Origin of the sequence: Streptomyces sp. NPDC047043 (assembly GCF_040644055.1) — a bacterium.
Taxonomy (GTDB): Bacteria; Actinomycetota; Actinomycetes; order Streptomycetales; family Streptomycetaceae; genus Streptomyces.
Window position 1 is genome coordinate 54855 of sequence record NZ_JBEYVO010000002.1, and the last position, 115343, is coordinate 170197.

General features: G+C 70.7%; 103 protein-coding genes and 1 tRNA gene (1 of these 104 only partly in view). 42 read left to right on the forward strand and 62 right to left on the reverse strand.

What is annotated here, in order from left to right; translation table 11 throughout:
* The first annotated feature begins 172 nt into the window (after positions 1–172).
* On the forward strand, positions 173–1030 hold the full coding sequence (locus tag ABZ880_RS03335) for a DUF4184 family protein (RefSeq protein WP_361256069.1): 858 nt from the start codon (positions 173–175) through the stop codon (positions 1028–1030).
* On the opposite strand, the gene ABZ880_RS03340 is transcribed toward ABZ880_RS03335, so the two are convergent.
* Positions 996–1343, reverse strand: coding sequence for a hypothetical protein (locus ABZ880_RS03340; protein WP_361256071.1), 348 nt, complete (start codon positions 1341–1343; stop codon positions 996–998). The two genes, ABZ880_RS03335 and ABZ880_RS03340, sit on opposite strands and share 35 nt — an antisense overlap.
* Positions 1344–1519: 176 nt before the next feature.
* A complete protein-coding gene (gene polA, locus ABZ880_RS03345; RefSeq protein ID WP_361256074.1) occupies positions 1520–4249 on the reverse strand; it encodes a DNA polymerase I in 2730 nt (909 codons plus the stop codon).
* Positions 4250–4371: 122 nt separating this feature from the next.
* Here polA and ABZ880_RS03350 point away from each other — a divergent pair, with 122 nt between their 5' ends.
* The 8 genes from ABZ880_RS03350 to ABZ880_RS03385 all read left to right on the forward strand — a co-directional run bounded on the left by ABZ880_RS03350 (position 4372) and on the right by ABZ880_RS03385 (position 13876).
* Positions 4372–6651 carry an FdhF/YdeP family oxidoreductase gene (locus tag ABZ880_RS03350; protein ID WP_361256077.1) on the forward strand — a complete coding sequence of 760 codons (2280 nt, stop codon included), beginning with the start codon at positions 4372–4374 and terminating at the stop codon, positions 6649–6651.
* A 48-nt stretch (positions 6652–6699) separates the two neighbouring features.
* Entirely contained in the window at positions 6700–7188 is a 489-nt protein-coding gene (locus ABZ880_RS03355; RefSeq protein WP_361256080.1) for a hotdog fold thioesterase, read from the forward strand.
* 98 nt (positions 7189–7286) lie between these two features.
* Positions 7287–7964 (forward strand): hypothetical protein, encoded by a 678-nt coding sequence (locus ABZ880_RS03360; RefSeq protein WP_361256083.1) that lies wholly within the window; start codon positions 7287–7289, stop codon positions 7962–7964.
* Between the two features lie 229 nt (positions 7965–8193).
* Complete coding sequence (locus ABZ880_RS03365) at positions 8194–9417, forward strand: branched-chain amino acid ABC transporter substrate-binding protein (RefSeq protein ID WP_361257062.1); 1224 nt, start codon at positions 8194–8196, stop codon at positions 9415–9417.
* A 148-nt stretch (positions 9418–9565) separates the two neighbouring features.
* Positions 9566–10495: a branched-chain amino acid ABC transporter permease gene (locus ABZ880_RS03370; RefSeq protein WP_361256086.1), complete on the forward strand. Its 930-nt coding sequence runs from the start codon at positions 9566–9568 to the stop codon at positions 10493–10495.
* Between the two features lie 5 nt (positions 10496–10500).
* The gene (locus ABZ880_RS03375; protein WP_361256089.1) at positions 10501–12312 is read left to right on the forward strand and encodes a branched-chain amino acid ABC transporter permease; all 1812 of its coding nucleotides are present in this window, start codon (positions 10501–10503) and stop codon (positions 12310–12312) included.
* Positions 12313–12317: 5 nt separating this feature from the next.
* On the forward strand, positions 12318–13163 hold the full coding sequence (locus tag ABZ880_RS03380; protein WP_361256092.1) for an ABC transporter ATP-binding protein: 846 nt from the start codon (positions 12318–12320) through the stop codon (positions 13161–13163).
* A complete protein-coding gene (locus ABZ880_RS03385; RefSeq protein ID WP_361256095.1) occupies positions 13160–13876 on the forward strand; it encodes an ABC transporter ATP-binding protein in 717 nt (238 codons plus the stop codon). Before ABZ880_RS03380 ends, ABZ880_RS03385 begins: the two co-directional genes overlap by 4 nt.
* A gap of 83 nt (positions 13877–13959) precedes the next feature.
* On the opposite strand, the gene ABZ880_RS03390 is transcribed toward ABZ880_RS03385, so the two are convergent.
* Positions 13960–14616, reverse strand: a complete 657-nt coding sequence (locus tag ABZ880_RS03390; protein ID WP_361256097.1) for a response regulator — start codon at positions 14614–14616, stop codon at positions 13960–13962.
* A 98-nt stretch (positions 14617–14714) separates the two neighbouring features.
* Here ABZ880_RS03390 and ABZ880_RS03395 point away from each other — a divergent pair.
* Positions 14715–14801: transfer RNA gene (locus tag ABZ880_RS03395), tRNA-Leu, on the forward strand.
* Positions 14802–14879: 78 nt separating this feature from the next.
* The gene (locus ABZ880_RS03400) at positions 14880–15668 is read left to right on the forward strand and encodes a helix-turn-helix domain-containing protein (RefSeq protein WP_361256100.1); all 789 of its coding nucleotides are present in this window, start codon (positions 14880–14882) and stop codon (positions 15666–15668) included.
* 16 nt (positions 15669–15684) lie between these two features.
* Here ABZ880_RS03400 and pyk read toward each other — a convergent pair whose 3' ends face one another.
* Positions 15685–17121 (reverse strand): pyruvate kinase, encoded by a 1437-nt coding sequence (gene pyk / locus ABZ880_RS03405; RefSeq protein WP_361256103.1) that lies wholly within the window; start codon positions 17119–17121, stop codon positions 15685–15687.
* Between the two features lie 122 nt (positions 17122–17243).
* The gene (locus ABZ880_RS03410; protein ID WP_361256106.1) at positions 17244–17960 is read right to left on the reverse strand and encodes an SIMPL domain-containing protein; all 717 of its coding nucleotides are present in this window, start codon (positions 17958–17960) and stop codon (positions 17244–17246) included.
* A gap of 149 nt (positions 17961–18109) precedes the next feature.
* Here ABZ880_RS03410 and ABZ880_RS03415 point away from each other — a divergent pair, with 149 nt between their 5' ends.
* Positions 18110–19915 (forward strand): 5'-nucleotidase C-terminal domain-containing protein, encoded by a 1806-nt coding sequence (locus ABZ880_RS03415; protein WP_361256109.1) that lies wholly within the window; start codon positions 18110–18112, stop codon positions 19913–19915.
* On the opposite strand, the gene ABZ880_RS03420 is transcribed toward ABZ880_RS03415, so the two are convergent.
* The 7 genes from ABZ880_RS03420 to ABZ880_RS03450 all read right to left on the reverse strand — a co-directional run bounded on the left by ABZ880_RS03420 (position 19912) and on the right by ABZ880_RS03450 (position 28655).
* On the reverse strand, positions 19912–21063 hold the full coding sequence (locus tag ABZ880_RS03420) for a GDSL-type esterase/lipase family protein (protein WP_361256112.1): 1152 nt from the start codon (positions 21061–21063) through the stop codon (positions 19912–19914). The two genes, ABZ880_RS03415 and ABZ880_RS03420, sit on opposite strands and share 4 nt — an antisense overlap.
* A 50-nt stretch (positions 21064–21113) precedes the next feature.
* The gene (locus ABZ880_RS03425) at positions 21114–22547 is read right to left on the reverse strand and encodes a SidA/IucD/PvdA family monooxygenase (RefSeq protein WP_361256115.1); all 1434 of its coding nucleotides are present in this window, start codon (positions 22545–22547) and stop codon (positions 21114–21116) included.
* On the reverse strand, positions 22544–23998 hold the full coding sequence (locus ABZ880_RS03430; RefSeq protein ID WP_361256118.1) for an aminotransferase class V-fold PLP-dependent enzyme: 1455 nt from the start codon (positions 23996–23998) through the stop codon (positions 22544–22546). The genes ABZ880_RS03425 and ABZ880_RS03430 overlap by 4 nt, the downstream gene beginning before the upstream one ends.
* A gap of 178 nt (positions 23999–24176) precedes the next feature.
* Complete coding sequence (gene pepN, locus ABZ880_RS03435) at positions 24177–26672, reverse strand: aminopeptidase N (RefSeq protein ID WP_361256121.1); 2496 nt, start codon at positions 26670–26672, stop codon at positions 24177–24179.
* A 56-nt stretch (positions 26673–26728) separates the two neighbouring features.
* Positions 26729–27262: a response regulator gene (locus ABZ880_RS03440; protein ID WP_361256124.1), complete on the reverse strand. Its 534-nt coding sequence runs from the start codon at positions 27260–27262 to the stop codon at positions 26729–26731.
* A 140-nt stretch (positions 27263–27402) separates the two neighbouring features.
* Positions 27403–27753 (reverse strand): chorismate mutase, encoded by a 351-nt coding sequence (locus tag ABZ880_RS03445; RefSeq protein WP_361256127.1) that lies wholly within the window; start codon positions 27751–27753, stop codon positions 27403–27405.
* Between the two features lie 11 nt (positions 27754–27764).
* Positions 27765–28655, reverse strand: coding sequence for an AraC family transcriptional regulator (locus tag ABZ880_RS03450; RefSeq protein WP_361256130.1), 891 nt, complete (start codon positions 28653–28655; stop codon positions 27765–27767).
* A 126-nt stretch (positions 28656–28781) separates the two neighbouring features.
* Between ABZ880_RS03450 and ABZ880_RS03455 the strand changes: the two genes are divergently transcribed.
* Entirely contained in the window at positions 28782–30539 is a 1758-nt protein-coding gene (locus ABZ880_RS03455; protein WP_361256133.1) for a beta-galactosidase family protein, read from the forward strand.
* Here the strand turns inward: ABZ880_RS03455 and ABZ880_RS03460 are convergent.
* Complete coding sequence (locus ABZ880_RS03460; protein WP_361256135.1) at positions 30536–31330, reverse strand: serine protease; 795 nt, start codon at positions 31328–31330, stop codon at positions 30536–30538. The genes ABZ880_RS03455 and ABZ880_RS03460 overlap by 4 nt on opposite strands.
* Before the next feature lie 163 nt (positions 31331–31493).
* Between ABZ880_RS03460 and ABZ880_RS03465 the strand changes: the two genes are divergently transcribed.
* Positions 31494–32387, forward strand: a complete 894-nt coding sequence (locus ABZ880_RS03465) for a hypothetical protein (RefSeq protein ID WP_361256138.1) — start codon at positions 31494–31496, stop codon at positions 32385–32387.
* Positions 32388–32470: 83 nt separating this feature from the next.
* Here the strand turns inward: ABZ880_RS03465 and ABZ880_RS03470 are convergent, their stop codons facing one another.
* Complete coding sequence (locus ABZ880_RS03470; RefSeq protein WP_361256141.1) at positions 32471–33916, reverse strand: MFS transporter; 1446 nt, start codon at positions 33914–33916, stop codon at positions 32471–32473.
* Between the two features lie 160 nt (positions 33917–34076).
* Here ABZ880_RS03470 and ABZ880_RS03475 point away from each other — a divergent pair, with 160 nt between their 5' ends.
* Positions 34077–34628 carry a MarR family transcriptional regulator gene (locus ABZ880_RS03475; RefSeq protein ID WP_361256144.1) on the forward strand — a complete coding sequence of 184 codons (552 nt, stop codon included), beginning with the start codon at positions 34077–34079 and terminating at the stop codon, positions 34626–34628.
* A 6-nt stretch (positions 34629–34634) separates the two neighbouring features.
* Here ABZ880_RS03475 and ABZ880_RS03480 read toward each other — a convergent pair whose 3' ends face one another.
* Complete coding sequence (locus ABZ880_RS03480; protein ID WP_361256147.1) at positions 34635–35540, reverse strand: SDR family oxidoreductase; 906 nt, start codon at positions 35538–35540, stop codon at positions 34635–34637.
* Position 35541: 1 nt separating this feature from the next.
* The gene (locus ABZ880_RS03485) at positions 35542–36300 is read right to left on the reverse strand and encodes an SDR family oxidoreductase (RefSeq protein WP_361256149.1); all 759 of its coding nucleotides are present in this window, start codon (positions 36298–36300) and stop codon (positions 35542–35544) included.
* Between the two features lie 100 nt (positions 36301–36400).
* On the opposite strand from ABZ880_RS03485, the gene ABZ880_RS03490 reads away from it, so the two are divergent.
* From ABZ880_RS03490 to ABZ880_RS03505, 4 genes are read left to right on the forward strand one after another with little or no spacing between them, the layout of a single operon-like run.
* Positions 36401–37189 (forward strand): enoyl-CoA hydratase family protein, encoded by a 789-nt coding sequence (locus tag ABZ880_RS03490; protein ID WP_361256152.1) that lies wholly within the window; start codon positions 36401–36403, stop codon positions 37187–37189.
* Positions 37190–38038, forward strand: a complete 849-nt coding sequence (locus tag ABZ880_RS03495; protein ID WP_361256156.1) for a CoA-transferase — start codon at positions 37190–37192, stop codon at positions 38036–38038.
* Complete coding sequence (locus ABZ880_RS03500; protein ID WP_361256159.1) at positions 38035–38781, forward strand: CoA-transferase; 747 nt, start codon at positions 38035–38037, stop codon at positions 38779–38781. Before ABZ880_RS03495 ends, ABZ880_RS03500 begins: the two co-directional genes overlap by 4 nt.
* On the forward strand, positions 38781–39845 hold the full coding sequence (locus ABZ880_RS03505) for a nitronate monooxygenase (protein WP_361256161.1): 1065 nt from the start codon (positions 38781–38783) through the stop codon (positions 39843–39845). Before ABZ880_RS03500 ends, ABZ880_RS03505 begins: the two co-directional genes overlap by 1 nt.
* Before the next feature lie 298 nt (positions 39846–40143).
* Here the strand turns inward: ABZ880_RS03505 and ABZ880_RS03510 are convergent, their stop codons facing one another.
* Genes ABZ880_RS03510 through ABZ880_RS03520 form a run of 3 tightly spaced genes read right to left on the reverse strand, consistent with a single transcriptional unit; the run spans position 40144 to position 42762 of the window.
* On the reverse strand, positions 40144–41301 hold the full coding sequence (locus tag ABZ880_RS03510; protein ID WP_361256163.1) for an acetyl-CoA C-acetyltransferase: 1158 nt from the start codon (positions 41299–41301) through the stop codon (positions 40144–40146).
* A gap of 26 nt (positions 41302–41327) precedes the next feature.
* Positions 41328–41939 carry a TetR/AcrR family transcriptional regulator gene (locus tag ABZ880_RS03515; protein ID WP_361256166.1) on the reverse strand — a complete coding sequence of 204 codons (612 nt, stop codon included), beginning with the start codon at positions 41937–41939 and terminating at the stop codon, positions 41328–41330.
* Between the two features lie 31 nt (positions 41940–41970).
* Complete coding sequence (locus ABZ880_RS03520) at positions 41971–42762, reverse strand: SDR family oxidoreductase (RefSeq protein WP_361256169.1); 792 nt, start codon at positions 42760–42762, stop codon at positions 41971–41973.
* Between the two features lie 50 nt (positions 42763–42812).
* Between ABZ880_RS03520 and ABZ880_RS03525 the strand changes: the two genes are divergently transcribed.
* The gene (locus ABZ880_RS03525) at positions 42813–43952 is read left to right on the forward strand and encodes an acyl-CoA dehydrogenase family protein (RefSeq protein WP_361256172.1); all 1140 of its coding nucleotides are present in this window, start codon (positions 42813–42815) and stop codon (positions 43950–43952) included.
* Positions 43953–44070: 118 nt separating this feature from the next.
* On the forward strand, positions 44071–45111 hold the full coding sequence (locus ABZ880_RS03530; RefSeq protein ID WP_361256175.1) for an acyl-CoA dehydrogenase family protein: 1041 nt from the start codon (positions 44071–44073) through the stop codon (positions 45109–45111).
* Here ABZ880_RS03530 and ABZ880_RS03535 read toward each other — a convergent pair.
* Complete coding sequence (locus tag ABZ880_RS03535; RefSeq protein WP_361256178.1) at positions 45102–46748, reverse strand: cytochrome bc complex cytochrome b subunit; 1647 nt, start codon at positions 46746–46748, stop codon at positions 45102–45104. The genes ABZ880_RS03530 and ABZ880_RS03535 overlap by 10 nt on opposite strands.
* A gap of 85 nt (positions 46749–46833) precedes the next feature.
* A complete protein-coding gene (locus tag ABZ880_RS03540) occupies positions 46834–47556 on the reverse strand; it encodes a VWA domain-containing protein (RefSeq protein WP_361256181.1) in 723 nt (240 codons plus the stop codon).
* A gap of 135 nt (positions 47557–47691) precedes the next feature.
* On the opposite strand from ABZ880_RS03540, the gene ABZ880_RS03545 reads away from it, so the two are divergent.
* Together ABZ880_RS03545 and ABZ880_RS03550 are read left to right on the forward strand one after the other, a co-directional pair.
* The gene (locus ABZ880_RS03545; protein ID WP_361256184.1) at positions 47692–48603 is read left to right on the forward strand and encodes a rhomboid family intramembrane serine protease; all 912 of its coding nucleotides are present in this window, start codon (positions 47692–47694) and stop codon (positions 48601–48603) included.
* Between the two features lie 47 nt (positions 48604–48650).
* Complete coding sequence (locus tag ABZ880_RS03550; protein WP_361256187.1) at positions 48651–49556, forward strand: chitosanase; 906 nt, start codon at positions 48651–48653, stop codon at positions 49554–49556.
* 242 nt (positions 49557–49798) lie between these two features.
* Here the strand turns inward: ABZ880_RS03550 and ABZ880_RS03555 are convergent, their stop codons facing one another.
* From ABZ880_RS03555 to ABZ880_RS03565, 3 genes are all read right to left on the reverse strand, one after another.
* A complete protein-coding gene (locus tag ABZ880_RS03555) occupies positions 49799–51259 on the reverse strand; it encodes a glutamate synthase subunit beta (RefSeq protein ID WP_361256190.1) in 1461 nt (486 codons plus the stop codon).
* Positions 51252–55844: a glutamate synthase large subunit gene (gltB, locus tag ABZ880_RS03560; protein ID WP_361256193.1), complete on the reverse strand. Its 4593-nt coding sequence runs from the start codon at positions 55842–55844 to the stop codon at positions 51252–51254. Before gltB ends, ABZ880_RS03555 begins: the two co-directional genes overlap by 8 nt.
* A 402-nt stretch (positions 55845–56246) precedes the next feature.
* Positions 56247–56978 (reverse strand): VIT1/CCC1 transporter family protein, encoded by a 732-nt coding sequence (locus tag ABZ880_RS03565; RefSeq protein WP_361256196.1) that lies wholly within the window; start codon positions 56976–56978, stop codon positions 56247–56249.
* A 285-nt stretch (positions 56979–57263) separates the two neighbouring features.
* Here ABZ880_RS03565 and ABZ880_RS03570 point away from each other — a divergent pair, with 285 nt between their 5' ends.
* The 6 genes from ABZ880_RS03570 (at position 57264) to ABZ880_RS03595 (ending at position 64554) form a co-directional block, all read left to right on the forward strand.
* Entirely contained in the window at positions 57264–58304 is a 1041-nt protein-coding gene (locus tag ABZ880_RS03570; RefSeq protein ID WP_361256199.1) for an ADP-ribosylglycohydrolase family protein, read from the forward strand.
* A 377-nt stretch (positions 58305–58681) separates the two neighbouring features.
* Positions 58682–59962, forward strand: coding sequence for an ADP-ribosylglycohydrolase family protein (locus tag ABZ880_RS03575; RefSeq protein WP_361257065.1), 1281 nt, complete (start codon positions 58682–58684; stop codon positions 59960–59962).
* An 8-nt stretch (positions 59963–59970) separates the two neighbouring features.
* Positions 59971–61137, forward strand: a complete 1167-nt coding sequence (locus ABZ880_RS03580) for an ADP-ribosylglycohydrolase family protein (protein WP_361256202.1) — start codon at positions 59971–59973, stop codon at positions 61135–61137.
* The gene (locus ABZ880_RS03585) at positions 61125–62486 is read left to right on the forward strand and encodes an ADP-ribosylglycohydrolase family protein (RefSeq protein WP_361256205.1); all 1362 of its coding nucleotides are present in this window, start codon (positions 61125–61127) and stop codon (positions 62484–62486) included. The genes ABZ880_RS03580 and ABZ880_RS03585 overlap by 13 nt, the downstream gene beginning before the upstream one ends.
* Entirely contained in the window at positions 62483–63721 is a 1239-nt protein-coding gene (locus ABZ880_RS03590; protein ID WP_361256208.1) for a CoA transferase, read from the forward strand. The genes ABZ880_RS03585 and ABZ880_RS03590 overlap by 4 nt, the downstream gene beginning before the upstream one ends.
* Entirely contained in the window at positions 63718–64554 is an 837-nt protein-coding gene (locus ABZ880_RS03595) for a CoA ester lyase (protein WP_361256211.1), read from the forward strand. The genes ABZ880_RS03590 and ABZ880_RS03595 overlap by 4 nt, the downstream gene beginning before the upstream one ends.
* Positions 64555–64602: 48 nt before the next feature.
* Here ABZ880_RS03595 and lgt read toward each other — a convergent pair whose 3' ends face one another.
* From lgt to hisI, 10 genes are all read right to left on the reverse strand, one after another.
* The gene (gene lgt / locus ABZ880_RS03600; protein ID WP_361256213.1) at positions 64603–65586 is read right to left on the reverse strand and encodes a prolipoprotein diacylglyceryl transferase; all 984 of its coding nucleotides are present in this window, start codon (positions 65584–65586) and stop codon (positions 64603–64605) included.
* 84 nt (positions 65587–65670) lie between these two features.
* A complete protein-coding gene (locus ABZ880_RS03605; protein WP_361256217.1) occupies positions 65671–66447 on the reverse strand; it encodes a thioredoxin domain-containing protein in 777 nt (258 codons plus the stop codon).
* A gap of 88 nt (positions 66448–66535) precedes the next feature.
* A complete protein-coding gene (gene trpA / locus ABZ880_RS03610; protein WP_361256220.1) occupies positions 66536–67354 on the reverse strand; it encodes a tryptophan synthase subunit alpha in 819 nt (272 codons plus the stop codon).
* A complete protein-coding gene (trpB, locus tag ABZ880_RS03615; protein ID WP_361256223.1) occupies positions 67351–68634 on the reverse strand; it encodes a tryptophan synthase subunit beta in 1284 nt (427 codons plus the stop codon). Before trpB ends, trpA begins: the two co-directional genes overlap by 4 nt.
* A gap of 295 nt (positions 68635–68929) precedes the next feature.
* Positions 68930–69739 (reverse strand): indole-3-glycerol phosphate synthase TrpC, encoded by an 810-nt coding sequence (gene trpC, locus ABZ880_RS03620; RefSeq protein WP_361256225.1) that lies wholly within the window; start codon positions 69737–69739, stop codon positions 68930–68932.
* Positions 69740–69883: 144 nt separating this feature from the next.
* Positions 69884–70330 carry a DUF2752 domain-containing protein gene (locus tag ABZ880_RS03625; protein ID WP_361256228.1) on the reverse strand — a complete coding sequence of 149 codons (447 nt, stop codon included), beginning with the start codon at positions 70328–70330 and terminating at the stop codon, positions 69884–69886.
* A gap of 91 nt (positions 70331–70421) precedes the next feature.
* Positions 70422–70676, reverse strand: coding sequence for an HGxxPAAW family protein (locus ABZ880_RS03630; protein ID WP_361256231.1), 255 nt, complete (start codon positions 70674–70676; stop codon positions 70422–70424).
* Positions 70677–70781: 105 nt separating this feature from the next.
* Positions 70782–71423, reverse strand: a complete 642-nt coding sequence (locus tag ABZ880_RS03635) for a TIGR02234 family membrane protein (protein ID WP_361256234.1) — start codon at positions 71421–71423, stop codon at positions 70782–70784.
* Between the two features lie 52 nt (positions 71424–71475).
* Complete coding sequence (locus tag ABZ880_RS03640; protein ID WP_361256237.1) at positions 71476–72954, reverse strand: anthranilate synthase component I; 1479 nt, start codon at positions 72952–72954, stop codon at positions 71476–71478.
* A gap of 11 nt (positions 72955–72965) precedes the next feature.
* Positions 72966–73361 (reverse strand): phosphoribosyl-AMP cyclohydrolase, encoded by a 396-nt coding sequence (gene hisI, locus ABZ880_RS03645; RefSeq protein ID WP_361256240.1) that lies wholly within the window; start codon positions 73359–73361, stop codon positions 72966–72968.
* An 83-nt stretch (positions 73362–73444) separates the two neighbouring features.
* Here hisI and ABZ880_RS03650 point away from each other — a divergent pair, with 83 nt between their 5' ends.
* Positions 73445–74080 (forward strand): TIGR03085 family metal-binding protein, encoded by a 636-nt coding sequence (locus ABZ880_RS03650; RefSeq protein WP_361256242.1) that lies wholly within the window; start codon positions 73445–73447, stop codon positions 74078–74080.
* A gap of 2 nt (positions 74081–74082) precedes the next feature.
* Here ABZ880_RS03650 and ABZ880_RS03655 read toward each other — a convergent pair whose 3' ends face one another.
* From ABZ880_RS03655 to hisD, 10 genes are all read right to left on the reverse strand, one after another.
* On the reverse strand, positions 74083–75327 hold the full coding sequence (locus ABZ880_RS03655) for an MFS transporter (RefSeq protein ID WP_361256245.1): 1245 nt from the start codon (positions 75325–75327) through the stop codon (positions 74083–74085).
* Between the two features lie 10 nt (positions 75328–75337).
* Positions 75338–75928 carry a helix-turn-helix domain-containing protein gene (locus ABZ880_RS03660; protein WP_361256248.1) on the reverse strand — a complete coding sequence of 197 codons (591 nt, stop codon included), beginning with the start codon at positions 75926–75928 and terminating at the stop codon, positions 75338–75340.
* A 123-nt stretch (positions 75929–76051) separates the two neighbouring features.
* Positions 76052–76807 (reverse strand): imidazole glycerol phosphate synthase subunit HisF, encoded by a 756-nt coding sequence (gene hisF, locus ABZ880_RS03665; RefSeq protein WP_361256251.1) that lies wholly within the window; start codon positions 76805–76807, stop codon positions 76052–76054.
* Positions 76804–77202, reverse strand: a complete 399-nt coding sequence (locus ABZ880_RS03670; protein WP_361256253.1) for a RidA family protein — start codon at positions 77200–77202, stop codon at positions 76804–76806. The genes hisF and ABZ880_RS03670 overlap by 4 nt, the downstream gene beginning before the upstream one ends.
* Entirely contained in the window at positions 77199–77924 is a 726-nt protein-coding gene (priA, locus tag ABZ880_RS03675; protein ID WP_361256257.1) for a bifunctional 1-(5-phosphoribosyl)-5-((5-phosphoribosylamino)methylideneamino)imidazole-4-carboxamide isomerase/phosphoribosylanthranilate isomerase PriA, read from the reverse strand. The genes ABZ880_RS03670 and priA overlap by 4 nt, the downstream gene beginning before the upstream one ends.
* 3 nt (positions 77925–77927) lie before the next feature.
* Positions 77928–78575: an imidazole glycerol phosphate synthase subunit HisH gene (gene hisH, locus ABZ880_RS03680; protein ID WP_361256260.1), complete on the reverse strand. Its 648-nt coding sequence runs from the start codon at positions 78573–78575 to the stop codon at positions 77928–77930.
* Entirely contained in the window at positions 78566–78730 is a 165-nt protein-coding gene (locus ABZ880_RS03685; protein ID WP_361256263.1) for a hypothetical protein, read from the reverse strand. Before ABZ880_RS03685 ends, hisH begins: the two co-directional genes overlap by 10 nt.
* Positions 78727–79320, reverse strand: coding sequence for an imidazoleglycerol-phosphate dehydratase HisB (gene hisB, locus ABZ880_RS03690; RefSeq protein WP_007381383.1), 594 nt, complete (start codon positions 79318–79320; stop codon positions 78727–78729). The genes ABZ880_RS03685 and hisB overlap by 4 nt, the downstream gene beginning before the upstream one ends.
* Entirely contained in the window at positions 79317–80432 is a 1116-nt protein-coding gene (locus ABZ880_RS03695; protein WP_361256266.1) for a histidinol-phosphate transaminase, read from the reverse strand. Before ABZ880_RS03695 ends, hisB begins: the two co-directional genes overlap by 4 nt.
* Entirely contained in the window at positions 80429–81754 is a 1326-nt protein-coding gene (hisD, locus tag ABZ880_RS03700) for a histidinol dehydrogenase (RefSeq protein WP_361256269.1), read from the reverse strand. Before hisD ends, ABZ880_RS03695 begins: the two co-directional genes overlap by 4 nt.
* Positions 81755–81911: 157 nt before the next feature.
* Here hisD and ABZ880_RS03705 point away from each other — a divergent pair, with 157 nt between their 5' ends.
* The 4 genes from ABZ880_RS03705 (at position 81912) to ybaK (ending at position 85932) form a co-directional block, all read left to right on the forward strand.
* On the forward strand, positions 81912–83498 hold the full coding sequence (locus ABZ880_RS03705; protein WP_361256271.1) for an oxidoreductase: 1587 nt from the start codon (positions 81912–81914) through the stop codon (positions 83496–83498).
* Between the two features lie 131 nt (positions 83499–83629).
* Complete coding sequence (locus ABZ880_RS03710; RefSeq protein WP_361256274.1) at positions 83630–84667, forward strand: hypothetical protein; 1038 nt, start codon at positions 83630–83632, stop codon at positions 84665–84667.
* Between the two features lie 11 nt (positions 84668–84678).
* Positions 84679–85419: an LON peptidase substrate-binding domain-containing protein gene (locus ABZ880_RS03715; RefSeq protein ID WP_361256277.1), complete on the forward strand. Its 741-nt coding sequence runs from the start codon at positions 84679–84681 to the stop codon at positions 85417–85419.
* A 12-nt stretch (positions 85420–85431) separates the two neighbouring features.
* Positions 85432–85932 carry a Cys-tRNA(Pro) deacylase gene (gene ybaK, locus ABZ880_RS03720; protein ID WP_361256279.1) on the forward strand — a complete coding sequence of 167 codons (501 nt, stop codon included), beginning with the start codon at positions 85432–85434 and terminating at the stop codon, positions 85930–85932.
* Between the two features lie 130 nt (positions 85933–86062).
* Here ybaK and ABZ880_RS03725 read toward each other — a convergent pair whose 3' ends face one another.
* The 4 genes from ABZ880_RS03725 to ABZ880_RS03740 form a co-directional block, all read right to left on the reverse strand.
* Positions 86063–86773 carry an AAA family ATPase gene (locus tag ABZ880_RS03725; protein ID WP_361256282.1) on the reverse strand — a complete coding sequence of 237 codons (711 nt, stop codon included), beginning with the start codon at positions 86771–86773 and terminating at the stop codon, positions 86063–86065.
* 34 nt (positions 86774–86807) lie between these two features.
* A complete protein-coding gene (locus tag ABZ880_RS03730; RefSeq protein WP_361256285.1) occupies positions 86808–87632 on the reverse strand; it encodes an ABC transporter permease in 825 nt (274 codons plus the stop codon).
* A gap of 88 nt (positions 87633–87720) precedes the next feature.
* Positions 87721–88692: an ABC transporter ATP-binding protein gene (locus ABZ880_RS03735; RefSeq protein WP_361257068.1), complete on the reverse strand. Its 972-nt coding sequence runs from the start codon at positions 88690–88692 to the stop codon at positions 87721–87723.
* A gap of 122 nt (positions 88693–88814) precedes the next feature.
* Positions 88815–90029: an NYN domain-containing protein gene (locus ABZ880_RS03740; RefSeq protein WP_361256288.1), complete on the reverse strand. Its 1215-nt coding sequence runs from the start codon at positions 90027–90029 to the stop codon at positions 88815–88817.
* A 234-nt stretch (positions 90030–90263) separates the two neighbouring features.
* On the opposite strand from ABZ880_RS03740, the gene ABZ880_RS03745 reads away from it, so the two are divergent.
* Complete coding sequence (locus tag ABZ880_RS03745) at positions 90264–90428, forward strand: hypothetical protein (RefSeq protein WP_361256290.1); 165 nt, start codon at positions 90264–90266, stop codon at positions 90426–90428.
* A gap of 83 nt (positions 90429–90511) precedes the next feature.
* On the opposite strand, the gene dnaE is transcribed toward ABZ880_RS03745, so the two are convergent.
* Entirely contained in the window at positions 90512–94051 is a 3540-nt protein-coding gene (gene dnaE / locus ABZ880_RS03750; RefSeq protein ID WP_361256293.1) for a DNA polymerase III subunit alpha, read from the reverse strand.
* 203 nt (positions 94052–94254) lie between these two features.
* On the opposite strand from dnaE, the gene ABZ880_RS03755 reads away from it, so the two are divergent.
* The 5 genes from ABZ880_RS03755 to ABZ880_RS03775 all read left to right on the forward strand — a co-directional run bounded on the left by ABZ880_RS03755 (position 94255) and on the right by ABZ880_RS03775 (position 99469).
* Positions 94255–95580: a DUF2252 domain-containing protein gene (locus ABZ880_RS03755; protein WP_361256295.1), complete on the forward strand. Its 1326-nt coding sequence runs from the start codon at positions 94255–94257 to the stop codon at positions 95578–95580.
* Between the two features lie 67 nt (positions 95581–95647).
* On the forward strand, positions 95648–96340 hold the full coding sequence (locus ABZ880_RS03760; protein WP_361256298.1) for a hypothetical protein: 693 nt from the start codon (positions 95648–95650) through the stop codon (positions 96338–96340).
* A 76-nt stretch (positions 96341–96416) separates the two neighbouring features.
* The gene (locus tag ABZ880_RS03765; protein WP_361256301.1) at positions 96417–97226 is read left to right on the forward strand and encodes a thioredoxin domain-containing protein; all 810 of its coding nucleotides are present in this window, start codon (positions 96417–96419) and stop codon (positions 97224–97226) included.
* 118 nt (positions 97227–97344) lie between these two features.
* Positions 97345–99027, forward strand: a complete 1683-nt coding sequence (locus ABZ880_RS03770; protein WP_361256304.1) for an alkaline phosphatase D family protein — start codon at positions 97345–97347, stop codon at positions 99025–99027.
* 106 nt (positions 99028–99133) lie between these two features.
* Positions 99134–99469, forward strand: a complete 336-nt coding sequence (locus ABZ880_RS03775) for a hypothetical protein (protein ID WP_361256308.1) — start codon at positions 99134–99136, stop codon at positions 99467–99469.
* A 7-nt stretch (positions 99470–99476) separates the two neighbouring features.
* On the opposite strand, the gene ABZ880_RS03780 is transcribed toward ABZ880_RS03775, so the two are convergent.
* Entirely contained in the window at positions 99477–100046 is a 570-nt protein-coding gene (locus ABZ880_RS03780) for a dienelactone hydrolase family protein (protein ID WP_361256311.1), read from the reverse strand.
* Positions 100047–100153: 107 nt separating this feature from the next.
* Here ABZ880_RS03780 and ABZ880_RS03785 point away from each other — a divergent pair, with 107 nt between their 5' ends.
* Positions 100154–101278 (forward strand): mechanosensitive ion channel domain-containing protein, encoded by a 1125-nt coding sequence (locus ABZ880_RS03785; RefSeq protein ID WP_361256314.1) that lies wholly within the window; start codon positions 100154–100156, stop codon positions 101276–101278.
* A 274-nt stretch (positions 101279–101552) separates the two neighbouring features.
* Here the strand turns inward: ABZ880_RS03785 and ABZ880_RS03790 are convergent, their stop codons facing one another.
* From ABZ880_RS03790 to ABZ880_RS03815, 6 genes are all read right to left on the reverse strand, one after another.
* Entirely contained in the window at positions 101553–102293 is a 741-nt protein-coding gene (locus tag ABZ880_RS03790) for an SDR family oxidoreductase (RefSeq protein WP_361256317.1), read from the reverse strand.
* A 58-nt stretch (positions 102294–102351) separates the two neighbouring features.
* On the reverse strand, positions 102352–103938 hold the full coding sequence (locus ABZ880_RS03795; protein ID WP_361256320.1) for a Na+/H+ antiporter: 1587 nt from the start codon (positions 103936–103938) through the stop codon (positions 102352–102354).
* A gap of 93 nt (positions 103939–104031) precedes the next feature.
* Positions 104032–104505: a GNAT family N-acetyltransferase gene (locus ABZ880_RS03800; RefSeq protein WP_361256323.1), complete on the reverse strand. Its 474-nt coding sequence runs from the start codon at positions 104503–104505 to the stop codon at positions 104032–104034.
* Positions 104502–105446, reverse strand: coding sequence for an RluA family pseudouridine synthase (locus ABZ880_RS03805; protein WP_361256326.1), 945 nt, complete (start codon positions 105444–105446; stop codon positions 104502–104504). The genes ABZ880_RS03800 and ABZ880_RS03805 overlap by 4 nt, the downstream gene beginning before the upstream one ends.
* A 58-nt stretch (positions 105447–105504) precedes the next feature.
* Positions 105505–106080 (reverse strand): signal peptidase II, encoded by a 576-nt coding sequence (lspA, locus tag ABZ880_RS03810; protein WP_361256328.1) that lies wholly within the window; start codon positions 106078–106080, stop codon positions 105505–105507.
* 61 nt (positions 106081–106141) lie between these two features.
* On the reverse strand, positions 106142–107413 hold the full coding sequence (locus ABZ880_RS03815; protein WP_361256331.1) for a TraR/DksA family transcriptional regulator: 1272 nt from the start codon (positions 107411–107413) through the stop codon (positions 106142–106144).
* Positions 107414–108014: 601 nt separating this feature from the next.
* Here ABZ880_RS03815 and ileS point away from each other — a divergent pair.
* Entirely contained in the window at positions 108015–111152 is a 3138-nt protein-coding gene (ileS, locus tag ABZ880_RS03820; protein WP_361256334.1) for an isoleucine--tRNA ligase, read from the forward strand.
* Between the two features lie 230 nt (positions 111153–111382).
* Here the strand turns inward: ileS and ABZ880_RS03825 are convergent, their stop codons facing one another.
* The 6 genes from ABZ880_RS03825 to ftsZ all read right to left on the reverse strand — a co-directional run.
* Positions 111383–112546 (reverse strand): DivIVA domain-containing protein, encoded by a 1164-nt coding sequence (locus ABZ880_RS03825; RefSeq protein ID WP_361256337.1) that lies wholly within the window; start codon positions 112544–112546, stop codon positions 111383–111385.
* 52 nt (positions 112547–112598) lie between these two features.
* The gene (locus ABZ880_RS03830; protein ID WP_067014924.1) at positions 112599–112883 is read right to left on the reverse strand and encodes a YggT family protein; all 285 of its coding nucleotides are present in this window, start codon (positions 112881–112883) and stop codon (positions 112599–112601) included.
* A gap of 73 nt (positions 112884–112956) precedes the next feature.
* Positions 112957–113598, reverse strand: a complete 642-nt coding sequence (sepF, locus tag ABZ880_RS03835) for a cell division protein SepF (protein ID WP_361256341.1) — start codon at positions 113596–113598, stop codon at positions 112957–112959.
* Between the two features lie 128 nt (positions 113599–113726).
* On the reverse strand, positions 113727–114446 hold the full coding sequence (locus ABZ880_RS03840; protein ID WP_361256344.1) for a YggS family pyridoxal phosphate-dependent enzyme: 720 nt from the start codon (positions 114444–114446) through the stop codon (positions 113727–113729).
* A gap of 6 nt (positions 114447–114452) precedes the next feature.
* On the reverse strand, positions 114453–115181 hold the full coding sequence (gene pgeF / locus ABZ880_RS03845) for a peptidoglycan editing factor PgeF (protein ID WP_361256347.1): 729 nt from the start codon (positions 115179–115181) through the stop codon (positions 114453–114455).
* 10 nt (positions 115182–115191) lie between these two features.
* Positions 115192–115343, reverse strand: partial view of a cell division protein FtsZ gene (ftsZ, locus tag ABZ880_RS03850; RefSeq protein ID WP_361256350.1) — the 3' end only. It continues 1045 nt past the right edge of the window; only the last 152 of its 1197 coding nucleotides appear in the window; its start codon lies beyond the right edge, outside the window; the stop codon is at positions 115192–115194.

Below are 115343 nucleotides of genomic sequence, written 5' to 3' on the forward strand. Positions count from 1 at the left end.
CACGGCAACTCAGGCGACCCTACGGCAACTTGCTTTCCCCAGGCACCCGTCCGTGCCCGGTTTTCACCGGTTGGCCATGTGCGGTTGGCGCAACAGCCGGGCCCGCATACTGGACCGTAAAACCGATCACCCGGGCCGGCGGTCCGGGCAACGCCCGGCGTGAGGAGCCCCGTTGCCGTTCACCCTGAGCCATGCGGCGGCCGTGCTGCCCGCCGTGCGACCCGACGGAGGCGGCCGAGGTCGGCTGATTCCCGCCGTACTGGTGGCGGGTTCCTTCGCGCCCGACATGACCTATTACGCGGCGAGTGCGGTGTCCGGTGCGATGGAGTTCGGGGACGTCACGCACTCCTTCCCCGGCGTCTTCACGGTCGACGTGCTGGTGGCCTGGGCGTTGGTGGGGCTGTGGCTGCTGGTGCGCGAGCCGGTGGTGGCCCTGCTGCCGCGGGCCCGGCAGGCGCGACCGGCGGCCCTGGTGCGGTGCGGGGCGCCACGCGCGCGCGTACGGCCGTCGCTGGTGGCCCGGTGGTATGCGTCCGCGGCGCTGGGCGCGCTGACGCATGTCGTGTGGGACGCGTTCACGCATCTCGACCGCTGGGGGATGCGACTGTTTCCCGTACTGGGCCGGGAGGTCGCGGGCTCTCCTTTGTACTGGTACCTGCAGTACGGGGGTTCGGTGGTGGCGGCGGTCGTGATCGCCGTGTGGCTGTGGCGGGCGCTGCGCCGCGTACCGCCGGGCTCCGCCTCGGAGCGGGTCCCGGTGCTGTCGGTGCGGGACCGGTGGTGGGCCGTTGCCGTGATCGGCGGGAGCGCGGGCGTCGCGGCCGTGGAGCGGGCGACGCACTGGTGGGCCTACTGGGGGTCGACGGCGAAGCCCTGGGAGCTGATCCCGACGGTGTGCTTCGGGGCCGGCGCCGGGCTGGTGCTGGGGCTGCTGCTGTACGCGGTCGGGGTGCGGGTGTGGCGCCCGGTGCCGTCCGCCGGGCCGCCGCAGCCGGTCAGCGCGGGGCGGGGCCGTCCGGCCGGTCGGTGAGGGTGCCGGCGGTCACGGCGAACACGGTGACGGTGCGGGCGGGGCGGCTGCGGCGGACGCGGACGAGAAGTCCGGCGAGGTAGCTGCGGCCCAGCCCGGCCCACAGCCGCCAGACGGGCGGCTCACCCGCACCGGCGAGTCTGCGCCCGAGGTCCGCCGCGGTGCGGCGCAGGACCGTGGTGAGGTCGGTGGGGATGCGGGCGGTGCTTGCGGATGCTGCGAAGACCGGCACCTTTGCGGGTGGCACGGCGGGCGCCACTTCGGCACTCGCCTGCGCTCTCGCCGGTCGGCGGTTGAGCATGCGTATACCCATGCCCGCATCCTTACGGGAGAAGGGGGCGCGGGGCGCTTTTGCGGGGGCCACGTGAGTGACGGTGCCCTGCGGGGCTTGGGCCGACGGTTGTGCGGGGCGGGCGGTGGTGCAGCAGGGCGGAGGGCCCGTTGCCCTGCCGTACGGCAAGTACGAACCCTCCGCCCAACCGCCGGCAGCTAGTGCGCCGCCGATTCCCAGTCGGGACCCGCGCCCACCGAGACGCCCAGCGGGACGTTCAGGTGGACCGCGTCGGACATCTCGCGGCGGACGATCTCCTCCGCGGCCGCGCGCTCGCCGGGGGCGATCTCCAGGACGATTTCGTCGTGGACCTGGAGGAGCATCCGGGACTTGAGCGCGGCCTCGGTGAGGGCCTTGTCCACCTTGAGCATGGCGATCTTGACGATGTCCGCCGCGGTGCCCTGGATGGGGGCGTTGAGGGCCATGCGCTCGGCCGCCTCGCGGCGCTGGCGGTTGTCGCTGTTGAGGTCGGGCAGATAGCGGCGGCGCCCGAACAGCGTGGCCGTGTAGCCCGTCGCCCGCGCCTCGTCGACCGCCCGGCGCAGATAGTCCCGTACGCCGCCGAAGCGCTCGAAGTACGCGTCCATCAGGGCACGCGCCTCGCCCGCGTCGATGTTCAGCTGCTGGGACAGGCCGAACGCCGACAGGCCGTACGCCAGGCCGTACGACATCGCCTTGATCTTGCGCCGCATCTCCGCGTCGACCGCGGCGGGCTCGACGGCGAACACCTGGGAGGCCGCGGTGGTGTGCAGGTCCTCGCCGGAGGTGAACGCCTGGATGAGGCCCTCGTCCTCGGAGAGGTGGGCCATCACGCGCAGTTCGATCTGGCTGTAGTCGGCGGTCATGAGGGATTCGAAGCCCTCGCCGACCACGAAGCCGCGGCGGATGGCCCGGCCCTCGTCCGTGCGGACCGGGATGTTCTGCAGGTTCGGGTCGGTGGAGGACAGCCGGCCCGTCGCGGCGACCGTCTGGTTGAAGGTGGTGTGGATGCGGCCGTCGGTCGCGATCGTCTTGATCAGGCCCTCGACCGTCACCCGCAGCTTCGCCTGCTCGCGGTGGCGGAGCATGATGACCGGCAGTTCGTTGTCCGTCTGCGTCGCCAGCCAGGCCAGGGCGTCGGCGTCCGTGGTGTAGCCGGTCTTGGTCTTCTTCGTCTTGGGCAGGCCCAGCTCGCCGAAGAGGACCTCCTGGAGCTGCTTGGGCGAGCCCAGGTTGAACTCGTGCCCCGCCGCCGCGTGCGCCTCCTTCACCGCCTGCTGCACGGCGCCCGCGAACATCTGCTCCATGGCCTCCAGGTGTGCCCGGTCGGCCGCGATGCCGTGCCGCTCCATGCGGGCGAGCAGGGCGGAGGTGGGCAGCTCCATGTCGCCGAGCAGGTCCGCGGCGCCGACCTCCTGGAGGCGGCCGGTGAAGGCCTCGCCCAGGTCGAGGACGGCGCGGGCCTGGATCATCAGGGCCTCGGCCTCGGCGCCGTCGTCCGTACCGAAGGCCAGCTGCCCGTCGGCCGCGGCGGCGGGCGCCAACTCCCGGCCCAGGTACTCCAGGGAGAGCGCGTCCAGGTCGAAGGAGCGGCGGCCCGGCTTGACCAGGTAGGCGGCGAGTGCGGTGTCCATGGCGACGCCGGCGACGCTCCAGCCGTGCTCGGCGAAGACGCGCATGGCGCCCTTGGCGTTGTGCAGCACCTTGGGCTTCGCCGCGTCGGCGAGCCAGGCCGCCCACGCCGTCTCGTCGGCCTCGTCCAGCTGGGAGGGGTCGAACCAGGCGGCCGCTCCCCCGGCCGCGGCGAGCGCGACCTCGGCGACCGAGCCGGTGCCCAGCGCCCAGGTGTCGACCGTGGCGACACCGAGGGTCTCGGTGCCGTGCTCGGCGAGCCAGGGCGCGAGCTCGCCGGTGCCGAGCACCGTGCCGTCCAGCTCCACGCCGTCGGCGACCACCGGGGTCTCCTCGGCCTCCGCGGCACCCGGGTCGACGGCCAGCAGCCGCTCGCGCAGCGAGGGGTTCCTGATCTCCAGGGTGTCGAGGACCATCGCGACGCCCTTGCGGTCGTACGGGGCGCGCTCGAGGTCGGCGACCGTCTTGGGCAGCTCGACCGTGCGCACCATCTCGGTCAGGCGGCGGTTGAGCTTGACGGCCTCCAGGTGGTCGCGCAGGTTCTGCCCGGCCTTGCCCTTGACCTCCTCGACGCGTTCGACGAGCTCCGCGAACGAACCGAACTGGTTGATCCACTTCGCGGCCGTCTTCTCACCCACGCCCGGGATGCCCGGCAGGTTGTCGGACGGGTCGCCGCGCAGGGCCGCGAAGTCGGGGTACTGCGCGGGCGTCAACCCGTACTTCTCGAAGACCTTCTCCGGGGTGAACCGGGTCAGCTCCGAGACGCCCTTCGTCGGGTACAGCACCGTCGTGTTCTCGGTGACCAGCTGGAAGGAGTCGCGGTCGCCGGTGACGATCAGCACCTCGAAGCCCTCGGCCTCGGCCTGCGTGGCGAGCGTGGCGATGACGTCGTCCGCCTCGAAGCCGTCGACCGCGAACCGGGAGACGGCCATCGTGTCGAGGAGCTCGCCGATCAGCTCGACCTGGCCCTTGAACTCGTCCGGGGTCTTGGAGCGGTTCGCCTTGTACTCCGTGAACTCCTCGGAGCGCCAGGTCTTGCGGGAGACGTCGAAGGCCACCGCGAAGTGCGTGGGCTCCTCGTCGCGCAGGGTGTTGGCCAGCATCGACGCGAAGCCGTAGATCGCGTTCGTCGGCTGGCCCGTCGCCGTCGTGAAGTTCTCCGCGGGCAGCGCGAAGAACGCGCGGTACGCCAGCGAGTGCCCGTCCATGAGCATGAGGCGGGGCCGCGGGTTGCCGCCGGCGGTCTTCTCGGTCTTCTTCGCTGCTGTCTCTGCCACATCCCCGATCCTGCCATGAGCCACTGACAGTCGGACCTCGCACGCCCTGGCACCCTGGCTGTCACCGGCGCGTGCGAGGATCGAAGACACAGCTCGCACGTGTAGGTGAAGGAGAGTGCGCGATGGCGACGAAGCCGCCCAAGGGCGATCCGGTTCAGGACGCGCCGCAGGTCGCCGAGCCGAAGCACGCGGCGGCGGGACTGCCGGCCATCGGGCACACCCTGCGCATCGCCCAGCAGCAGATGGGGGTGAAGCGCACCATGCTGACGCTGCTGAGCGTGAACCAGAAGGACGGCTTCGACTGCCCGGGCTGCGCCTGGCCGGAGCCGGAGCACCGGCACAAGGCGGAGTTCTGTGAGAACGGCGCGAAGGCGGTGGCCGAGGAGGCCACCCTGCGCCGGGTCACCCCGGAGTTCTTCGCCGCGCACTCCGTCGCCGACCTGGCGACCAGGAGCGGCTACTGGCTGGGCCAGCAGGGGCGCCTCACGCACCCCATGCATCTCCCCGAAGGGGGCACCCACTACGAGCCGGTGACCTGGGAGCGCGCCTTCGACATCGTCGCCGAGGAGATCGCCGCACTGGGTTCCCCGGACGAGGCCCTCTTCTACACCTCGGGACGCACCAGCAACGAAGCGGCCTTCCTCTACCAGCTGTTCGCGCGGCAGCTGGGCACCAACAACCTGCCCGACTGCTCCAACATGTGCCACGAGTCGTCCGGTTCGGCACTGAACGAGACGATCGGCATCGGCAAGGGCAGCGTCCTGCTCGAGGACCTGTACAAGGCCGACCTGATCATCGTCGCCGGCCAGAACCCGGGCACGAACCACCCGCGCATGCTCTCCGCCCTGGAGAAGGCGAAGGCGGGCGGCGCAAAGGTCATCAGCGTCAACCCGCTCCCGGAGGCGGGCCTGGAGCGGTTCAAGAACCCGCAGACCCCGCAGGGCATGCTCAAGGGCGCCGCCCTCACGGACCTGTTCCTGCAGATCCGCATCGGCGGCGACCAGGCCCTCTTCCGCCTCCTCAACAAGCTGATCCTCGAGACGGACGGCGCGGTCGACGACGCCTTCGTCAGCGAACACACCCACGGCTACGAGGAGTTCGCCGAGGCGGCCCGCGCCGCCGACTGGGACGAGACGCTCGCCGCCACCGGCCTCACGCGCGCGGAGATCGAGCAGACCCTCGGCATGGTGCTCGCCTCGAAGCGCACCATCGTGTGCTGGGCGATGGGCCTCACCCAGCACAAGCACTCCGTGCCGACCATCCGCGAAGTGGTCAACTTCCTTCTCCTGCGCGGCAACATCGGCCGCCCGGGCGCGGGCGTGTGCCCGGTGCGCGGCCACTCGAACGTGCAGGGCGACCGCACCATGGGCATCTTCGAGCGCCCCGCCCCCGCCTTCCTGGACGCCCTGGAGAAGGAGTTCGGCTTCGCGCCGCCGCGCGAGCACGGCTACGACGTCGTCCAGGCCATCCGCGCCCTGCGCGACGGCAAGGCGAAGGTCTTCTTCGCCATGGGCGGCAACTTCGTCTCCGCCTCCCCCGACACGGAGGTCACCGAGGCGGCCATGCGGCGCGCCCGCCTCACCGTGCACGTGTCGACGAAGCTGAACCGCTCGCACGCCGTCACGGGCGCGCGTGCCCTGATCCTGCCCACCCTCGGCCGCACCGAGCGCGATCTCCAGGGCAGCGGCGAGCAGTTCGTGACCGTCGAGGACTCCATGGGCATGGTGCACGCCTCCCGCGGCCGCCTGGAGCCCGCGAGCACCCACCTGCTGTCCGAACCGGCCATCGTCTGCCGCCTGGCCCGCCGCGTGCTCGGCGAGGAGAACACCGTGCCGTGGGAGGAGTTCGAGAAGGACTACGCCACGATCCGCGACCGCATCGCCCGCGTCGTGCCCGGCTTCGAGGACTTCAACGCGCGCGTGGCCCACCCCGGCGGCTTCGCCCTCCCGCACGCCCCCCGCGACGAGCGCCGCTTCCCGACCGCGACCGGCAAGGCGAACTTCACCGCGGCACCCGTCGAGTACCCGGAACTGCCCGAGGGCCGCCTGCTGCTGCAGACGCTGCGCTCGCACGACCAGTACAACACCACGATCTACGGCCTCGACGACCGCTACCGGGGCATCAGGAACGGCCGCCGGGTCGTGCTCGTGAACCCCGCGGACGCGCAGGCACTCAAGCTCCCCGACGGCTCCTACGTCGACCTGGTCAGCGAGTGGAGGGACGGCGTCGAGCGGCGTGCGCCCGGCTTCCGCGTCGTGCACTACCCGACGGCGCGCGGCTGCGCGGCCGCCTACTACCCGGAGACCAACGTGCTGGTCCCGCTGGACGCCACCGCCGACACCAGCAACACGCCGGCCAGCAAGTCCGTCGTCGTACGTCTGGAACAATCGGCCACCGACTGAGCGTTTGCTCAGTCAGCTGTGCTGATCAAGACGAACGGAGCCGGGCCCATGGGCGAGCACCAGCATGTGAAGTTCCCGCAGGAGGTCATCGACGAGTACGCCGCACTCGGCGTCGACCTCCCGGCCCTCTTCTCCGCGGGGCACCTCGGGACGCGCATGAGCGTGGAGATAGTCGAGGCCTCCGCGGACCGCGTCGTCGGCACCATGCCGGTGGAGGGCAACACCCAGCCCTACGGCCTGCTGCACGGCGGCGCCTCGGCCGTGCTCGCCGAGACCCTCGGCTCCGTCGGCTCCATGCTGCACGGCGGCAGCTCGAAGATCGCCGTCGGCGTCGACCTGAACTGCACCCACCACCGCGGCGTGCGCTCCGGCCTGGTCACCGGCGTGGCCACCCCCGTCCACCGCGGGCGCTCGACGGCGACGTACGAGATAGTGATCAGCGACGAGCAGGGCCGGCGCGTCTGCAGCGCACGGCTGACCTGCCTGCTCAGGGACGTCAGGCCCGGCGACGGAGCACACCTGAGCACCACCGGCTGACCGCACGCCCCCGCACCCGTGCCGGGCGGCGGGCCGACCACCGGCATCTTTCCCGGTCCGGCCCCCGCCGCCTACCGTTTCCCCATGAGGCTGCGGTCATGAGCGGCATCGGCCCCGTCGAACCCGTCGACTCGGCCGAGGCGAGCGAGAGTTACGACGTCATCGGCACCGACGCGCCGCGGCCCACCGACCGGCTCGCCCGCCGCTGGCGCACCCTGTCGCCCAGGGCCCGCAGGACCACCCTCGCGGCGTGCGTGATCGCCGCGAGCACCCTGGCCATCCTGCTGGTCCCACCCGCCGGCAGCCCCGACAACGCCGTGCCGCCCGACCCGATGCCCTGGCCCGCCAACGTCACGGGCTGGCGCTACATCGGACTCGCAGAATCCCTCAACTCCCATACCACCAGGGGCCTTTTCCGCTTCGCCGTCACCGTCGACAGCGGACCGCCGGTCACCCTCGCCGTCACCAGCGCCGCCTTCACCGGACTCACCGCGCACGCCACACCGCAGCGCCACTTCACCGTCCACGCCGGGATAACCCGCCGGGTCACCGTCGAGATTTCCGTATCCGACTGTTCCGGCCTGCCGCTGAATGCGGACCTCCCCTTTCTCGACGTAACGCTCCGTAACACGCGCGCAATACAGCACCACAGTTTCATCTTCGACGGCACCTACGCCCGCGACCTTTCCCGGCTCCTTCACGGCGCCTGCGACGGCCCGACCGCGCCACCGGGTCCACGGCCAACCGGAAGTGCGCGTTCTCAGAATGCGGACTGAACGGAAATTCCGCCAAAACGGCTGAGAGCCCCCATCGCCCGAGGCCTGCCTCCACCACGTCATAACAAGAAAGTCACAAGCCAGTGCACGGCGATGCCCCTGCCTACAGACCGGGCTTAGAGTCACGGCCAGTCACCGCTCCATCGGGAGTTCGGTACCACGTGGCACCACACACCCCCCACCGGGGACGAAGTGCCTGCGGAAAGGACTGATTGTGCGACAGCGTTCCTTGGTGATACTTACCTCCGTTCTTGCGACCGGAGCTCTGACTCTCACCGCCTGCGGCTCCCGGGACGACAATGGCGGCAAGAGCGGAGACAGCGGCTCCAGCACCACCTTCACCATCGGTGTCGACGCCCCGCTGTCCGGCGAGAACTCCACCACCGGCCTCGGCATCCAGTACGGCGCCCAGATCGCCGTCGACGACGCCAACAAGAACAACTGGGTCCCCGGCGTCAAGTTCAAGCTCAAGGCCTACGACGACAAGGCCCAGCCCGCCACCGGCCAGCAGAACGCCACGGCCATCACGGGCGGCACCGACACCATCGGCGCGGTCGGCCCCCTGAACTCCGGCGTCGCCCAGTCGATGCAGCAGGTGTTCGCCTCCGCCAACATGGTCGAGATCTCCCCCTCGAACACCAACCCCGAGCTGACCCAGGGCAAGAACTGGCAGACGGACAAGAAGCGGCCGTACAAGACGTACTTCCGCACCGCCACCACCGACGAGCTGCAGGGCAGCTTCGCCGCCGACTACGCGTACAACGGCCTCAAGAAGAAGAAGGCCTTCGTCGTCGACGACAAGCAGACCTACGGCGCCGGCCTGGCGAAGATCTTCGGCGAGAAGTTCAAGGCCGCCGGCGGCAAGGTCGTCCAGACCGACCACGTCAACACCGGCGACAAGGACTTCGGCTCCCTCGTCACCAAGATCAAGAACTCCGGCGCCGACCTGCTCTACTACGGCGGCCAGTACGACGAGTCCGCCCTGCTCACCAAGCAGCTCAAGGGCGCCGGGGTCAACATCCCGCTGTTCGGCGGCGACGGCATGTTCGCCAGCACCTACATCGAGGTCGGCGGCAAGGCGGCCGAAGGCGACCTCGCCACCGCCATCGGCGTCCCCGCCGACACCCTGCCCGCCGCCAAGCAGTTCATCTCGACCTACAAGGCCAAGGGCTACAAGGGCGACTACGGCGCCTACGGCGCCTACGCCTACGACGCCGCCACCGCCATCATCAAGGCCGTGAAGGCAGTGAAGGACGCCAACGGCGGCAAGCTGCCCAGCGACATCAAGGACGTGCGTTCCAAGGTCGTCGACGAGGTCCAGAAGTCGGACTTCGAGGGAATCAGCGGCAAGGTCTCCTTCGACGAGTACGGCGACACCACCAACAAGCAGCTCACGGTTTACCAGGTCGAAAGCGGCAAGTGGAAGGCTGTGAAGACGGGCACCGCCAGCTGACCCCACCAGCCCCAGCAAGACCGCATCACGGGCCGCGCGGAAGGAGGACCCCGACCGCGCGGCCCGTTTCCACACCCAGACCTTGAACACGACCAGTGCACACACACAACCACTCTGTGCACACAACCAGCGACATGGAGGCCACGCGGTGAACACCCTGCCGCAGCAGCTGGCCAACGGGCTGCTTCTAGGCTCGATGTACGGGCTGATCGCCATCGGCTACACGATGGTGTACGGCATCGTCCAGCTCATCAACTTCGCGCACGGCGAGATCTTCATGACCGGGGCCTTCGGCGCCCTCACGGTCTACCTCTACATCCTGCCCGACGGCACCCCCATGGCCGCCGCCATCCCCCTGATGCTGCTCGGCGGCGCCATCGTCTCCGTCCTCATCGCGGTCGGAGCGGAACGGTTCGCCTACCGGCCCCTGCGCGGAGCACCACGCCTGGCACCGCTCATCACCGCCATCGGTCTCTCCCTGGCCCTCCAGGAAGCCGTCCGCAACTTCTACCCCAACGCGGACAAGGCCCTCGCGTTCCCCGGCCTCGACACCACCCACGACCTCGGCTCCGTCACCATCAAGGACGCCGACATCTTCCTGATCGTCGCCGCGATCATCTGCATGTCCTCCCTCGCGTGGTTCGTCCGCAAGAGCCGCACCGGCCGCGCCATGCAGGCCACCGCCCAGGACCCCGACACCGCGCAGCTCATGGGCATCGACACCAACCGCATCATCGTCATCGCCTTCGCCATCGGCGGCTTCTTCGCCGCCGTCGCCGCGCTCTCCTTCGGCCTCAAGTACGGCAGCATCGACTACCGCATGGGCTTCCTGATGGGCCTCAAGGCCTTCACCGCGGCCGTCCTCGGCGGCATCGGAAACATCTACGGCGCGATGCTCGGCGGCGTCGTCCTCGGCATCGCCGAGACCCTCGCCTCCGCCTACATCAACAACATCCCCGGCATGCAGCAACTCGGCGGCCAGAGCTGGGCCAACGTCTGGGCCTTCGTACTCCTCATCCTCGTGCTCCTGTTCAGGCCACAGGGCCTGCTCGGCGAACGCGTCGCGGACAGGGCGTGAGAAACATGACCGAGACGACCAAGACCCCCGCCACCCCGCCCGCGGACGCCGTCCCGACGCCCGCCAAGCGCGGCCTCATACCGCTGCCCCTCGCGGCCGCCCGCGCCCTGCTGCTCATCGGTGGCATAGCCACCGCGGTCTCCACGTTCCTCGCCTGGACCTGGACGTCCGAGTTCCCGGGCGACCTCACCGTCACCGGCTACCCCGGCGGCCTGCAGTGGCTGACCTTCATCGCCGGCGCGCTCACCGCCGTGTTCGCCCTCGCCTCCTACGAGATACGCGGCCTGCGCTGGCTCCTGCCCGCCCGCAACAACGCACCCCTCGTGCTCACAGCCGTCGGCGGCCTCGCCGTCACCTGGTTCACCGCCATCGAGATCGCCGCCAAACTCGGCGGCCTCGCCAACTGGGAACCCGGCATGTGGGTGGCCGTCATCGCCTCCCTCGTCCCCGTCCTCGGCGCCCTCGCCCTCCCCGAAGAAGCCGGCGAGACCACCAAGGAAACCCTCAAGGCCTACGTCGCCAAGCCCGACCGCATCCCCGCGGCCGAGCCGGTCTCCCCATGGGTCCAGCGCGCCGTGATCACCGTGGCCAGCATCATCGGCCTCGCGGTCTTCACCTACGGCATCGACACCGAGTACGGCGAGCTGTTCATCGGCTTCCTCATCGTCGTCGTCTTCGCCGTCTGGGCCCTGCACACCGCCGGTCTCCTCGACCGGTTCTCCCAACTGGTCGCCGCCAACCGCAGCTTCACGCTCGCCATGGGCTTCCTCGCGGCCATCGCCTTCCCCTTCACCCAGACCGACGACCACTACGCCAACATCGGCGTCAACATCCTCATCTTCGGCACCGTCGCCCTGGGCCTGAACATCGTCGTCGGCCTCGCCGGCCTCCTCGACCTCGGATACGTCGCCTTCCTCGGCGTCGGCGCCTACACCGCCGCCCTGGTCTCCGGCTCCGAGTTCTCCAAGTTCTCCGGCGTCCAGTTCCCCTTCTGGGCCGCCGCCCTCAGCGGCGCCGCAGCCTCGCTGATCTTCGGCGTCCTCATCGGCGCCCCCACCCTGCGACTGCGCGGCGACTACCTCGCCATCGTCACCCTCGGCTTCGGAGAGATCTTCCGCATCGCCGTCAACAACATGGACGGCGACTCCGGCCCCGACCTCACCAACGGCCCCAACGGCATCCCCTCCATCCCCGACCTGAACCTCCTCGGCTTCAACTTCGGGCAACCGCACGACATCGGCGGGTTCACCCTCGGCCGCTTCGCCAACTACTACCTGCTGATGGTCCTGATCATGGCCCTCGTGGTCCTGGTCTACACCCGCGCCGCCGACTCCCGCATCGGCCGCTCCTGGATCGCCATCCGCGAGGACGAGACCGCCGCCACCGCCATGGGCATCAACGGCTTCCGCGTCAAGCTCATCGCCTTCGCCCTCGGCGCCTCCCTGGCCGGCCTCGCCGGTACGGTCAGCGCCCACGTGACCTACAGCGTGGTCCCCAACCCGTACCAGTTCGCCGGCTCCACCCCGCCCAACTCGGCCTTCCTCCTGGCCGCCGTCGTCCTCGGCGGCATGGGCACCGTCGCAGGCCCCATCCTCGGCGCGGCACTGCTCTACCTCCTCCCGGAGAAGCTCGACTTCCTCCAGGACAAGTCACTGCTCGCCTTCGGCATCGCGCTCATCCTCCTGATGCGCTTCCGCCCCGAGGGCATCATCGCCAACCGCCGCCGCCAGCTCGAATTCCACGAGACCGGCCAACTCGACGTACCAGACACCGAGACGCTGACCGACGAACCGGCCGTCACCAAGGCAGGGGCGTAAGAACCATGACGACACCTGTACTCGAAGCCCGCGACGTCACCATGCGCTTCGGCGGCCTCACCGCCGTACGGTCGGTCGACTTCACCGTCAACACCGGCGAGATCGTCGGCCTCATCGGCCCCAACGGCGCCGGCAAGACCACCTTCTTCAACTGCCTGACCGGCCTGTACATCCCCACCGAGGGCACGGTCTCCTTCAAGGGCACGGTGCTCCCGCCCAAGCCTCACCTGGTGACCAAGGCCGGCATGGCCCGCACCTTCCAGAACATCCGCCTCTTCGCCAACATGACGGTCCTCGAGAACGTCCTCGTCGGCCGCCACACCCGCACCAAGGAAGGCCTCTGGTCGGCCCTCCTGCGCGGCCCCGGCTTCAAGAAGGCGGAGAAGGCCAGCGAGGAACGGGCCATGGAACTCCTGGAGTTCATCGGCCTCGCCCACAAGCGGGACCACCTGGCGCGCAACCTCCCCTACGGCGAGCAGCGCAAACTGGAGATCGCGCGAGCCCTGGCGTCGGAACCGGGCCTGCTCCTCCTGGACGAGCCGACCGCCGGCATGAACCCCCAGGAGACGCGGGCCACCGAGGAGCTGGTCTTCGCCATCCGCGACAAGGGCATCTCCGTCCTCGTCATCGAGCACGACATGCGCTTCATCTTCAACCTCTGCGACCGCGTCGCCGTCCTCGTCCAAGGCGAAAAGCTCGTCGAAGGGACCTCCGAGGTCGTCCAGGCCGACGAACGCGTCATCGCCGCCTACCTCGGCGAACCCTTCGAGGGCGACCCCGGACAGACGGAGGCCGCCGAGGTCGCCGGCGCGGAGAGCGCCCCCAGCACCACCAAGGGAGAAGCCCAGTGACCGCACTTCTCGAGGTCGAAGACCTCCGGGTCGCCTACGGCAAGATCGAGGCCGTCAAAGGCATCTCCTTCAAGGTCGAGGCGGGCCAGGTCGTCACCCTCATCGGCACCAACGGCGCCGGCAAGACCACGACCCTGCGCACCCTCTCCGGCCTGCTCAAGCCCAGCTCCGGCAAGATCACGTTCGACGGCAAGCCGCTCAGCGGAGTCCCCGCCCACAAGATCGTCGCCCTGGGCCTCGCCCACTCCCCCGAAGGCCGGCACATCTTCCCGCGCCTGACCATCGAGGAGAACCTCCACCTCGGCGCCTTCCTCCGCAAGGACAAGGAAGGCATCGAGAAGGACATCCAGCGCGCCTACGACCTCTTCCCGATCCTCGGGGAGCGGCGCAGGCAGGCCGCGGGCACCCTCTCCGGCGGCGAGCAGCAGATGCTGGCCATGGGGCGCGCCCTCATGTCCCAGCCGAAGCTCCTCATGCTCGACGAACCCTCCATGGGCCTCTCGCCGATCATGATGCAGAAGATCATGTCGACGATCGTCGAGCTGAAGTCCCAGGGCACCACCATCCTGCTCGTCGAGCAGAACGCCCAGGCGGCCCTGTCCCTGGCCGACCACGGCCACGTCATGGAGGTCGGCAACGTCGTCCTGTCCGGCACCGGCCAGGACCTCCTGCACGACGAATCGGTACGGAAGGCCTACCTCGGCGAGGACTGAGGCTCTGTCCTTCCCCGCCGTACGGCCGAGGCCCGCGCCCCTGTTTCAGGGACGCGGGCCTCGGCCGTAGCGCGATGGGGGTGTCAGCCCTTGGCCGCCTTCTTCTCGTCGGCGTCCTGGATGACCGCCTCGGCGACCTGCTGCATGGACATCCGACGGTCCATGGAGGTCTTCTGGATCCACCGGAACGCGGCCGGCTCCGTCAGCCCGTACTCGGTCTGCAGGATCGACTTCGCCCGGTCCACGAGCTTGCGCGTCTCAAGGCGGAGCGTGAGGTCGGCGACCTCCTTCTCCAGCTCCTTCAGCTCGGTGAACCGGGATACGGCCATCTCAATCGCCGGAACGACGTCACTCTTGCTGAACGGCTTCACCAGGTACGCCATGGCACCGGCGTCCCGGGCACGCTCGACGAGGTCGCGCTGCGAGAACGCGGTGAGCATGAGCACGGGGGCGATGCGCTCCTCGGCGATCTTCTCGGCGGCGGAGATACCGTCCAGCTTCGGCATCTTCACGTCGAGGATGACGAGGTCCGGCCGGTGCTCACGGGCCAGCTCAATGGCCTGCTCACCGTCACCGGCCTCACCGACGACGCTGTAGCCCTCCTCCTCCAGCATCTCTTTCAGATCGAGCCGGATCAGGGCCTCGTCCTCGGCGATGACGACACGGGTCGTCAGCGGAGGCACGTGCGACTTGTCGTCGTCGGGCGCGTCTACGGGCTGGGGCGACTCGGGGGCGGTCACGGGGGCTCCTTGGTGCGGGCCGGGCAGTACTGCTGCGGTATGCAGCCTACCTAGAGGCGGGGAGCTGCGGTGACCCGGTACACTCATGGCCGTGCCTGGCCGGGTTGGCGCAACTGGTTGACGCGGAGGTCTCAAACACCTCTGTCCGAAAGGACGTGTGGGTTCGAATCCCATACCCGGCACCAAGAAAGCGGATGTCCACGTTCTCGTGAACATCCGCTTTTTGCTGCGTGCCGTCACGGTCTGTGACGCAGGGTGTTCACATGATTTTCCACGGAACTGAAGTTCGACAGCAGGCACTGACGCTGCTCCGCAACGGCGCAAAGAACGCGGAGGTCGCTCGGCGGTTCAACGTCCCCTCCGGCACCATCGCGTACTGGAAGCACCTGGATCGAGCGAAACGCGGCGAGTGCCCCGGGAAGCATGATCCGAAGTGTCCCAGGTGCGATGACCGAGACCTCGACCCAGCCGCGTACAGTTACTTGCTCGGCCTCTACCTGGGCGACGGCCACATCAGCCGCTACTCCGCACACCGTGTCCCCAACCTGATGATCACGTGCGCCGAGTCATGGCCCGGACTCATGGACGACTGCGAGCAGGCCATGCGCACAGTGTTTCCCGACAACGCCGTCTGCCGCGTCCGCAAAACCGGCTGCCGCAACGTGAAGGTCTACTCGAAGCATCTTCATTGCCTCTTCCCCCAACACGGCCCCGGCCGGAAGCACGAGCGCCCCATCGTCATCGAACCCTGGCAACAGGAAATCGTCGACGCGCACCCGTGGGAATTCATCCGCGGCCTCATCCACTCCGACGGGTGCCGCATCACCAACTGGACGACCCGCCTCGTAGCCGGAGAGCGCAAGCGCTACGAATACCCCCGGTACTTCTTCTCCAACAAGTCGGACGACATCCGGAAGCTGTTCACCAACGCCCTCGACAGGGTAGGCGTCGAATGGACCGCCCTCGCGCGCGGCAGCGACCCGTTCAACATCTCCATCGCCCGCAAAGCCTCAGTAGCCCTGATGGACACTCATGTGGGCCCCAAGCACTAGCCCCCACCCCACCAACCTACTTGGGACTGTCGTCCTCCCCGATGTGATGCACCCGCACCATGTTCGTCGACCCCGCCACCCCCGGCGGCGACCCCGCCGTGATCACCACCACGTCGCCCTTCTCGCAGCGGCCGTACTTCAACAACAGCTCATCGACCTGGTCGACCATCGCGTCCGTCGAGTCCACATGCGGGCCCAGGAACGTCTCCACGCCCCACGTCAGGCTGAGTTGGGAGCGCGTGGCCGGCTCGGGGGTGAAAGCCATGAGCGGGATCGGGGAGCGGTAGCGGGAGAGGCGGCGGGCCGTGTCGCCGGACTGGGTGAAGGCGACCAGGAATTTCGCGCCGAGGAAGTCGCCCATCTCTGCCGCCGCCCGGGCGACCGCGCCGCCCTGCGTGCGGGGCTTGTTGCGTTCGGTCAGCGGCGGGAGGCCCTTCGCGAGGATGTCCTCCTCCGCCGCCTCGACGATCTTCGCCATCGTGCGGACCGTCTCGATGGGGTACTTGCCGACGCTCGTCTCGCCGGACAGCATCACCGCGTCCGTACCGTCGATCACCGCGTTGGCGACGTCGCTCGCCTCCGCACGGGTGGGGCGCGAGTTGTCGATCATCGAGTCGAGCATCTGGGTCGCCACGATCACCGGCTTGGCGTTCCGCTTCGCCAGCTTGACGGCTCGCTTCTGGACGATCGGGACCTGTTCGAGGGGCATTTCGACGCCGAGGTCCCCGCGCGCGACCATGATGCCGTCGAAGGCGGCCACGATGTCGTCGATCGCGTCGACGGCCTGCGGTTTCTCCACCTTGGCGATGACGGGCAGTCGGCGCCCCTCCTCGTCCATGATGCGGTGGACGTCCTCGATGTCGCGGCCGCTGCGGACGAAGGACAGGGCGATGACGTCGAAGCCCGTGCGCAGGGCCCAGCGCAGGTCCTGTTCGTCCTTCGACGAGAGGGCGGGGACGGAGACCGCGACGCCGGGGAGGTTGAGGCCCTTGTGGTCGGAGACCATGCCGCCCTCGACCACCCTGGTGTGGACGCGGGGGCCGTCGACGGTCGTGACCTCGAGGCAGACCTTGCCGTCGTCGACGAGGATGCGTTCGCCGGCGGTGACGTCGGCGGCGAGGCCGGCGTAGGTGGTGCCGCAGGTCTGGCGGTCGCCCTCGGCGCCTTCTTCCACCGTGATGGTGAAGGTGTCGCCGCGTTCAAGGAGTACGGGGCCTTCGGTGAAGTGGCCGAGTCGGATCTTCGGGCCCTGAAGGTCGGCGAGGAGTCCGACGCTGCGGCCGGTTTCGTCGGCGGCCTTTCGCACGCGCTGGTAGCGCTCCTCGTGTTCGGCGTGGGAGCCGTGGCTGAGGTTGAAGCGGGCGACGTCCATTCCGGCTTCGACCAGGGCTTTGATCTGGTCGTACGAGTCGGTGGCGGGGCCCAGGGTGCAGACGATTTTTGCTCGGCGCATGGTTTGAGCCTAGGCCTTACCGGCGGGTAGAGAATTGGGCGTGCATGACCACTCAACAACCTTTGAGTGAAGGGGCGTTGACAAGTATTGAATTGTGCAACGGCGCGCTCCGATGAGCATTTCTACAGTTGTGGCGGGGCCATGGTGAATCGGGCGTTGACCGCGGCGTGGACGGTTTGGCGCTGGGGTTCGAGGTCGAGGGGTGCTGCCGCGGTGTCCTCGGCGGGCGCGCCGTAGGCCATGGAGCGCATGCGGCCGCGGGGTTGCGGGTAGGGCTCGGCGTTTTCGGCGCCGATGTCGGCGAGTTCCACCAGGGCGGCCAGTGAGGTGCCGAGTGCCTCGGCGTACTCCCTGGCCCGCTGCACTGCTTCCTTCACGGCCTGCTGTCGTGCCTGGCGGTGGGCGGGTGAGTCGGGGCGCAGGGCCCACAGGGGGCCGTCCACCCGTGTCAGCTCCAAGTCGGCGAGTCGCGTGGTGAGTTCGCCGAGGGCCGTGAAGTCCGTCAGCTCGGCGGTGATGTGGACGCGGCCGTGGTAGGCGTGGATGCGTTCGCCGCGGCCCTTGTCCTTGAGTTCGGGGCTGATGGAGAAGGCGCCTGTTTCGAGGTGTTCCACGGCGTCGCCGTATGTCTTGATCAGGTCCAGGGCGGTGGTGTTGCGGCGGGTGAGGTCGTCGAGGGCGGCGCGGCGGTCCTTGCCGCGGGAGGCGACGGTGATGCCGATGCGGGCGATCTCGGGGTCGACCTCGAGGCGGGCCTCGCCGCGGACGGCGATGCGGGGGGCGTAGGGGGTGCCGTAGGGAACGGCGGGGCGGGGGTCGTCCGTGGCAGGGGTGGTCATACGCCCCACTCTGGCATGTCTTGGCTGGTTACGGGCCTGGGATGCACAGGTTGGGTCATCAGATCGCAACCTGCGGGGCCTGTTGCCGCTTGCCATGCCCGGGTCAGAATCTACGCGCGTTGTTGACCATTCGCCGAGGAGATCCGGACATGCCCTTGAACCGTCGGAAGTTTCTGAAGAAGTCGGCCGCGACCGGAGCGGGGGTGGCGATCGCGAGTGCGGCGGCGGCTCCGGCGGCGCAGGCGGCGGAGAGCGTGGCGGCGAAGAAGCCCGCCAAGCGGTACTCGCTGACCGTGATGGGCACGACGGACCTGCACGGGCACGTCTTCAACTGGGACTACTTCAAGAACGCGGAGTACTCCGACAAGGCCGGCAACGCGCAGGGGCTGTCCCGTATCTCGACGCTGGTGAACCAGGTGCGTGCGGAGAAGGGCCGCTGCAACACGCTGCTGCTGGACGCGGGCGACACGATCCAGGGCACCCCGCTGACGTACTACTACGCGAAGGTGGACCCGATCACCGCGAAGGGCGGTCCGGTGCACCCGATGGCGCAGGCGATGAACGCGATCGGGTACGACGCGGCGGCGCTGGGCAACCACGAGTTCAACTACGGCATCGAGACGCTGCGGAAGTTCGAGGAGCAGCTGCACTTCCCGCTGCTGGGTGCGAACGCGCTGGACGCGAAGACGCAGAAGCCGGCCTTCCCGCCGTACTTCATCAAGAAGTTCCGGGTGCCGGGGCTGCCGCCGGTGAAGGTGGCGGTGCTGGGGCTCACCAATCCCGGTATCGCGATCTGGGACAAGGCGTATGTGCAGGGGAAGTTGGAGTTCCCGGGTCTGGAGGAGCAGGCCGCGAAGTGGGTGCCGAAGCTGAAGTCGATGGGTGCGGACGTGGTGGTCGTCTCCGCGCACTCCGGCTCCTCGGGCACGTCCTCGTACGGTGACCAGCTGCCGTACGTGGAGAACTCGGCCGCGCTGGTGGCGCAGCAGGTGGCGGACATCGACGCGATTCTGGTCGGTCACGCGCACGTGGAGATCCCGGAGTTGAAGGTCACCAACGCCAAGACCGGGAAGACGGTGGTGCTGTCGGAGCCGCTGGCGTACGCGGAGCGGCTGTCGCTGTTCGACATCGACCTGGTCTTCGCGAAGGGCCGGTGGACGGTCGAGTCGGTGTCGTCCAAGGTGCTGAACTCCAACACGGTCGCGGACGACCCGAAGATCACCAAGCTGCTCAGCGACGAGCACGCGAAGGTCGTCGAGTACGTCAACCAGGTGGTCGGTACGGCGACGGAGACGCTGACGACGGTCGAGGCGCGGTACAAGGACGCGCCGATCATCGACCTGATCACGAAGGTGCAGGAGGACGTGGTCAAGGCGGCGCTGGCGAGCTCCTCGTACGCCTCGCTGCCGGTGATCGCACAGGCCTCGCCGTTCTCGCGGACCTCGGAGATCCCGGCGGGCGAGGTGACCATCCGGGACCTGTCCAGCCTGTACGTGTACGACAACACGCTGGTCGCCAAGCTGCTGACGGGCGCTCAGATCCGCGCGTACCTGGAGTACTCGGCGGAGTACTTCGTGCAGACGGCGGCGGGCGCGGCGGTCGACGTGGAGAAGCTGACCAACGCGAACAGCCGCCCGGACTACAACTACGACTATGTGTCGGGGCTGTCGTACGAGATCGACATCGCCCAGGCGGCGGGTTCGCGGATCAAGAACCTGACGTACAACGGTGCCGCGCTGGACGACGCGCAGCAGTTCGTGTTCGCGGTGAACAACTACCGTGCCAACGGCGGCGGTGCGTTCCCGCATGTGGCGTCCGCGACCGAGCTGTGGTCGGAGTCGACGGAGATCCGTACGCGGATCGCGGAGTGGGTGACGGCGAAGGGTGTGCTGGACCCGAAGGACTTCGCGTCGGTGGACTGGAAGCTGACCCGCGACGGCACCCCGGTGTTCTAGAGGTCCAGCAGGGTTACGTCGATGGCGTCGGCGATGGCTTTCGCGCCGGCGTCGTTGACGTGGAGGCCGTCGCCGCTGTTGAACTCGGCGCGGATGCGGGCGGGTTGGTCCGGGTCGGCGACGGCGGCGGCGATGTCGACGACGGCGTCGAAGGGGTGGTCGGGGCCGCGGAGCCAGGTGTTGACCTGGCGGCGTACGGCCTGGCCCTCAGGCGTGTCGACGCCGTCGTAGACGGTGCCTTCGTACGGGCCGAGGGTGCCGCCGATGGCGATGAGTCCGGCGGCGTGGATGCGGTCGGCGAGGGTGGTCAGGCCGGCGACGAGGTCGTCGGCGCCCGGTAGGTCGGTCGGGGGTTCGGGGTACGACTGCGCGCCGGGCAGGCCGATGTCGTTGAGGCCGATGTGGATGAGGACGTGGCTGACGCCGGGGACGGCGAGGACGTCGCGGTCGAGGCGGGCCAGGAGGTGTTCGCCGACCTCGTCGCTGAGCAGGCGGTTGCCGGAGATGCCCTGGTTGACGATCCAGCCGCGGGTGAGGCGGCGGCCGAGCCGGGCGGGGAAGCTGTGGTCGGCACCGGGGGTGGTGAAGGCGCCCTCGACCCAGGAGTCGCCGAAGGCGACGGCGATGTGGGTGCCGAGCGGGGCGAGGACGTCGACGCCGGTGAGGTAGTGGCCGGTGGTCAACTCCTCGGCGTCCTCGAGGACTTCGGCGGAGAGCCGGTCGCCGGGGGCGGCGTGCCCGAGGTCGTAGGGGACCGCGGTGTATGTGCTCAGGCCGGTGTCGCCCGGCAGATAGAGGCTGACCGTGAGCTCCTCCCCCGCGCTCACCGGCAGCTCGACCGGGTCGCTGACGATGTCCTCGCCGACCGGGACGGTGAGGGTCTCGGAGCCGCTGAAGCGCAGGGGTGTGTCGCTGCCGGGGTCGATGCCGCTGCCGCGGGTGCGTACCGCGAGATGGGCGCCGCCGATGTAGAGGGGTTCCTTGCCGTAGCGGTTGCTGAGCCGTATGCGGAGTGCCTCGCCGCCTCCTGCCAGGCGCAGGGACTGGCGGACGGTCCGGTTGGTGAAGCCGCGGGGTTCGAAGAGGTGGAAGGCCTCGTGGGGGTTGATGACGGCGGAACGGTGGGCTGCGATCCAGGTCGTGGTCATGGCGTGCCCAACGTCGCCGCCGTCGGAGTTCTTCCGTCCTTCCCGTTTTCTTACCGCCCTTCGACGAGCGGGGTGAGCAGTTGCGCCGGGCGGGCCTGGGGGACCCGGGGGTGTTGGTCGAGGCCGAAGGTGGTGAAGGCGGTTCGGGAGGGCAGGGGGTAAGTCTCCTTGCCGGTCATGGAGTTGAGGATGGTGGCGCTGCGCCAGGCGGCGAGGCCGAGGTCGGGGGTGCCGACGCCGTGGGTGTGGCGTTCGGCGTTCTGGACGTAGACATGGCAGTCGGAGCCGGTGACGGAGGGGTCGAGGACGAGGCGGAACTGCTCGTCGACGCGGAGGCGTTCGCGGCTGTCGCGGCGCAGGTAGGGGTCGAGGCCGGCGAGGATGCGGTCGAGGGGGCGTTCGCGGTAGCCGGTGGCGAGGACGACGGCGTCGGTGGTGAGGCGGGAGCGGGCGTTCTGCTGGATGTGCTCCAGGTGCAGCTCGATCCTGGTTGTCGCGATCCGGCCCGCCGTGCGGACGCGGACGCCGGGGGTGAGGACGGTGTCGGGCCAGCCGCCGTGCAGGGTACGGCCGTAGAGCTCTTCGTGGATGGCGGCCATGGTGTCGGCGTCGATGCCCTTGTGGAGCTGCCACTGGGTGGTGACGAGGCGGTCGCGGACGCCTTCGGGCAGGGCGTGGAAGTAGCGGGTGTAGTCGGGGGTGAAGTGTTCGAGGCCGAGTTTCGAGTACTCCATGGGTGCGAAGGCCTCGGTGCGGCCGAGCCAGTGGAGTTTCTCGCGGCCGGCGGGGCGGGCGCGCAGCAGGTCGAGGAAGACCTCGGCGCCGGACTGGCCGGAGCCGATGACGGTGACGTGGTCGGCGGCGAGGATCGCGTCGCGGTGGGCGAGGTAGTCGGCGGCGTGGACGACGGGTACGCCGGGGGCCTCGACGAGGGGTTTAAGGGGGTCGGGGACGTAGGGCTCGGTGCCGATGCCGAGGACGATGTTCCTGGTGTACGTACGGCCGAGGGCTTCGGCTTCGCCGTCGGTGTCGAGCTGGGTGAAGTCGACCTCGAAGAGGTCGCGTCCGGGGTTCCAGCGGACGGCGTCGATCTGGTGGCCGAAGCGGAGTCCGGGGAGGTGACCTGCGACCCAGCGGCAGTAGGCGTCGTACTCGGCGCGCTGGATGTGGAAGCGCTCGGCGAAGTAGAAGGGGAAGAGGCGGTCGCGGGCCTTGAGGTAGTTGAGGAAGGACCAGGGGCTGGCGGGGTCGGCGAGGGTCACCAGGTCGGCGAGGAAGGGGACTTGGATGCGGGCGCCGTCGATGAGGAGGCCGCGGTGCCAGTCGAAGGCGGGGCGCTGGTCGTAGAAGACGCTGTCGAGTTCGGCGAGGGGGTGGGCGAGGGCGGCGAGGGAGAGGTTGAAGGGTCCGATGCCGATGCCGACGAGGTCGCGGGGTGCGTCGGGCTCGTGGTGCGGGGGGTGGGGGGCGGGGGTGGTGCTCATCGGGGGGTGTTTCCTTCCACGGGTTCTTCGACGGCGTGTGCGGCGTGTTCGGCGGCTTTTTCTGCGAGTTGGAGGAGGGCGGCGAGGTCGGCGGGGCGGGTGGCGGGGTTGAGCAGGGTGGCCTTGAGCCAGAGGCGGCCGTCGAGGTGGGCGCGGCCGAGGACGGCGCGGCCCTGGTCGAGGAGTTTTCGGCGTACGGCGGCGACGTCGTCGTCGGTGGCGTGTGCGGGGCGGAACAGGACCGTGCTGATGGTGGGGCGGTCGTAGAGCTCGAAGCCCGGATGGTCGTGCACGAGGGCGGCGAACTCCCGTGCCCGGTCGCAGACTTGGTCGACGAGCGCGCCGAGGCCGGCCCGGCCGAGGGTCTTGAGGGTGACGGCGATCTTGAGGACGTCGGGGCGGCGGGTGGTGCGCAGGGAGCGGCCGAGGAGGTCGGGGAGGCCGGCTTCGATGTCGTCCTCGGCGTTGAGGTAGTCGGCGCGCTGGTGGAGGGCGGCGAGGTCGCGGGGACGGCGTACGGCGAGGAGGCCGGCGGCGACCGGCTGCCAGCCGAGTTTGTGCAGGTCGAGGGTGACGGTGTGGGCGGTTTCGAGGCCGGTGAGCCGGTCGCGCCGGCGGTCGCTGAAGAGGAGGCCGCCGCCGTAGGCGGCGTCGATGTGCAGCCGGGCGCGGTGGGCGGCGCACAGGCCGGCGATCTCGGGGAGGGGGTCGATGAGTCCGGCGTCGGTGGTGCCCGCGGTGGCCGCGACGAGGTGGGGGCCGGGCAGGGCGGTGAGGGCGGCGTCGAGGGCGGCCGGGTCGAGGGTGCCGGCGGGGGCGGGAACGATCACCGGGTCGGGCAGGCCGAGGAGCCAGGCGGCGCGGGGCAGTGAGTGGTGGGCGCCCGCTGCGCAGACGAGGCGGACGCCGGCGCCGAGTGTCTCGCGGGCGAGCAGCAGCGCGAGTTGGTTGGATTCGGTGCCGCCGGTGGTGATCAGGGCGTCGGCGGCGCCGGCTTCCCGGGCGAGTGCCCGGGTGACGAGGGCTTCGAGTTCGGAGGCGGCCGGGGCCTGGTCCCAGGAGTCGAGGGACGGGTTGAGGACACTGGCGGCGAGATCCGCGGCGGCGGCGACGGCCAGGGGCGGGCAGTGCAGATGGGCGGCGCACAGCGGGTCGGCGGGGTCGGCGGCGCCTTCGGCGAGCGCGTGCACGAGGGCGCGCAGGGCGCCGGGGTCGCCCTCCTGGGGCAGTACGTCGCCCACGGCGGCGCGTACGCGTGCGGCGACGGCGTCCGGTCCGCCGGCGGGCAGCGGTCCCCCGCGGGCGCGGGCGCCGTCGCCGAGCGCGTCGAGCACGGTGTCGAGCAACGGCCGCAACGCGTTGGGGCCTTCGGGGCCGGAGGCCAGGGGCGGTACCGGGCGTCGGCCGGCGGGCGCCACTTCGGATGCAGGCTCTGGGGGAGGCGTGCTCATGGGGCTCCTCCTGGGCGCGGGACAGGGGGAGTTCCAGCTTGTACGCGGTTGCGTCGACGCGCCCGAAGAGCCCAACGATCGGAACCCGAAAGGGGGTACGTCCGTGCGGGGAAAACCTGTTGGGTCAGTGATCCCGGGTGCCTCTGCGTCCCGGGATCACTTCTGACACTGCTGTTGGCTACGCCTCCCGTACCCGCAACGCCCGCACCAGGTCGTCGAGTTCGTCGGCCAGCCTGCGGCGCAGGGCCGGGATCGGGTCGGCGTCGCTGAGGCAGGCCTCGCCCAGGCGGAGCGTCTCGGCGTCGACGGCGTGCGTGGGGAAGGCCCAGCGGCCGGCGGCTGCGGCGATGGCGGGGCCGCGGCGGGCGGCGACGGCGACCGCGTCCTCGTAGTAGCGCGGGACGTACTCGCTGACGAGGTCGGCCTGTTCGGGCTGCCAGAAGCCCTGGGCGGTGGCGGTGAACAGGTAGTTGGACAGGTCGTCGCCGCCGAACATCGCCGCCCAGGCCTTCGCCTTGGCCTGGGCGTCGGGCAGGGCGGCGCGGCAGCGGGCGGCGCCTTCCTGGCCGGTGGCGGAGGGGTCGCGGTCCAGTTCGGCGGCGATGGCGGACTCGTCGGTGGCGCCGAGGACGGCGAGGCGGGCGAGGACGCGCCAGCGCAGGTCGGGGTCGAGTTCGGGGCCGCCGGGGACGGTGCCGTCGGCGAGCCAGGCGGCGATGGTGTCGGGCTGGGAGGCGACGGCGATGAAGTGGCGTACGGCGATCAGGCGCAGGCCGGGGTTGTCGCCGTCCTCGGTGCGGCGGATGAGGTCGCGGCAGAGGGAGGAGAGGGTGGTCAGGGCCGCCGGGCGCTGCTCGGGGGTGAGGTAGCGGTCGGCGACCTGGGCGCCGGCGAAGGCGAGGACGCCCTGGACGAGGGCAAGATCGGTCTCGTGCGGGAGGTGGGCGCGGGCGGTCTCCAGGTAGGCGGTGGGCGGGAGTTCGCCGTCGCGTACGGCGTCGCGCAGGGCGTTCCACACGACCGCGCGCGTGAGGGGCTCGGGCAGGCCGGAGAGGTTGGCGCGGACGGTTTCGAAGGTCTCGGGGTCGAAGCGGACCTTGGCGTAGGTGAGGTCGCCGTCGTTGAGCAGGAGCAGGGCGGGGCGCTTGCCGAGGGGCTGGGGCGCGGTCTGCGGGATGTCGAGGTCGAGGCGTTCGCGCAGGGTGAGGTGGCGGCCCTCGTCGGCGACGTCCTGGTCGTAGAGGCCGACGGCGATGCGGTGGGGGCGGCTGCCGGTGTGCTCGACGGTGAGGGCGCAGGTGCCGTCCTCACCGGGGGCGACGACGGGCTCGAGCGTGTCGACGCCGGTGGTGCGCAGCCAGGTGTCGGCCCAGGCGTGGACGTCGCGCTCGGTGGCGGAGGCGAGGGAGTCGATGAAGTCGGCGAGGGTGGCGTTGGCGAACCTGTGGCGGGCGAAGTGGGTGTTGATGCCGGCGAGGAAGTCCTTCTCGCCGAGCCAGGCCACGAGTTGGCGTAGTGCGGAGGCGCCCTTGGCGTAGGAGATGCCGTCGAAGTTGAGCAGGGCGGCGGCCGTGTCCTCGACGTTCTCGGGGGCCACGGGGTGGGTGGACGGGCGCTGGTCGGCGTCGTAACCCCAGGCCTTGCGGGTGACGCCGAACTCAACCCACGGTTCGGTGAAGCGGGTCGCTTCCAGGGTGGTCTGGTAGCCCATGTACTCGGCGAAGGACTCGTTCAGCCAGATGTCGTCCCACCAGCGCAGGGTGACGAGGTCGCCGAACCACATGTGGGCCATCTCGTGGGCGATGACCATGGCGCGGGTCTGGCGCTCGGTGTCGGTGACGGCGGAGCGGTAGACGAAGTCGTCACGGAAGGTGACCAGGCCGGGGTTCTCCATGGCGCCGGCGTTGAACTCGGGGACGAACGCCTGGTCGTAGGAGTCGAAGGGGTAGGGCTCCTCGAACTTCTCGTGGTAGCGGTCGTAGCACTGCCTGGTGATCTCGAAGAGCTCGTCGGCGTCCGCGTCCAGGTGGGGGGCGAGCGAGCGGCGGCAGTGGAGGCCGAAGGGCAGGCCGCGGTGTTCGGTGCGCACGGAGTGCCAGGGGCCGGCGGCGACGGCGACGAGGTAGGTGGAGATCAGCGGGGTGGGGGCGGCCCGCCAGCGGCCCTCCCCGAGCTGCTCGGTGATGCTGTTGGCGAGGACGCTCCAGCCTGCGGGGGCGGTGACGGTGAGGTCGAAGACGGCCTTGAGGTCGGGCTGGTCGAAGGCGGCGAAGACGCGCTGGACGTCCTCCATGAACAGCTGGGTGTAGACGTAGGTCTCGCCGTCGGTGGGGTCGGTGAAGCGGTGCATGCCCTCGCCGGTGCGGGAGTAGCGCATGGACGCGTCGATGCGCAGTTCGTGCTCGCCGGCGGTGAGGTTCCTCAGGGGCAGCCGGTTTCCGTCGAGGGTCTCCGGGTCGAGGGGCTGTCCGTCGAGCGTGGCGGAGCGCAGTTCGGCGGGCTTGAGCTCGACGAAGGTGTCTGTGACGTCCTGGTCCGCAAGGACGGCGAAGCGGATGACGGTGCTGGATTCGAAGGTCTCGTCGCCGGTGGTGAGATCGAGTTCGATCGCGTAGCGGTGGACGTCGAGGAGCTTGGCACGGGTCTGCGCTTCGTCGCGCGTCAGTACGGACATGCAGGTAATGCTGCCCGATGGCACTGACAAGACACAGGGGCGGACCGGTACGCGGCCTATGTCCGGCCCTGCTCGAGCTCCCCGTTGTGCGCCCGGGGCGTGCGCTGGACGGGGACGCGGGCGTCCGGGTGGGTGACGGGACCGTCGGCCTCGGGCTGTTCCTTGACCAGGGCGCGCAGGTCGCGGATCTCCTGCTCCAGGGCGAGGGTGCGGCGGTGGGCGTCGTACAGGTAGCGGACCTTGGTGCGCAGAGCCCAGGGGTCGACGGGTTTCGTGACCAGGTCGGCGACGCCGAGTCCGAAGGCGGTGGAGGTCAGTTCCTGGTCCACGCCGAAGCCGGTGAGCAGGATGACCGGGATGTGCTGGGTCTGCTCCACGCGGCGCATGTAGCGCACCACCTCCAGGCCGCTGACGCCGGGCATGCGCACGTCGAGCAGGAGGAGGCCGACCTGCCCGCGGAGCACCTGTTTGAGGGCCTCGTCGCCGCTGGTGGCGCGGCCGAGGAGGTAGCCCAGCGGGGCCAGCGCGCTCTCCAGCGCGTACAGCGTGTCCTCGTGGTCGTCGACGATGAGGATCTTGGCATCCGGCATGGCCCGACGTCCCTCCCGCGTGGACAACCAGCTTATGACCGGAGTACTGACACGTTGTGCTCGTCAGCTGACAAGGAGTGCACAGCGCAGCATGCCCCCCGCGGGCCCGCCTGTCACTCCCCTTGGGTCATCCTCCGAGGTCAATTCGCCGTGGGCGCGGAGCCGTTCAGGGCGTCGTCCGCGATGCGTTCGTGGTGGCGGATCACCTCGGCGATGATGAAATTCAGGAACTTCTCAGCGAACGCCGGGTCCAGCTTGGCGCTTTCGGCAAGCGCGCGCAGGCGCTCGATCTGGCGGGCCTCGCGGGCCGGGTCGGCCGGCGGCAGCTGGTGTGCGGCCTTGAGGTGGCCGACCTGCTGGGTGGCCTTGAAGCGTTCGGCGAGCATGTGGACGACGGCGGCGTCGATGTTGTCGATGCTGTCGCGCAGCCGGGCGAGTTCCTCGCGGACCGCGGGGTCGACGTCACCGGTCGTGTTGTTGCTGGTGGTCATGGACGCCCAGCCTACGTGGCGGGGGTGCGCTCGATCATGGGCGGATCGTCCGGATCGGGGACCTGGTTGCTCCAGCCGCCGGGGACGGCGCGGTACTGCTGGGCGCGGAAGCGCACGGGTGCCATGCCGACGCGGCGGGTGAACAGGCGGGAGAAGTAGGCCGGATCGTCGTAGCCGACGCGGCGGGCGACGGCGGCGACGGGCAGTTCGGTGGCGGCGAGGAGTTCCTTGGCGCGGCCGAGGCGGATGCCGAGCAGGTAGTCCTTGGGGCTGCAGCCGGCGCCGCGGCGGACCGCGGTGCGCAGTTCCGCGGGGGTCATGCCGTGCCGGGCGGCGTGGTCGGCGACCGACAGCGGCAGGCACGCGTCACGGGCGAGCGCCTTGAGGACCGGGTCGCCGTCGGGGGCGAGGTCGGCCCTGGCGCGGCGCAGGGCGACGAGGAGTTCGTGGACGGCTGCGCCGGTCTCCACTTCCAGCAGCGGGTTGCCGCGGCGGGCGGCGCGCGCGATGCGTCCGATGACGCCGCGCGGGCCCGTGGCGTCCGAGAGGGGCACCACGGGGCGGTCCGGTTCGATGTAGCCGAGTTCGGTGTACGTGGCGGTGGCGGGCCCGGCGAAGTCGACGAACCCCTCGTCCCAGCCGCCGTCGGGGTCGGGTGCGTAGTGGTGCGGCACTCCGGGGGTGAGCCACAGCAGTGCGGGCGCGGTGACGGTCGTACGGCGTCCGTCGGGGCTCAGGTACCAGCCGCTGCCGGCGTTGATGACGACGGCGACGTGGTGGTCGAGGGTGCGGGGGCCGACGGTGGGCAGGGCGCCGTACTGCAGGCCGACGCCGAGGCAGACGAGGCCGAGCCGGTGGTGGGCCGGGCCGGGCGTGAAGAACCGCATCCAGGTGTGGTACATCGGCGCGCTCCTCCCGGCGTCGTCGACGACCGGTCGGTCTGCGTCCTCGACCGGTTCGTTTTTCGTCCAAGCAGCGCCGATCTTTGTCCATGGACGGTGATCACCGCCAGAGGCGAGGCTTGCCGCATGAGCGAGTTCACGGTGGGCGAGAGGGACTTCCTGCTGGACGGGCGGCCGGTGCGGCTGCTGTCCGGCGCGCTGCACTACTTCCGGGTGCACGAGCAGCAGTGGGGCCACCGGCTGGCGATGCTGCGGGCGATGGGCCTCAACTGCGTGGAGACGTACGTGCCGTGGAACCTGCACGAGCCGAGGCCGGGCACCTACGACGACGTACAGGCCCTCGGCCGCTTCCTGGACGCGGCCCGCGAGGCCGGCCTGTGGGCGATCGTGCGTCCGGGTCCGTACATCTGCGCCGAGTGGGAGAACGGCGGGCTGCCGCACTGGCTGACCGGCGAGCTGGGCACGCGCGCGCGTACGCGTGACGAGCGGTTCCTGGCGCACCTGGGGCGCTGGTTCGGCACGCTGCTGCCCCAGGTGGTGGACCGGCAGATCGACCGCGGCGGCCCGGTGATCATGGTGCAGGCCGAGAACGAGTACGGCAGCTACGGCTCGGACGCCGAGTACCTGCGCCTCCTGACCGAACTGCTGCGTGAGCAGGGCGTCACCGTCCCGCTGGTCACCTCGGACGGCCCCGAGGACCACATGCTCACCGGCGGCTCGATCCCGGGCGTCCTCGCCACGGTGAACTTCGGCTCCCGCGCGCGCGAGGCGTTCGAGGTGCTGCGCCGGCACCGCGCGGACGGCCCGCTGATGTGCATGGAGTTCTGGTGCGGCTGGTTCGAGCACTGGGGCGGCGAGCACATCACCCGCGACGCCGAGGACGCCGCGGCCGCGCTGCGGGAGATCCTGGAGTGCGGCGCCTCCGTCAACCTCTACATGGCGCACGGCGGCACCAACTTCGCCGGCTGGGCGGGCGCCAACCGGGGCGGCGGCGCCCAGCACGAGGGGCCGCTGCAGCCCGACGTGACGTCGTACGACTACGACGCGCCGATCGACGAGTTCGGAAATCCAACGGACAAGTTCTGGCGGCTGCGCGAGGTGCTCGCCGCGTACGCCGAGGGCCCGCTGCCCGAACCGCCGCCCGCACCCGCGCGGTTGGGCGCGCCGGCCGAGGTGCGGCTGACCGGCTGGGCGCCCCTGGACGTCGTACTGGAGACGCGGGGCGGCCCGGAGACGTCGGCGCCCGTGCCGCCCACCTTCGAGGAACTGGACGTGGACCGCGGGCTCGTGCGCTACGAGGCGACGGTGCCCGGACCGCGGCAGCCGTACCCGCTGATCGCGCGCGGGCTGCGGGACCTGGCGGTGGTGTACGTCGACGGGCAGCGGGCCGGGGTGCTCACCGAACAGGACCAGCAGCTGAAGGAGCCGGTCGCCGGGCACGCGTGCGTGCAGCTGTGGGTGGAGTCCCTGGGGAGGGTCAACTACGGGCCGCGCAGCGGTGAACCCAAGGGCATCACCGGGGGTCTGCTGCACGAGCGGCAGTATCTGCACGACGTACGCGCGCGTGGGCTGCGTCTGGACGCCCTGGACGACATCGGGGACTTCGCCCTGCGGCCGCTCGGCGAGGACGGCGCCCCGGGGCTGTACCGGGGCACCGTCGCGGTGCACGGCGCCGGGGACGCGCTGCTCGAACTGCCGGGCTGGACCCGGGGATTCGCGTGGGTCAACGGGTTCAACGCGGGCCGCTACTGGTCCGCGGGCCCGCAGCGGTCCCTGTACGTGCCGGGCCCGGTACTGCGGGAGGGCGCGAACGAGGTGTGGCTGCTGGAGCTCGAGGAGGCGCCCCCGGCCGGGGCGAAGGCCCTGAGCCTGCGCGGCGTCTAGAGGGCCGACGCCGCCCGGGATATGGCGCTCGCGAAAGTGCTGACCTGGGTGTAGATGCCGGGCACGCCCGGGCGGGCGCAGCCGTCGCCCCAGCTGACGATGCCGACCTGGATCCAGCGGCCCGCGTCGTCCTTGCGGAACATGGGGCCGCCGGAGTCGCCCTGGCAGGTGTCGACGCCGCCCTGCGGGTAGCCGGCGCACAGTTCGTCCTTGGGCGTCAGCCGGTTGCCGTAGTGCCACTTGCACTGGCTGTCGGGGACGTAGGGGACGGTGGCCTTGAGCAGCTTGTTCGAGCCGGTGCCGCCGTCCTCCTTGGTGTCGCCCCAGCCGGCGACGGTGAAGACGCCCCGGTTGTACCGCGTGTTCGCGGCGATCTTCAGGGTGGGCAGGTCGATCGGGCGGGCGAGCTTGATCAGCGCCCAGTCCTTGCCGGTGCCGTCGTAGCCGGGGGCCTGCTTGACCTTGGTCGACCTGACCTTGATCGCGGAGGACGAGTTGAGGTCGTTGACGCCCGCGGTGACGGTGATGCGGGTGTTGTTGCCGGAGCCGTGCACGCAGTGGGCGGCGGTCAGCACGACGTCCTTCTGGTAGAGCGCGCCGCCGCAGCCCATCGAGAGATGGACCATGAACGGGAACTCGTTCTGCGCGGCGGGCGTTCCACCTACGACGGGCACGGGCGCGGCCTGGGCGGTGACGGGCTCGAGGCTCGCGACGGCGAGGGCGACGGCACCGGCGGCCGCGGCTCGCTTCAGCGTCGTCAGACCGCGTCCGCGAGGGGTGACATGGGTCAACGGATGTCCTTTCGTGGGGGGTTCGGCGGCCCGCAGTATGAAGATCAAGTGGCGTGCATGACAAGGACAGATCTCACGCCGGGGCCATGGAACCCGACCAGCGAAAATCCGCTCACCTCCCCGTAGAGTGGAATCGGGTTCAGGGCGTCTTGGGGGTTCAGGCGTGGCGAACGGCGGACCGGTCGAGCACGGCTACCCACACCTGGAGACGGTGCGGGCCGCCATCACCGCGCTCTACAAACGGCTGTCGTACGACACCATCCAGACGTTCTCGACCAGCGTGGCGCCCGCGGACGTGGCGTTCTGCGACACCGACGACCTCTATCTGGGCGCCCAGCGGGTGGCCCGCGAGCTGGTCCGCCACTACCGCCTCCCGGACGCCCGTCTGATCGTCAGCTTCCGCGAGATGACACATGCCGCGAACGTCGAACTCGCCGCGGGCCCCGAGTACTTCGTCGAACTGAACGACCGCTTCCGCACCCACCGGCGCGACATCGGTGCGGCGCTGGCCCACGAGGTCATGCACGTCTATCTGCACCGCCTGGGCCTGTCCTTTACCGGCACCCGCGACAACGAGATCCTCACGGACACGGCGACGACGTACCTCGGCGCGGGCTGGCTGCTGCTGGACGCGTTCCGGGAGGACGCTGCGTCGTCCCAGAAGCTGGGCTATCTCACCCCGGAGGAGTTCGGCTACGTCCTGGCCAAACGCGCGCTGGTCTTCAACGAGGACCCTGCCGTCTGGTTCACCAGCCCGCAGGCCTACACGGCGTATGTGAAGGGCATGGCCCAGGCCCGTCACGACGAGCAGCAGCCCCCGCTCACGGCGGCGGGCTGGGCAGGCCGCCGCCGCTACGCCCACGACCGCCGCCACGCCCAGGACGCCCGCGCCGCGTCCCGCCCGGGGGCGCCGTACACGTTCACGCCCGACGGCCGGGGTCCCCTTCGGGTGTCGTTCCCGTGTCCCACCTGCCATCAGCGGATCAGGGTGCCCGTACGGGGGCGGGTCCGCGCGCGGTGCGGGTTGTGCCGGACGGTGCTGGAGTGCGACACATAGCCTGCCGGGCAGCTCCTGAGCGACCTGAAGTGCAGCGGTGCGGGGCCCCGCACCGGGCCCCGCACCTCACACCGCCGTATGCCTCATCCCTCGCCCATGTCACCCGCGACCGCCCGCCGCGGCAACATCCCGCACAGCGCCGCGCACACCACGAACCCGCCCGTCACCCAGGGCATCGCCGCCGCCAGCGCATCGGTCAGCCCCGATGCCGCATGGTCGAAGAACACGGTCCCGACGACCGCCGCCCCCACCGCTCCCCCGAACTGCTGAGCCGTGGAGAAGATCCCGGACGCGCCGCCCGCCAGCTCGCCCGGCACGGCGGACAGCACCACGTTCACCAGCGGCACCACCAGGAAGCCCAGCCCGGCTCCCGCGATCACCAGTCCCGGCACCAGCGGCCACGCCCCGGTGTGTACGGCGGATGCGTCGTGCACCGCCGCCCACACCCAGCCGAACCCGCCCGCCATCATCAGCGCACCGGACCCGAGCACCAGCCGCCCGAACCGCACCGCGAGCCCGTCCGCGGCGGGCGCCGTAAGGAATCCGCCGACCGAGAAGGCCACGGTCACCACACCGGCCTGCATCGGCGTGTACCCCTCGCTCCCCTGCAGCCAGATCGCGAAGACCAGGAAGAACCCCTGCATGCTCACGGAGAACAGCAGCTGCACCAGCACCCCCACCGAGAACGCCGGCAACCGGAACGCCCCGGCCGGCAGCAGCGGCACCGTGCCCGTCCCACTCCGCCGCGCCTCGAACACCCCGAGCCCGACGACGGCGCAGACACCCCCGGCCAGGCAGACCCAGCCCCACACCGGCCACCCGTTCTGCCGCCCCTGCACGAGCGGCAGCACGATCGCCACCAGTCCGCCCGCGAGCACCAGGCTCCCCCACACGTCCGGCCGCCCGGCCGCCCGCTCCTTGGTCGACGGCACCAGCACCAGCCCCGCCACCAACGTCCCCACCGCCACGGGCACGTTGACCAGGAACACCGAGCGCCAGCCCCACCCGAACAGATCGGCGTCGGTCAGCAGCCCGCCCAGCAGCAGCCCCACCGCCGAGGCGAAGCCGGCGACGGCCCCGTACATCCCGAAGGCGGCCCCGCGCTCCCTGCCCCGGAACAGTGTGCGGAACGATCCGAGCACCTGCGGCATCAGCACCGCGGCCATCACACCCTGTACGGCACGTGCGGCGATCAACTGCCCAGGAGACTGGGCGAGTCCGCACCCGAGACTCGCCAGCCCGAACCCCGCGGTCCCGGCGAGGAACAGGCCCCGGCGCCCGAGGCGGTCCCCGAGGTGCCCGGCGACGATCAGCGTGGCGGCGAAGCCCAGCAGGTAGGCGGAGACCAGCCACTGCAGTGCGGTGTGCGAGGCGTGCAGGTCACGGCCGATGGACGGGATCGCGACGTTCACGATCGTCACGTCCAGCAGGTCCATCAGCGCCGCGATCATCATCACGACGGCGGCCGCCCAGCGGCGCGGATACGGGTCCGCCGCGGTGGGCGGGGACGCGGCAAGGGTCGTCGACATGGGGTCTCCCGTTGGCTCGGATTCGTCGGTTCCGGATTCGTGGGTCCCGGATCCATCGGCCCGGATTTATTTCGTTCGGCCTAACGAAAGACTTGCATCGACCGACCTCTGATCGCAAGTAGTTAGTTCGACCGAACGAAATATTTGCTAGGCTGGCCTCATGAGCAGGAGCGAGACGGAGCAGGGACCCGGGCGCGAGGAAGAGGCGACGGGTCCGAGCCCGGTGCCCAACCTCGAGGCGGTCGTCCCGTGGGACGACAAGCGGCGGGCCGAAACGCTGCTGCGGCTGTTCACGGTGGGCCGGGAGCACAGCGGGATGACGGTGATGTTCCATTCCGCGGTGGCCGCCAAGCAGGGCCTGAACACCACGGAGGAGAAGGCCCTCGACCTCCTGGAGCGTTACGGCCCGCTCACCGCGAAGGACCTCTCCGAGCGGACCGGCCTTGCGCCCGCGTCCGTCACCGGGCTGGTCGACCGCCTGGAGGGCAAGGGTTTCGTACGCCGGGTCAAGCACCCCACGGACAAGCGGCGCGTGCTCGTCGAGCTGAACCGGGAGAAGATCGCCCATCTCTTCGCGTTCTTCGAGGAGTGGGCGCGCGAAATCACCAAGGCGTGCGAGGAGTTCAGCACGGACGAGCTGGACATCGCGATCCGCTTTCTGCAGACGATGACGGAGCAGCAGCGCAAGGCCGCCGCCCGCCTCACCGACTGAGCGCGCTCAGGCCCCGTACACCGCCCCCGGAACCTCGGCCTCCGCGAGCAGTTTCAGGGCCGTCTCGCCCGCCTCCCCCGGGCTCCACCGGGCCCCCTTGTCGGCGCTCGGTCCCGGGCGCCAGCCCTCCATGACCGTGATCCGGCCGCCCTCCGCCTCGAAGACCCGGCCCGTCACACCCGCGCTCGCCGCGGAGCCCAGCCAGACGACCAACGGCGACACGTTCTCGGGGGCCATCGCGTCGAAGCCGGTCGCGGGTGCCGTCATCGTCTCGGCGAAGGTGCGTTCCGTCATGCGCGTGCGGGCCGCGGGTGCGATCGCGTTGACCTGGACGCCGTAGCGGGCGAGTTCGGCCGCGGCGACGAGCGTCAGCCCGACGATGGCGGCCTTCGCGGCGCTGTAGTTCCCCTGCCCGACCGACCCCAACAGCCCTGCTCCGCTACTGGTGTTGACGATCCGGGCCACCGGTGTGCGGCCCGCCTTGGCCTCGGCCCGCCAGTGTGCGGCGGCGTGCTTCAGCGGCAGGAAGTGGCCCTTGAGGTGGACGCGCAGGACTGCGTCCCAGTCGTCCTCGTCGAGGTTGACCAGCATCCGGTCGCGCAGGAACCCGGCGTTGTTGACCAGGGTGTCGAGCCGGCCGTACGTCTCCAGGGCGGCCGTCACCAGGGAGGACGCTCCTTCGGTGGTCGCGATGTCGCCGCCGTGGGCGAGCGCCTCGCCGCCCGCCGCGCGGATCTCGGCGACGACGGCCTCCGCCGGACTGCCGGCCCCCGGCACCCCGTCCAGCCCGACCCCCAGGTCGTTCACGACAACCCGCGCGCCCTCCGCCGCGAACGCGAGCGCGTGCGCGCGCCCGAGCCCGCGGCCGGCACCGGTGACGACGACGACCCGCCCGTCGCAGATTCCGCTCATCTCAGGCCTCCTTGTTGGCCGTTGCCGCATCCAGGAACGCCGGGCGCTCCCCTCCCCCGTGCACCAGCAGGCTCGCGCCGCTGATGTACGCGGCCGCGTCGGAGGCGAGGAACACGGCGGCCGCGCCGACGTCGGCCGGTGTGGCCAGCCGGCCGAGCGGCACCGTGCGCGCGACGGCCTCGATGCCGTCCTCCCCGCCGTAGTGGAGGTGGGCCAGCTCGGTGCGGACCATGCCGACGACCAGCGTGTTGACGCGGACCTCCGGCGCCCACTCCACGGCCATCGAGCGGGCGAGGTTCTCCAGGCCGGCCTTGGCCGCCCCGTACGCCGCCGAACCGGGCGAGGGACGGCTGCCGCTGACGCTGCCGATCATCACGACGGCGCCCTTCGCCCGCCTGAGGTGCTCGTATGCGGCGAGGGAAGCGGTCAGCGGAGCAAGGAGATTCAGCTCCACGACCCGTGCATGGCGCTCGGCGTCCGCGTCGGCCAGCAGCCGGTAGGGCCCGCCGCCCGCGTTGTTGACGAGGACGTCGAGCCGGGGCAGCGCGGCGAAGAAGGCGCGTACGGCGGGCGGGTCGCGCAGGTCGAGAGGGGCGAACTCCACGCCGTCGGGCGGTGCTTCGGGCGGTCTGCGCGCACAGGCGACGACCTTCGCGCCGGCCTCGGCGAAGGCCTTCGCGATCCCGGCGCCGACGCCCCGGGTGCCGCCGGTGACGACGACGGTCCTGCCGCTCAGCTGCGGCCGGCGCAAGTTATCCACAGGGCTTCCCGCTCCGATCCGACGGCTGCTAGCTTCGAAGCCTCACACCTAACAAATGTTTGGTGGAAAGGCGTTGGTTGGAAAGGTAGCTGATGCGCCCATGGGTGTCTCCACCTCGTCCCCGGAAAAGGGGATTTCCGTCTCGTCCCCGCAGGAGGGGATCTCCCTCGTCACGGTCGACTTCCCGCCGGTGAACGCACTGCCGGTGCAGGGCTGGTTCGCCCTGGCCGACGCCGTGCGCGCGGCGGGCCGCGATCCGCGGGTGCGGTGCGTGGTGCTGACCGCCGAGGGGCGGGGGTTCAACGCGGGCGTGGACATCAAGGAGATACAGGCGCAGGGTTCGAGCGCACTGGTGGGCGCCAACCGCGGCTGCTTCGAGGCCTTCGCGGCGGTGTACGAGTGCGAGGTGCCGGTGGTGGCGGCGGTGCAGGGGTTCTGCCTGGGCGGGGGCATCGGGCTGGTGGGGAACGCGGACGTGATCGTGGCGAGCGAGGACGCCACCTTCGGCCTGCCGGAGCTGGACCGGGGCGCCCTGGGCGCGGCCACGCATCTGGCCCGGCTGGTCCCGCAGCACCTGATGCGGGCGCTGTACTACACCTCGCGCACGGCGACCGCAGCCGAGCTGCACGCGCACGGCTCGGTGTGGCGCGTGGTCCCGCGGGGCGAACTCTTCGCCGCCGCACTGGAGTTGGCGCGGGAGATAGCAGCCAAGGACGGCGAGCTGATCCGTCTCGCCAAGTCCGCCATCAACGGCATCGACCCTGTCGACGTGCGCCGCAGCTACCGCTTCGAGCAGGGGTTCACGTACGAGGCGGGCGCGGTCGGGGTGGCCGACCGGGTCCGGAACAGGTTCGGGTCCGCCGGACAGGAAGGGAAGGAGGGCGCATAGGTGAGCGACAAGACGATGACCGCCGAGGAGGCCGTCTCCCGCCTGGAGAGCGGCATGACCCTCGGCATCGGCGGCTGGGGTTCGCGCCGCAAGCCGATGGCCCTGGTCAGAGCGCTGTTACGGTCGGACGTCAGCGACCTCACGGTCGTCTCGTACGGCGGCCCGGACGTCGGCATGCTCGCGGCGGCCGGGCGGGTGCGGAAGCTGGTGACGGCCTTCGTCACCCTCGACTCGATCCCGCTCGAACCGCACTACCGGGCGGCCCGCGAGCGCGGCGCCCTCGAGCTGACGGAGCTGGACGAGGCGATGTTCATGTGGGGGCTGCACGCGGCGGCGAACCGGCTGCCGTTCCTGCCGGTGCGGGCCGGGATCGGATCGGACGTGATGCGGGTCAACCCCAACCTCAGGACGGTCACTTCGCCGTACGAGGACGGGGAGACGTTCGTCGCCGTGCCCGCCCTGCGGCTGGATGCGGCGCTGGTGCACGTGGGCCGTGCCGACCGGCTGGGCAACGGGCAGTATCTGGGCCCGGACCCGTACTTCGACGACCTGTTCTGCGAGGCGGCGGACGCGGCGTTCGTCTCGTGCGAACGGATCGTCGACACGGCCGAGTTGACGAAGGAGGCGGCACCGCAGACCTTGCTCGTCAAGCGGCACACGGTCACCGGTGTCGTCGAGGCCCCGAACGGCGCGCACTTCACGTCCTGCGCGCCGGACTACGGCAGGGACGAGGCCTTCCAGAAGCAGTACGCGTCCACGCCCTGGCCGGAGTTCGCGGCCCGCTTCCTGGACGGGGACGAACAGGACTACCGGTCCGCCGTCCAGGCCTGGCAGGGGGAGCAGCGATGACCGGCGCCCCACCACGCGCGCCCACCCGCGCCGAGTACTGCGTGATCGCCTGCGCCGAGGCCTGGCGCGACGCCGGTGAGATCCTGGCGAGCCCGATGGGCCTGATCCCGTCGGTGGGAGCGCGGCTGGCCCGGCTCACCTTCTCCCCGGACCTGCTGCTGACCGACGGCGAGGCGATGCTCGTCCGCCCGGACGGGACACCCGAGGGCTGGCTGCCGTACCGACAGCATCTGACCCTGGTCTCCAGCGGCCGGCGGCACGTGATGATGGGCGCGAGCCAGATCGACCGGTTCGGCAACCAGAACATCTCGTGCATCGGCGACTGGGAGCGGCCGAAGCGGCAGTTGCTCGGGGTGCGAGGTGCGCCGGTCAACACCCTGAACAATCCGACCAGTTACTGGGTGCCGAGACACTCCCGGCGGGTGTTCGTCGAGAAGGTCGACATGGTGTGCGGAGTCGGCTACGACCACGCGGCCGCCCATCCGGACACGGCCCGCTTCCACCGCATCCCGCGTGTCGTCTCCGACCTGGGCGCCTTCGACTTCGCGACCCCCGACCACTCGATGCGGCTGGCCTCCCTGCACCCGGGGGTGACCGTCGACGAGGTGCGGGAGGCGACCGGCTTCGACCTGGTCGTCCCGGACGAGGTGCGGCCGACGCGCGACCCCACAGCCGAGGAGCTGCGGCTGATCCGGGAGGTCATCGATCCGGTCGACTCCCGTGCCAGGGAGGTCGGTTCGTGATGGAGACGGCGCTGACCCGGCTGGTCGGGGTCCGCCATCCGATCGTGCAGACGGGCATGGGCTGGGTGGCCGGCCCGCGCCTGGTCTCGGCGACCGCGAACGCGGGCGCGCTCGGCATCCTGGCCTCCGCGACGATGACCGTCGACCGGCTGCGCGAGGCGATACGGGAGGTGAAGTCCCGTACGGACGCGCCGTTCGGGGTCAACCTCCGTGCGGACGCGGGCGACGCGCACGACCGGGTCCGCCTGATCATCGACGAGGGCGTCCGGGTCGCCTCCTTCGCCCTCGCCCCCTCCCCCGAGCTGATCGCGGAGCTGAAGGAGGCCGGCGTGGTCGTCATCCCCTCCATAGGCGCCCGGCGGCACGCCGAGAAGGTCGCGGCCTGGGGCGCGGACGCCGTGATCGTGCAGGGCGGTGAGGGTGGCGGGCACACCGGTGAGGTGGCGACGACGGTGCTGTTGCCGCAGGTGGTGGACGCCGTCGGCATACCGGTCGTGGCTGCGGGCGGCTTCTTCGACGGACGGGGGCTGGTCGCGGCGCTGGCGTACGGGGCGGCCGGGATCGCGATGGGCACACGGTTCCTGCTCACCTCCGACTCGACGGTGCCGGACGCGGTGAAGGCCAGATACCTGGCGGCCACGGTCAGGGACGTCACCGTGACGACGGCGGTGGACGGGCTGCCGCACCGCATGCTGCGTACGGACCTGGTGGACGCCCTGGAGAACTCCTCTCGCGCGAGGGCTCTGCTGCACGCCGTCCGCCGGGCGGCGGGGTTCCGGAAGCTGTCCGGCCTCACCTGGCGGCAGATGGTGCGCGACGGGCTCGCCATGAAGCACGGCAAGGAGCTGTCCTGGAGTCAGGTGCTTCTCGCCGCGAACACCCCGATGCTGCTGAAGTCGGCCATGGTGGACGGCCGTTCGGACCTCGGGGTGATGGCGTCCGGACAGGTCGCGGGGGTCATCGAGGACCTGCCGTCGTGCGCGGAGCTGGTGGCGCGGGTGATGGCCGAGGCAGCGGAAATCGTCGGCGCGCTGTCGGCGGGCGGTGCTTCAATGCGCGCATGACGGAGACGATCAGAGAGCCCTGGGGGCGAATGGGGGTACCGCCCGCGCGAGCGAAGCCGAGCGTGGGGGAGTTTTCGGTGCCGGGAGTGTGCGGGTCGAGCCGCAGCTGGTGCGGGTGAAGTTGACGGTGGATGTGCTGGAACCCTTGCCGGACAAGGCGTTTCAGGAGGCGGGGGCGGCGGTGGCTCGGCATCCCCCACGGCCCCCTCGCACCGCTCGGCCCATGGAGGCCTCCCAGGCTTCGGGAGCCTGCGCCGGACTCCGTCCGCCGAAGTGGGTGGCCGTGCCGCCGTCGCCGTCAGACCCGCTCGATGATCGTCACGTTGGCCTGGCCGCCGCCCTCGCACATGGTCTGCAGTCCGAACCGGCCGCCGGTGCGCTCCAGTTCGTGCAGCAGGGTGGTCATGAGCTTGACGCCGGTCGCGCCCAGCGGGTGGCCGAGGGCGATGGCGCCGCCGTTGACGTTGACCTTCCCGGGGTCGGCGCCGGTCTCCTTCAGCCAGGCCAGGACGACCGGCGCGAAGGCCTCGTTGATCTCGACGAGGTCGATGTCGTCGATGGTCAGGCCGGTCTTCTTCAGGGCGTGGGCGGTGGCCGGTATCGGTGCGGAGAGCATGCGGATGGGGTCCTCGCCGCGCACGGAGAGGTGGTGGACGCGTGCGCGGGGCGTCAGACCGTGCTCGCGCACCGCCCGCTCCGAGGCCAGCAGCATCGCGGCCGCGCCGTCGGAGACCTGTGAGGAGCAGGCGGCGGTGACGGTCCCGCCGTCGAGGACCGGCTTGAGCCCGGCCATCTTCTCCAGGGAGGTGTCCCGGCGCGGTCCCTCGTCGACGGTGACCTCGCCGTAGGGCACGGTCTCGCGGTCGAAGCGGCCCTCGTCGATGGCCCGCAGCGCCCGCCGGTGCGACCGCAGCGCGAACTCCTCCTGGTCCTGACGGCTGATCCCCCACTTCGCGGCGATCATCTCGGCACCGACGAACTGGTTCACCGGCTGGTCCCCGTACCGCGCGCGCCAGCCCTCGCTGCCGGCGAAGGGACCCGCGGTGAATCCGAGGGGCTCGGCGGCCTGGCGGGTCGCGAAGGCGATCGGGATCTGCGACATGTTCTGGACGCCGCCCGCGACCACCAGGTCCTGGGTGCCCGACAGCACGCCCTGCGCCGCGAAGTGCACGGCCTGCTGCGAGGAGCCGCACTGCCGGTCGATCGTCACGCCCGGCACCTCCTCGGGCAGCCCGGCCGCCAGCCAGCAGGTCCGCGCGATGTCCCCGGCCTGCGGGCCCACCGTGTCCAGACAGCCGAACACGACGTCCTCGACGGCCGCCGGGTCCACGCCGGAGCGTGCGACCAGTTCCTTGAGCACATGCGCGCCGAGGTCGGCCGGGTGGACCCCGCTCAGCCCGCCCCGGCGTCGCCCGACGGGCGTACGGACCGCTTCGACGATGTAGGCCTCGGCCATGGCAACTCCCCAGACTCCCCGATGGGTTATGTGCGTACGGCGATCCCGTCCAGCACCATCGACAGGTACTGCCGGGCGATCTCCTCCGGGCTGTGCTGTCCACCGGGCCGGTACCAGGACGCGGCCACCCACACGGTGTCGCGCACGAACCGGTAGGTGAGGCGGACGTCGAGGTCGGCCCGGAACACCCGGGCGGCGACCCCGCGCTCCAGCGTGGACAGCCACGCCTTCTCGAACTTGCGCTGCGACTCGGCGAGGAACGCGAACCGCTCCTGCGCCACCAGCTGCTTGCTCTCCTTCTGGTAGATCGCGACGGCGGCGCGGTGCCGGTCGATCTCCCGGAACGACTCCGTGACCAGCGCCTCCAGGGTCTCCCGCGGTCCGAGCTCGGAGTCCAGGACGGTGTCGTAGCCGCCCCAGAGCTCGTCGAGGAAGGTGCGCAGGATCTCCTCCAGCATCGATTCCTTGGAGTCGAAGTGGTAGTAGAGGCTGCCCGCGAGCATGCCCGCGTGGTCCGCGATCTTGCGTACGGTGGTGGCGTTGTAGCCCTGCTCGGCGAAGACCTCGGCGGCGGTCTCGAGGAGTTCGCGGCGGCGCGCGGGCGCGGCGGTCACCTGGGGCTTCTTCTTGGTCGGCACGGTTCCATTGTCGTCCTACGCATGAGTCGTCCTACGCATGCTGGCTGCTGACGGAGACGACCTCTCCGGTCATGTACGAGGAGTAGCCCGACGCCAGGAACACGATCACGTTGGCCACCTCCCAGGGCTCGGCGTAGCGCCCGAAGGCCTCGCGCGCGGTCAGTTCCTCCAGCAGCTCGGGCGTCGTCACCTTCACCAGGTGCGGGTGCATGGCGAGGCTCGGCGAGACGGCGTTGACCCGCACCCCGTATGCGGCCGCCTCGATCGCCGCGCACCGGGTCAGCGCCATCACGCCCGCCTTCGCGGCGGCGTAGTGCGCCTGTCCGGCCTGGGCGCGCCAGCCGACGACGGAGGCGTTGTTGACGATCACGCCGCCCCGCCCGTCCGTTCGGAAGTGCCGCAGCGCCGCCCGTACGCACCGGAACGTGCCGTTCAACGTCACGTCCAGGACCTTCGACCACTGCTCGTCGCTCATGTCGACGAGATCCGAAGTGCCGCCCAGACCTGCGTTGTTGACGACCATGTCCAGCCGCCCGTGCTCCCGCACGGCCGTGTCGAAGAGCTCCCGCACCTGTGCCTCGTCGGTCACGTCGCACGCCACCGCGCCCACCGCCTGCGCGCCGAACTCGCCGGCCAGTTCGGCCTCGTACTCCTTGAGCCGCCGCATGTGCGCATCGCTGATGAGCACGCGCGCGCCCTCCTCGAGGAAGCGCCGTGCGGTCGCGCCGCCGATGCCCGCCCCCGCCGCCGCGGTGATGACGGCGGTGCGGCCTTTCAGCAGCCCGTGACCGGGAACCGGGGCCGGAGTCTCGACCGTTGTCATGGCACCACGCTAATCTACCAAACACTTGTTAGGGAAGGAGGGTGACGACCGTGGACCTCAATCACTCCGCCGCCGACGAGGCCTTCCGCGCCGAGGCCCGGGCCTGGCTCGCCGCGCATGTGCCCGCCGACCCGCTGCCGTCCCTGGAGACCGCGGAGGGCTTCGCGGCCCATCGCGCCTGGGAGGCCGAGCTGGCCGCGGAGCGCTGGTCGGTCGTCAACTGGCCCACGGAGTACGGCGGGAGGGACGCGGGCCTGCTCGGTTGGCTGGCCTTCGAGGAGGAGTACTGGGCGGCGGGCGCACCCGGCCGCGTCGGCCAGAACGGGATCAGCCTGCTCGCACCGACCCTCTTCGACCACGGCACGGAGGAGCAGCGAGCCCGCGTGCTGCCGCCGATGGCGAGCGGCGAGGTGGTCTGGGCGCAGGCGTGGTCGGAGCCCGAGGCCGGGTCCGACCTGGCCTCCCTCAGATCCAGGGCGGTACGCACGGCGGGCGGCTGGCTGCTGAGCGGGCAGAAGACCTGGTCGTCGCGGGCCGCGTTCGCCGACCGTGCCTTCGGCCTGTTCCGCAGCGACCCGGAGGCGCCGAAGCCCCACCAGGGCCTGACATACCTGATGTTCGACCTGCGCGCGCCCGGCGTCACGGTCCGCCCGATAGGCCGCCTCGACGGGAAACCCGCATTCGCGGAACTCTTCCTGGACGAGGTGTTCGTGCCGGACGAGGACGTGATCGGCGAGCCCGGCGGGGGCTGGCGGATAGCGATGTCGACGGCGGGGAACGAGCGGGGGCTGATGCTGCGCGCCCCCGGCCGTTTCCTCGCGGCGGCGGACCGGTTGCTCAACCTCTGGAAGGAGCAAGGGAGTCCGCAGCACGCGCACGACCAGGTGGCCGACGCCCTGATCGGCGCTCGCGCGTACCAGCTCTTCACCTACGCGGCGGCCTCCCGCTTCCTGGACGGCGACGCGCTCGGCCCGGAGTCCAGCCTGAACAAGGTGTTCTGGTCGGAGTACGACATCGCGCTGCACGAGACGGCGCTCGATCTCCTGGACGGGGAGGGCGAGTTGGCGGACTCGGACTGGGCCGAGGGCTATGTCTTCTCCCTCGCCGGCCCGGTCTACGCGGGCACGAACGAGATCCAGCGGGACATCATCGCCGAGCGGCTGCTCGGCCTGCCGAAGGGACGCCGCTGATGCGCGGGGGCTGCGCCGACGTCGAAGGAGACACCGCGCACTCGAAAGGGGCGTCGCGCATGCAAGGGGCGTCGTCGATGTCCGAAGGAATGCCGAGGGCTGCGAAGGGAGGCCGCTGATGCGCTTCCTCCTCGATACCGAACAGCGCGCGTTCGCGGACTCGTTGGGCGCGATGCTGACAGCGGCCGACACGCCTTCGGTCGTACGGGACTGGAGCCGGGGCGAGCATGCGGGCGGCCGGGCCCTGTGGTCCCGTATCGCCGAGGCGGGCCTGTTCGCACTGGCGGTTCCCGAGGAGTACGGCGGGCTGGGCGTCCGGCCCGTCGAACTCACCGTCGCGTTCGTCGAGTTGGGACGGCATGCGGTGCCGGGACCACTGGTGGAGACGGTCGCCGCGGCGACGGTGCTCGCCGGCCTGGACGACCCGGGCCCGGCCAAACGCCTGCTGCCCGCGCTGGCCACCGGCGAGTCGACGGCCACGCTGGCGACGGGGCCGTACGCACTGGACGCGGACGTCGCGGACGTACGCCTGACGCTGTCGCGGACGAACACCGAACTGCGCCTCGCTCCGACGTCACCGGAAGACGCCCCCTCCTCCCATCTCACCCCGCCACCGGACGACGCCCGCCCCACTCCCCGCGGTCCCCGTCCCTCCCTCGACCCCGCCCGCCGTCTCTTCCCCGCCCCGTCCGGCGGTGAACTCCTCGCCGCCGGTCCCCAGGTCGCCGAAGCCGCCACCCGTGCCCTCGCCCACGCCCGTCTCGCCACCGCAGCCCAGTCCCTCGGTGTCGGCCTCGCCCTGCTCGACCGGACCGTCGCGTACGTCAAGCAGCGCAGCCAGTTCGGCGTGCCCATCGGCTCCTTCCAAGCCGTCAAGCATCAACTGGCCGACGTGAAGATCGCGTTGGAGTTCGCGCGCCCCCTGCTGTTCGGTGCCGCGCTGAGCCTGGCGCCCGCCGACGTCGCCGCCGCCAAGGTCACCGCGTGCGAGGCGGCGTACGCCACCGCCCGTACGGCGCTGCAGCTGCACGGCGCGATCGGCTACACCGCGGAGTACGACCTGTCCCTGTGGCTGACCAAGGCCCGCGCCCTGCGCACCGCATGGGGCGGGCCGCGGGAGTGCCGGGCCCTGGTCGTCGGGGCCGGTGGTCAGTGGTGATGATCGCCGCTGGTGAGCTCCCGGTACTCCTCCACCGTCGGCTTCGCGATCTGTGAGTCGGACCCGAACATCACCCGCGCGAGGCGGGCCCGCATCCGCTGTCCGGCCTTGACCGGCCGGCGCACACCGTTCGCGTCGACGAGCGGTCCGATCTCGTACGGCGGGTTCTGCTCGTGCTGGGTGAGGGTGAACAGCGCGTCCTGCGGGAGGGGCTCGTGCACCTCGACGAACTCACCGTGCGGCAGCCGCCTGATGGTGCCGGTCTCCCTGCCGTGCAGCACCTTGTCCCGGTCCCGGCGCTGCAGGCCCATGCAGACCCGTTTCGTGATGAGGAAGGCGGCCACCGGCACCACGAAGACGGAGATCCGCACGAACCAGGTGATCGCGTTGATGGAAAGGTGCAGATGGGTGGCGACGATGTCGTTGCCACCGCCGATCAGCAGCACCGCGTACAGGCTCAGCCAGGCCACGCCCAGACCGGTGCGGACGGGCACGTTGCGCGGCCGGTCCAGGATGTGGTGCTCGCGTTTGTCGCCGGTGATCCATGCCTCGACGAAGGGGTACAGGCCGAGGGCGAGCAGGATCAGCGGGAACAGCGAGAAGGGGATGAAGACGCCCAGCTCCAGGGTGTGGCCCCAGAGGTTGATCTCCCATCCCGGCATCACCCGGATCAGTCCCTCGGAGAAGCCGAGGTACCAGTCGGGCTGCGCGCCGGTGGTCACCAGGTCCGGGCGGTACGGCCCGAAGGCCCACACCGGGTTGATGCTCGCGATGCCGCCCATGATCGCCAGGACGCCGAAGACGAGGAAGAAGAAGCCGCCCGCCTTGGCCATGTAGACCGGCAGGAAGGGCATGCCGACGACGCTCTTCTGGTCCCGGCCGGGCCCCGGGTACTGGGTGTGCTTGTGGTAGAAGACCAGGATCAGATGGGCGACGACCAGGCCCAGCATGATCCCGGGCAGCAGCAGGACGTGGATCGGGAAGAGCCGCGGGATGATGTCGTGCCCCGGGAACTCCCCGCCGAAGAGGAAGAAGGACAGATACGTCCCGACGATCGGGACGGACAGGATCGCGCCGTCGGCGAAGCGGATGCCGGTGCCGGACAGCAGGTCGTCGGGGAGCGAGTAGCCGGTCAGGCCGGTGATGATGCCGAGCATCAGCAGGGTCCAGCCGAACAGCCAGTTCAGCTCGCGCGGCTTGCGGAAGGCGCCGGTGAAGAACACCCGCATCATGTGCACCAGCATGCCGGTGACGAAGACCAGCGCGGCCCAGTGGTGGATCTGCCGGATCAGCAGCCCCCCGCGCACGTCGAAGCTGATGTCGAGCGTGGACTCGTAGGCCCGGGTCATCGGGACGCCGTTGAGCGGGACGTACGAGCCGTGGTAGATCACCTCGACGCCGCTCGGCTCGAAGAACAGGGTGAGATAGATGCCGGTGAGGATCAGGATGAGGAAGCTGTAGAGGCAGATCTCCCCCAGCATGAAGGACCAGTGGTCCGGGAAGACCTTGCGCATGTTGGCCTTGGCCAGCCCATAGAGCCCCAGCCGCCCGTCGGCCCAGTCCGCGACCTTCTCGCCCTTGCTGGCCGGCTCCCTGCGGGTGGAGCCCGCCGTCTTCCCCGTTCGTGCGCCGTCCATAGGTTCGTCGCCTCCCCGTCGGATCATCCTCAGGGTGACACGACGGCCGGGCCAAGCCAACGGTGCGGACGGCCGGGCGGGTGAGTCAGGCCCGTACGATGCCCTGCGCTCGCGCGGCGACCAGCCATCTCGGGAACTCCTCGACCAGCCGGTCGTACAGCTCCGCGTCCGAGACCTTCCCCGGATCCTCGCCGGCGTGGAAGAACCCGGCGTTGTCCACGACGCGCCTGGCGGGCACCGCCAGCTCGTCGAGTTTGCGCAGGAAGTCGAACTGCTTGCTGCCCGGGTTCCCGAAGCCCACGAACTGCCAGAACAGCGGCAGCTTCGCCGCCTTGCACAGATAGCGTTCTGCGGCGAGCTTGTTGATCGGGCCGCCGTCGGTCTGGAAGACGACGAGGGCGGGCGCCGTGGATCCGCTGTCGAGGTAGTGGTCGATGACCGCGTCCATCGCCAGGTGGTAGCTGGTCTTGCCCATGTGCCCGAGCGCGGCCACGATCTTCTGGACTCGGCCCTGGTGGTCGGCGAGTGCGATGTCGGTCTCGGCGTCGACGTCGGTCGAGAAGAAGACGACCGGCACGCGTCCGTCGTCGTCGAGGTGCGCGGACAGCCCGAGCACCCGGTCGGCGAGCGCCTGCACACTGCCGTCCTGGTAGTACGGCTTCATCGACCCGGAGTAGTCGACGACGAGATACACCGCGGCCCGCAGCCCGTCCAGCCCGTGCTTCTCGAGCGACACCCCGGCGCTCTTGTACAGGCTGACCAGCGCGGGCGCGGTCTCCTCGACCTTGCGGAGACTGATCGCGGCCATGCTCCCCCCTTCGTCCGTGCAGAGGTTACGTCACACCGACCCCACCACTCCCACCGTGCGCAGGCGTTGGCTATTTTGATCGCCGCCGTCCCCACCGGCTCACCGCCCGTCCCACCCCCTACCGAGGAGCCGGCAGTGGAACCCGAGTCCGCCGTCACCACCTGCTATCGCCACCCCAAGGTGGAGTCGCACGTCCGCTGCACCCGCTGCGACCGGTACATCTGCCCCGACTGCATGCGCGAGGCGGCCGTCGGCCACCAGTGCCCGGAGTGTGTGAAGGAGGGCGCCCGGTCGGTACGGCAGGCGCGCACCGCGTTCGGCGGCCGGATCACGACGGCGCCGCTGGTGACGTACGTACTGATAGGCCTCAACGTGCTCGCCTACCTGGGCGAGCTGGTGCGGCCGTCGATCGTGGACCGCTTCGAGATGCTGGGCCGCGGGCTGCTGGGGCCCGACGGCGGCCATTACATGTGGCTGGCCAACTACCCCTCGGACTACCACCTCGAAGGTGTCGTCGGCGGTGAGTGGTACCGCCTGCTGACCGGCGCCTTCCTGCATCTGCCGCCCACCGGGGGGTCGTTCGGGATCCTGCACATCGTGATGAACATGGTGTCGCTGTGGAACATCGGCCGGGTGGTCGAGTCCCAGCTCGGCCGGATCCGCTACGTCACCCTGTATCTCCTCTCGGCGTTCGGCGGCTCGGTCCTGGTCCTGCTGATCGCGCCCGACACCCCCACGCTCGGCGCGTCCGGTGCGATCTTCGGGCTCGGCGCCGCGTACTACGTCATGGCCCGCCGCCTCGGCGCCGACATGAGCACCGTCAACCGTTTCGTGGCGGGCCTGCTGCTGTGGCTGCTGATCTCCGCGGGCCTGACGTCCTGGCAGGGCCATCTCGGCGGGCTGCTTGCGGGCGGTGTGGTGACCCTGGCGTACGCGTACGCTCCGCGCGACAGCCGCCGCAACCTCGTCCAGGCGGGCGCATGCGTGGCCCTGCTGGCCCTGCTGGTGATCCTGACGATCGCGAAGGTCACGGAACTGACAGCCTGAGCGGCCCGGGATTCGGCCGGGAATCGCCTGGCCGTACTCTCTCCCGCATGAAACGTGCTGGTCTCCTCCTGTTCGCGGCAGTCCCGGTCGTCGTCACGGCGACGGTGTACTTCCTCACGCCCGCGGACTCGGACGACGGCGCCGCCAAGGCCCCCAGGTCCGCGGCCGAGCAGGCGCGCCAGGACGCCAAGGCCCGGGCCGAGCAGGAGCAGGCGCAGGACGACGAGGTGATCGCAGACCTGCCGCCGGGCCTCGCCGCGCCCGCCAAGAAGGAACTGGCGCAGGAGCTCGTGGCCAGCGCCGAGAACTCGACCCTGAACTGGCGCAGCGCCTACGGCTACATCGAGGACATAGGCGACGGCCAGGGCTACACGGCCGGCACCGTCGGCTTCTGCACCGGCACCCACGACCTGCTCACCCTGGTCGAGCGCTACACCAAGGCCCACCCGGACAACGGACTGGCGAAGTACCTCCCCGCCCTGCACAAGGTCGACGGCACGGACTCCCACAAAGGCCTGGACCCCGGCTTCACCACGGCCTGGAAGGCGGAGGCGAAGCTGCCCGCCTTCCGCAAGGCCCAGGACAGCGAGCGCGACCGCGTCTACTTCGACCCGGCCGTCCGCCTCGCCAAGCTCGACGGCCTCGGCACGCTCGGCCAGTTCATCTACTACGACGCCATGGTCTTCCACGGCCCCGGTACCGGCCCGACCAGCTTCTACGGCCTGCGCGAGCGTGCGATGCGGGAGGCGGACACCCCGTCGGAGGGCGGCTCGGAGCAGTCGTACCTCGACATCTTCCTGGACGTCCGCCAAAAGGCCATGAAGACCAAGCGCGCCGACATCGACACCACCCGCATCGACACGGCCCAGCGGCAGTTCCTGTACGACGGGAACCTGAGCCTGAAGACACCGCTGGTGTGGAAGGTGTACGGCGAGACGTACAAGGTCGCCTGACCGGCACCCCACTGTTCGGCACGCGGACGCCCTTGATGTCCTCCCGCCAACCGGTTTGTCCTGGCGGCCAACGCTTTCTGGCGACCGGGAGGACGAAGTACACGGCGGGCGGGAACCCAGGCCCGGCGGCGAGTTCGCGCTGAAAAGGCGGCGGCGCCTGCCCCTCGTCCGGTCGGGGACTGGAAGGGCAGGCGCCGTCTGTGTTCCGTACGCCTTTGTACGGGACGTCTGTTGGGCCGTGATCAGACCATCAGCGAGCGGTCCGTCGGCCGGATCGGGGCCGGCAGGTCGCTGGCTCCGGTCAGGAAGCGGTCGGTGCCGCGGGCGGCCGAGCGGCCCTCGGCGATCGCCCAGACGATGAGGGACTGGCCGCGGCCCGCGTCGCCGGCGACGAAGACGCCGGGGACATTGGTCTGGAAGTCGGCGTCGCGGGCGATGTTGCCGCGCTCGTCGAGGTCCAGGCCGAACTGCTCGACCAGCCCGTTCTCGCGGTCGGTGCCCGTGAAGCCCATCGCCAGCGTCACCAGCTGGGCGGGGATCTTGCGCTCCGTGCCCGGCTTCTGGGTCAGCTTGCCGTCGACGAACTCGACCTCGACCAGGTGCAGCCACTGGACGTTGCCGTCCTCGTCGCCCTCGAAGTGGGTCGTCGAGACGGAGTAGACCCGCTCGCCGCCCTCCTCGTGCGCGGACGTGACCTTGTAGAGCATCGGGAACGTCGGCCAGGGCTGGCCCGGGTTCCGCTCCTCGCCCGGCCGCGGCATGATCTCCAGCTGCGTGACCGAGGCCGCGCCCTGGCGGTGCGCGGTGCCCACGCAGTCCGCGCCGGTGTCGCCGCCGCCGATGACCACGACGTGCTTGCCCTCGGCCGAGACGGGCGAGACCACGTAGTCGCCCTCCTGGACCTTGTTCGACAGGGGCAGGTACTCCATGGCCTGGTAGATGCCCTTGAGCTCGCGGCCCGGCACCGGCAGGTCACGCGCGGTCGTCGCACCGGCGGCGATGACGACGGCGTCGTACCGCTTCTTGAGGTCGGTCGCCTTGAGGTCGCGGCCGATCTCGATGCCGGTACGGAAGCGGGTGCCCTCCGCGCGCATCTGCTCGATACGGCGGTTGATGTGCCGCTTCTCCATCTTGAACTCGGGGATGCCGTACCGGAGAAGGCCTCCGATGCGGTCCGCGCGCTCGTAGACGGCGACGGTGTGACCGGCCCGCGTGAGCTGCTGGGCGGCGGCCAGGCCCGCCGGGCCCGAGCCGATCACCGCGACGGTCTTGCCGGACAGGCGCTCCGGGGCCTGCGGTGCGACGTCACCGCTGTCCCACGCCTTGTCGATGATCGAGACCTCGACGTTCTTGATGGTCACCGCGGGCTGGTTGATGCCCAGCACACAGGCCGACTCGCAGGGGGCCGGGCAGAGGCGACCGGTGAACTCCGGGAAGTTGTTGGTCGCGTGCAGACGCTCCGAGGCGGCGGCCCAGTCCTCGCGGTAGGCGTAGTCGTTCCACTCGGGGATCAGGTTTCCGAGCGGACAGCCGTTGTGACAGAACGGGATGCCGCAGTCCATGCAGCGGCTGGCCTGCTTGCTGATGATCGGCAGCAGGGAGCCGGGGACGTAGACCTCGTTCCAGTCCTTCAGGCGCTCCTCGACGGGACGGGACTTGGCGACCTCGCGGCCGTGGTTCAGAAAGCCCTTCGGGTCAGCCATTGATCGCCGCCTCCATCATCTTCTCGGTGATCTCGGACTCGGAGAGTCCCGCCTGCTCGGCGGCGTCCTTGGCGGCGAGCACTGCCTTGTACGTGCTGGGGATGATCTTGCTGAAGCGCTCGACCGCGGTGTCCCACTCGGCGAGCAGCTTCTCGGCGACCGTGGAGCCCGTCTCCTCCTGGTGCCGGCGCACGACGTCGTGCAGCCACTGCTTGTCGGTGTCGTCGAGGGCCTCCACGGCGCTGACGTTGCCGACGTTGACGTTGTCGATGTTCAGGTCGACGACGTACGCGATACCGCCCGACATACCGGCCGCGAAGTTGCGGCCCGTCTCGCCGAGGACCACCGCGCGGCCACCGGTCATGTACTCGCAGCCGTGGTCGCCCACGCCCTCGGAGACGACCGTCGCTCCGGAGTTGCGGACACAGAACCGCTCGCCCGTACGACCGCGCAGGAACAGCTCGCCGCCGGTCGCGCCGTACGCGATGGTGTTGCCCGCGATCGTCGAGAACTCGGCGAGGTGGTCGGCGCCCCGGTCCGGACGGACGACGACGCGGCCACCAGAGAGGCCCTTGCCGACGTAGTCGTTGGCGTCGCCCTCCAGGCGCAGCGTGACACCGCGCGGGAGGAAGGCGCCGAAGGACTGGCCCGCGGAGCCGGTGAAGGTGATGTCGATGGTGTCGTCGGGCAGGCCCGCACCGCCGAACTTCTTCGTCACCTCGTGGCCGAGCATGGTACCGACCGTGCGGTTGATGTTGCGGATGGCGACCTGGGCGCGCACCGGCTGGGCGTCGGTGGCGCTGGACGCGGCCAGGGCGTCGGCGGCGAGCTTGATCAGCTCGTTGTCGAGCGCCTTCTCCAGGCCGTGGTCCTGCTCGATGATCTGGTGGCGCACCGCGCCCTCGGCCAGCTCGGGCACGTGGAACAGCGGCTCGAGGTCCAGGCCCTGCGCCTTCCAGTGGTCGACCGCGCGGGTCACGTCGAGCGCCTCGGCGTGGCCGACGGCCTCCTCGATGGAGCGGAAGCCCAGCTCGGCGAGGATCTCGCGGACCTCTTCGGCGATGTACTGGAAGAAGTTGACGACGTACTCGGCCTTGCCGGAGAAGCGGTCGCGCAGGGTCGGGTTCTGGGTGGCGATGCCGACCGGGCAGGTGTCCAGGTGGCAGACGCGCATCATGATGCAGCCGGAGACGACGAGCGGCGCGGTCGCGAAACCGAACTCCTCGGCGCCGAGCAGCGCGGCGATGACGACGTCACGGCCGGTCTTCAGCTGGCCGTCGGTCTGGACGACGATGCGGTCGCGCAGGCCGTTGAGCAGCAGGGTCTGCTGGGTCTCGGCGAGACCGAGCTCCCAGGGACCACCGGCGTGCTTGAGTGACGTCAGCGGCGACGCACCCGTACCTCCGTCGTGACCCGAGATGAGCACGACGTCCGCGTGCGCCTTGGACACACCCGCGGCGACCGTGCCGACGCCGACCTCGGAGACCAGCTTGACGTGAATCCGCGCCTGCGGGTTCGCGTTCTTCAGGTCGTGGATCAGCTGGGCCAGGTCCTCGATGGAGTAGATGTCGTGGTGCGGCGGCGGGGAGATGAGGCCCACGCCCGGCGTCGAGTGACGCGTCTTCGCGACCCACGGGTAGACCTTGTGGCCGGGCAGCTGACCGCCCTCACCGGGCTTGGCGCCCTGGGCCATCTTGATCTGGATGTCGTCCGCGTTGACCAGGTACTCCGAGGTCACACCGAAGCGGCCGGAGGCGACCTGCTTGATCGCGCTGCGCCGGGCCGGGTCGTAGAGACGGTCCGGGTCCTCGCCGCCCTCACCGGTGTTGGACTTGCCGCCCAGCTGGTTCATGGCGATGGCCAGCGTCTCGTGCGCCTCGCGCGAGATGGAGCCGTACGACATGGCGCCGGTGGAGAAGCGCTTGACGATCTCGGAGACCGGCTCGACCTCGTCGACGGAGATCGAGGGGCGGTCCGACTTGAAGCCGAACAGGCCGCGCAGCGTCATGAGGCGCTCGGACTGCTCGTTCACACGGTCCGTGTACTTCTTGAAGACGTCGTAGCGGCCGGTGCGCGTGGAGTGCTGCAGGCGGAAGACCGTCTCCGGGTCGAACAGGTGCGGCTCGCCCTCGCGGCGCCACTGGTACTCGCCGCCTATCTCCAGCGCACGGTGCGCGGGCGCGATGCCCGAGGCCGGGTACGCCTTGGCGTGGCGGGCGGCGACCTCCTTGGCGATGACGTCGATGCCGACGCCGCCGATCTTGGTGGCCGTGCCGTTGAAGTACTTCTCGACGAAGGCGTCGTCGAGACCGACGGCCTCGAAGACCTGGGCGCCGCGGTAGGAGGCGACGGTCGAGATGCCCATCTTGGACATGACCTTCAGAACGCCCTTGCCGAGGGCGTAGATCAGGTTGCGGATGGCCTGCTCGGCCTCGATGTCCGAGAGGAAGGTGCCGGCGCGGACCAGGTCCTCGACCGACTCCATCGCCAGGTACGGGTTCACGGCCGCGGCACCGAAGCCGATCAGCAGCGCGACGTGGTGGACCTCGCGGACGTCGCCGGCCTCGACCAGCAGGCCCACGTGGGTGCGCTGCTTGGTGCGGATGAGGTGGTGGTGGACGGCCGCGGTGAGCAGCAGCGACGGGATCGGCGCGTGCTCGGCGTCCGAGTGGCGGTCCGACAGGACGATCAGCCGGGCGCCGTTGTCGATGGCGGCGTCGGCCTCGGCGCAGATCTCCTCGATGCGGGCGGCGAGGGAGTCGCCGCCGCCGGAGACCCGGTACAGACCGGAGAGGGTCGCGGCCTTGAAGCCGGGCATGTCGCCGTCGGCGTTGATGTGGATGAGCTTGGCCAGCTCGTCGTTGTCGATGACCGGGAAGGGCAGCAGGACGCTACGACAGGACGCGGCCGTCGGGTCGAGCAGGTTGCCCTGCGGGCCCAGCGACGAGCGCAGCGAGGTCACGAGCTCCTCGCGGATCGCGTCCAGCGGCGGGTTGGTGACCTGCGCGAACAGCTGGGTGAAGTAGTCGAAGAGCAGCCGCGGGCGCTCGGAGAGAGCGGCGATCGGGCTGTCCGTACCCATCGAACCGATCGGCTCGGCACCGGCCTTGGCCATCGGCGCGAGGATGACGCGCAGCTCCTCCTCGGTGTAACCGAAGGTCTGCTGGCGGCGGGTGACCGAGGCGTGGGTGTGGACGATGTGCTCGCGCTCGGGCAGGTCGCCCAGCTCGATCTCGCCGGCCTCGATCCACTCGGCGTACGGCTGCTCGGCGGCGAGGCTCGCCTTGATCTCGTCGTCCTCGATGATGCGGTGCTCGACCGTGTCGACGAGGAACATACGGCCCGGCTGCAGCCGGCCCTTGCGGACGACCTTGGAGGGGTCGATGTCGAGGACGCCGACCTCGGAGCCGAGGACGACGAGGCCGTCGTCGGTGACCCAGTAGCGGCCGGGGCGCAGTCCGTTGCGGTCGAGGACCGCGCCGACCTGCTTGCCGTCGGTGAAGGTGACACAGGCCGGGCCGTCCCAGGGCTCCATCATCGTGGAGTGGAACTGGTAGAAGGCGCGCCGGGCCGGGTCCATGGAGTCGTGGTTCTCCCACGCCTCGGGGATCATCATCAGCACGGAGTGCGGCAGCGAACGCCCGCCCAGGTGCAGGAGTTCGAGCACCTCGTCGAAGGTCGCCGAGTCGGAGGCGTCCGGCGTGCAGATCGGGAAGACGCGCTCCAGGCCCCTGTCACCGAACAGGTCGGAGACCAGCTGGGACTCGCGGGCGGCCATCCAGTTTCGGTTGCCCTTGACGGTGTTGATCTCACCGTTGTGCGCGACGAAGCGGTAGGGGTGCGCCAGCGGCCACGACGGGAAGGTGTTCGTGGAGAAGCGCGAGTGGACCAGGGCGACGGCCGAGGCGAAGCGGCGGTCGGAGAGGTCCGGGAAGAAGGGCTCCAGCTGACCGGTGGTCAGCATGCCCTTGTAGACGATGGTGCGGGCCGAGAGCGACGGGAAGTAGACACCGACCTCACGCTCGGCGCGCTTGCGCAGCGCGAAGGCCTTGCGGTCGAGGACGATGTCCTTCGACGAACCGTCCGTGACGAAGATCTGGTGGAAGGCCGGCATCGTCGAACGGGCGGTGGCGCCGAGCAGTTCGGGCGCGACCGGAACCTCGCGCCAGCCGAGGACGGTGAGGCCCTCGTCGGCTGCGATCGTCTCGATCTGCGAGACGGCCTCGGCGGTCCCGTCCTCCGGCAGGAAGGCGATACCGACCGCGTAGCCGCCCGCCTCGGGCAGCTCGAATCCGGCCACCTCGCGGAAGAACGCGTCGGGAACCTGGGAGAGAATGCCGGCGCCGTCGCCGGAGTCGGGCTCGGAGCCGGTGGCACCGCGGTGCTCGAGGTTGCGCAGAACCGTCAGGGCCTGTTCAACCAGGGTGTGGGACGCCTCGCCGGTGAGGGTGGCGACGAAACCGACGCCGCACGCGTCGCGTTCGTTGCGGGGGTCGTACATACCCTGCGCAGCAGGGCGAGCATCCATGAAGGACCAGTTCTGGCCATTCGCGGAGTGCTGGGACGGCTGGCGCGGCGTACGCATCGGCTCTCCCGTCGTCGTCTCAAGTGGCTGGGGGCAACCTCCCAGGCTGTTGAAGCTCTGGGGGCGCATATTGCCGAGGGACGACGTTGGCCCTCTGCTGGGTGCAAAATTTCGTGCAGGTTACATGATGGAGCGGTTCTCGGGAACCGGGATATTCCGTTCCAACATGCGGACACCGCTCGGCTGCAGTCGGGTACCGCGCCTGCGGTGGAAGCTATGGGGACCGAACTAGACAGATCGATGTCCGTCGGTCCGAAGACGGGGAGGGCTGCGTCGCTCTTCCCGCGGACGCGCGGCAGGCCTCATTGCCCACAGCGCTTACGGCTCATGCCCGGTGGTTAAGCATTCGAAACCAGCAAGTAACGGCTACTTATGCGGCCCAACGCATAACTTGTAGCCGCCCTATCCTACGGCCGTTCCGAACAGGCTGCCCAGGGCGTACGTCACACCGGCCGCCGCACCACCCAGAGCGAGCTGCCGCAGACCGCTGAACCACCAGCTGCGCGCCGTCACCTTGGCCACCACCGCACCACACGCGAACAGCCCGAAGAGCGCGAGCAGCAGGGCGGGCCACAGCACGGTCGCACCGAGCAGATACGGCAGTACGGGCAGCAGGGCGCCCAGCGCGAAGGACCCGAACGACGACACGGCCGCGACCAGCGGCGACGGCAGATCGCCGGGGTCGATGCCGAGCTCCTCGCGGGCATGTATCTCCAGGGCCTGCTCGGGGTCCTGCGAAAGCTGCCGGGCGACTTCGCGCGCCAGCTCGGGCTCGACACCCCGGGCCTCGTAGAGCGCCGCGAGCTCGGCCTCCTCGTCCGCCGGATGCTTGCGCAGCTCGGCCCGCTCGACATCCAGCTCGGCCTCGACGAGCTCGCGCTGCGAGGCGACCGACGTGTACTCACCGGCCGCCATCGAGAAGGCACCGGCGGCGAGCCCTGCGAGCCCGGTCAGCACGATGGTCTGCTGCCCCACGGCACCACCGGCGACACCGGTCATCAGCGCGAGGTTGGAGACCAGCCCGTCCATCGCCCCGAAGACGGCGGGGCGCAGCCAGCCGCCGTTCACGTCCCGGTGCGTGTGGTTGTCGCGGTGCGCCTCGTGCAGCGCGGCCTCGGTCTCGATGATCGCCATGTGCGGGAGCCTCCAGGGAAGCTAAGCCAAAGCTAACTTTGGACAAGTTCTACTCTTCGACAACCCCAAACCTACGCCCCTCATTCCCCTCCCGCCAGCAAGGAAAGGCTCGGCTAACCTGCGCTTTTACATCCAGACGCTCATTCGATATGGCAGCTGCACACATGTCGACCGGGTGACGCTGAGCCTTGCCGGGCTCTCCGGAGGACCTCCAGTGGGACACATCCGCAAAGGGTTCCGCGCCTCCAGTGGCGGCCCTGCGAGCAGCCCCGGAGGAGGCCGCGTATGGCATCGATCGCCTGCATTCCCTCGGTCCCGTCCCCCGGGAACGCCGCCGAACTCCGCGAACGGGCCCGCGGCGCGCTGCTCGGCCTGGCCGTCGGGGACGCCCTCGGGGCTCCCGCGGAGAACCTGAAGCCGTCGGAGATCCGCGCCCGTTGGGGCCGTATCACCGGTTACGTGACCGAGAAGCCGTCGGGCACGGACGACACGGAGTACGCGATCTTCTCCGGACTTCTGCTGGCCCGGCACGGCTCGGCCCTCACCCCGGCGCATGTCGAGGCGGCCTGGCACGAGTGGATCGCCGACCGTGACGAGGGCCCCTTCCGGGGCGCCGGCTTCAGCGAGCGCGGCACGCTCGAGAACCTCCGCCGCGGCCTCGCGGCACCCATCTCGGCGCAGCACCGCCACGCCTGGAGCGACGGCCTCGCCATGCGCGCGGCCCCCTTCGGCGTCTTCGCCGCGGGCCGCCCCGCCGAGGCGGCCCGCCTCGCGGCGATCGACGGCTCGGTGAGCCACGACGGCGAGGGCATCTACGGCGGCCAGGCGGTCGCGGCGGGTGTGGCGGCGGCGATGGCGGGCGCACCGACGATCGCGGTGGTGGCCTCCGCGCTGGCCGTGGTCCCGGACGACTCCTGGACGGCCCGCTCCCTGCGCCGGGCCGTGGCCGTCGCCCACCGCGGCGAACGCGCGGTCCGCTCGGCGGTCGTGATCGGCGGCTACCCGTGGACCGACCTGGCCCCGGAGGCGGTCGCCCTGGCCTTCGGCGCATACGCGGCGGCCGACGGCGACTTCCGACAGGCCGTCCTCACGGCGGTGAACATGGGCCGCGACGCGGACACGACGGCCGCGGTGGCGGGAGCACTGGCGGGCGCGACACAGGGCGTCCCGGCGATCCCGCCGGAGTGGGCGGCAGCGATCGAACCGGCCCGGGGGAGCTGCTTGCCGGCGATGGCGGGCCACCACGTACTGGAGGTGGCGGACCTACTGGTGAACACGACCGCCTTCGCCCTGGCAGCACCCGACGAGGCGGAGGCGACCCGATGAGACCACCGGGGCCGTGGGGCGAGGGGGCGATCACCACCACTCCGGGCACCACTGCTCCGGACGCCACCGCTCCCGGCACCACCGCTCCGGACGCCACGACTCTCGGCACCACCGCGCCGGACGCCACGACTCTGGGCACCACCGCGCCGGACGCCACGACTCTCGGCACCACCGCGCCGGACGCCACGACTCCCGGCACCACCGCGCCGGACGCCACCGCTTCCGGCACCACCGCTCCAGACGCCACCGCTTCCGGCACCACCGCTCCAGACGCCACCGCTTCCGGCACCACCGCTCCAGACGCCACCGCTCCCGGCACCACCGCGCCGGGCGCCACCACTCCGGGCACCACCGCGCCGGGCGCCGCCGGGCCGACGATCGCGGCGAAGTCGCACGCACCCGCGGCCGCCGACGGCGGGGGTGCCCCACCGGGGCCACCCGCACCCGACGACGAAAGTCGCACGGGCGGTGCGGGTGGGAACGAACCCGCCGAAGGCGAAGCCGAGGCGGTCGACGGCGCTCGGCACCCGGAGGGACCCGCCGAGGCCAGTAGAACCGTCGGCCTCCTGCTGGGGCTGGCGGCAGGCGACGCCGCAGGCTGGCCCGCCGCCCGCCACCGAGCCATCCGGCTGCCGGACTGGACCCGCCGCCTCACCCGCGAACTGGACACCTTCGCCGAACACAACGCAACCACCACCCTCCCCGTCCCCATCGCCCTCAACCAACCCCCGGAACCCCTCCTCCTCGGCCCCTCCGACGACGCCGAATGGGCAGCCTTCGCCGCAGAAGCCCTCCTCCGCGCCGGCGACGACACCGCCCTGGGCGACCTCACCCGCGAACGCCGTACAAGAGCCGCGATCGACCTCACATGGAACGCCGTAGCCAGCGAGGTCGCCGCCGCGGCGGACCGCGCACCGGAGATCGAGTCCGCCGTCCTCCCCCTCCGCGCCCGCATCTCCGTCCGCGCCGGCCTCGGCAACCTCGCCGCCGGTCTGCGCCCGCCGGCCACCGGCCACGACAACCCCCACTACTTCGACGACGCGGCCTGCGTACGGGCCTGCGTCCTCGCGGTGGCCCACCCCGGCGACCCCCGCCCCGCCGCCGACCTGGCCGAGTTCGACGCCCGCTACACCCAGGACGGCGACGGAGTGCACGGAGCACGGGCGATGGCGGCGGCGCTGGCACTCGCCCTGGTCGGCGCGGACGTCGAGGCATGCGTGACGGCGGCCCTGGCGGAACTCCCCGAGGGCACGGAGATCGGCCGCAACGCCCGCCACGCACTCGAGCTGGCCCACTCCGCCGACAACGCCTTCGCCCTGATCCCGCTCCTCGAACACCAAATCGTCGACCACGTCTACAGCTACGGCATCGCCGCCGCCGAAACGGTCCCGGTCGCCCTCGCCCTGGCCACCGCGGCACACGGCCGTATCTCGGAGGCGGTCCCGGCCGCGGCCTGTCTGTCCCGGGTCGCCGACTCGGCCCCCGCGCTGGCCGGCGCCCTCACCGGCGCACTGGGCGGCGGCGACTCGATCCCGCCCTCCTGGCGGGAGGCCTGCCGCACCCTCTCCGGCTGCGTACTTCCCCGCCTCACCGGCACCGACCTGGTGGAACTCGCCGAACTCCTGGAAGCCGCACAACCGGCCCGACCGAGAGGATGATTCGGGCCATGACGCCCAAACAAACCGAAACCAGCCTCGAGGACCGGATCACCGGGGCCCTCGTGGGCGCGGCGGTCGGCGACGCCCTCGGCGGCCCCGTCGAGGGCTACTCCCCCGACCAGATCCTCGAACGTCACGGCGGCCGCGTCCACGGCATCGTCGGCCCCTGGAACGGCGAGGCCTGGCGCACCGCGCGCCCCGTCGCGCCGTACCACAAGGGCGACGGCCACGTCACCGACGACACCTTGATGACGCACGCGCTGGTACGGGTCTACGACCGGGTCCGCGACCACCTCGACGCGTACGCCATCGCGGACCACCTGGTCCCGGACCTGATGACGACCCCGCGCTGGATCCCGGAGCTCGAGGCCGAGGCCCTCCCCCTCCACCGCATCTTCCTGGCGGAGAAATGGCTGGTGGCCCGCCTCCACTACGGCCACCTCGACCCTCGCGAGGCCGGCGCAGGAAACATCGTCAACTGCGGCGCCGCGATGTACATGGCCCCGGTCGGCCTGGTCAACGCGGCCAACCCGGCCGGCGCATACGCCGAGGCTCTGGACATCGCGGGCGCCCACCAGTCGTCGTACGGCAGAGAGGCTGCGGCAGTCTTCGCGGCGGCGGTGGCAGCGGCCTGCGCACCGGGCGCCACCCCCGACTCGGTTGTCTCCACGGCCCTCTCTCTGGCCAAGGACGGCACCCGCACGGCGATCGAGCAGGTCTGCGAAGTGGCCTCCCGCCACACGGACTTCGAGTCGGCACTGGCCCCACTCCGCGAGGCGGTGGCTCCCTTCGACACGGTCGGCCCGGACTACCGGCACCCCTCCCTGGCCGCCCGCCGCCCCTCCCGCCTCCATGCGATCGAGGAACTCCCCGTCGCGCTGGGCATGTTGACGGTCTCCGGCGGCGACTACCGCCACGCGGTCCTGGGTTCGGTCAACTACGGCCGCGACTGCGACTCGACCGCGACGATGGCGGGCGCCCTGGCCGGCGCCCTGGGCTCCCCGGTCCCGGAGGCCTGGTCGAAGACGGTCGCGGAAGCCAGCCGCCTGGACCTCTGGGAGCCGGCGACCACCCTCACGGAGGTGACCCGGGAGATCTTCCAGCGGGACGTACGCCGCCGCAGGGCCCACGAGTCGGCGTTCGCGGACCTCGGAGGCCCGAGATGCTCCGACTGACCTGGGTCCAGCCGGAGGACCTGCTGGGCCACGAACTCCGCCAGGCGACCCTGGACGGCCGCGAGGCCGCGGTGATCGCTGCACGGTGGCGAGCCGCTGGGGGCGAGGAGGCTCCGTTGCGGGCGGGTGCGTCACCACAGCCGGCGTCGAGGTATCTGCGCCTGCTGGCGAAGGACCTGCTGGACGAACTGGCGGATCTGCCCAGCAAGTTGGAGGACAAGGAACCGACCGACCTCGCCAAGGTCAAAGCTGCTTGCCCGGCCTGGCCCTCACCAGTCCCGACGGCTCCCCTCACGCCCGCCCGCCTCGAAGCCGCCTGGCTGGGCCGGGCCGCCGGCTGCCTCCTCGGCAAACCGGTCGAGAAGCTCCCCCTCGAAGCCATCCGCCAACTCGCCGAATCCACCGGCAACCGGCCCCTGAACAACTACTTCACGGCCCGGGGAGTCCCCGAAGACCTCACCACGAAATACCCCTGGAACCGCCGCTCGGCGACCACCTCCCTCGCCGAAAACATCGACGGCATGCCCGAGGACGACGACCTCAACTACCCCCTCCTCAACCTCCTTCTGCTCCAACGCCACGGCAGAACCTTCACCACCACGGACGTGGCAACCCTGTGGCTCGACGAACTCCCGGCCGGCCGCACGTTCACCGCAGAACGCATCGCCTACCGCAACCTCCTCCTCGGCCTGGAGCCACCCCGAACGGCCCGCCACCGCAACCCTTTCCGCGAATGGATCGGCGCCCTCATCCGCGCCGACGTCCACGGCTGGACCAACCCCGGCGACCCGGCCGCCGCAGCGGAACAGGCCCACCGGGACGCCACCCTCACCCACACCGCCAACGGTGTCTACGCGGCGATGTTCACGGCAGCCGTCATCGCACAGGCAGCCACCGGCACCCACGACATCCACGCCTGCCTCCGCACCGGCCTCACGGTCGTCCCCCCGCACTCCCGCCTCGCCCGGGCCGTCGCCCACGCCGTCCAACTCGCCCGTTCCACCGCCGACTTCGACACCGTCGTCGACGAACTCCACGCCACCCACGCCGCCGACCACCACTGGGTGCACGCCGTCCCCAACACCGCCCTCGTAGCCGCCGCCCTCACCCACGCGAACGGCGACTTCACCGGCTCCATCTGCCGTGCCGTCTCCGGCGGCCTGGACACCGACTCCAACGGCGCCACCGCGGGCAGCATCGCCGGCCTCCTCGCCGGCACCCCCGCCGCCCTCCCCGACCGGTGGACGGCGCCCCTCAAGAACCGACTCGCCACCTCCGTCGGCGACTTCAACGGCATCGGCTTCGACACCCTCGCCCAGCTCACCCACCGGGAGGCATCCCGCCCATGACCCACGCCGACGTACCGCCCGGAAACCGAGGCGCAGTTGACGTCATGAAGGCCGCCCCGCTCACCGGCCTGCGCGTCCTCGACCTCGCCACCCTCTTCGCCGGCCCGCTCGCCGCCACGATGCTCGGCGACTTCGGCGCGGAGGTCATCAAGGTCGAACACCCGACGAAGCCCGACCCCTCCCGCGGCCACGGCCCGTCGAAGGACGGTGTCGGTCTCTGGTGGAAACTGCTCGGCCGCAACAAGCAGACCATCACCCTCGACCTCTCCAGGCCGGGGGGCCGCTCCACCCTCCTGCGCCTGGCCGCCACCGCCGACGTCGTCATCGAGAACTTCCGCCCCGGCACCCTGGAGAAGTGGGACCTGGGCTGGGCGGAACTCTCCGCCGCCAACCCCCGCCTGATCCTGACCCGGGTCACCGCCTTCGGCCAGTTCGGCCCCTACGCGCACCGCCCCGGCTTCGGCACCCTGGCGGAGGCGATGAGCGGCTTCGCCGCGATCACCGGCGAACCGGACACGCCCCCGACGCTCCCGCCCTTCGGCCTCGCCGACTCCATCGCGGGCCTGGCCACGGCCTACGCCGTCATGACCGCGCTGGCCGCCCGCGACCGCACCGGCGAGGGCCAGGTCGTCGACATGGCGATCATCGAGCCGATCCTGACCGTCCTCGGCCCCCAGCCCATCTGGTACGACCAGCTCGGCCACGTCCAGCCGCGCACCGGCAACCGCTCCCAGAACAACGCCCCGCGCGGCACCTACCGCACCGCCGACGGCACCTGGGTCGCCGTCTCGACCTCCGCCCAGTCGATCGCGGAACGCGTGCTGCGCCTGGTGGGCCGCCCGGAGCTGGTCGACGAGCCGTGGTTCGCGACCGGCGCCGGCCGCGCCCGGCACGCCGACATCCTGGACGAGGCCGTCGGCACCTGGATCGCCGAGCGCCCCCGCGACGAGGTCCTCGCCGCCTTCGAGAAGGCGGAGGCAGCGGCGGCACCCGTCCAGGACGTACGGGACGTGATGACCGACCCGCAGTACGCGGCCCTTAACACGATCACCACCCTCGACGACCCCGACCTCGGCCCCCTGCGCATGCAGAACGTCCTCTTCCGTCTCTCCTCCACCCCCGGCGCGATCCACTGGGCGGGCCGCCCGCACGGCGCGGACACCGAGGCGGTCCTGACGGAGCTGGGCCTGACCCCGGCCGAGCTGACGGCCCTGCGCGAGGAGGGCGCCGTATGAAAGCACCCCCGCTCACCTGGCTCTACGCCCCCGGCGACCGCCCGCACGTGGTCGCCAAGGCCCTGGTCTCCGGCGCCGACGTCGTCGTCATCGACCTGGAGGACGCGGTCGCCCCGGACCGCAAGGACTACGCCCGCGCGGCCACCGCCGAACTCCTCGCCGCCCCGCAGCCGCTCCCGGTCCACGTCCGCGTGAACGCCCTGGACGGCCTCCAGGCACCACGGGACCTGGCGGCGGTGGCGGCACTCCCCGGACTCTCGGGCCTACGACTGCCGAAGGTCACGTCTCCCGGGCAGATCACCCGCATCGCGGAACGCACCGCCCCCGCGACCGGCGGCGCCCCGGCCCTGTACGCCCTCCTGGAAACCGCCCTGGCCGTCGAGCACGCCCACGCCATCGCCGCGGCCCACCCCGCCCTGCACGGCATCTCCCTCGGAGAGGCGGACCTACGGGCCGACCTGGGCGTACGCGAGGACGCAGGCCTCGACTGGTCCCGCTCCCGCATCGTCGTCGCCGCGCGTGCGGCGGGCCTGCCCCCGCCGCCCCAGTCGGTCCACCCGGACATCCGCGACCTGGAGTCCCTGGCCGCCTCCTGCGCCCACGGCCGCACCCTCGGCTTCCTGGGCCGCGCGGCCATCCATCCCCGCCAACTCCCCATCATCGAAAGGGCCTATCTGCCCACGGAGAGGGAGGTCGAGGAGGCCGAGACGATCGTCAAGGCAGCGACGACAGAACAGGGGGCGCAGGCCCTCCCGGACGGCAGGTTCATCGACGCGGCCGTGGTGGCGGCAGCGCAGCGCACCCTGTCACTCGCCAACCGAAACCAACGGTGAGGGCGCCCGCAGCTCTGCGGGCGCCCTCACCGACGTACGACCGAGCAGTCAGCTCTTCTTCGCCGACTCGGCACTGTCCTTCGTCGCATCCTCTTCGTCTTCGGCGTCCTCGGGCCCTTCTGCGGAGCCCTCCGCGTCCGCCTTCGAGGAGTCCGCCTCGTCCTTGTCGAGGGACACGGAAGCCTCGCCGTCGGCCTCGGCCGCCTCCTCCGCCGCGCCCGGCTCGACCACGGCCTCCCGGCCCGGCCGCTTCTTCGCCGACACCACGATGTACGTCACCGCGAGCAGGAACACGACCAGCGCGGTCCAGTCGTTGAGCCGCAGGCCCAGGATGTGGTGGGCGTCGTCGACGCGCATGTACTCGATCCATGCCCGGCCCACGCAGTACGCGGCGACGTACAGCGCGAACGCCCGCCCGTGCCCGAGCTTGAAGCGCCGGTCGGCCCAGATGACCAGGAACGCGACGCCGATGCACCACAGGGACTCGTACAGGAACGTCGGGTGGTAATACCCGGGCACCCGGCCGTCCGCCGAGGACGTGATGTGCAGCGCCCAGGGGACGTTGGTCTCCTTGCCGTAGAGCTCCTGGTTGAACCAGTTGCCCCAGCGGCCGATCGCCTGCGCGAGGGCGATGCCGGGCGCGACGGCGTCGGCGTACGCGGGCATCGGGATGCCCCGGCGCCGGCAGCCGATCCAGGCGCCCAGCCCACCGAGCGCGATCGCGCCCCAGATACCGAGGCCGCCCTCCCACACCTTGAAGGCGTCCACCCAGTCGCGGCCCTCGCTGAAGTACAGCTCGTAGTCCGTGATCACGTGGTAGAGGCGACCGCCGACGAGGCCGAACGGCACCGCCCAGACGGCGATGTCGGCCACCGTGCCGGCCCGCCCGCCGCGGGCGATCCAGCGCTTGTTGCCGAGCCAGACCGCGACGAAGACGCCGATGATGATGCAGAACGCGTAGCCGCGCAGCGGAATGGGGCCGAGATACAGCACCCCGCGCGACGGGCTCGGAATGTAGGCAAGTTCTTCCATGGCAAGGTCGACGCTACCGTGCCGGACCGTGCCCACGGCAAGCAGCCCGGCTACGGGTCCATAACAGGCGGGTGTGAAACCGCCTTACCCCTTGTTCGCCGCCAGCACCATCTGCTTCAGCTTCGCCGGTGTCAGCGTCTGGTCCTGGTAGATGTTCTTGCCGCCCAGCAGCACGGTCGGTGTGCCGCCGAAACCGCCGGCCTTGAAGGCGGCGTTCGACTTGTCGACCCAGGCATCGTGCTTGCCGTCGTTGACGCAGGTGCGGAAGGTCGCCGTGTCGAGGCCCTTCACCTTGCCCGCCAGCTCGATCAGCTTGCTGTTGTTGCCGAAGGCGTCGTCGGTCTCCTTGGGCTGGTTCTCGTAGAGCACGTCGTGGTAGTCGCGGAACTTTCCGGCGTCCTGGGCGCAGGCCGCGGCATTGCCCGCGCGCAGGGAGCCGGTGCCGCGGAGGTTGTCGTCGATGAGCCTGACGAGGTGGTAGTCGATTCTGAGCCGACCGGAGTCCGTCAGCTCGTGCAGCGTCGAGCGGTACGCCGCCTCGAAGGCCTGGCAGGCCGGGCAGCGGAAGTCCTCCCAGATCGTGAGGGTCGGCTTGGCGCCGTCCTTGCCCACCGGAATCGCCAGGCCGTCCTTGCCCTGCGCGCCGGAGGGCGCCACGGCCGGGCCCGAGGCCTTGGAGTCCTTGTCCTTGCCCGCGTTCGCGGCGACCACGCCGATCACCGCCGCGAGGCCCAGGACGCAGACGACGCTCGCGCCGACGATCAGCGTCCGCCGTCGCTTCTCCGCGGACTTCTGCTTCTCACGCTCGACCGCCAGCCGCTCGCGGGCGGTGCGCTTTCCGTCACGATTCTTCTCGCTCACACCCCCAGAACGAACCGGGGAGGCGCATTGCGCCTCCCCGGTCCCGGATCCACCCGTTCGGAGGACCCCCATGAAATGAACTGCTCGGTTACGCCTGTCCGCGCACACCCTTCGCGAGCTCACCGGCGAGCGCGCGGACGGCCTCGACACCGGCCGCGTCGTCCGGCGCGTCCAGCATCCGCTTGACGAAGGCCGAACCTACGATCACGCCGTCGGCGAACCCGGCCACCTCGGCGGCCTGCTCGGTGTTGGAGACGCCGAGCCCGACGCAGACGGGCAGGTCGGTGCCGGTGGCCCTGGTGCGCTCCACCAGGTCCTGGGCCTGCGCGCCGACCGACTCGCGCGTACCCGTGACGCCCATCAGCGAGGCGGCGTACACGAAGCCGGAGCCCGCCGCGGTGATCTGTGCGAGCCGCTCGTCCTTGCTGCTGGGCGCCACCACGAAGACCGTGGCGAGCCCGTGCTTCTCCGCGTGCTCCCTCCACAGCGCCGACTCCTGCACCGGCAGGTCGGGCAGGATGCAGCCCGCGCCACCGGCCTCGGCGAGCTCGGCGGTGAAGCGCTCGACGCCGTAGCGGTCGATGGGGTTCCAGTACGTCATGACGAGGATCGGCTTGCCGGTGGCCTCGTAGGCCTCCTTGACCGTGCGCATGACGTGCGCGATCTTGACGCCGCCGCGCAGGGCGATGTCGTCGGCGGTCTGGATGACGGGGCCGTCGAGGACGGGGTCGCTGTGCGGCAGACCCACCTCGACGACGTCCGCGCCGCCGTCGAGGACGGCCCTGATCGCCTCGATGCCGCCGTCCACGGTCGGGAACCCGGCCGGGAGGTAGGCGATGAGCGCGGAGCGCCCCTCCGCCTTCGCGCCGGCGAGGGTGTCCGTCAACAGCTGGATGTTCCCGCTCACTTGGCGTCCCCCTCGATCTCGGCGGTGTCGGCGGCGTTGGCCGCGACCTCGGCGTCGGTGTCGTACAGGCCGAAGTAACGGGCGGCGGTGTCCATGTCCTTGTCGCCGCGGCCGGACAGGTTGACGACGATCAGGCCGTCCTTGCCCAGCTCCTTGCCGACCTCCAGCGCGCCCGCGAGGGCGTGGGCGCTCTCGATCGCCGGGATGATGCCCTCGGTGCGCGAGAGCAGACGCAGGGCCTGCATCGCCGCGTCGTCGGTGACCGCGCGGTACTCGCCGCGGCCGGTGTCCTTGAGGTAGGAGTGCTCGGGCCCGATGCCCGGGTAGTCCAGGCCGGCCGAGATCGAGTACGGCTCGGTGATCTGGCCCTCGTCGTCCTGCAGGACGTAGGAGCGGGAGCCGTGCAGGATGCCGGGCTCGCCCGCGGTCAGGGTCGCCGCGTGCTCGCCGGTCTCGACGCCGTGGCCCGCGGGCTCGCAGCCGATGAGGCGTACGCCGGTGTCCGGGATGAACGCGTGGAAGAGACCGATGGCGTTGGAGCCGCCGCCGACACAGGCGATGGCGGCGTCGGGCAGGCGCCCGGCGCGCTCCAGGAGCTGGCGGCGGGCCTCGACACCGATGACGCGGTGGAAGTCGCGCACCATGGCCGGGAAGGGGTGCGGGCCGGCGACCGTACCGAAGAGGTAGTGGGTGTGGTCGACGTTGGCGACCCAGTCGCGGAAGGCCTCGTTGATGGCGTCCTTGAGCGTACGGCTGCCGGACTTCACCGCGACGACCTCGGCGCCGAGCATGCGCATGCGGGCCACGTTCAGGGCCTGGCGCTGGGTGTCGATCTCGCCCATGTAGATGGTGCACTCGAGGCCGAACAGCGCGCAGGCGGTGGCCGTCGCGACGCCGTGCTGGCCGGCGCCGGTCTCCGCGATGACGCGGGTCTTGCCCATGCGCTTGGTGAGCAGGGCCTGGCCGAGAACGTTGTTGATCTTGTGGGAGCCGGTGTGGTTGAGGTCTTCCCGCTTGAGGAAGATCCTTGCGCCGCCGGCGTGTTCGGCGAACCTCGGCACCTCGGTGAGGGAGCTGGGGCGGCCGGTGTAGTGGACCAGCAGGTCGTCGAGTTCGCGGGCGAACTCGGGGTCGTGCTTGGCCTTGTCGTACTCGACGGCGACCTCGTCCACGGCGGCGACGAGGGCCTCCGGGATGAACTTGCCGCCGAATGCGCCGAAGTAGCCTTCAGCGCTTGGGACTTGACCCTGGGGGTCGGGGATGAAGAACTCGCTGGGCATGCGGAAACCTCACGGTGAGTGTTTGGAATGACACTAATCGCCGTGGGGCGGGGGGTTCTCAGTCGACTGCGGGCCTGTTGTGGCTGGTCGCGCAGTTCCCCGCGCCCCTAAAGACCCGCTGCCATCGCCGCCCGTTCACCTGCCCGGGCTCGTCTCCGATGACGTACCTGACCCTACGACCGTGCACGCGCCGTGCCGGGGCGCGGCAACCACGAGGACGGCAGCCGCGCGCGAGGCGGGCGTACCGGTCCAGGGTCGTCACGGTGAGAGTCATCGGCGTCACTCTACCGGGTGATCAGCTGCGTCCGTGCCGCAGTGCGGGGTGCTCGCCCGCTGCCACCAGGTCGGAGACCGCGGACTTCGGGTCCTTGCCGGTGACCAGGGACTCGCCGACCAGGACCGCGTCGGCGCCGGCGTTGGCGTAGGCGATGAGGTCGTGGGGGCCGCGGACGCCGGACTCGGCGATCTTGACGATGCCGTCGGGGATCTCGGGTGCGACGCGCTCGAAGGTCCCGCGGTCGACCTCGAGGGTCTTCAGGTTGCGCGCGTTGACGCCGATGACCTTGGCGCCGGCGTCGACAGCACGCTCGACCTCTTCCTCGTCGTGCACCTCGACGATCGGGGTGAGGCCGATGGAGACCGCGCGCTCGATCAGCGATTCCAGGGCCGGCTGGTCGAGGGCGGCCACGATGAGCAGCACGAGGTCGGCGCCGTACGCGCGGGCCTCCCACAGCTGGTACGAGGTGACGATGAAGTCCTTGCGCAGGACGGGGATGTCCACGCGCGCACGAACCGCCTCCAGGTCGGCCAGCGAGCCGCCGAAGCGGCGCTGCTCGGTCAGGACGGAGATGACGGCCGCGCCGCCCGCCTCGTAGTCCGCGGCCAGTCCGGCGGGGTCGGCGATCGCGGCCAGCGCGCCCTTGGAGGGGCTGGAGCGCTTGACCTCGCAGATGACCTTGACGCCGTCGCCCGTGAGGGCGGCCAGCCCGTCCTTGGCCGCGGGAGCCTTCGCCGCGCGCTCCTTGAGCTCGTCGAGGCTGACGCGCGCCTGCCGCTCCGCGAGGTCGGCACGGACTCCGTCGATGATCTCGTCGAGCACACTCACGCGAGAGGCCCCCTTTCAGACGGTTGACTGTTCAAGCGGTTGACGCAAGGGAAAACCGATGGTCACTGCGATGGTATCCGGAGGAGGGCGTAGGCCTCGCATCCGGTTGACGCCGGTCCCACTACCTGGACATTCGCCCATTGATCAAGGATGTAGCCAGCCACCGAACGGCAGGTTCCGGACAACGGTGAAGACCAGCAACAACGTCCCCAGCGTCCACAGGTGCACCGGCCCGAGTTCGATCCGCAGCCGCCGTCCGCGCGCTGCGCGCACCACCCATACGGTCCACAGCACGGCGAAGCCCAGATAGCCGACGACGGCGAGCGCGTTGTCCTGGAGGGCCGCCAGGAGATCCCCGTGGATGAAGGAGTGCGCGCTGCGCAGTCCGCCGCAGCCGGGGCAGTAGATCCCGGTGAGCCGGTAGAGGGGGCAGACGGGGTAGTGGCCGGGCTGGTTCGGGTCCACCGCCGCCACGTAGGCGAAGGCCCCGGCGACGGCCGCCATGATCCCGGCGGGGACGGCGAGCCGCGCCGCGGTGGATCCGGGGGCGGGCGGCGTCACGGACTGGCTCTCGGCGTTCACGTCTCGCATTGTCCCCCCGAACGGGCCGCACGCACGCGTGAGGGGCGATCCGGCATTGGATCGCCCCTCAGCAGCCTTGCGCGCAGCGGTCGTACGCGAGTCAGCTCTTCGCGGTCACGGCCTGGCTCTCGGCCAGCGCCTCCTGGAACTTCTCGTGCGTGTCCTTGGGCTGGCCGAGGCCCATGGCGCTCATGATCCAGCCGACGACACCGCCGATGGCCACGATCGCCATGCCGGCCCAGAAGCCTGCGGGCTGGGCCATCACCATGAAGGCACCCGAGACGCAGAAACCGATGAAGGCGATAGTGACACCGGTCCAGGCGGCCGGGGTGTGACCGTGGCTGCTGCCCGCCATGACTTGCTCCTCGTTGCTGTGTACGTGTCTGAGCCCGATGCTCATCCGACATTGTTCCGTACGCGCGCACGTGCGCTGCTCGGGGGTCTCTCCTCGCGCGTGGCGTTACGCGCCGGTGGGGTCTTCACCGCGGTCGAGTGCCTTCCAGAGGTCCTCGGGGCGGTCGGGGTCGAGGGCGGCGGGCTTGCGGCGGGGCCTCGGGGCGCCGCTGCGTTCGTAGCGGCCGGACATGGCGGGCCAGTGGCGGCCGTAGCGCAGGGCGAGCAGTCCGGCCAGGAGGATCAGCGCGCCGCCGACCGCGGCCACGTACGGCCAGGCGGTGTGGCTGAGGGCGTGCACGGTGGCCGAGGTGTCGCCGGCGGCCTGGGCGGCCTGCTCGTCGAGCGCGGAGCTGTCGGAGGCGCCGAGCAGGGCGGCGGCGACGGTGCCGGCGCCGCAGAGCGCGAGCAGGGCCGAGACCAGCAGGCGGCCCGACCTGCGGACGGCGAAGACGGCGACGAGCGCGGCGAGGCCCACTATGGCGAGCGCCGCGGGAACGCCCGTGACGTCGCTGCCCTTGGCGGTCAGCGGGAAGGCGCCGCCGGCCACCGTCGCGGTGCCCTCCGACCAGCGCTGACGGGTGGCCAGCAGCGCCACGGCCGCGCCGAGGGCACCGCACAGCAGGGCAATGGCGAGGCTCCGGCGGCTTGCGCGCGCGGACCCTTCGGCTTGGGAACGGGGATGAGGAACAGCAGTCACGTACTCCACTATCGCCCGAACCCCGGGCGAACCGTCACCCGGGGTTCACGTGAGACGCGCCCTATTTCCGCAGCCGGTTCGCCGTGTGGACCGCGCGGAGCACGGCCGCCGCCTTGTTGCGGCACTCCTGGTCCTCGGCGACGGGGTCGGAGTCGGCGACGATGCCGGCGCCCGCCTGGACGTACGCCGTGCCGTCGCGGAGCAGGGCGGTGCGGATGGCGATGGCGGTGTCGGAGTCGCCCGCGAAGTCGAGGTAGCCGACGCAGCCGCCGTACAACCCCCGCCGGGACGGCTCGAGTTCGTCGATGATCTGCATCGCGCGGGGCTTGGGGGCGCCGGAGAGGGTGCCCGCGGGGAAGCAGGCGGTCAGGACGTCGAAGGCGGTGCGGCCCTCGGCGACCTTGCCGGTGACGGTCGAGACGATGTGCATCACGTGGGAGTACCGCTCGATGGACATGAAGTCGACGACCTCGACCGAGCCGGGCTCGCAGACCCGCCCCAGGTCGTTGCGGCCCAGGTCGACGAGCATCAGGTGCTCGGCGCGCTCCTTGGGGTCGGCGAGCAGTTCGTCGGCGAGGGCCTGGTCCTCCTGCGGAGTCGCCCCGCGGTGTCGCGTGCCGGCGATGGGGTGGACCATCGCCTGCCCGTCCTCGACCTTGACCAGGGCCTCGGGGGACGAGCCCACGACATCGAAGCCGTCGAAGCGGAACAGGTACATGTACGGCGACGGGTTGGTCGCCCTGAGGACCCGGTAGACGTCCAACGCGCTTGCCGTACAAGGCGTTTCGAAGCGCTGCGACGGTACGACCTGGAAGGCCTCCCCGGCCCGGATGCGCTCCTTGACGTCCTCGACGGCCTCCTGGAAGTCGGGGCCGCCCCACAGCGCGGTGTACTCGGGGAGTTCGGAGGGCGGCAGGACGGCGGGCGGCTGGGCCACCGCGCGCGAGAGGTCGGCCTCCATGGCGTCCAGGCGGGCCACCGCGTCCGCGTACGCCTCGTCGACGCCGGTGTCGAGGTCGTTGTGGTTGATCGCGTTGGCGATCAGCAGGACCGAGCCCTCCCAGTGGTCCATCACGGCGAGGTCGCTGGTGAGGAGCATGGTCAGCTCGGGCAGCTTGAGGTCGTCGCGCTCACCGGGGCCGATCTTCTCCAGGCGGCGGACGATGTCGTAGCCCAGGTAGCCGACCATGCCGCCGGTGAAGGGCGGCAGGCCCTCCTGGTGGGGGGTGTGCAGGGCCTCGATGGTGGCGCGCAGGGCCGCAAGGGGGTCGCCGTCGACGGGGACGCCGACGGGCGGGGTGCCGAGCCAGTGGGCCTGGCCGTCGCGCGCGGTGAGCGTGGCGGCGGAGCGGACGCCCACGAAGGAATAGCGGGACCAGGAGCGGCCGTTCTCCGCGGACTCCAGCAGGAACGTGCCGGGGCGCTCGGCGGCGAGCTTGCGGTAGAGGGCGACCGGGGTGTCGCCGTCGGCCAGGAGCTTGCGCGTGACGGGGATGACGCGGCGGTCGGTGGCCAGCTTGCGGAACGTCTCGAGGTCCATGGCGGCTGACCTTACTGATCCGCGGACGGTGCGCCGGAACCGGCGCCGTCCTTGAGGAGCACGTCGGCGTCGAAGCAGGTGCGCGCGCCGGTGTGGCAGGCGGCGCCGACCTGGTCGACCTTGACCAGCACGGTGTCGGCGTCGCAGTCCAGGGCGACCGACTTGACCCACTGGAAGTGGCCGGAGGTGTCGCCCTTGACCCAGTACTCCTGGCGGCTGCGCGACCAGTAGGTGCAGCGGCCGGTGGTGAGGGTGCGGTGCAGCGCCTCGTCGTCCATCCAGCCGAGCATGAGCACCTCACCGGTGTCGTACTGCTGGGCGATGGCGGGGACGAGCCCGTCGGCGCTGCGCTTGAGGCGCGCGGCGATCTCCGGCTCGAGGCTGCTGGGCGACGGCGTGCTGGTCATGGGTGCCATTGTGCCGCGCGCAACTGACAGTGACCGCCGGGTGTCCACTGGGCGGACCCCCAGGGTGGTCGTAGGCTGACTGCATGTCGACTTTCGCCAAGCGTGAACGACTTCTCCTGGCCGATCTGTTGGAGGCCGAGGGCCCGGACGCCCCGACTCTCTGCGAGGGCTGGCGGACCCGTGACCTCGCCGCGCACGTGGTGGTGCGCGAGCGCCGTCCGGACGCCGCCGGCGGCCTCCTGATCAAGCAGCTCGCGCCGCGCCTGGAACGGGTGATGGCCGAGTTCACCGCGAAGCCGTACGAGGAACTGATCCAGCTGATCCGTACGGGCCCGCCGCGCTTCTCGCCGTTCCAGCTCAAGCAGGTCGACGAGTTGTCGAACACGGTCGAGTTCTACGTCCACACCGAGGACGTCCGCCGTGCGCAGCCCGACTGGACTCCGCGCGAGCTCGACGGGGTCTTCCAGGACGCCCTGTGGTCCCGTCTCGAGCGCTCCGCCCGCCTGATGGGCCGCAGCGCACCGACGGGACTGGTGCTGCGCCGCCCGGACGGACAGACGGCGGTCGCCCACCGCGGGACGCCCGTGGTGACGGTGACCGGCGAGCCGTCGGAGCTGCTGCTGTTCTCCTACGGCCGGCAGAACGAGGCCAAGGTGGAGCTGGACGGCGACAAGGAAGCGGTCGCCAAGCTGCACGAGGCGAAGCAGCTCGGTATCTGACGTCAGCGGGGCAGTTCGGCGCGGCGCAGGTCGCGGACGCACAGCGCGACCACGCCGCCCAGCCCGCACAGAACGGCGCTGACGACGAAGACGGGGCCCGTGCCCCAGGCGCCGATCGCCACGGCGGACAGCGGCATGCTCAGCGGGGTGAGGCCGAGGCTGACCAGGCTGGCGACGGCGGTGACGCGGCCGAGGTAGGCGGGGTCGGCCTGGGTCTGCAGCAGGGCCCCGCACATGGCGCCGCTGAGCCCGGTGAGCAGCCCGATCAGCAGGGCCGTGCCGACGGCGGCGACGACGGTCGGTGCGAACGCGAGGCCGCCGACGGCGACGGAACCCGCCAGGATCGACCAGCCGGCGACGCGCCCTGCGTGCGGCAGCCGCCCCCGTACGGTCAGCAGCAGCGAGGCGGCGCCCGCGCCGACACCGAACCCGGCGAGCACCCAGCCCATCCCGGCGGCGCCCCAGCCGCGCTCGTCGGACAGCAGGGTCAGGCCCACGTTGAGCGGTCCGACGAAGCCGAGGTCGCCGAGGGCGATGGCCAGCATCAGCGGCGCCAGCACCCGGTGGCGGCGGACGTAGCCGAGTCCGGACACCAGGTCGGCCCAGGCGGTCCCGCCGCGCGAGCCCGCGGTGTCGTCCGGCGGCAACTCCCGTATCCGTACGGAGACCAGCAGCGGCACCGACACGGCTATCAGCAGCCCCGCGAGGCCGAACGCGGCCGCCGCGCCGCCCAGCGCCACGCCGAGCCCGCCGAGCGGGCCGCCGACGACGCTCGCGAACCGGATCGCGAGGCCCCGCATGCCCTGCACGCGCGCGAGCTGGCCACGGCTCGTCACGCGCGCGGGGAGCGCACCGACGGCCGGCACGAACACGGCGTCGACGGTGCCGAAGACCAGAGCGAGCAGGGCCAGCGGCCACAGCCCGGGCCTGGTGAGGAACAGCAGCGCGGCCACCGCGAGGACGGCGGCACAGCGCACGGCGTCACTGCCGATGACGACCCGGCGAGGGCCGAGCCGGTCGGCGACCACTCCCCCGCCCAGCATCAGCAGCGCCCGCGGCACGGCACTCGCCGTCATCACGAGCCCCGCCTGCGAGGGCGTACCGGCCTGTACCGCGGCCCAGGACAGGGCGAGGTAGTAGACGCTGTCGCCGACCATGGAGGACGTGTAGGCGGCGAGCCAGCGCAGGACGTTGCCGTCGCGGTGGGCGGCGCGCTCTCCGGCAGCGATGGTGAGCGTCGAAGCCACGGTGGTCCTCTCAGGTACGGAACGGGAAGGCATACGTGTGCACTGCGACGTTCTCGCGCCCCTCGGTGTCACCGGCGGCGTCGGCGGCCCGGCCCTGCCGGTCGTACCTCTGCAGGAGCGCGAGCATTTCCTTGGTCAGCTCGGCCAGTTCGTCCGCCGTGAGGCGCAGCGCGGACTCGGTGGACTCGGCCGTCCGGTTCCACTCGGGGTTCCAGTGCGCGCGCTCGTCCAGCCAGCGCCGGTACATGTCCATGCGCTGCTCGGCGAAGAGCCTGCTGGCCGCGGTGTGCGCCGCCGCCTGCTCGGGGGCGTCGCTGAAGTCCTCCTGGTGGATGCTGACGCCGTCCGAGGCGGGCTGCCACCACCGCTCCCGGCCGTCCGCGCTCTGCGGCTCGGCCTCCTCGATGAGCCCGTGCTCGGCAAGCTTGCGCAGATGGTAGCTGACCAGTGCGACGGCCTCGTCGACCTGCTCGGCCAGCTGTGAAGCGGTGGCGACCTGCATCAGCGTCAGATTGCGGCACAGCCTCATCCGCAGCGGATGCGCGAGCGCCTTCAGCGTTCCCACGTCCGTGATCCGGCGGTCCCTCTCCCTGCTCGTCATGGCCCCACCGTAGATACGAAAGGAACGTTGCGCAATGTATTTTGCGCAACTTCTCTTTTGTATCTGCCCGTAAGTAAGCCCCGGTCACCTTGGTGGCCGGGGCTACTTCAACGCTTCGGAGCGTCACCGCACGGGATGTCCCGCTCCCCGCAACGCGTCCTTGACCTCGCCGATCCGCAGATCCCCGAAGTGGAAGACGGAAGCCGCCAGCACCGCGTCCGCGCCCGCCACGATCGCCGGTGCGAAGTCGGCGAGCTTGCCCGCGCCGCCCGACGCGATCACAGGGACCGTCACGTGCTTGCGGACCGCCGCGATCATCTCCAGGTCGTAGCCGTCCTTCGTGCCGTCCGCGTCCATCGAGTTGAGCAGGATCTCGCCCGCGCCCAGCTCCGCGGCCCGGTGCGCCCACTCGACGGCGTCGATGCCGGTGCCCTTGCGGCCGCCGTGGGTGGTGACCTCGAAGGACCCGCTCTCGGTGCGCCGCGCGTCCACGGACAGGACGAGCACCTGGCGGCCGAACCGCTCGGCGATCTCGCGGATCAGGTCCGGACGGGCGATCGCGGCGGTGTTCACGCCGACCTTGTCCGCACCCGCCCGCAGCAGCTTGTCCACGTCCTCGGCCGTGCGGACACCGCCGCCGACCGTCAGCGGGATGAACACCTGCTCGGCGGTGCGGCGCACCACGTCGTACGTCGTCTCGCGGTTGCCCGAGGACGCGGTGATGTCCAGGAACGTCAGCTCGTCGGCGCCCTCGGCGTCGTACACCTTGGCCATCTCGACGGGGTCGCCCGCGTCGCGCAGGTTCTGGAAGTTGACGCCCTTGACGACCCGGCCGTTGTCCACGTCCAGGCAGGGGATGACTCGTACGGCAAGGGTCATGCTGGGGATTCTCCTCGGAACGCCTCCACCTCGACCTCGACGACCAGGCTGGGGTCCACGAAGCCGGAGACGATGATCATGGATGCGGCGGGTCGGACGGCGTCGAACAGCTCCTTGTGAGCGCGTCCCACGTCCTCCACGTCCCGGGCATGGGTGAGGTACATGCGCGTACGCACGACATCGTCACGACCGAGCCCCAGCTCCTCCAGCGCCGCGAACGCGACGTTGAAGGCGTTGACCGTCTGCTCGTACGGACCGCCTCCGGCGATCTGGCCGTCCACTATCGAGGTGCAGCCGGCGACCAGCACCAGGCCGTTCGGCAGTTCCACCGCACGGGAGTACCCGAAGGACTCCTCCCAGGGCGCACCGGTCGTGACGCGTCGTACGTCGCTCACTGGGCTACCGCCTCCAAGGCCTCTTCCAGGGTGAACGCCTTTGCGTACAGGGCCTTCCCGACGATGGAGCCCTCGACACCGAGGGGTACCAGCTCGGCGATGGCGCGCAGGTCGTCGAGGGACGACACGCCGCCGGACGCCACGACCGGACGGTCCGTCGCCGCGCAGACGTTGCGCAGCAGCTCCAAGTTGGGGCCCTGCAGGGTGCCGTCCTTGGCGATGTCGGTGACGACGTACCGCGCGCAGCCCTCCTTGTTGAGGCGCTCCAGCGTCTCGTAGAGGTCGCCGCCGTCGCGGGTCCAGCCGCGGCCGCGCAGCGTCGTGCCGCGTACGTCCAGGCCCACCGCGATCTTGTCGCCGTGCTCGGCGATGACCTTGGCGACCCACTCCGGGGTCTCCAGGGCGGCCGTGCCGAGGTTCACCCGGGTGCAGCCGGTGGCGAGGGCGGCGGCAAGAGTGTCGTCGTCGCGGATACCGCCGGACAGCTCCACCTTGATGTCCATCGCCTTGGCGACCTCGGCGATCAGCTCACGGTTGTCGCCGGTGCCGAAGGCGGCGTCCAGGTCGACCAGGTGCAGCCACTCGGCGCCCGACCGCTGCCAGGCGAGGGCGGCCTCCAGGGGGGAGCCGTACGAGGTCTCCGTGCCGGACTCGCCGTGCACGAGGCGGACGGCCTGGCCGTCACGGACGTCGACGGCGGGGAGGAGTTCGAGCTTGGCCATGGTCTACAGGGTTCCGATCCAGTTGGTGAGCAGCTGCGCTCCGGCGTCGCCGGACTTCTCGGGGTGGAACTGGGTGGCCCACAGGGCGCCGTTCTCGACGGCGGCCACGAAGGGCTTGCCGTGCGTCGACCAGGTCACGAGCGGGGCGCGCATCGCCGGGTTCGCGGTCTCCAGGGACCAGTCGTGGACGGCGTAGGAGTGCACGAAGTAGAAGCGCGCGTCGGCGTCCAGGCCGGCGAAGAGCTCGGAGTCGGCGGGCGCCTCGACGGTGTTCCAGCCCATGTGGGGCACGATCTCGGCCTGCAGCGGCTCGACCGAGCCGGGCCACTCGTCGAGGCCCTCGGTCTCCACGCCGTGCTCGATGCCGCGCGCGAAGAGGATCTGCATGCCGACGCAGATGCCCATGACCGGGCGGCCGCCGGACAGCCGGCGGTCGACGATCCAGTCGCCGCGCGCCTCCTTCAGGCCCTGCATACAGGCGGCGAAGGCGCCGACGCCCGGCACCAGCAGGCCGTCGGCGTTCATGGCCCGGTCGAAGTCACGGGTGATCTCGACGTCGGCTCCCGTGCGGGCGAGAGCGCGCTCGGCGGACCGTACGTTCCCGAAGCCGTAGTCGAAGACCACGACCTTCTTGGGGCTGCTCAATTCCACACCTCCAGCCTCAGGACACCGGCGACGAGACACAACGCGGCGCTTATGGAGAGCAGCACGACGAGGCTCTTCGGCATCTCCTGCTTGACGAAGGAGATGATGCCGCCGACCAGGAAGAGGCCGACGACGATCAGGATGGTGGACAGCCCGTTCACAGCGCGCCCTTCGTGGACGGAAGGATGCCGGCGGCGCGCGGGTCGCGCTCGGAGGCGTAGCGCAGGGCCCGCGCCAGCGCCTTGAACTGGCACTCCACGATGTGGTGCGCGTTGCGCCCGTACGGCACGTGCACGTGCAGCGCGATCTGGGCCTGGGCGACGAAGGACTCCAGGATGTGCCGGGTCATCGTCGTGTCGTACTCGCCGATCATCGGCGCCATGTTCTCGGGCTCGGTGTGCACGAGGTAGGGGCGGCCGGACAGGTCGACGGTCACCTGGGCGAGGGACTCGTCCAGCGGCACGGTGCAGTTGCCGAATCGATAAATCCCCACCTTGTCGCCGAGCGCCTGCTTGAAGGCGGCGCCGAGCGCGAGGGCGGTGTCCTCGATGGTGTGGTGCGAGTCGATGTGCAGGTCGCCCTCGGTCTTCACGGTCAGGTCGAACAGACCGTGCCGGCCGAGCTGGTCGAGCATGTGGTCGTAGAAGCCGACACCCGTCGACACCTCGACCTTGCCGCTGCCGTCGAGATCGATCTCGACGAGCACCGACGTCTCCTTGGTCACCCGCTCCACGCGTCCAACGCGGCTCATGCGCTCTGCTCCTTCTTCAGTTCACGTACCGCGTCGAGGAACGCGTCGTTCTCCTCCGGGGTTCCGGCGGACACCCGCAGCCATCCCGGAATGCCGTTGTCCCGGACCAGCACACCGTGGTCGAGGATCTTCTGCCAGGCGGCATGCGACCCACCCTCGCCCTCGAACAGCCCGAACTGCACGAAGTTGGCGTCGGACTCCACGACCTCGTATCCGAGCGCGCGCAGCTCGCTCACCAGCCGGTCCCGCTCCGACTTCAGCTGCTCGACGTACTTCAGCAGCGTGTCGGTGTGCTCCAGGGCGGCCAGCGCGGTCGCCTGGGTGACGGCCGACAGGTGGTACGGCAGCCGTACCAGCTGGACGGCGTCGACCACGGCCGGGTGCGCGGCGAGGTAGCCGAGACGCAGGCCCGCCGCGCCGAAGGCCTTCGACATCGTCCGGGAGACGACGAGATTCGGCCGACCTTCGAGCAGCGGCAGCAGCGAGTCGCCGTGGCTGAACTCGACGTAGGCCTCGTCGACGATCACCATCGACGGCTTCGCGGCCTGCGCGGCCTCGTACAGCGCGAGGACCGTCTCGCGCGGGACCGCATTGCCCGTGGGGTTGTTGGGAGTCGTGATGAAGACGACGTCCGGCTTGTTCTCGGCGATCCACTGCTCGGCGGCCTGGAGGTCGATCGAGAAGTCCTCGTTGCGCGGACCCGAGATCCAGCCCGTGCCGGTGCCTCGCGCGATGAGGCCGTGCATCGAGTACGACGGTTCGAAGCCGATGGCCGTACGGCCCGGCCCGCCGAAGGTCTGCAGCAGCTGCTGGATGACCTCGTTGGAGCCGTTGGCGGCCCAGACGTTGGCCAGGCCGAGCTCGTAACCGGACGTGTCCGTCAGGTACTTGGCGAGCTGCGTGCGCAGCTCGACGGCGTCGCGGTCCGGGTAGCGGTTGAGGTCGCGGGCAGCCTCGCGGACGCGCTCGGCGATGCGCTCGACCAGCGGCTCGGGCAGCTGGTAGGGGTTCTCGTTGGTGTTCAGCCGTACGGGGACGTCCAACTGGGGCGCGCCGTAAGGGGACTTGCCGCGCAGCTCGTCCCGTACGGGCAGATCGTCGATGCCGGTCACTTGCTCTCGGGAACCTTCCATCCGAACCTGGCCTTGATCGCCGCCCCGTGGGCCGGCAGGTCCTCCGCCTCCGCCAGCGTCACCACGTGATGCGCGACCTCGGCCAGCGCGTCCTTCGTGTAGTCGACGATGTGGATGCCGCGCAGGAAGGACTGGACGGACAGACCGGAGGAGTGGCAGGCGCAACCGCCGGTGGGCAGGACGTGGTTGGAGCCGGCCGCGTAGTCGCCGAGCGAGACCGGCGCCCAGGGGCCGATGAAGACGGCGCCCGCATTGCGAACCCGGTCGGCCACGGCAGCGGCATCGGCCGTCTGGATCTCCAGGTGCTCGGCGCCGTACGCGTCGACCACCCGCAGCCCCTCGTCGACGCCGTCGACGAGGACGATCGCGGACTGCCTGCCCCTGAGGGCCGGGACGATCCGGTCCTCGATGTGCCTGGTGGCCGCGACCTGCGGCTCCAGCTCCTTCTCCACCGCGTCCGCGAGCGCCACGGAGTCGGTGACCAGGACGGCGGCGGCCAGCGGGTCGTGCTCGGCCTGGCTGATCAGGTCGGCGGCGACGTGCACCGGGTCGGCCGTGTCGTCCGCGAGGATCGCGATCTCGGTCGGGCCGGCCTCGGCGTCGATGCCGATCTTGCCGGTGAAGTAGCGCTTGGCGGCGGCGACCCAGATGTTGCCGGGGCCGGTGACCATGTTGGCGGGCGGGCAGGACTCGGTGCCGTACGCGAACATCGCGACCGCGGTGGCGCCACCGGCCGCGTACACCTCGTCGACGCCGAGCAGGGCGCAGGCGGCGAGGATCGTCGGGTGCGGCAGGCCGCCGAACTCGGCCTGGGCGGGCGAGGCGAGCGCGATGGACTCGACCCCCGCTTCCTGCGCGGGCACCACGTTCATGACCACGGAGGACGGGTAGACCGAGCGCCCGCCGGGCGCGTACAGCCCGACCCGCTCGACCGGGACCCACTTCTCGGTGACCGAACCGCCGGGCACGACCTGTGTGGTGTGCGTCGTACGGCGCTGCTCGCGGTGGACGAGCCGGGCGCGCCGGATGGACTCCTCCAGGGCGGCCCGCACGGCCGGGTCGAGCTCTTCGAGGGCCTTTTCGAGAGCCTCGGCGGGCACCCGCACCCGGTCGAGCCGGACGCCGTCGAACTTCTCGGCGAAGTCGATCAGCGCCGCGTCGCCCCGATGATGCACGGCTTCGCAGATCGGACGCACCTTCTCGAGGGCGGCCTGAACGTCGAAGTCGGCTCGGGGCAGCAGGTCGCGCAGGGCGGGGCCCTCGGGGAGGGCGTCGCCGCGCAGATCGATTCGGGAGATCACGGGCTCAATTCTCTCAGACCCGGGTTCGCCGTCGTCCGCGCGTATCAATGGCTGATACAGAACCCCGGCGGAACCCGGAAGATCGCCTTCACGTCCTGTGCTTCGGGTGTTACCCAGCGGGCATGAACGGTTGTGCGAGCACTGGACTGGAGGAGTAGTGACCGAGGGGGCCGGCCTGCGCGCCGGAGACGCCGGAGATCTGCCGGACGATCTGACCGCCGCCGAGGCCGGCATGTGGCAGGCCTTCCGCAACGGCACCGTGTACGACCTGAGCAGCGGGGACACGGTCGTGGACGATCCGCACGGCGGGCACCCGTGGGGACCCGAGCGGACCGTGCGGGCGCGGATCGTGTGCTGGCTGCTGCTGGACGGCCCGCCCGCGCTCGCGGGCCGGGTGTCCTCGCTGAAGCTGCGCGGCGTGCAGATCAGCGGCACCCTCGACCTCGCGGGCGGCACGGTGGTGCCGTACGTCGAGATGCGCGGCTGCCGCTTCGAGCGGGACGTCCTGCTGCCGGAGGCCCGCTTCACCACCGCACGTCTGGTGGACTGCTCGGTGCCCCGGCTGGAGGCGGCCCGGGTCCACACGGAGGGCGACCTGCATCTCCCCCGCTGCCGCTTCCACAACGGCGTACGGCTGACCGACGCGCACATCGGTACGGATCTGATGCTCAACCAGGCGATCGTCTACCGCGACCGCAGCGGCCGCTCGATCGCCGCCGACGGCATGACCGTGGGCCAGGACCTGCAGGCCGAGCTGCTGGAGTCGCACGGCGAGCTGAGCCTGCGCAGTGCCACGGTCGGCGTGTCGCTGAGCCTGCGCGGCGCCCGCCTGTCCAACCCGTACGGCCGGCTCGCGCTGAACGCCCCCCAGCTGACCGTCGAGCGCACGCTGTACCTGACCCCGGCGGGCGTCGGCGCGTCGATGCTGAGCGGCGCGACCCCCGCGCGCGGGACGCGCATCCAGCGCTTCGAGTGCGAGGGCGGGGTGCGCCTGGACGACGGGCGGTTCGGGGACGCGGTCGACCTGGAGCGGGCCCGGTTCGCCTTCACCGACGACCAGGAGCTGTCGCTGCGCCGCGTGCAGACGCCCGAGCTGCGCTTCCTCGGGGAGCGGCCGCAGCGCGGCAAGGTCGTGCTGTCGGGCGCGCGGGTGGTCAACCTGGTCGACCGGTCGAGCGCCTGGCCGGCACCGGGCAACCTCCACATGGGCGGTTTCTCCTACGAGAACCTGGTGCCGCAGGGTCCCTTCCCGCTGACCGAGCGGCTGGACTGGGTGGCCGCCGCGACCGCCGAGTACAACCCGGAGCCGTACGAACGACTGGCCTCCGTGCTGCGGGCCGGCGGCGAGGACGAGGACGCGCGCGAGGTGCTGCTCGCCAAGCAGCGCCGGCGCCGCGAGAGCCTCCCCATCGCCGCCAAGCTCTGGGGGTACGCGCAGGACTGGACGGTGGCCTACGGCTACCGGCCGGGCCGGGCCGCCGTATGGATGGCGCTGCTGTGGGCGGCGGGCTCGCTGGCCTTCGCGCACGCCAGCCATCCGCCGGTGCAGCCCGGGCAGCAGCCGCCGTGGAACCCGGCCCTGTTCGCCCTCGACCTGCTGCTCCCGGTCATCGACCTGGGCCAGGTCGGCGTCTGGCGGCTGAGCGGCGGCTGGCAGTGGCTGGCCGCGGCGCTGATCCTGCTGGGCTGGATCCTGGCGACGTCCGTCGCGGCGGGAGCCACGAGGCTGCTGAGACGCAGCTGAAGTCCGGGGAGAACCGAGGCCTCGCACACACCAGCCGCACAGCTACCCTTTACCTGCACTTGACCAATCGGCGTACAACTTTCCACGAGTTGCCGATGGGCCCTGGCGCCGGGTTGACCTGCAGCCTTTCAATGGTCGACACCATGGCTCTGCTGCATCCCTTCAGCCGCACGGCCCGGACCGCCCGGACCGCTCCGCGCCCCGCCGCCGGACTCCCCGCCGACGACGAGGTGCTGCTCGACGCCCCCGACGACCGCCTCGGGCCCGCGCTGGTCGCGGCCGCCCGCGGCGAGCACGGACCCGCGGCCGAGCTGCTGGCCGGCACGCGCGCGCGTGCCGAGTGGGAGTACCGCGACCGGTACACCCGACGCCTCGCGGCCTTCGCGCGCTCGCGCCCCGAGTGGCTGCAGAGCTGGTCGGCCACCGCCCCGCACGACCCGGACGCGCTGCTGGTGAGCGCCCAGGTCGCGGTGGACCGCGCCTGGGACTCGCCGGCGCGCGCGGAGCTGCTGCGCGAGGTGAGCCCCCTGATCACGGCCGCCGCGCGCGGCGACGACCGCGACCCGGTGCCGTGGCGCCTGGCGCTGGACCACGCGCGCGGTGCGAACGCCGGCCACAAGTACTTCGGCGAGCTGTGGGAGGCGGCCGTACGGCGCGCCCCGCACCACTACGGCTGTCATGCGGCGGCCCTGCGCTACCTGGCCGCCTCCTGGCAGGGCTCGCACAGCGAGTGCTTCGACTTCGCCGACCGGGCGGCGCAGGACGCTCCGTCCGACTCGCTCATCCAGGCGCTGCCGTCGCGCGCGGCCTTCGCGTATCTGACCGACGGGCACGGCGTCGAGGTGCCGCGGGAGCGGCTGGACGCGGCCGCCGACCGGGCGATCGCGCTCTCCGTCCGCTTCCCGGCGGCGGACCCGTGGCCGGCCGAGGTCCGCAACAAGCTGATGTACGTCCTCGTGCGTCTGGACCGCTGGCAGGAGGCCCTCACCGAGGCCCACCGGATCGGCCCGTACGCCACGTCCTTCCCCTGGAGCCGGTTGTCGGACGACCCGCTGGCCATGTTCCTGAAGGTGCGCGCCGACATCCGCACCCGCACGGACGGGCCTGCGGACCCGTCCCGGCATCCACAGAATGAGCGTGCCGGACGGGCCCGCTCCGGAGACCACTAGGCTTTTGCGTCGTGACCACCGTCCGCCTCCCGCTCTTCCCCCTGAACTCGGTGCTGTTCCCGGGGTTGGTGCTTCCGTTGAATGTCTTCGAGGAGCGCTATCGCGCCATGATGCGCGAGCTGCTCAAGACCCCCGAGGACGAGCCGCGCCGCTTCGCCGTCGTGGCGATCCGCGACGGCCACGAGGTGGCACCGAGCGCACCCGGTATGCCCGATCCCACGGCGCTGCCCGACAGCGGCCCCGCGGCCGGCTTCGGCCCCGACCCGGCGAAGTCGTTCCACGCGACCGGCTGCGTGGCGGACGCGGCGACCATCCGGGAGCGCGCCGACGGCACCTTCGAGGTCCTGGCGACGGGAACGACCCGGGTGCGCCTGGTGTCGGTGGACGCGTCGGGCCCGTATCTGACGGCGGAGCTGGAAGAGCTCCCGGAGGACCCGGGCGACGAGGCGGGCGCGCTGGCCGAGGGTGTGCTGCGCGCGTTCCGCCAGTACCAGAAGCGCCTGGCGGGCGCGCGGGAGAGGTCGCTCTCGACGGGCGCCGACCTCCCGGACGAGCCCTCGGTCGTCTCCTACCTGGTGGCGGCGGCGATGATGCTGGACACGCCCACCAAACAGCGCCTGCTCCAGGCCCCGGACACCGCGTCCCGCCTGCGCGACGAACTGAAACTCCTGCGCGCCGAGACGGCGATCATCCGTAGCCTGCCGTCACTGCCGGCGTCGGACCTGACGCGCGGCCGGACGAGCCTCAACTGAAACGGGCCGAGGATGGCGAAGAAGTCCAAGAACCAGCAGCAGGGCGGCACACCGGCGACGGTGGCCCTGACGTCGGCGGGAGTGCCGTACACGATCCACTCCTACGACCACGACCCCTCCCACCCCTCCTACGGCGAGGAGGCGGCGGAGGCGATGGGCGTGTCGCCGGACCGCGTCTTCAAGACCCTGGTGGCGGACGTGGACGGCGCCCTGACGGTGGCCGTGGTCCCGGTGGCGGGTTCCCTGGACCTGAAGGCCCTGGCCTCGGCGGTGGGCGGAAAGCGCGCGGCGATGGCCGACCCGTCCCTGGCCGAACGCACCACGGGCTACGTCCGGGGTGGCATCTCGCCCCTGGGCCAGCGCAAGAAGCTGCGTACGGTCCTGGACGCCTCGGCCTCGGCCCACTCCACGATCTGCATCTCGGCGGGCCGCCGGGGTCTTGAGGTGGAGCTGTCCCCCGAGGACCTCGCCAAGCTCACGGAAGCGGTGGTGGCCGCCATCGGGCGTGCGTGACCTCTCGACGACCCTCCCTCGCTCGGTTAAGAACGAGGGACATGTCGAAGAAAACGCGGAAACGCAAGTGGCGCACCAAGAAGGGCCGCTCGAACCACGGCCACCGTCCGGCATGACCCCTACGTGACTCCTACGGCAGCGGAGCCCCGTACGGATCCGTCTGGACGGGGCTCTGCTGATACGGCTCCGGGTCCCTGGGGCCGAACAGCGCGGTCAGGCCGAGGTGCACGACCAGCGCGGCCAGCGACCAGGCCAGCAGCGCGCCCTTGGCTCCCAGCTTCAGCGGTGCCGAGAAGGTGACGCCCTTGCCCGCCTGCTTGGCGTGGGCGATCACGTCCTGCGCGGGCCCGAGCCAGACCCCCACCTTCCAGGCGAGCAGGGACCCGAGCAGTCCCCCGACCCCCAGGGCCACGACCAGCGGCACTCCGCCACGCCGGCGCCAGAGAAAGGCCGCCAGCGCACTCACCGCACCGAAGGCCAGCGCAAGCAGGGTGAACGTTCCGTCCACCCCGATCGCCTGCTCCCCCTCGCTGTCGGAGAGGTAGACGACCCAGCCGCCGTTCACCACGTCCCCGACCAGCGGCACATGCGGCGCCAGCCACCACCACAGCACCCCGAGCAGCACCCCGCCGAGCGCCACCGCCGCCGCGATCACGGCGGCCTCCCGCACTTCGGTCTTCATTCCGGGCCCGTCCTGTCCGTACGTGCCGTCCCAGGCGGCGTCATGGGGCGCGGGCCCCGCATACGCGCCGGCGGGCAACTGCCACGCGTTGTTCGGAGCCTGGGCAGACTGCGAAGATCGTTCATGCGGCGGCGGAGGCGGAGTCAACGGTGCGGTCACCCTGACATCGTGCCAGGCCCGCCTGTGCGGCGCGTCACCGGACGGCCGCCCGACGATAGGCCCAGGTGGCGACGGCGAGCGAGACGACCCCGACCCCGGCGCACACGGCGAGGTCCCCGACCACGAAGGCCCAGTCGGGACGCTCCCCGAAGGTCCGCGCGAAGGCCTCGACCCCGTAGGTCGACGGCAGCAGATCGCGCGCGAACCGCACGACCTCCGGCATCCGGTCGGCCGGCAGCACCCCCAGCAGCAGCGCCGCGGACATGCCCAACTGCCCGAGCAGCGTGGCCAGTTCCGGCCGCGGCGCCAGCAGCCCGAGCGCGGCACCGAGCCCGGCCAGCGAGGCCCCGGCGAGCGGGATCACCGCCGCGAGCACCCACAGGTTCCCCAGCGGCAGCCCGAACAGCACGCCCCCGAACGCGGCGGTCACCACGGTCCCGGGCACGGTGAACGAGGCGTACGCCCCGGCCGCCCCCAGCACCACGGCCGCCGGAGGCACCGGCAGCGTCGCGTAGTGGTCGAGGCCGCCGCTGCCGCGCAGCTGGCCGAAGTACTGCGCGAGCAGGTTCAGCCCGACGTACGCCACCACCAGCACGGACGAGCCCGCGACCACGAACCGGGCGGCGTCGCTCCCGGCGTCCACGACCCCGCGCATCATGATCAGGATGCCGACCGACTGGAACGTCGCCACGAACAGCAGCGGGATCCGCGCCACCCGGGCCCGGGACAGCTGCGCCCGGTACACCGCGCACAGGGACGGCCACAGCCTGGCCCGCGGCGCGAGCTCGGCCTCGCCCAGGGCTGTCTCGTCGGCGGCCCGCGCACCGCCCGCCAGGACATCGGCGGATACGACACTCACCTCGAGCTGCTCCTCTTCGCTCCAGCGGTCACCCGGTCAGTCACCCGGTCCGCTCCGCAGACGCACACGGATTCGGCGGCTCGTGTGCTCATGCCTTCACCAGCCCCTGCCCATGGCCGCCCAGCGACAGGTACACGTCCTCCAGGCTCGGCGTGGCCAGCGTGAAGTCGTCCAGCGCGGCGAAGGCGCTGCCGCCGGTGACGGTGGCGACGACCGCGCGGGCCTCCTCGGGGGCGAGCCTGAGCGTCCAGCGGCGCCCGGACGCGACGGCCCGCTCCTGGAGCGCGGCGACCTCCGGGACGTGCAGCGGCGCGGCCTCGCGCCACACCAGCTCGACCCGCACCTCCCCGGCGACCTGCTCCTTGAGCCCGGCCGGGGTGTCGCAGGCGATCACCCGCCCCTGGTCGAGCACGGCGACCCGGTCGAGGACGGTCTCGGCCTCGATGACGTTGTGGGTGACGAGCAGCACGGTCGCCCCGCGCTCGGCCCGCCGCCGGTCCACGGCCGCCCACACGGCCCGCCGGGCCACCGGATCCATGCCGGTGGTCGGCTCGTCGAGCACCAGCAGCGGCCGCTCCCCGACCAGCGCGGCGGCGACACACGCCAGCCGCCGCTGCCCGCCGGACAGCTTCTTCAGCGGCCGCCCGGCGATCGCCGTGAGCCCGAGCTCCTCGAGTACGGCGTCCCGCTCGTCCCGCGCGTGACGGGCCTCGAGCCCGCGCAGCCGCCCGGTCGTCTCGGCGGCCAGCGCCACCGTCAGCTCGTCCAGCGCGGTCGACTCCTGCCCGAGGTAGGCGAGGATCCGCGCGGCCCGCTCCGGGTGCCGCACGATGTCGTGCCCGAGGATCTCGACGCGGCCGGCGTCGGGCCGCATCAGCCCGGTCAGCTGCCGTACGAGAGTGGATTTTCCGGCGCCGTTCGGCCCGAGGAGCCCGAAGATCTCACCGCGCCGGATGTCCAGCCGTACGTCGTCGGTGGCCCGCACGGCGGGAGTTCCCGGGGTGCCCCGGCGTCCTCGTACGGCCGGATAGGTCTTGGTCAGTCCGCGCACCGCGCACACGACGTCCCCGCCGTGCCGAAGTGCCTGTGCCGCGCGCGTACTCACAAAGGACGAGGGTACGGGGTCCACCGGCCCCGCCCGGTCTCGGGTTGCCCCATAACGGCAAATCCGCCGGTAAAGAACTACTCACCCGCGGGGGCGTGCTCCGCGGCCGTGCGCACGTCGATCTCCCGCCAGAAACCGGCCCGGATCGCGTACCGGTCGTGCTCGTCGATCTGGTCGTCCTTGTGCGCGAGCAGGCCGAACCGGGCGGCGTAGCGCAGCAGCTCCCCGTCGATGCGGTGCGGGACCCGCGGGTACATCCCGGACAGCTTCTGCAGATGGCTCTGGTCGCCCAGCCGCTCCATCCACCGCCGCGCGAACACCTGCCCCACCTCGTAGGGATCGCCGCCGACCGTGGTGATGTCCTCCTCCCGGTCGGCCCACCGCTGCTCCGCGGTGGTCAGCTGCGCCAGCGTCGGCATCGAGGCGACGTCGGGCGGCTCGGCGGCGGGCCGGTCGACCCAGCCCTTGTCGGAGGACCAGCGCAGCGTGGCGTTGGCGGGTTGCGGAGCGGGGTGCACGCCGGGGGCGCGCAGGGCGGCCAGGTCCTTGGGTGTGGGTACGCCCTTGGGCGCGGGGACCCGCTCCTGCGTGCCGTTCTCCGAGACGGCGGCCGCCGGAGCGTGTTCGCCCTCCTCGGCGGTCCGCTCGGGCGCGGGGGCCAGCGCGTTGTCCGGCAGCGGCGCGGACAGGATCGCGGCGATCTCGGGCCGGGGTGCGGGCGGCGGCGCGCACACCCCGCCGAGCTCCTTGGCCCGTACGGCCTTGGTGATCCATGTCCGGTCGAGAACGCGCCGCTCGTCCGCCTCGGCGACCAGGTCCTCGGACTGGTTGTAGTCCCCGTCGGCGGCCTGCACGGCCCACAGGTGTACGGCGACGCCGTGCTCCTTGGCGGCCATCATGCCCGGCAGCAGATCGCCGTCGCCGGTGACGAGGACGACGTCGGAGCAGGCGCGGTTGCGGGCGAGCTCGGTGAGCTCGGCGTGCATGGCGGCGTCGACGCCCTTCTGGGCCCAGCGTCCGTCGCTGCGGGTCAGGGCGCCGAGCCGGACGGTGACCCGGGGCATCACGCGCAGCCTGCGGTGCTCGGGCTGCGGGACGCGGTCGGGGGCGCCGTCGAACCAGTAGATGCGCAGCAGCGGCCGCTCGGTGTCGGACTCGGCGCGTTCGCGAAGACCCTGGATCAGGGCGGCGTGGTCGACGGTGATGCGGGAGCGGGAGGGCTCCCCGGCGAGGAGACTGGCGGCGGCCCCCAGCAGATACCCGGCGTCCACCAGGACGATGCAGCGGTCCACGGGATCCACCCTCTTTCCGGGAGGTTTGCTTCGGGCTTCCTTCGAGTCTGCCCGACTGCGCGGGGGTTAACGGCCCGAACTCGATCTTCGGCGTGGCGTTTCGGGCCCCGACCGGCGGCCTCGCGCACCGACAAGCCCTGTAACAGACGGTAATTATCCGAAATGCATTCCTTGTCAGCCTATGTGAATCTGGTCCCGGCCCTGGCCCCTAGATCCCCCACAGGAGGCAGAACCATGGCCAAGAACAAGAACCGTGAGCGAAAACAGCCGCAGTCCGAGCGCGCTCAGCAGACGGCCCAGCACTCCTCGATCGAGTCGCAGGCCGAGCAGCGTTCGACCCCGGTCACTCCTGGTGACATGGCGCGCAAGGGCAAGCAGAAGCGCTTCGGCCACAACTGACATCTGCATATCGGGTTGTTGAGACCCAGGCACACAGAGGGGCGCACCCGGCACCGGGTGCGCCCCTCGCGCATGCATGTCGCTCAGCCGGCCAGGCAGGACGGTCCGAGCAGTACCTTCAAGTCACCGAAGAGCGCCGGATCCGGCTTCACCCGATGCCGGTCGAGGCGCAGCACCGTCGTCTTCGTCGGGCCCTGGAGCTTGATCCGCACCTCGCTGTCGCCCTTGTGGTGGCTGAGGATCTCGCCGAGGCGGCTGACCATCGGCGGGGTGACCCGGGTGGCCGGGATGGTGAGGATCACGGGCGCGTTGGTGCCCGCGTTCGACAGGTCGGGGACCTGGAGCTCCATCGCGACCAGGCGCGGCACGTCCTCGCGCTTGTCGAGGCGGCCCTTGACGAACACCACGGCGTCCTCGACGAGTTGGGTCGACACCAGCTGGTAGGTCGCCGGGAAGAACATGCACTCGATGGAGCCGGCGAGGTCCTCCACGGTGGCGATCGCCCAGGCGTTGCCCTGCTTGGTCATCTTGCGCTGCAGGCCCGAGATGATACCGCCGATGGTGACGACCGCGCCGTCCGCGTGCTCACCTCCGGTGAGCTGGGCGATGCCCGCGTCGGCCTTGTCGGACAGCACGTGCTCCAGGCCGAAGAGCGGGTGGTCGGAGACGTACAGGCCGAGCATCTCCCGCTCCTGGGCGAGCAGATACGACTTCTCCCACTCCTCGGTGGTGAACTCGACGTCGAGTCCGAAGCCGGGCTCGCTGCTCTCCTCCTCGCCCATCCCGCCGAAGAGGTCGAACTGGCCCTCGGCCTCCTTGCGCTTGACCGCGACCACGTTGTCGATCATCGGCTCGAACTGTGCGGTGAGGCCCTTGCGGGTGTGCCCCAGGGTGTCGAACGCGCCCGCCTTGATCAGCGATTCCGTGGTCCGCTTGTTGCAGGCGACCGCCTCGACCTTGTCGAGGTAGTCGGGGAAGGAGGCGTACTTCCCCTTCGCCTTGCGGGACTTGATGATCGACTCGACGACGTTCGTACCGACGTTGCGCACGGCCTCGAGGCCGAAGAGGATCACGTCGTCGCCCTGCGCGGCGAAGTTGTGCACCGACTCGTTGACGTTCGGCGGGAGCACCTTGATGCCCATGCGGCGGCACTCGTTGAGGTAGACGGCCGACTTGTCCTTGTCGTCCTTGACCGAGGTGAGCAGCCCGGCCATGTACTCGGCGGGGTGATTCGCCTTCAGATAGGCGGTCCAGTAGGAGACCAGGCCGTACGCGGCGGAGTGCGCCTTGTTGAAGGCGTAGCCGGCGAAGGGGACCAGCACGTCCCACAGGGCCTGGATGGCCTCGTCGCTGTAGCCCTTGTCCCGGGCGCCCTTCTGGAACAGGACGAAGTTCTTGGCCAGTTCGTCGGGCTTCTTCTTGCCCATCACGCGGCGCAGGATGTCGGCCTCGCCGAGTGAGTACCCGGCGATGATCTGGGCGGCCTTCTGCACCTGCTCCTGGTAGACGATCAGGCCGTAGGTGACCGCCAGGACCTCTTCGAGGGGCTCCTCCAGCTCGGGGTGGATCGGGGTGATCTCCTGGAGCTTGTTCTTGCGCAGCGCGTAGTTCGTGTGCGAGTCCATGCCCATCGGGCCCGGCCGGTAGAGCGCCGACACAGCGGAAATGTCTTCGAAGTTGTCGGGCTTCATCAGGCGCAGCAGGGAGCGCATGGGGCCGCCGTCGAACTGGAAGACGCCCAGGGTGTCGCCGCGCTGGAGCAGTTCGAAGGTCTTCGGATCGTCGAGCGGCAGGGCCAGCAGGTCGAGCTCGATGCCCTTGTTGGACTTCACCATCTTGACGGCGTCGTCCATGATCGTCAGGTTGCGCAGGCCGAGGAAGTCCATCTTCAGCAGGCCGAGCGACTCGCACTGCGGGTAGTCCCACTGCGTGATGGTCACGCCGTCGGTGTGCCGCACCCAGATCGGGGCGTGGTCGACGATGGGCTCGCTGGACATGATCACGCCGGCGGCGTGCACGCCCATCTGCCGCACCAGGCCCTCGACGCCCTTGGCGGTGTCGATGACCTTCTTCACGTCCGGCTCGTTCTCGTACATCCCCCGGATCTCGCCCGCCTCGTTGTAGCGCGGGTGGGACGGGTTGGTGATGCCGTCGAGGTCGATGCCCTTGCCGAGGACGTCGGCGGGCATGGCCTTGGTGAGGCGGTCGCCCATCGCGTACGGGTAACCCAGCACGCGCGCGGAGTCCTTGATGGCGTTCTTGGCCTTGATCTTGCCGTACGTGCCGATCATGGCGACCTTGTCGGCGCCGTATTTCTCCGTCACGTACCTGATCACCTCGACGCGCCTGCGCTCGTCGAAGTCGATGTCGACGTCGGGCATGGAGACGCGCTCGGGGTTGAGGAACCGCTCGAAGATCAGACCGTGCGGGATGGGGTCGAGGTCGGTGATGCCCATGGCGTACGCGACGATCGAGCCGGCCGCGGAGCCTCGGCCGGGGCCGACCGCGATGCCGTTCTTCTTGGCCCACATGATGAAGTCGGCGACGACGAGGAAGTAGCCCGGGAACCCCATCTGGATGATGACGTCCATCTCGTACTCGACCTGCTTCTGGCGGTCGTCGGGGATGCCGCCGGGGAAGCGGCGCTCCATGCCGCGGCGGACCTCCTCCTTGAACCAGGTGACCTCGGTGAAGCCCTCGGGGATGTCGAACTTCGGCATGAGGTTCTTCGGCTCGAACATGCCGGTGGTGTCGATCTGTTCGGCCACCAGGAGGGTGTTGCGGCAGCCCTCCTGCCAGGCGTCCGAGGAGTCGATGGCGTACATCTCGTCCGTGGACTTCAGGTAGTAGCCGGTGCCGTCGAACTTGAAGCGGTCCGGGTCGGAGAGGTTCTTGCCGGTCTGGATGCACAGCAGGGCGTCGTGGGCGGTCGCCTCGTGCGCGTACGTGTAGTGCGAGTCATTGGTGACCAGGGGCGGGATGCCGAGCTTCCTGCCGATCTCCAGCAGGCCGTCGCGGACCCGGTGCTCGATGTCGATGCCGTGGTCCATCAGCTCCAGGAAGTACCGGTCCTTGCCGAAGATGTCCTGGTACTCGGCGGCCGACTTCAGCGCCTCGTCGAACTGGCCGAGGCGCAGCCTGGTCTGCAGCTCGCCCGAGGGGCAGCCGGTGGAGGCGATGAGCCCCTCGGACCACTGGGAGATGGTCTCCTTGTCCATCCGGGGCCACTTCTGCAGCCAGCCCTCGGCGTACGCGTCCGAGGAGAGCCGGAAGAGGTTGTGCAGACCCGTCGCGTTCGCCGCCCAGATCGTCTTGTGGGTGTAACCACCGGAACCGGAGACGTCGTCGCGCTTCTGGTGCGGCTGGCCCCACTGGATCTTGCGCTTGTTGCGCCGGGACTCGGGGGCGACATACGCCTCGATCCCGATGATCGGGGTGACTCCGGCCTTCGTCGCGGAATGGAAGAAGTCGTACGCCCCATGGAGGTTGCCGTGGTCGGACATGGCGATGTGGGTCATGCCCATCTCGTTGCACGCGTTGAACATGTCCTTCAGCCGCGCGGCACCGTCCAGCAGCGAGTACTGGGTGTGGACGTGCAGGTGCGTGAACGGCGGCTTTGACACGGCGTGGCCTCCAAGGAAAACGCTCGGCGACAGGCTGGCGGACAGTCTGGGGGACAGCGTCGAAGTCTATGCCTCGGCACTGACACTCGCGGGGGTTACCCGCGTACCTTGCTGCGAGGGTCACGGGCACTTCCGCGTACCTTCGCCCGTTGAAGACGACAGAAACCCTGTCGCACATGTCATGCACCAGGAGGCACCCAGCGATGTCGGTCCCCCAGCTCAACGGCGAGCAGCGCGGCGAGGAGATCCTCACCGTCTTCGAGACCGCCTTCGGCGAGCTCCTGGCCGCCGACCCGGCCGCGTTCCGGGTGAAGTTCCGCAAGATGGCGGCCTCGGCCTTCGCGTTCTACCGGGGTACGGCGTGCCTCTTCTACCGCGACCTGGACGCGGAAAAGCGGGGCGGCCCGTACCTGGACGAGCGCACCTCGCGCGTGTGGATCCACGGCGACCTGCACGCGGAGAACTTCGGCACGTACATGGACGCGAACGGCCGTCTGATCTTCAACGTCAACGACTTCGACGAGGCCTACGTCGGCCCCTTCACCTGGGACCTCAAGCGCTTCTCCGCCTCCGTCGCGCTGATCGGGTACGCGAAGGCGCTCGGCGACGACCAGATCACCGAGCTGGTCGAGGTGTACGCGGACGCCTACCGCGAGCGCATCCACGCCCTGGCGACCGGCGCCAAGAGCGACGAGGTGCCGCCCTTCACCCTGGACACCGCCCAGGGCCCGCTGCTGGACGCGCTGCGCGACGCCCGCTCGCTGACCCGCTTCGGGCTGCTCGACTCGATGACCGAGATCCGCGACTTCGAGCGCCGCTTCGCCCCCGGCGGCGGCTCCATCGAGCTGGACGCGGCCACCCGCTACAAGGTCCTCGCGGCCTTCGACGGCTACCTGGAGACGCTGCCGGACGCCTCACTGGCCCGCCCGGACTCGTACCGCGTGAAGGACGTGGTCGGCCGCCGCGGCATCGGCATCGGCTCGGCCGGTCTGCCGTCCTACAACATCCTTCTCGAGGGCCACAGCGACGCCCTGGAGAACGATGTGGTGATCTACATCAAGCAGGCCCAGACCCCGGCCGTCTCCCGGCACATCACCGACCCGGCGATCCGGGACTACTTCCAGCACGAGGGCCACCGCACGGTGATCTCGCAGCGCGCCCTGCAGGCGCACGCGGACCCGTGGCTGGGCTGGACCGAGCTGGACGGCGCGGGCCAGCTGGTCGCCGAGGTCTCGCCGTACGCGGTCGACCTGGACTGGGGCGACATCGACGACCCGGAGGAGATCGCGGCCGTCGTCGCCGACCTGGGCCGGGCCACGGCCACCATGCACGCGGCGGCGGACGACACCTCCGGCGAGTCCCTCGTGCCCTTCTCCACCGAGCGGGCCATCGACGCGGCGATCGCGGCCGACGAGGACGGCTTCGCGGAACTGCTCGTGGACTTCGCGCACAGCTACGGCGCACGCGCGCGTGCCGACCACCAGATCTTCGTGGACCTGTTCCGCAACGGCCGGATCCCGGGTCTCTAACAGTCCGTAATCTCACAGCGAGCTTTTAGGGGTCCCTTACCGGCCCACGTGACAGACTCTCCACGCTATGGACATATCCGGGACCCGCATCAGAGCGCTTCGCGCGGCGCTGTTCACGGCCTTGGTCGTGACGCTCAGCACCGCGTCGCACGTGCTGCTGTCGCGGGTCCCGCTGCCGCTGAACACGGTGGCCGCGGTCGCCGCCACCGTGTTCGTGGTCGCCTACGCCCTGGCCGGCCGCGAGCGCGGCTTCGCGCGGATCGCCGCCCTGCTGATCCCGCTGGAGCTGGCCGCCGACACGGTCTTCACCACCGGCCAGCACGTCTGCTACGGCCGCGCGGGCGGCCCCGTCGCCGGCCCTCTGCGCTCCGTCGGCTGGGACCTGCTCTGCGGCAGCAACACGCAGGTGAGCACCCCGCTGGCCCGGGTGACCGGCACCGGCACCGACCGCCTGGCATCGCTGCTCGCCCACGCCGACCCGGGCACCGCCTGGCTGCTGCTCGGCGCGCACGTGGGCGTCGGCCTCCTCGCGGCCGCCTGGCTGCGCCGCGGCGAACGGGCGCTGACCCAGCTGCTGGGGAGTGTCGCCGCGACGACATTCCGGCCGCTCCTGCTCGCGGTCGCCGCGGTGACCGTCCGGCCCGCCTCGGCGGTACGGCGCGTACGGCGTCTCGGCCTCACTACCGCGGTCGTCCGCGACCGGATCCTCGTGCACTCCCTGGGACGGCGTGGACCGCCGTGCTCGGTCGCTTCCGCCTGAGCAGCACTGAGCACAAGCAATCCCCCACACGTATCCCGCGTACGGCATGTGCGCGTCCCACATGGAGAGCATCGAGATGAGCAAGAGGAACAGCCAGGCGTCGAAGACGGCGGCCCGGGAGCGGCTGCGGGTCGAGCGCGAGCGCCAGGCCAAGCGGGCCAAGGCCAAGCGGCAGATCATCGTCGCCGCCTCGGTCGTCGCCGTTCTCGCGGCGGCGGGCGGCATAGGTTATGCCGTCGTCCAGGCCAACAAGCCCACCCACTGGGAGGCCGTGAAGGACGACAAGGTCGTCGCGCCGGCCAACACCACGGGCAAGGACGGCACGACGGTCGTCATCGGCAAGGCGAGCGCCAAGAAGACCCTCAAGATCTACGAGGACCCGCGCTGCCCCGTGTGCGCCCAGTTCGAGCAGACCGTCGGCTCGACCTTCAAGAAGGACCTCGACGCCGGCAAGTACAAGTTCCAGTACGTCGGCGCCACGTTCATCGACAACAAGGACAACGGCGAGGGCTCCAAGAACGCGCTGAGCGCCCTGGGCGCCGCCCTCAACGTCAGCGACCAGGCCTTCCTCGACTACAAGACCGCGATGTACTCGACGAAGTGGCACCCGGACGAGACGCAGGACAAGTTCAAGGACGACAGCTACCTCATCAAGGTCGCCCAGACCGTCCCCGCGCTGAAGGACAACACGAAGTTCCAGACCGCGGTCAAGAAGGGCACCTACGACGCCTGGGCGATGGCCATGTCGAAGACCTTCGACGACAACAAGGACGGCGTGACCGGCACCCCGGGCTTCGTCATGGACGGCAAGCAGCTCAACGGCGGCACCCCGCTCCTGACGGTGGCCGACTTCAACAAGGTGGTCGGCGCGGCCCTCAAGGCCTGAACCGAAGGTCAGTAACCGACCGCGCAACGGGCCCCGTAACCGACTGCGGGGAGAAGAGCGGGCGAACTTTTACGAGTTCGCCCGCTCTCGTTCATACCGATCAGTAACCTGATCGCTCGTGACCAGTCGATACAGAACACCCGGGAGCGCCGCCTCGCAGGCCGAGGGCGCCAATTCGCTTTCCCCACGCCGCCGTTCGGTCGTCAAGGCCGCGGCGGCCACTGCTGTCCTGGCCGGCCCGCTGGCCGCCGCGCTGCCCGCCCGCGCGGCCGCCGAGACCCCGCAGTTTCTGCACGGCGTGGCCTCCGGCGACCCGCTGCCCGACGGCATCCTGCTGTGGACACGGGTGACGCCCACCTCCGACGCGGTCCCCGGCTCCGGCCTCGGTGCGGACACGGAGGTCAGCTGGATCGTCGCCAAGGACAAGGCGCTGACGAACATCGTCGCCAAGGGCTCGACGACGGCGAGCGCCGCCTCCGACCACACCGTCAAGGCGGACATACGGGGCCTGCAGCCGGCCACCGACTACTGGTTCCGCTTCTCCGCGGGCGGCACGGACTCCCCGGTGGCGCGCACCCGCACCGCGCCGGCGGCGGACGCTGCCGTGACCGGCCTGCGCTTCGGCGTGGTCTCCTGCGCCAACTGGGAGGCCGGCTACTTCGCTTCGTACCGCCATCTCGCGGCCCGCAGCGATCTGGACGCCTGGCTGCACCTCGGCGACTACATCTACGAGTACAAGTCGGGCGAGTACGCGGCCCGCGGCACGGTCGTCCGCCCGCACGCGCCGGCGAACGAGATCATCACGCTCGCCGACTACCGCACCCGGCACGGCAAGTACAAGACCGACCCGGATCTGCAGGCCCTGCACCACAAGGCGCCGGTCGTCGCGATCTGGGACGACCACGAGTTCGCCGACAACGCCTGGTCGGGCGGCGCGGTCAACCACACCGAGGGCGCCGAGGGCACCTGGACCGACCGCAAGGCGGCCGCCAAGCAGGCCTACTTCGAGTGGATGCCGGTCCGCCCGGCGATCGCGGGCACGACCTACCGCCGGCTGCGCTTCGGCAAGCTCGCCGACCTGTCGCTGCTGGACCTGCGCTCCTTCCGCTCGCAGCAGGCGTCCACCGGCTCCGGCTCGGTCGACGACCCGGACCGCACCATCACCGGGCGCGCCCAACTCGACTGGCTGAAGGCCGGGTTGAAGGCCTCCGACACCACCTGGCGGCTGGTCGGCAACTCGGTGATGATCTCGCCGTTCGCCATCGGCTCCCTCTCCGCCGACCTGCTCAAGCCGCTCGCCAAGCTGCTCGGCCTGCCGCAGGAGGGCCTCGCCCTCAACACCGACCAGTGGGACGGCTACACCGACGACCGCCGTGAACTGCTGGCCCATCTGACCTCGAACGCGATCCGCAACACGGTCTTCCTGACCGGCGACATCCACATGGCGTGGGCCAACGACGTGCCGGTGGACGCCGGGACGTACCCGCTGTCGGCCTCGGCCGCCACGGAGTTCGTCATCACCTCGGTGACCTCCGACAACCTCGACGACATCGTGAAGGTCCCCGAGGGCACCGTCTCCGCGATCGCCTCGCCGATCATCAAGGCCGCCAACCGGCACGTCCACTGGGTCGACACCGACCGCCACGGCTACGGCGTCCTGGACATCACCGCCGACCGCGCGCAGATGGACTACTACGTCCTGTCCGACCGCACGAAGGCCAACGCGACCTCGACATGGGTGCGTTCGTACCGCACCCGCACGGGCACGCAGAAGGTCGAGCGGACGTACGACCCGGTGTAGCCGTCGCCAAAAATCGATCACATTTCCGATAATGCCGCGTTGGCACTACGGGACTGACGGGCCGTCATGGAGGCGGCCCGTCAATGCTGTTCAGGATTGGAGACACATGGCCACCCCCCAAAAGGCCTTCAAGAAGTCCGCAGTGCTCGCGGCCACCGTGGCCCTGGCCGGACTCGCCGGCTTCACCCAGGCCCAGGCGGCCTCCGCTGCCCCGGCCTTCGTCAATCTGACCACGGCGGAGAGCGCTCCCATATACACCAAGCCCACGTCCTCGTCGACGAGGACCCGCACGGAACCGCGGGGCACGACCCTGCGGATCGCGTGCTCGACCACCGACACCCCCTCGGGGGCGATGTGGTTCAGGATCTACGACTCCCAGCCGGCGGCCTGGGTGTGGTCCGGGCACTTCCCCTCGCAGGTCCACCCGCCGAAGGAGTGCTGACGGCCTCCTAGAGGGTCTCGAGGAAGCCGAGCGCCACCCGCCAGGTGGCCTCGGCCGCCTCCTCGTCGTAGTCCGGCAGTTCGGGGTCGGTGTAGAGGTGGCCGGCTCCGGCGTATCTGTAGATCTCCACGTCCGCGCCGGCTCTGCCCATCTGGAGATACCAGGCACTCAGCCAGTCGTCCGTCTCGAACGGGTCCGGCTCGGCCACGTGCAGCTGCACCGGCAGGTCGTCGACCGTGGCGTTCGGCGCGATGTCCGACGTGCCGTGCAGAAGCAGCAGGCCGCGGGCCTTCTCGTCGCCCAGCGCGAGGGTCTGCGCGATGGAGGCCCCGAGCGAGAACCCGGCGTACACCAGGCCCCGCTCCGAGTAGGGCGCCGCGGCCAGCACGGCTCTCTTCAGCAGCTCGTCCTTGCCGATCTCGTCCTTGAAGGCCATGCCCTCCTCGACCGTCTCGAACGTACGCCCGTCGAAGAGGTCCGGTGTCCACACCTCGTGCCCGGCGTCGCGCAGCCGGTCCGCGGCCTGGCGCACCGCGGGCCTCGGGCCGAAGGTCGAGTGGAAGAGCATGATGTTCATGAGGCCATGGTGCCAGCCGGTACTGACAACGCCGTCCGGCGGCCGTACCCACTTCGAGCCCGAAGTCACATGTTCATGACCGCCCGAGGGCGGTTAGGTTCGCAGGCATGGAGAACGTACTCCGCCCGATGTCCGTGATCGGCGGCTCGGTGGTGCTCACGCTGCTCATCGGCTGGGGCACCGACCTGCTGCTGCGCAAGGCCGACGAGCGGCACGGCGAGACCCCGCTGTGGGGCCTGCTGCGCCGCGGTCGCATCCCCTACCAGCTCGTGCTCTGCGCGGCCCTGCTCAGAGGGTCGTACGACGAGGCGAGGGTGCTGGAGGAGCACCGGGTCGCCATCGGCCAGGTGCTGACCCTGGTGCTGATCGGGTCGGCGGCATGGCTGGTGATCCGTATCGCCGCGGCCGTGGTGGAAACGTCCTACAGCCGTTACGCCCGCGCCCACCGCGACCCGGCCCGGGTCCGGCGTGTGCGCACCCAGGTGTCGCTGATCATGCGGGTGGTCTCCGCGATCGTCGGGGTGGTGGCCGCGGCCGCGATGCTGCTGACGTTCCCGGCGATGCGCGCCGCGGGCGCCTCGCTGCTGGCCTCGGCCGGCATCCTCGGCATCGTCGCCGGTGTCGCCGCCCAGTCCACGCTCAGCAACATGTTCGCCGGGCTGCAGATCGCCTTCGGCGACATGGTGCGCCTGGGCGACACGGTCGTGGTGGACGGCGAGTGGGGCACGGTCGAGGAGATCACGCTGACGTTCCTGACCGTGCGGACCTGGGACGAGCGCCGGATCACCATGCCGGTGTCGTACTTCACCTCGAAGCCCTTCGAGAACTGGTCCCGCGGCGGCACCCAGATGACCGGCATCGTCTACTGGCACCTCGACCACTCGGCTCCGGTGGAGCTGATGCGCGGGCGGCTGCGCGACATCCTGCGCGAGTGCCCGGCCTGGGACGGCCGCGACTACGGCCTCGCCGTCACCGACACCACCCCGAACACCATGCAGGTGCGGGCCCTGGTGACGGCCAAGGACGCTGACGACATATGGACGGTACGGGTCACGGTCCGCGAGCAGATGGTCCGCTGGCTGTACGAGCAGCACCCGTACGCCCTGCCCCGCGTCAACACGGCGGACGCCGCGATACCCCTCAGCCGCCGCTCCCCCGACGGCTCCCCCGACGGCTCCCCGGACGGCGCACGGCGCCGCGCACACGAGCCGCCGAGGACGGGCCGCGGCTAGGGCCTGTCCGGCGGATCAGGTCGGCTACAGGGAACGGCGCGTCTTGGCCGCCCCGAGCGGGGTCATGGTTGTGCCCCCGCGCGAGGTTGCTCGAGCGTGGGGAGCGTGCAGCTGCAAGGCGGAGGAGGGAATGACGCGGAGCGTCGGCCAGTGACGACAACGCCGCTGGGGGTCCCCCACGCCTTCAAGGCAGTGGGGGAGGGCGTGTCAGACCCCGCGACGCCGACATGATCCGCCGGACAGACCCCAAGGCCGTACGAGAGGTGCGCGGGCCTCAGTGCCCGCGCTCCGCACCGCCGTTGACCTGGATGACCTGCGAGGTGACGTGTCCCGCGCCCGGGGAGGCGAGCCAGTGCAGGGTCGCGGCGACGTCCCCGGGCGTACCGGCCCGCTTGTTCGAGGTGTCGGCGATGAGCCGCTCGCGCCGGGCGGGGTCGATCTGCGGCCCGAAGAACTCGGTGTCCTCGATGTAGCCCGGCGCCACCACGTTCGCGGTGACCCCGCGCGGCCCGAGCTCCCGGGCCAGGTCATGGGCGTACGGATGCAGCGCCGCCTTGGCGCCGCCGTACGCCCCGCTGCCGGACCCCCGGTAGGCGGCGATCGAGCTGACGAACAGCACCCGCCCGCCCGGCGAGGCGAGCCGGTCCTTCAGCGCCTCGGTCAGCAGGGCCGCGGTCAGGGTGTTGATGCGGAAGTTCACGGTCCAGTTGTGCGCGACACGGTCGAGGGGATCTTCGCTCTCGGACCCGGGCTCCAGATGCCCGGCGCCGCCGGCACCGTGGATCAGCACGTCCACGGTCCCGAACTCCCGCGCCACGAAGTCGGCGACCCCGCGCACGGCGGCCGGTTCACTGAGATCGGCCGCGTAGGTCGAAGCCCCCGCCACCGCGGCCTTCTCCAGCACCTCGGCCCGCCGCCCGAGCAGCAGGACCCGATCCCCGTCCGCCGCGAAGACATGCGCCGCCGCGAGCCCGATCCCCGTACCGCCACCACTGATCACGACATTACGAGCCATGATCCGACCCTACGCACGGGAAGCCACCGGCGTCGAACCACTTCACGGACTTGAAAGGTCACCGCAAACTACGCACGTCGAGATGGCGCAGCACCCGGTCCACGATCTCCGGATCCGCCCCGGCCTCACTGCGCGCCGCCAGCACCTCGTGCCGCGCCGCGCTCAGCATCTCGCCCTGGATCCGCCGCGCCCGTTTCAGCCTGCGCACCCGGTGTTCGTGCGCCTCGCGCCGTTCCTCGTCGCCCATGTCGGGGCTGATCCGCACCCCGATGTCGAAGGCCCGCCGCAGCATCTGCTCGGACAGCTCCTCCGGCAGCTCCTCGACCTCCTCGATCTCCCGCAGGCGCCGTTTGGCCGCCTTGGCCGCGCGGACGGCGAGCGTCTTCTCGAAGTCCTTCTCGCGCTCGGTGTCGGCCTGCACCCCCAGCCGCCTGACCAGCCACGGCAGGGTCAGCCCCTGCAGCACCAGCGTCCCCATGATCACGCCGAAGGCGATGAACACGATCTCGTCGCGGTCGGGGAAGGGCGAACCGTCGTCGGTCTTCAGCGGAATGGCCAGCGCCAGCGCCACCGAGGCCACTCCCCGCATCCCCGACCACCACATGACGACGGTCTCCCGCCAGCTCATCGGGATGTCCTCGTCGTGGTCCCGCTTCGCGTGCAGCCGCTTGGTGAGCCAGGTAGCCGGCATCAGATAGAGCAGCCGTACGACGACCACCACGGCCAGCACCACGCCCGCCCAGCCGAGCATCTCGCCCCACCGCCCGGACGCCGTGCGGATCGCGTTGTGCAGTTCGAGGCCGATCAGCCCGAACGCGACGCCCGTGACGAGCGTGTCGACGATGTCCCAGAACGCGTGCCCGGCCAGCCGTGTCATCACGTCGTCGGGGTCGGTGGCGTACTCGGCGAGGAACAGGGCGGTCGTGAGCACGGCGAGCACACCGGAGCCGTGCAGCTCCTCCGCGAGGACGTACGAGGCGTACGGCACGAGCAGTGTCAGGCCGATCTGCAGGGTCGGGTCGCCGAGCAGATCCATCAGCTTGTTGGCGCCCCAGCCGAGGGCGAGCCCCACCGCCACGGCCACCACGGCGGAGAGCACCAGGTCGAGCGCGGCCCGCCCCGGTGTGAAGCTGCCGCTGAGGGCGGCTGCGATCGCCACGTGGTACAGCACGATCGCCGTCACGTCGTTGAACAGCCCCTCGCCCTCCAGGATGGACACGAGCCGGCGCGGCAGCCCCAACTGCCCGGCGACCGCGGTCGCGGCGACCGGGTCGGGCGGCGCGACCAGCGCACCGAGCGCCACCGCGGCGGCAACCGGCAGCCCGGGCACAATGGCGTTCGCCACGGCGGCCACGCACACGGTCGTGACGAACACCAGCGCCACCGCCAGGAGGAAGATCGGCCGCCGATTGGCCGCGAACTGCCGCCAGGACGTGCGCCGCACGGCCGCGTACAGCAGCGGCGGGAGCAGCAGGGGCAGGATCAGATCCGGCGGCACATCGACGTTCGGCACGAAGTCGAGTACGGCGAGGACGATCCCGAGGAGCGTCATCAGCACCGGCGCCGGCAACCCGAACCGGTCGCCGACCGGGACACTCACCAGGGCCCCGAGCAACAGCACGAACAGCAGGGCCAACTGATCCACGGTCAGTACTCCGGGAAGGTCGACGTAAGGGCAGCAGACATCAAGCCTGCCACGCCGCCTTCCCCACGAGCCTCTTCCGCTCCCGGACAGGCTCTAGAGAGCGCGCCGCATCGCCCGGTGCGGGATGCCCGCCTCCGGGTATTCCGGCCCGTACGCCTCGTACCCCAGCCGCTCGTAGAACCCCAGCGCATGCGTCTGCGCGTGCAGATCCACCGCCGCCAGCCCGCGCGCGCGTGCCGCGTCCTCGATGGCTCGCACCAGGGCGATACCGACACCCAGCCCGCGCGCCTCCTTGGCGACGGCGAGCCGCCCCAGCGACCCCACCGTCAGGTCACCGTCGACCTTGGCCAGAGCCTTCTCCCCGTGCAGCAGCCGCCCGGTGCCGAGCGGCACCCCGTCCTCGCGCACGGCCAGCACATGGACGGCCACGGCGTCGTACTCGTCGTACTCGAGATCCTCGGGCACGCCCTGCTCGCCGACGAAGACCTCCTTGCGTACGGCGAAGCAGGCCTCCAGGTCGGCGGGGTCCTCGGCGACCCGCACCACGTACGCGCGCGTGCCGCTCATCCGTAGGTCTCCTCGCGGACCTGGTCCAGGGCCTTCTGCAGATCGGCCGGGTAGTCGCTGGCGAACTCCACCCACTGACCGTCCCCGGGGTGCTCGAAGCCGAGCCGCACGGCGTGCAGCCACTGGCGGGTCAGGTGCAGCCGCTTGGCGAGCGTCGGGTCGGCGCCGTAGGTCAGGTCGCCGACGCAGGGATGGCGGTGGGCGGCCATGTGGACGCGGATCTGGTGGGTGCGGCCGGTCTCGAGCTTGACGTCGAGGAGCGAGGCGGCGCGGAAGGCCTCGATGAGGTCGTAGTGCGTGACGGAGGGCTTTCCGTCGGCCGTGACCGCCCACTTGTAGTCGTGGTTGGGGTGGCGGCCGATGGGTGCGTCGATGGTGCCGCTGGTCGGGTCGGGGTGGCCCTGGACGAGCGTGTGGTAGCGCTTGTCGACCGTGCGCTCCTTGAACTGGCGCTTGAGCGAGGTGTACGCACGCTCCGACTTGGCGACCGCCATCAGCCCCGAGGTGCCGACGTCGAGCCGGTGCACGATGCCCTGGCGCTCGGCGGCACCGGAGGTGGAGATCCGGTATCCGGCGGCCGCCAGACCGCCGATGACGGTCGGCCCGGTCCAGCCGGGGCTGGGGTGGGCGGCGACACCGACCGGCTTGACGATCACGACCACGTCATCGTCGTCGTACACGATCTCCATGCCCTCGACCGGCTCCGCGACGATCTGCACGGGCGCGGGCGCCTGCGGCATCTCGACCTCGAGCCAGGCCCCGCCGTGCACCCGCTCGGACTTCCCGACCACCGAGCCGTCGACCGTGACCTTCCCCGCCGCGGCAAGCTCCGCGGCCTTCGTACGGGAGAAGCCGAACATGCGGGAGATGGCGGCGTCGACGCGCTCGCCCTCCAGGCCGTCGGGCACGGGCAGGGTGCGGATCTCGGGAATCGTGCTCACCCGTCGAGTATGCCGGACGGCTCCGTCAGGCCCGAACGAGCCTGTGGAAAGCCGGGGATCAGTCCTTGTGGACGGTGCCGTCCGGGTCGAGCCCCTTGAAGGACAGCAGCACGATCAGGATGCCGCCGCAGACGATCGCCGAGTCGGCCAGGTTGAAGACGGCGAAGCCCTTGGGGGCGATGAAGTCGACGACCGCGCCCTCGAAGACGCCGGGCGAGCGGAAGATCCGGTCGGTGAGGTTGCCGAGTGCACCGCCCAGCAGCAGGCCGAGTGCGATCGCCCAGGGCAGGCTGTAGAGCTTGCGGGCGAGCCGGGCGATCACCACGATCACGGCCGCCGCGATCATCGTGAAGATCACGGTGAAGGCCTCGCCGAAGCCGAAGGCCGCGCCCGCGTTGCGGATCGCCTCGAACCTCAGCCAGTCCCCGATGATCTGGATCGGCGCGTGGTGCTCCAGCTTGGCCACCACCAGCAGCTTGCTGCCCAGGTCCAGCAGGTACGCGAAGGCGGCGACCGCGAACAGCACGGCGATCTTGCGCTTGCCCTTGGGCCGCGCGGTCTCGTCCTGCTCCGGTCCGGCCCCCGCCGCCCCTGGGGAATCCGGCGTACCGATGATGCGCTCCGCCTCTGCCACGTGAGTCCCTCAACCTAGGTACCTGACTGAGGACGAGGGTACGGCACGCGCGCGTACGCCCTCAGTACCGGCGTTCCTGCTTCTGCTTGCACTCGACGCAGAGGGTGGCGCGCGGGAAGGCCTGCATACGGGCCTTGCCGATCGGGTTGCCGCAGTTCTCGCACAGACCGTAGGTGCCCGCGTCCAGCCGCTGCAGGGCGTGCTCGGTCTGGGTGAGCATTTCGCGCGCGTTGGCCGCGAGGGCCATCTCGTGCTCGCGCGTGATGTTCTTGGCTCCGGTGTCCGCCTGGTCGTCGCCCGCGCCGTCCCCGGAGTCCCGCATCAGGCCCTGGAGGGCCTGCTCGGACGACGTGATCTCGTCACGCAGCCGCTGCTCCTCGGACTGCAGCTCGGCCCGTGCCTCCTCGACCTCCTCCGGGGTCCAGGGGTCCTCGCCGGGGCGCACCGCGAGCTCGCCCGGCTCCACGGCCGCCGCGATCCGCGCCTTGGGTACGGCGGTCTTCGCCGCCGTGGCCGTGCCAGGAGTCTTCTTCGCAACCACTGTCGTGGCTCCCGTCTGCTCCGCGGCCTGAGCCGCACCCAGCTTCTTGGCCGTACTCTTCTTGCCCGCACTCTTGGCGACAGCGCCCTTCTTGCCTGCCGCACCTTTCCCGGTCGCACTCTTCGCGGCGGCGCTTTTCTTCGCCGCCGCGCTCTTCTTGCCCGTACGCTCCGTTGCCGCGCTCTTTGCTGCCGTCCTCTTTTCGGCCGCGCTCTTCGCAGCCACGTTCTTCTTGCCCGCCGTCTTCTTGCTCGCGCCTTGCCCGTCCGCGGCCTTCATGCCGGCGTCCTGCTCGACGCCGGCCGATTCGGCGACATCCTCGAGGGCGGCGCTTTTCTTACCTGTGGCCTTCTTACTTGCAGACTTCTTACCTGCGGTCTTCTTGGCTGCCGCCTTCCTCGCAACCGTCTTCTCGACGTCCTCCCCGGCCGCCGTCCCCCTCCCGCCGGCAGGCGAGCCCTTCCTCCCGGCGGCCTGCGTCCCCGTGCCCGTGGATCTCTCCGCCGACGTCTCCTCGACCGCCTTCTTCGAAGGAGCCGCACCGGAAGCAGTCGGCGTCCCGGCGGCAGCCTTCCTCCCGGCAGCCGTCTGCTTGCTCTTGCCGTCCGCCCGAGAGGCGCCCGCCTTCCCCCCGCCCGCGACCCCCCGCACCGACTTCACCGGCTTCCCCGCCCCAGCCGGCGCAGTCGCCCGCGCGCTCTTCTTCCCGCTCACATCCTTGGCCGCATCGCCGGAGGCCTGTGTGGGCCTGCCGGACGCCGACTGCTGTACGGCGGTCTTCTTCGCCACCATGGCCGCGGCCCCTTCACATATTGTGATCTTGCACGCGAATCGTGCTGGGACGATAAATCGACTTCAGCCCCGCGGCAACGGGGCACACCGCCCGATTCGCCCGGCTCGCACCTGCCGCTGAGCAAGCCTGCATGCGTTGTGCCCAGCTCCCCGCGGGGTAATCCGCCGGACCGTCCGTCCCAGGATCCGAACACGCGTACCGCTCCATTCGGGTCATCTCCGTCCGTACGGCACCCCCGCAAGCGGCGCCTCGAAAACCGGTCGGCCGCTGTCTGCGCGGCGCCGTACACTGGGCGGAGCGAAAAGCGTGGATGGGGACGAGTAGCGCCGTACGCAGCCCAGAGCGACCCGGGGGCGGTGGAAGCCCGGGGGCGAGCGCGACGTGAAGATCACCCCGGAGCCGCCGGAAGAAAGCCGCAGCCGAGAGGCAGCGGCCGGTAGAACCGGCATCGCGACCCCAATGAGGGGGCTCACCGTGGCGCGGGATGCACCGGAGAGCCAAGGAGGGTGGTACCGCGGGAGCGCGCCGAAACCGGCGTACAGAAGACAGCTCTCGTCCCTCCGGACGGAAGGCAGCAAGTCCGCCGGAGGAAGCTCGCTGATGACAACGCCGACGTACCGCCAGGTGCCCGCCCAGGTCGACCTGCCCGCGCTCGAGCACGCCGTGCTCGACTTCTGGCGCGAGCAGAAGATCTTCGCCAAGACCCTGGAGCAGTCCGAGGGCCGCCCCGAGTGGGTCTTCTACGAGGGCCCGCCCACCGCCAACGGCATGCCGGGCGCCCACCACATCGAGGCGCGCGTCTTCAAGGACGTCTTCCCCCGCTTCCGCACCATGCGCGGCCACCACGTGGCCCGCAAGGCCGGCTGGGACTGCCACGGCCTCCCGGTGGAGCTGGCGGTCGAGAAGGAGCTCGGCTTCAGCGGCAAGAAGGACATCGAGGCGTACGGCATCGCCGAGTTCAACGCCAAGTGCCGCGAGTCCGTGACCCGCCACACCGACGCCTTCGAGGCCCTGACGACCCGCATGGGGTACTGGACCGACCTCAACGACCCGTACCGCACGATGGACCCCGAGTACATCGAGTCGGTCTGGTGGTCGCTCAGGGAGATCTTCGACAAGGGCCTGCTGGTCCAGGACCACCGCGTCGCCCCCTGGTGCCCGCGCTGCGGCACGGGCCTGTCGGACCACGAGCTGGCGCAGGGCTACGAGACGGTCGTCGACCCGTCCGTGTACGTCCGTTTCCCCCTCACCTCCGGTCCGCTGGCCGGCGAAGCCGCGCTCCTGGTCTGGACGACGACCCCCTGGACGCTGGTGTCCAACACGGCGGTCGCCGCGCACCCCGAGGTCACCTACGTCGTCGCGACCGACGGCGAGGAGAAGCTCGTCGTCGCCGAGCCGCTCGTCGCCAAGGCGCTCGGCGAGGGCTGGGAGACCACCGGCCAGTCCTTCACGGGCGCCGAAATGGAGCGCTGGACCTATCAACGACCGTTCGAGCTGGTCGAGTTCCCGGCCGAGGCGCATTTTGTCGTCAACGCCGAGTACGTCACGACCGAGGACGGTACGGGCCTGGTGCACCAGTCCCCCGCCTTCGGCGAGGACGACCTCAAGGTCTGCCGCGCCTACGGCCTGCCGGTCGTGAACCCGGTCCTTCCGGACGGCACGTTCGAGGAGGACGTCCCCCTGGTCGGCGGCGTCTTCTTCAAGAAGGCGGACGAAAAGCTCACCGAGGACCTCCAGCAGCGCGGCCTCCTCTTCCGGCACATCCCGTACGAGCACAGCTACCCGCACTGCTGGCGCTGCCACACCGCGCTCCTCTACTACGCGCAGCCGTCCTGGTACATCCGCACCACGGCCGTCAAGGACCGCCTGCTGCAGGAGAACGAGAACACCAACTGGTTCCCGGACACGGTCAAGCACGGCCGGTACGGCGACTGGCTGAACAACAACATCGACTGGGCGCTGTCCCGCAACCGCTACTGGGGCACCCCGCTGCCGATCTGGCGCTGCGAGGACGACCACCTCACCTGCGTCGGCTCCCGCGCGGAGCTCACCGAGCTGACGGGCAGCGACCAGTCCGAACTGGACCCGCACCGCCCCTACATCGACGACGTCACCTTCGCCTGCCCCAAGTGCCAGAAGACGGCCACGCGCGTGCCGGAGGTCATCGACGCCTGGTACGACTCGGGTTCGATGCCGTTCGCGCAGTGGGGCTACCCGCACAAGAACAAGGAGTTGTTCGAGTCCCGCTATCCGGCGCAGTTCATCTGCGAGGCCATCGACCAGACCCGCGGCTGGTTCTACACGCTGATGGCGGTCGGCACCCTGGTCTTCGACAAGTCCTCGTACGAGAACGTGGTCTGCCTCGGCCACATCCTCGCCGAGGACGGCCGCAAGATGTCCAAGCACCTGGGCAACACCCTGGACCCGGTCCCGCTGATGGACCGGCACGGCGCGGACGCGGTGCGCTGGTTCATGGCGGCCGGCGGCTCCCCGTGGGCGGCACGCCGCGTGGGCCACGGCACCATCCAGGAGGTCGTCCGCAAGACGTTGCTGACCTACTGGAACACGGTCGCCTTCCAGGCCCTGTACGCGCGCACCGCCAACTGGGCGCCCAGCGAGGCCGATCCGGCCCCGGCGGACCGTCCGCTCCTGGACCGCTGGCTGCTGTCCGAACTCCACGCGCTCACCGACCAGGTGACACAGGCCCTGGAGGCGTACGACACCCAGCGCGCCGGCAAGCTCCTGTCGGCGTTCGTCGACGATCTCTCCAACTGGTACGTCCGCCGCTCCCGTCGCCGCTTCTGGCAGGGCGACAAGGCGGCGCTGCGCACCCTGCACGAGGTCGTCGAGACGGTCACCAAGCTGATGGCCCCGCTGACCCCGTTCATCACCGAGCGGGTCTGGCAGGACCTGGTCGTGGCGGTGACCCCGGGCGCCCCGGAGTCGGTGCACCTGTCCTCCTGGCCCCAGGCGGACCTCACGGCGATCGACCCCGAGCTGTCGAAGCAGATGGTCCTCGTCCGCCGTCTCGTAGAGCTGGGCCGCGCCACGCGCGCGGAGTCGGGCGTGAAGACCCGCCAGCCGCTGTCGCGTGCACTGGTGGCGGCCGCCGGTTTCGAGTCCCTCGACCGCGAACTGCACGCGCAGATCACGGAGGAGCTGAACGTCACATCCCTGGCGTCGCTCTCCGAGGTCGGCGGCTCCCTGGTCGACACGACCGCGAAGGCCAACTTCCGCGCCCTGGGCAAGCGTTTCGGCAAGCGCGTCCAGGACGTCGCCAAGGCCGTGGCGAACGCGGATGCGGCCGCGCTCTCCCTCGCCCTGCGCGAGGGCACCGCGTCGGTCGAGGTCGACGGCGAGACGATCACCCTCGCCCCCGACGAGGTGATCATCACGGAGACCCCGCGCGAAGGCTGGTCGGTGGCGTCGGACTCCGGCGCGACGGTCGCCCTCGACCTGGAGATCACCGAGGAGCTGCGCCAGGCGGGCCTCGCCCGTGACGCGATCCGCCTGATCCAGGAGGCCCGCAAGAACAGCGGCCTCGACGTGGCCGACCGCATCGCCCTGCGCTGGACCTCCACGGACCCGGCGGTCATCGCCGCGCTGACCGAACACGCCGGCCTGATCGCCGACGAGGTCCTGGCAACGGACTTCGCCCAGGGCGAGGCGGACGACAGCTACGGCGCCCCGTTCACCGACGAGGGCCTGTCCCTCACCTTCCGCCTGCGCAAGGCCTGAGCACACAGTCCAAGAGGGCCCGGTCTCCCCGCGGGGGGGCCGGGCCCTCTCGGCGTGCGCCGCCGGCCCGCAGAGAGCCGAGCCCCAGCCGCTCCAACAGCGGCCGTACGACGCTCCCACCGGCGCGGCGATCAACACGCGCAAAAAGGGCGGGGCCCCGGATCAATTCCGGGGCCCCGCCCTGTTGAACGCTGCCGACGCCTACGGCGTACTAGTGGCCGTGGCGGCCGTCAGTTGTCGTCCTCGTCGATCAGGAACCCGCGCATCGGCGAGGGAGCCTGGCCCATCGGCGACGGACCCTGCGGGCGGACCGGAGCCATGGGCTGGGTCATCGCCGGGGACATCTGCTGCTGACCGCCGTAGGACGGAGCAGCGGGAGCCGGGCCACCCATGGTCGGGTTGCCGTACGACGGGGCGCTCGCGCCGGCCGGGGCCATCGAGGGCGCCGGGGACGGCGGAAGCGACGCGGTCGCCGGGGTCCGCGGCGGGGCCAGCGAGTCGTCGGCCTGGGTCTCCAGCTGACGCAGCTGGGACTCGAGGTACGACTTCAGGCGCGTGCGGTACTCGCGCTCGAAGCCGCGCAGGTCCTCAACCTTGCGCTCCAGCGTGGCGCGGGCGGACTCCAGGGAGCCCATCGCGACGCGGTGCTTCTCCTGCGCGTCCCGCTCAAGGGCGTCGGCCTTGGCACGAGCGTCACGCTCGAGACCCTCGGCACGCGAACGCGCCTCGCCTACGATCTTGTTGGCCTCGGAACGGGCCTCGGCGATCGCCTGGTCGGCGGTCTGCTGGGCCAGCGAGAGGACACGGGCGGCGCTGTCGCCACCGGGGCCCTGACCGGGGCCGCCCATCGGGCCGCCCATGGGGCCACCCATCGGGCCGCCCATCTGCTGCTGCATGGGGGGCTGGCCGCCCATCGGGCCGCCCATGGGGCCCTGCCCCATCGGACCCTGGCCCATCGGACCGGGACCCTGCGGACCACCCTGACCACCGCCGGGACCGGCGGGCAGCTGCGGGGCACCGCTAGGCAGCTGGGGCGGACCACCCATGGGGCCACCCATCTGCTGCTGCGGCGGGCCCGATATGCCGGCCGGCACCGGAGCGCCCGGACCTCGCATGCCCTGCTGCGGCATACCGCCCTGCGGAGGCATGCCCTGCTGCTGATCCTGCGGACCGCCGGGACCCTCCGGGGGCTTGCGCATGTTCTGCTGGTTCTGGGCAGCAGCACGCGTGGCCGCAGCCAGTTTGGCGCGCAGGTCCTCGTTCTCGCGGAGCAGGCGCGTCAGTTCGGCTTCGACCTCATCGAGGAAGGCATCGACCTCGTCCTCGTCATAGCCTTCTCGGAGGCGGACGGTCGTGAACTGCTTGTTCCGCACGTCCTCGGGGGTCAACGGCATCTCTTCACCTCAACGTAGTCGTCGGCATCGGCAAGACGGTAGGTCACATCGCTCACAGCCGGCTCACGATCGAGATCAGGATGTAGACGATGATCATCAGTACGAAGAAGGACAGGTCGAGCGCCACGCCCCCGAGACGCAGCGGCGGGATGAACCGCCGCAGAAGCTTGAGCGGTGGATCGGTGACAGTGTAGGTGGCCTCCAGAACGACCACCATCGCCTTGCCGGGCTGCCATGAGCGGGCGAACTGGAAGACGTAGTCCATGACCAACCGGAAGATGAGCACGATGAGGAAGCACATCAGCGCGATGTAGACGACATCCAGGACCACGCCCATGTTCGGTGCTTCCCTCTCCCCTGTTTCCGTGCTGCTGGGTACTTCTTTGTACTGCGGTTTCCGGTCGAGCGTCTCAGCTCTGGTTGAAGAACCCGCCCTCTGCGATACGGGCCTTGTCCTCCGCCGTGACATCGACGTTAGCAGGCGACAACAGGAACACCTTCTGCGTCACCCGCTCAATGCTGCCGTGAAGACCAAACACCAAACCGGCCGCAAAGTCGACAAGTCGCTTCGCGTCTGTGTCATCCATCTCAGTCAGATTCATGATCACCGGGGTGCCCTCACGGAAGTGTTCCCCGATGGTACGGGCCTCGTTGTAGGTCCGCGGGTGAAGCGTGGTGATCCGGTACGGCTCTCGTTCCGACACGACCTTGGGCATGATCACCGGTGCGTTCTTCTCCAGGCTTGCGCGTTCTTGTGTGATGGACGCCACGGGCGCGATGCGCGCCGGACGGCTGGATTCCGCGGGTAGCGAAGCGGAACGTGCGACCGGCTCGCGTGTCGCGGGCGACTGCACGATTCGCACCTCTTCGTCCCTTTGGGGCTGATGTGCGACGTGCGACTGGTGGGAGGGTTCGTGCCGTCGGTGGTCCCGCTCGGGCTCGGGGTCCAGTTCGGGCTCGAAGTCGTCATCGGGGTCGAATCCCCGGCCGTCGTACCCATCGTCCTCCACGAGGCCGAGGTAGACCGCCATCTTGCGCATCGCGCCGGCCATGCTCTGAGTCCTCCGCTCTGTGGTGGATCGGCTGACGACTGCCAAGTGCCCGCGATCCACGAGGTCGTTGCGCCCGCCTTCGGCGGCACTGACCATATTTTCTGCTGTGGTCCGACTTCCTGGCGACGTTACCCGAGCCCGGGGCGGACTCCGAGTACCGCGGTACCGACGCGTACATGTGTCGCTCCGGCGGCCACGGCCTGTTCGAGGTCCGCACTCATTCCTGCCGACACCATGTTCGCAGCCGGATGGGCTCGGCGCAGGTCGGTCGACAAATCCATCAACCGCTCGAACGCCGCCAGTTCGCGCCCCGCGTAGGGTCCGGTGAGCGGCGCCACGGTCATCAGACCGTCCAGCCGCAGACCTGGCGCCCGCGCGACGAGCTCGCCCAACTCTTCGATTCCGCCGGGCCCGACGCCCCCGCGCTGCCCGCGTCCGCTCTCGTCCGCGTCGAGCGCGACCTGGATCAGGCAGCCGAGTTCGCGCTCCTGCCGTACCGCCTCCTTCGAGAGCGCCCCGACGAGCCGGTCGCGGTCGACGGACTGCACCACATCGGCATAACCGGCCACGGAACGCACCTTGTTGGTCTGCAACTGACCGACAAAGTGCCATGTGAGCGGCAGATCCGAGCATTCGGCGGCCTTGGGTGCCGCGTCCTGGTCCCGGTTCTCGGCCACGTGACGCACACCGAGCTGCGACAGAATCCTCACATCACTGGCCGGATAGGTCTTGGTGACCACGATCAGGGTCACTTCTTCACGCTTGCGCCCGGCCGCCGTGCACGCGGCCGTGATGCGCTCCTCGACTTTCGCCAGATTTGCGGCGAGTTCGCCTTTACGGTCCGTCATGCCCCATCAGTCCAGCCAGACATATCCCGCGAGTCGCCCCGTGGTGCGATCGCGTCGGTACGAGAAGTGATCGGCCGACTCCAGCGTGCACACCGGCGACTGCTCCCGGTCGCGCACCCCGAGCCGCTCGAGCTGCGCGTGCACTCCGGCGGTCACGTCGACCGCGGGAGTACCCCAGCTCGTCTCGGCGTGCGCCGCCGGCTCGACGGCGGCCACATCGGCGCGCATCGCCTCGGGCACCTCGTAGCAACGGCCGCAGACGGCGGGTCCGGTGCGGGCGACGATCCGGCCCGGCTCTGCTCCGAGTTCGGTCATGGCCCGTACGGCGGCGGGGACGATCCCGGCGATCATGCCGGGCCGGCCCGCGTGGGCGGCGGCCACGACACCGGCGACCGGGTCGGCCAGCAGAACGGGGGTGCAGTCGGCGGTGAGCACGGCGAGGGCGAGACCCCGCTGCACGGTGACGATCGCGTCGACCTCCGGCACGGGCCGGTCGCCCCAGGGCCCGTCCACCACCGCCGCGTCCGCGCCGTGCACCTGGTTCATCCAGACCACCCGAGCCGGTTCCAGACCAAGGGACTTGGCGGCCAGCTCACGATTGGTCCGTACGGCGTCGGGGTCGTCGCCGACCGCTCCGCCGAGGTTGAGCTCCTCGTACGGAACGGCGCTCACCCCGCCCCACCGGTCGGTGAAGGCGAAGTGCGCGCCGTTCACGATGTCGCGCTGTCTTATCACGTCAGAAGGATCACTTGAGGAAGTCCGGCACGTCCAGTTCCTCGGCCGCGCTGTCCGTGTAGGACCGCGACGGCGGGACCGGCGGGGCGACCGGGACCTCGTTCGCCGGCTCGGGCGTGGGCTCCGGGTCCTCCTTCGGCGTGACGCTGCCGAGCGAGCCGA

Bases quoted from the DNA above. Each gene is read 5' to 3' on its own strand.
- ABZ880_RS03340 (WP_361256071.1), bottom strand. From the start codon at position 1,343: ATGGGTATACGCATGCTCAACCGCCGACCGGCGAGAGCGCAGGCGAGT.
- ABZ880_RS03350 (WP_361256077.1), top strand. From the start codon at position 4,372: ATGGCGACGAAGCCGCCCAAGGGCGATCCGGTTCAGGACGCGCCGCAG.
- ABZ880_RS03355 (WP_361256080.1), top strand. From the start codon at position 6,700: ATGGGCGAGCACCAGCATGTGAAGTTCCCGCAGGAGGTCATCGACGAG.
- ABZ880_RS03360 (WP_361256083.1), top strand. From the start codon at position 7,287: ATGAGCGGCATCGGCCCCGTCGAACCCGTCGACTCGGCCGAGGCGAGC.
- ABZ880_RS03375 (WP_361256089.1), top strand. From the start codon at position 10,501: ATGACCGAGACGACCAAGACCCCCGCCACCCCGCCCGCGGACGCCGTC.
- ABZ880_RS03380 (WP_361256092.1), top strand. From the start codon at position 12,318: ATGACGACACCTGTACTCGAAGCCCGCGACGTCACCATGCGCTTCGGC.
- ABZ880_RS03400 (WP_361256100.1), top strand. From the start codon at position 14,880: ATGATTTTCCACGGAACTGAAGTTCGACAGCAGGCACTGACGCTGCTC.
- pyk (WP_361256103.1), bottom strand. From the start codon at position 17,121: ATGCGCCGAGCAAAAATCGTCTGCACCCTGGGCCCCGCCACCGACTCG.
- ABZ880_RS03410 (WP_361256106.1), bottom strand. From the start codon at position 17,960: ATGACCACCCCTGCCACGGACGACCCCCGCCCCGCCGTTCCCTACGGC.
- ABZ880_RS03415 (WP_361256109.1), top strand. From the start codon at position 18,110: ATGCCCTTGAACCGTCGGAAGTTTCTGAAGAAGTCGGCCGCGACCGGA.
- ABZ880_RS03420 (WP_361256112.1), bottom strand. From the start codon at position 21,063: ATGACCACGACCTGGATCGCAGCCCACCGTTCCGCCGTCATCAACCCC.
- ABZ880_RS03425 (WP_361256115.1), bottom strand. From the start codon at position 22,547: ATGAGCACCACCCCCGCCCCCCACCCCCCGCACCACGAGCCCGACGCA.
- ABZ880_RS03430 (WP_361256118.1), bottom strand. From the start codon at position 23,998: ATGAGCACGCCTCCCCCAGAGCCTGCATCCGAAGTGGCGCCCGCCGGC.
- pepN (WP_361256121.1), bottom strand. From the start codon at position 26,672: ATGTCCGTACTGACGCGCGACGAAGCGCAGACCCGTGCCAAGCTCCTC.
- ABZ880_RS03440 (WP_361256124.1), bottom strand. From the start codon at position 27,262: ATGCCGGATGCCAAGATCCTCATCGTCGACGACCACGAGGACACGCTG.
- ABZ880_RS03445 (WP_361256127.1), bottom strand. From the start codon at position 27,753: ATGACCACCAGCAACAACACGACCGGTGACGTCGACCCCGCGGTCCGC.
- ABZ880_RS03450 (WP_361256130.1), bottom strand. From the start codon at position 28,655: ATGTACCACACCTGGATGCGGTTCTTCACGCCCGGCCCGGCCCACCAC.
- ABZ880_RS03455 (WP_361256133.1), top strand. From the start codon at position 28,782: ATGAGCGAGTTCACGGTGGGCGAGAGGGACTTCCTGCTGGACGGGCGG.
- ABZ880_RS03470 (WP_361256141.1), bottom strand. From the start codon at position 33,916: ATGTCGACGACCCTTGCCGCGTCCCCGCCCACCGCGGCGGACCCGTAT.
- ABZ880_RS03475 (WP_361256144.1), top strand. From the start codon at position 34,077: ATGAGCAGGAGCGAGACGGAGCAGGGACCCGGGCGCGAGGAAGAGGCG.
- ABZ880_RS03480 (WP_361256147.1), bottom strand. From the start codon at position 35,540: ATGAGCGGAATCTGCGACGGGCGGGTCGTCGTCGTCACCGGTGCCGGC.
- ABZ880_RS03490 (WP_361256152.1), top strand. From the start codon at position 36,401: ATGGGTGTCTCCACCTCGTCCCCGGAAAAGGGGATTTCCGTCTCGTCC.
- ABZ880_RS03500 (WP_361256159.1), top strand. From the start codon at position 38,035: ATGACCGGCGCCCCACCACGCGCGCCCACCCGCGCCGAGTACTGCGTG.
- ABZ880_RS03505 (WP_361256161.1), top strand. From the start codon at position 38,781: ATGGAGACGGCGCTGACCCGGCTGGTCGGGGTCCGCCATCCGATCGTG.
- ABZ880_RS03510 (WP_361256163.1), bottom strand. From the start codon at position 41,301: ATGGCCGAGGCCTACATCGTCGAAGCGGTCCGTACGCCCGTCGGGCGA.
- ABZ880_RS03520 (WP_361256169.1), bottom strand. From the start codon at position 42,762: ATGACAACGGTCGAGACTCCGGCCCCGGTTCCCGGTCACGGGCTGCTG.
- ABZ880_RS03530 (WP_361256175.1), top strand. From the start codon at position 44,071: ATGCGCTTCCTCCTCGATACCGAACAGCGCGCGTTCGCGGACTCGTTG.
- ABZ880_RS03535 (WP_361256178.1), bottom strand. From the start codon at position 46,748: ATGGACGGCGCACGAACGGGGAAGACGGCGGGCTCCACCCGCAGGGAG.
- ABZ880_RS03540 (WP_361256181.1), bottom strand. From the start codon at position 47,556: ATGGCCGCGATCAGTCTCCGCAAGGTCGAGGAGACCGCGCCCGCGCTG.
- ABZ880_RS03550 (WP_361256187.1), top strand. From the start codon at position 48,651: ATGAAACGTGCTGGTCTCCTCCTGTTCGCGGCAGTCCCGGTCGTCGTC.
- ABZ880_RS03555 (WP_361256190.1), bottom strand. From the start codon at position 51,259: ATGGCTGACCCGAAGGGCTTTCTGAACCACGGCCGCGAGGTCGCCAAG.
- gltB (WP_361256193.1), bottom strand. From the start codon at position 55,844: ATGCGTACGCCGCGCCAGCCGTCCCAGCACTCCGCGAATGGCCAGAAC.
- ABZ880_RS03565 (WP_361256196.1), bottom strand. From the start codon at position 56,978: ATGGCGATCATCGAGACCGAGGCCGCGCTGCACGAGGCGCACCGCGAC.
- ABZ880_RS03570 (WP_361256199.1), top strand. From the start codon at position 57,264: ATGGCATCGATCGCCTGCATTCCCTCGGTCCCGTCCCCCGGGAACGCC.
- ABZ880_RS03580 (WP_361256202.1), top strand. From the start codon at position 59,971: ATGACGCCCAAACAAACCGAAACCAGCCTCGAGGACCGGATCACCGGG.
- ABZ880_RS03585 (WP_361256205.1), top strand. From the start codon at position 61,125: ATGCTCCGACTGACCTGGGTCCAGCCGGAGGACCTGCTGGGCCACGAA.
- ABZ880_RS03590 (WP_361256208.1), top strand. From the start codon at position 62,483: ATGACCCACGCCGACGTACCGCCCGGAAACCGAGGCGCAGTTGACGTC.
- ABZ880_RS03595 (WP_361256211.1), top strand. From the start codon at position 63,718: ATGAAAGCACCCCCGCTCACCTGGCTCTACGCCCCCGGCGACCGCCCG.
- lgt (WP_361256213.1), bottom strand. From the start codon at position 65,586: ATGGAAGAACTTGCCTACATTCCGAGCCCGTCGCGCGGGGTGCTGTAT.
- trpB (WP_361256223.1), bottom strand. From the start codon at position 68,634: ATGCCCAGCGAGTTCTTCATCCCCGACCCCCAGGGTCAAGTCCCAAGC.
- ABZ880_RS03625 (WP_361256228.1), bottom strand. From the start codon at position 70,330: ATGCGAGACGTGAACGCCGAGAGCCAGTCCGTGACGCCGCCCGCCCCC.
- ABZ880_RS03630 (WP_361256231.1), bottom strand. From the start codon at position 70,676: ATGGCGGGCAGCAGCCACGGTCACACCCCGGCCGCCTGGACCGGTGTC.
- ABZ880_RS03640 (WP_361256237.1), bottom strand. From the start codon at position 72,954: ATGGACCTCGAGACGTTCCGCAAGCTGGCCACCGACCGCCGCGTCATC.
- hisI (WP_361256240.1), bottom strand. From the start codon at position 73,361: ATGACCAGCACGCCGTCGCCCAGCAGCCTCGAGCCGGAGATCGCCGCG.
- ABZ880_RS03650 (WP_361256242.1), top strand. From the start codon at position 73,445: ATGTCGACTTTCGCCAAGCGTGAACGACTTCTCCTGGCCGATCTGTTG.
- ABZ880_RS03660 (WP_361256248.1), bottom strand. From the start codon at position 75,928: ATGACGAGCAGGGAGAGGGACCGCCGGATCACGGACGTGGGAACGCTG.
- hisF (WP_361256251.1), bottom strand. From the start codon at position 76,807: ATGACCCTTGCCGTACGAGTCATCCCCTGCCTGGACGTGGACAACGGC.
- priA (WP_361256257.1), bottom strand. From the start codon at position 77,924: ATGGCCAAGCTCGAACTCCTCCCCGCCGTCGACGTCCGTGACGGCCAG.
- hisB (WP_007381383.1), bottom strand. From the start codon at position 79,320: ATGAGCCGCGTTGGACGCGTGGAGCGGGTGACCAAGGAGACGTCGGTG.
- ABZ880_RS03710 (WP_361256274.1), top strand. From the start codon at position 83,630: ATGGTCGACACCATGGCTCTGCTGCATCCCTTCAGCCGCACGGCCCGG.
- ybaK (WP_361256279.1), top strand. From the start codon at position 85,432: ATGGCGAAGAAGTCCAAGAACCAGCAGCAGGGCGGCACACCGGCGACG.
- ABZ880_RS03745 (WP_361256290.1), top strand. From the start codon at position 90,264: ATGGCCAAGAACAAGAACCGTGAGCGAAAACAGCCGCAGTCCGAGCGC.
- ABZ880_RS03755 (WP_361256295.1), top strand. From the start codon at position 94,255: ATGTCGGTCCCCCAGCTCAACGGCGAGCAGCGCGGCGAGGAGATCCTC.
- ABZ880_RS03760 (WP_361256298.1), top strand. From the start codon at position 95,648: ATGGACATATCCGGGACCCGCATCAGAGCGCTTCGCGCGGCGCTGTTC.
- ABZ880_RS03765 (WP_361256301.1), top strand. From the start codon at position 96,417: ATGAGCAAGAGGAACAGCCAGGCGTCGAAGACGGCGGCCCGGGAGCGG.
- ABZ880_RS03775 (WP_361256308.1), top strand. From the start codon at position 99,134: ATGGCCACCCCCCAAAAGGCCTTCAAGAAGTCCGCAGTGCTCGCGGCC.
- ABZ880_RS03780 (WP_361256311.1), bottom strand. From the start codon at position 100,046: ATGAACATCATGCTCTTCCACTCGACCTTCGGCCCGAGGCCCGCGGTG.
- ABZ880_RS03785 (WP_361256314.1), top strand. From the start codon at position 100,154: ATGGAGAACGTACTCCGCCCGATGTCCGTGATCGGCGGCTCGGTGGTG.
- ABZ880_RS03790 (WP_361256317.1), bottom strand. From the start codon at position 102,293: ATGGCTCGTAATGTCGTGATCAGTGGTGGCGGTACGGGGATCGGGCTC.
- ABZ880_RS03800 (WP_361256323.1), bottom strand. From the start codon at position 104,505: ATGAGCGGCACGCGCGCGTACGTGGTGCGGGTCGCCGAGGACCCCGCC.
- ABZ880_RS03815 (WP_361256331.1), bottom strand. From the start codon at position 107,413: ATGGTGGCGAAGAAGACCGCCGTACAGCAGTCGGCGTCCGGCAGGCCC.
- ileS (WP_361256334.1), top strand. From the start codon at position 108,015: ATGACAACGCCGACGTACCGCCAGGTGCCCGCCCAGGTCGACCTGCCC.
- ABZ880_RS03825 (WP_361256337.1), bottom strand. From the start codon at position 112,546: ATGCCGTTGACCCCCGAGGACGTGCGGAACAAGCAGTTCACGACCGTC.
- ABZ880_RS03830 (WP_067014924.1), bottom strand. From the start codon at position 112,883: ATGGGCGTGGTCCTGGATGTCGTCTACATCGCGCTGATGTGCTTCCTC.
- sepF (WP_361256341.1), bottom strand. From the start codon at position 113,598: ATGGCCGGCGCGATGCGCAAGATGGCGGTCTACCTCGGCCTCGTGGAG.
- ABZ880_RS03840 (WP_361256344.1), bottom strand. From the start codon at position 114,446: ATGACGGACCGTAAAGGCGAACTCGCCGCAAATCTGGCGAAAGTCGAG.